Raw genomic sequence first — 115,343 nt, 5'->3', positions numbered from 1 at the left:
CTTGGCAAGCTTTTCCGCTATGAGATGAATCTTTCGTCCAAAACGCTTCAATTCCAGTAAAGGCTTATCCATACCTGTATCCTTTGTAAAAATAGTTTTCGTGAGAACTATTTTAACACAAGAAAAAAGAAAGTCAAGAAAAAAGTTTCCATGAGAACTATTTTTTCAACAAGAAAAAAAGCGAAGAAAATTTCTTCACCCTTCCTTTCAAACTGACAAACAGCCTAAAAATTGATTGGTCCCGCATTAAAATTTTGAAGAAGAAGCGAGGAATAGAGCCCCTCCAATGATAAGGAGAATGCCTGCAATCCAGCCTATAAATGGAATGGGCGCGATGTTGCTGCTTCCGACGATAAGGAGGACGCCCGCTGCGACACTGAAACGCATTTGACCTTTGTAATAAGCCAAGGAAGTAATTCCCAAGCCCAGAGCTGCCAATTTAATCACCGCTCCCAGTAAATTCAGGCCAGAATCACCTAGTAGGGCTGAAAAAGGAACAAAAAAGATATTCGAGAGCAGCAAAATAGTCCCTCCAATCAAACCAACCAGACCGCTTATCAGTGCTAAAGTTTTTGTTTTCATTTACATCTTGCCTCCTTCAATATTATTCTGCTAATTATCTCTAATTTTAGACATTTTTTGCAATTTTGTCAAATTTTTCTAAATGATAATCCCTTCCAAATGATCCAATTCATGCTGGCAGATTTGGGCAGGCAGGCCTTTCAAGGTCATGGTCTGCTGCTGCCAATTTTTATCCAGATAATCGACTGTGATTTCCTGATAACGTTGAGTGAGACGGCTTCCAGTCAGGGACAAGCAGCCCTCTTCTGTCTGATAAGGCCCTGATTTATAGCGCAGCACCGGATTAAACATGACTACCGGTACCAAGCCATACAGAAAGATAATGACCCGCTTACGCTCGCCAATCATATTGGCTGCGAGTCCTATACAGTTTTCTTGATTTGCCTGCAGCGTATCCTGCAAGTCTTGAGCCAGATAAAGGTCTTCTCTGCTAGCCTGCTCTGATGGCTGCTGTAGGAAGAAAATATCTTTGACAATTGCTTTTTCCATTACTTTTCCTCATAGAGAAGGGCCTGATAAATCAGACCCTATAAACTTATTTTGCGTGGCGCTCACTAACTTCTTTAGCCAGTACAAAGTTGCCCAGCGTTGCGGAGCCATTTCCAGCCACAGCTGGTGTCACGATATAGTCACGAACATCGGGAACTGGCAAATAGCCATTCAGGAGAACTGTGAATTTCTCACGAACCCGATCCAGCATGTGCTGCTGAGCCATAACACCGCCACCAAAGACGATGACATCTGGACGGAAAGTCACTGTCGCCTGAATAGCCGCCTGAGCGATATAGTAAGCTTGAATATCCCAGACAGAACTATTGAGTTTAATATTTTCCCCACGAACTCCGGTCCGCGCCTCTAAGCTTGGTCCAGCTGCCAATCCTTCCAAGCAGCCATTGTGGAAAGGACAAACGCCATTGAACTCTTTTTCCACATCCATAGGGTGCTTAGCCACATAATAATGCCCCATCTCTGGGTGTCCTGTCCCCCCTACAAATTCGCCTCGCTGGATAGCACCGGCACCGATTCCTGTCCCAATCGTATAATAGACCAGATTTTCAATACGGCCGCCAGCATTGTTGCGGGCTACTACTTCACCATAAGCTGAGCTATTAACATCCGTTGTGAAGTAAATAGGCACATTGAGAGCACGGCGCAAAGCTCCGACAATATCCACATTAGCCCAGTGCTGCTTAGGAGTAGTTGTGATAAAGCCGTAAGTCTTTGAATTAGGGTCAATATCAATAGGCCCAAAAGAGCCTACAGCTAGACCAGCTAGATTATCAAAACGAGAAAAGAACTCAATCGTCTTGTCTAGCGTTTCAATAGGCGTGGTCGTTGGAAACTGTGTCTTTTCAACAACTTCAAACCGTTCATCGCCTACAGCACAGACAAACTTAGTGCCGCCAGCTTCCAAACTTCCATACAATTTTGTCATTATAAATCCTCTTTTAAAATTTGATTTCTACTCTATTCATTATAGCATATCTCTTGCAGACTTCTTGCCAAAAACTTTCCTTGGTACACTCTTATAGATAGACTCATGTTATTAGAAAAAACGAACAAATCAACTTTTGTTCGTTTTCTAAATTCCATTAGGCTTTCACTTCAATAACTGCGTCGCCTTTAGCAAGAGCTCCTTCTGCTACTGGAGTCACAGAAGCGTAGTCAGCAGTGTTTGTAACGATGACCATAGTCGTATCATCCAGACCAGCGGCTGCAATTTTCTCAGCTTCAAATGTTCCCAGAACATCACCAGCTTTAACCTTATCGCCTTGAGCAACCTTTTGGTCAAAACCTTCGCCGCCCATAGACACTGTGTCGATTCCAACGTGAATCAGAATTTCAGCACCATTAGAAGTTTTGAGACCATATGCATGACCAGTCGCAAATGCAATCGTCACTTCAGCATCAGCCGGTGCATAAACCACACCCTCACTAGGTTTGATGGCAATTCCTCGTCCCATCGCTCCGCTAGAGAAAACAGGATCATCAACATCGCTCAAAGCTACTGCCTGACCAACAATTGGAGAAATAATTGTTTCATCTTGGAGGGAAGCTGCCACATTACCAGTTGTTTCTTCTTCGACCAGTTCCTCAGTTTCAGCTTTTTCTTCAGCAGTTTCTTCGTCTTTGTAGCCAAACAAATAAGTCAGAACAAAACTCAAACCAGTTGTCAAAACAACCATAAAGATATACTGCAACAATTGACCATTCAGGTAAAGGAGAGTACCTGGAATAATTGTGATACCGAAACTTGTACCTGCAAGCCCCATAATAGAAGCTAACCAACCACCAACGGCACCGGCACCCAGTCCAATTACAAAAGGTTTAACAAAGCGCAAGTTAACCCCGAAGATAGCTGGCTCAGTAATACCCAATCCTGCAGAAAGTGCTGCTGGGAAGGCAAGAGCCTTGAGTTTTTTAGATTTTGTCTTCACAGCTACAGCCAAAGTCGCACCAGCTTGAGCTGTCATAGCAGCAGTGATAATCGCATTAAATGGATCTTTCCCAGTTTGAGATACCAACTGAGATTCCAGTAAGTTGAAGATGTGATGAACACCAGTTACGACAATCAGCTGATGCACAGCACCGATAATCAATCCAGCAAGTCCAAACGGAAGGCTAAGAAGGAACTCTGTTCCATTTAAAACATATGACTCTACAATGTGGAAGACTGGGCCAATCACAAAGAGTCCCAGAATAGACATGACAAGGAAAGTAAGGAATGGAACAAGAAGAAGATCCAAAACATCTGGAATTTTCTTGTGCAGCCATTTTTCAAATTTTGCACCAAACAAACCTACAAAGAAGGCTGGAAGCACAGAGTTTTGGTAGCCAACTACTGGAATAAAACCAAAGAAGTAAATTGGGTGAACTTTTGTTGCTGTAACTTCGCTGGTAAATTTCAAACTTCCTAGAACATCCATATTAGCAATTTTGTCTAAAATGTCCTTAGAAGGATCAACAGCAAATTTAGTAGCCTGACCAGCTACCTCCCAAGCATTTGGAAGTGCTGAGTTAACCATCATTAGACCAAGAACCAAACCAATGATTGGGTTTCCGCCAAAGACTCTAAAAGCCGACCAGCAAATCAAAGCAGGGAAGAAAGCGAAGGCAGTATCAGTTAAGACTACTGTATAAGTATAGAAGTCAGTTGCTTTGAAAGCATCCGCAGTAGTACCAAACAAAGCTAAAACTTGATCCTGAGCAATTGCTCCACGAACTCCCATGAAAAGTCCTGTCGCAACAATAGCTGGAAGAATTGGTACAAATACGTCACCAAATGTACGGATGGCACGTTGGAACCAATTCCCTTGCTTAGCAGCTTCTGCTTTCATGTCATCTTTTGATGAAGTTGGCAATCCTAAGGCTACAACTTCGTCATAGATTTTATTAACCGTACCGGTACCAAAGATAATCTGGTACTGGCCTGAGTTAAAGAAGGCACCCTGAACTTTTTCCAGATTTTCGACAGTATTTTTGTCGATTTTACCCTCATCTTTAACCATCACGCGCAAGCGAGTCGCACAGTGAGCCACACTGTTGACATTCTCACGTCCGCCAAGGGCTTCGATGACTTTTTTTGCAATGTCAGTATTATTCATTTGCAAAAATCTCCTTATAAATATTTTTAACTTTTGAAAGCGATTTTATCGCCTTTACGAATATTATTTTACCATGATTCAAAAATATGTCAAGCGTTTTGCAGAAAAAATATTTTTTTACTGTTAAATGTTGATTTTTCAGCGGAAAACGTTTACTATAGTAATAAAAAATAATATGATTCGGAGGACAAAAGATTGGCTTGGACGACTGAAAAACGCTACAAACGCTATGAAGACTGGACTCAGGAAGATCTACAGCAGATCAAAGAAAACATCGCTAAATCTCCTTGGCGGGCTAACTACCATGTGGAGCCTCAGACAGGACTGCTCAATGATCCCAATGGCTTTTCTTATTTTGACGGCAAGTGGGTGGTTTTCTACCAAAACTTTCCTTTCGGAGCAGCTCACGGTCTCAAGTGCTGGGTCCAGATGGAAAGTGACGACCTAGTTCACTTCACGGAAACTGGTCTTCGAGTGCTGCCAGATACTGCTCTGGACAGCCACGGTGCCTACTCAGGCTCTGCCATGCAGTTTGACGACAAGCTCTTTCTCTTCTATACTGGCAATGTTCGTGATGAGAATTGGGTGCGTCACCCTTATCAAATCGGCGCTTTGTTAGATAAATCAGGCAATCTCAAAAAAATTGACAAGGTCTTGATTGAACAACCTGCTGAAGCGACTGACCACTTCCGCGATCCGCAGATTTTCAACTACAAAGGGCAATTCTATACCATTGTCGGCGGGCAAAATCTAAACAAACAAGGCTATGTTAAGCTTTACAAGGCTGTTGATAACGACTATACCAACTGGGAAGTCGTTGGCGATTTGGACTTCGCCAATGACAAGACAGCCTATATGATGGAGTGTCCTAATCTAGTCTTTATCAATGACCAACCAGTCCTGCTCTATTGCCCTCAAGGTTTTTCTAAGGACGTGCTGGATTATGGCAACATTTATCCAAACATGTATAAAATAGGTCAATCGTTTGACACAAAAAAAGCTGCTATGATTAATCCTAGCCCTATCCAAAATTTGGACTACGGCTTCGACTGCTACGCGACCCAAGCTTTTAACGCGCCTGACGGCCGTGCACTCGCTGTCAGCTGGCTAGGTTTGCCTGATGTGGAATACCCATCTGACCGCTTCGACCATCAAGGGGCCTTCTCTCTCGTCAAGGAATTAACCCTGAAAGACGGCAAGCTCTACCAATACCCAGTGCCTGCTATCAAGGACTTGCGAGCAGAGGAACAGCCTTTCACTGCTCTGGCAGAAAGCAAGAACAGCTACGAACTAGAGCTGAATCTCGCTGCGGACACCGAGCACGAAATCGTCCTCTTTGCAGACAAGGATGGCAAGGGGTTACGCATCAACTTCGACCTCAAGGCAGGTCAAGTGACCGTTGACCGCAGTCAGGCTGGTGAGCCATTTGCTCTGGACTTTGGAACCAGCCGAAGCTGTAATATTGACAAAGAAGCAACGAGCGCTACTATCTTCATCGATAAATCGATTTTTGAAATTTTCATCAATAAAGGAGAGAAAGTATTTTCCGGCCGTGTCTTCCCAAGAGAAGACCAGACAGGTATTGCTATTACCAAGGGCAATCCAACCGGTACTTACTATGAATTAGATTATGGTCGCAAAGCTAACTGATGTAGCAAAACTTGCAGGAGTCAGCCCCACAACTGTTTCCCGCGTCATCAACAGAAAAGGCTACTTATCTGACAAAACGATTTCCAAGGTTGAGGCAGCCATGAGAGAGTTGGCTTACAAGCCCAATAATCTGGCGCGCAGCCTCCAGGGAAAGTCGGCCAAGCTAATTGGACTCATTTTCCCTAATATCAGCAATGTCTTTTATGCAGAATTGATTGACAAGCTGGAGCATGAGCTCTTTAAACAAGGCTATAAAACCATCATCTGCAATAGTGAGCATGACTCTGACAAGGAGCGTGAATACCTTGAGATGCTGGAAGCCAATCAGGTGGACGGCATCATTTCTGGTAGCCACAATCTAGGCATCGAGGACTACAATCGCGTGACTGCTCCAATCATTGCCTTTGACCGCAATCTTTCGCCGGATATCCCTGTTGTTTCCTCAGACAACTATGGTGGCGGGGTGCTGGCGGCTCAGACCTTGGTCAAGGCCGGAGCTCAAAACATCATCATGATTACTGGCAATGACAATTCCAACTCACCAACCGGCCTGCGCCATGCTGGCTTTGCTTCCGTCCTGCCAGACGCACCGATTATCAATGTATCCAGTGATTTTTCTCCTGTCCGAAAGGAAATGGAAATCAAGCAAATCCTGAGTCAAACTAAGCCCGATGCTATTTTTGCTTCAGATGATTTGACAGCCATCTTAATTATGAAAGTCGCTCAGGAGCTGGACATCCAGATTCCCAAAGATTTGAAAATCATTGGCTACGATGGCACCTACTTTATAGAGAACTACTACCCACAGCTGGCAACGATCAAGCAGCCGCTGAAAGATATTGCCTGCCTCTCTGTGGATCTGCTCCTCAAAAAGATTGCTGGCCAAGAAGTTCAAACGACTGGCTATTTCCTGCCAGTCAGTCTCTTGCCTGGTAAGAGTGTTTAACGCAGATATAAACAAGCAAAGACGACCTCCATTATTGGAAGTCGTCTTTATTTAGCCATAGTCTAAAAAATTTCTCACAGGGCATTCATCAAATGATTACTGTTTCTTTCTAAAGGTTATCAGACCGGCCAGGAAAGCAAGGAAGCCACCTAAAAGTGCCAGTAGGGAAGTGCTTGTTCCCGTTTTTGGCAAGGTTTTTTCTGTTTGGCTAGCCGCTTCTCTTACTTCTGAAGCCTTAGGTTTTTGCGCATCCAAGGATAAAGTCTGAGGTTGAGCCTTAGCTACAGAAGGGGCAGACAGTTGCTCTTCTTGAGTTGTTGGATCTTGGGATTTTTCTTCCTGATCGGGGTTCGCTTTTCGAAGTCGCAAAATAGTCGCTGTCAGCGGAGCTAGAGCTAAACCGTTGCTGTTTCTGGTGACACCTGCTGGATCAGAAATGGCTGTCACTCCTGCGGTATTGCCATCTGCCACAACCTCTGCACCTGCTAGATGCTTGTAGGCTTCACCAAAGTTGAATTGTCGTTCCTTGGTGTCCGCATTGACAAAGACTGCATAAATATCGCCATTAGAGGCAACCACTTGGTAGCCAAGGATCATGTCTTCTTTCTCAACACCATCCTTGCCAGGCTGGGTGATAAGGGTTACATTTTGCTCCACTTCATCTTTGGAGCTGCGGGTAAAGGCATCCGTTGACTTCCGCAAGGCAATCAAGCCTTTCATATAGGCACGACTCTTGGCATTTTCAGGGAACTTCTCCGAATCAGTCGCCTTGGTCCAGTCAAAGTGGTTGACCGCGTCGCTCGAATCATAAGAATCATGAATGAAGTACGGATAGTCAAACGGCGTGCCGTCCTCATTGGTCAACAAATGCGCTTTGTTTGGAACCTTGTCTTCGGAGACAGGATATTTATAGGCAGGATCACGGAATTGCTTGGTTCGGCCGTACTCTTGACCAGAGTGGATAAATGGTGTCCCTTGCGAAGTCAAAATCATCAGATTTCCCAGACGTAGGCGGCGATGAATCTCTTGATTATTGGCAGCCACTGCCGGATCTTTCTTGATCGACTGGGCAATGATATCAAAGAGCGTCAGATTATCATGGGCTGCGATGTATTGGATCACATCCCCTGGGCTATCCGCCTCAAAATTGGTTGGCTGCGCCTTGATGTTTTTGAAGACATTTTCCACACTGCGTTTGCCACCGGTGATAAAGGCTGGTGTTCCCTCATTTGGATAACCCGATTTCAAGGTATTGCGAATATCATCTGAGAAGACCGCTACCGTGTCTGTTGACTTCATCCAAGATTGATCAGCCGGCTGGACAGCTTTATTTTCATCACCTGCATAAGTCTTCCAGCCCTCACCCAGCATAATGAGATTTGGATTAAGCTTTTTAGCCTCTTCATAGGCCTTTTGGATGGACTCTGCATCGTGGTCCCCCATCATATCAAAGCGGAAACCATCTACCTTGTACTGCTCTGTCAGGTACTTGATCGAATCCACCAAGACCCGTCTGCTCATATAGTGAGTAGTACCCAAGCGGCCGCCGCCAAAGCTGGATCTCGGTGTGCCATCCGCATCCATAAAGTGGTAGTAATTGGGCTCCAAATCTTCAAAGATAGAGGTCTTAGCCGTATGATTATAGACCACATCCAGGATAACGCCCATTCTACGCTTATGAATTTCGTTGACAAGGTTTTTAAATTCCTCAATGCGCTTGGCTGGATCTGTCGGCGCGCTGGAGTACATACCTGTCAGCGAGAAGTAGTTTTGCGGGTCATAGCCCCAGTTATAGTTGCTGTTGCTGGAAGCGTACTTGTCCATGCGCTCAGCATTTTTCAGCTCATTTACAAAATAATAACTTAGAACTGGCAAGAGCTGAACGTGGGTCACTCCCAAGTCTTTCAAATAATCCAATTTCTCAATGAAAGCTGAGAAAGTTCCAAATTGAGATTTCAAATCTTTTGAAATAGCTGGATCTGAAGTAAAATCACGAACGTGTGCCTCATAAATCAAGGCGTCTTCTCGCTTCTTAAAGTTCGGAATAGTAGCATAGGTCAGGTCTTTCGGACCATATTCACTTGGATCTACAAAGGCAGCCTTGGCAATCTTGTAAGCATCCCCCTTGTCCGCATCTTCACTGTTCCAAGCGGCTAAAGACTTGGCATAGGGATCCAACACAAGAACCTTTTTGCCACCGCGAGTAATTTCATAATGATAGAAATACCCTCGATAGTCTGAAATCCCTAGACCGCTCTCAGGTGTCAAGCTGCTGGTCCACGTGCCAGACTCACCTTTCTGCATAGCCATGCGTCCAACGACCTTGTTCTGATCTTCTTTGTCATAGACCACCAAATCGACTTGGTCCGCACTTGGTGACCAGAAAGTTAGGTCTACTTGTTTGCCCGCTTGAGAAACACGAGCTCCCAATTCACCATCATACTTATAAATACTATCCTTCAGCTGCCAGTTCATGCTGGTTTTGAATTGATCATTGCCATATTTGATAAGGTAAGGTGACTGAGCTTGGTTAAAATCACCGATGAATTTGGCGCTTTTAGTCTTAGGATCCAGAACTACATCTTTAACAACGACGTCATTGCCATCTTTGTCTGTAATCTTTAAATTCTTTAAAATATCCTCTTTTTTAGCGTTTTCTAAGGTAGAAAAGCTGGCTTCAATCTCGGTCAATCCTACATGATGGGCTCCTGTCATACGAATATCGTTGACAAAGTAAGGGTTGGTATAAACTGTCGGATCCTCATCACGCAAGAAAATTTGGCTGTTTTTCTCCAAATTAGCAAAATTATAATCCTGATTTTGAATCTTCACATCATCTCCTGATTTGCTTTCGTCTAGAAGCAAAAAGCCAATCATCTTAGCAGCATCTTTCAAGGGGACATCTACATAGCGACCATATTTCCCAGTCTTCTCGAAGTCCACTCCGTCAGGCCAATTCTTGCTTGGGTTTTGGACATCTCCCCAGAGCCAGAGCGACTTCTTATCATACTGGCCATCTGTACGATAGTAGTTGATTCGAACCATCCCTTTTTTCAATGGCTCATAAGTATGAGGTTGATAGTCCGTGTCAAACCAAACCTCATTCATCTGAGGACTGAGCAGCTCAACTGTCTTGTCACCGGTAATATTTTGCCCTGCTGTATTGTTGATCAAAAGGCTGATTTTGCTTCTTTTCTCAGCCATTTTTACATCAAGGTAATAACCGTAGTCATCTTCTTTGGCAGTCGCAAAGCTAGTCGCTCCAGTCGGCCAACCACCCTTTTGGCTAGAAGGCGTCTCGACATCATCCCAAGTCCACAAGCCCATGCTATCTAGATTTTGTGAAGGCAAGGTTTTGAAATGAAAGCGAATATTGCCTTCTGCGATAGCATCTTTCGCGGAAGTATCTGATACAGCTGTTTGGTTACTTGCTTCTTTCTTCTCTTTTTCAGTGGGAGTGGCAGTTTCCTTTGCATCTTGCCCAGTTGCTTCTGAACCTGCACGAGCTGGATCTTGAGCTGCTTGAACACCAGTTGGAGCCGCCTGCTCTGAAGCCCCCGCTCCTGAACTATCTGCCTCTCCAGTTTTTTCTTCATCTGCTGACTTAGGTTGGGCTGCCGCATTTGTATCAGAGACTGCTTCTGTTGCAGGGCTGGTAGTTGTGCTCGCTTCATCCGCTTGGACTAATTGGGCATTTCCCAGTAGGAAACCTGAGGCAATGACAACAGAGGCTACTCCTACTTTTAAGCGACGGATGCCGAAATAATGACGCTTTTCGCCCATCCGAGACTGTAGGTGATAGTTATTTTTCATAAACAGAAAACTCCTTTATTTTTTCTTATAGAGAACATCTATGCAAACGTTTTCTGTATTTATTATACCGATTCTTTTTAAACTTGTAAAGGCTTTCAAGAAGAGTTTTTCTCACTCAGATACTTCATGCTCTCTGTGCGGAATTTGATGATTAGGATGAGCTATTTCTGGTTTAAACGAGCTTTGACAGTCATGCCCCACCTTAAAAACGGATGACTTGTACACAACATTTCCCTTATCACTAGGTCTGAATGCAGACTTATTTTGCTAAAATTAAAAAAATCCGAGTTCAACTCAGAGAAAATCAAAAACTGATTTTCAAAGAGTATCATCTCGGATTTTTTGTTATCTTTCTAGCTCGCAATGAGACTATATAGTAAAAACAGACATAGAGGACAATTACGACGGCTAGCAGAGCTTCTGCATGACTTAGCCAAACAAGCCAGGTCCAACCTAGATAATCAAGTCCTAGTTTCAGGGCAAAAGCTGTATTGACAAGAGGAAAGGTCAAGGCTGACCAGCTAAGCCGAGGCCCCAGTCGGAAAATGCGGGGTAAAAGACATAAAACCAAGAGATAAAAGGCCTGCGATAAGAGGAGCAGCAAGGCGACAAACCAACCTTCAGCATCAGAACCAGCCAGACGGATATAACTTCCCAACAGGAGCGAGAAAGGTGCACAGTAAATGGCCCACTGTGGCTTTAAAGTATCTGGCATCCTTTGTGACCGCCTAACCTTGTAAAACAAGGGATAGAGAATCAAACTCAGTAGCAGAGCAAAAAACCAAGCCAAATAGCCCAAAAGCAGCTGATGAACTACTCCCTGGGTCAAGCTTGCCATGGCCAATCCAACATAGAGAACCGTCCAGCTCGGGGTCAAAGATAATCCCTCAGCCTTAAGCACATACTTCCATGTAAAGATAGCTATTAGAACAATATGCAGCAACAAGGCCATGTACCAAAGAAACTGGCTCACCAAAAATAAGCCAAGCTTACTTAGGTAAGAAGCTAAGAGCATACTAGCCATTGGATAAGTCGCAAAGCTCGATAAGAAAGGGGCCTTTTGCAAATCTTGCCGATAGTCCGAAAATGACAGTACTAAAGCCAGTGTCAGATAAATCCAAAGTATCAATGCCAGACCATTTAACAAGTGGAAAAAGATAGAATGGTAGTTCAGTAAAAGATTAGCTAAGCCAAATAGGCCAAGAATCAACCCAGATAAGAGAATGGGCGGTCGTTTGCTGTTCACGAAGCAACTCCTTTATAGTAATGTTTTGAAGTCCCTTTTCAATGCCAATCAGACGTTTGTTTGCTATCATTTCTATGAAACTTCTAAAATATGCCGCAGCTGGACTGCACTCGGTGAGACAATGGGAAGAAAAGCTCCTTCGTTCCAACGGCGGATAAAGCCAGAAGTCGAATTACTCAAGTATCCTCTGCCTCCACTAGCCTGTAGCTCCAAGAGCAGACTTTGGGCTACCACATCAACTATATCAATTCGCAGCTGAAAGAGTTCCTTAGGACGCTCAACAAAATAACTAGGCTGGAGAAGACCTCTATAGAGCTGTTCCTGGATCGCAGTCAGAGCAGCCACTTGCTCCTCCCACTCCTCTCTCAAAATGGAGCGAACTGACAGATTGGCCTCGACCTCCGCCAGAGACTTCTCTGCTAAGCCAAGAGCCAAACCAAACTGATAACCTAGAAAAGCTGGGCGATTTTCTGCCAAAAAGGCCTGAGCATCTTGTGCAAGAATCCATTCCTCTTGTAAAGGCACATGGTTGAAAGTCAGGGCAGCTGTATTTCCCCCTTGCAAGGATACAAATTCTAAATCCGCCGAACGGGAGAAATTCTCTGCGTCAGACGGCACAGCCAGAACCAGCGGTTGGCGGCTCCCATCTTCGAAACCGGCAACAAATATACTGAGGAAGCGATCCGCGCGAGCATTGGTCACCCAAGGCAGGCGCCCCTTTAGATAAAGCCGCCCGTCTTCCTCCACAATAGAGACATTTAACTCTTCTAGGTCCGACAGGAATTTAACAGCATTGGACAAGGCTGTCGCACCTGCATATTCCCCTGACAAGAGCCCTTCCAAATAGTGGTCTCTAAAGTAGGGATTAGGAGATTTTAAAATGTTATCAATAAAGGTCCTTTGCCCCCAAGAGATAAAGGAAGCGGTCAAGGAATGGTGAGCCAGCTCCTTGAGCACTTCAATCACATCCGTATCATTGCCACCTCGGCCTCCCAGCTCTTCTGGAACGCCAACCCTAAAGGCTCCTTCAGCGGCGATACGCTCAATCAGTTGGTTACCCGCTGCACAGGATTCTTTGTCAATTTGATCAGCGTGGTCATCCAACCAGTTGATAAACTCTTCTGAAAAAAATGTCATTTGCCACCTCCTCAAAGACTAGGCATAAGGCTGTAATTCCGGATTAATTGGCGTATTGGCCAAATTATTGGCATAATTGCAAAGGGTCGCAAGGCTGACACCCAGAACTACATCTAGAGCATTCTCATGTGTATAGCCTGCTTCTAGGAAGTCTGCCAAAGCCTCATCTCCGACCCGTCCCTTAGTATTAATGACAGCAATGGTAAATTTAGCAAGTGTATCTAGCTTCGGATCTGTATCAATCGGAGTACGATTGCGCAGAGCCTCTAAAAGATCATCATTCATTTGAATCTGCTTGATTGAAAAAGCTGTATGACCCGCTACACAGAAAGCACAGCCATTAGTAACTGCAGCCGTTATCTGCACTACTTCACGCTCAGTCGGTGTCAGGCTGTTACGGCGATTGATTGCTCCAACCGTCCGATATGTTTCCAAAGCTGTTGGCGCATTGGCCAAAAGACCGATAAGATTGGGAATGTAGCCACCATTATCTTTTTGAACAGTTTCCAGGACTTCTTTTACCTCAGCTGGTGCGGACTCAATCGTGTGGATAGTAAATTCTGACATATGAAACCTCATTTCTTTTAATTAGAAACTATCTTAACATAGGACCAATGGCTTGTATAATATATATTTTATATAAGTCCTATAAAGAGAATATAATGCGATTTTTCAAACTAAAATATATTTCCCTCGTAAGGTAGCTCCACATCAATTCCAAACAAGAATCCGAAACGAGAAAAAGAAGCCTTTGGGCTTCGATTTTTTAATATTTCCTGAACCGCTGGTAGCGATTTTCCAATAATTGCTCCAAGGGTAGCTGAGACAGACTATTCAACTCAGTTGCGATTTCTTCTTTCACTGCAGCCAGTAATTCATGGTTGTTAAAGCCTCTTTCAGGAATAACCTTATCTACCACTTCCATCTGCAAGAGCTCGTGTGAAGTAATTTTCATCAGCTCTGCCGCTTCCATAGCGCGGCTGCCGTCTTTCCAGAGGATAGAAGCAAAACCTTCCGGGCTGAGAACTGCATACATAGAGTTTTCCAGCATCCAGACCTTGTCTGCTACAGCCAAAGCCAAGGCTCCGCCTGAGCCACCTTCACCAATGATGATGGCAATAATCGGTACTTTGAGATTGCTCATTTCCATCAAGTTACGGGCAATGGCTTCCCCTTGACCACGCTCCTCAGCACCGACACCAGGATAAGCACCTGCCGTATTGATAAAGGTTACCACAGGACGGCCAAATTTTTCCGCCTGCTTCATGAGGCGCAGAGCCTTACGGTAGCCTTCCGGATGCGGCTGTCCAAAGTTTCGGCGTAAATTGTCTTGCAAATTGCGACCCTTTTGAATACCGACCACCGTTACAGGCTGACCCTTTAGCGTCCCAATACCGCCAATCACTGCACCGTCATCTCGAAAAGAGCGATCCCCATGCAGCTCGACGAAGTTATCAAAAATTCCTTGTGCAAAATCCAGCGCAGTCAAACGAGCCTGATCACGCGCTTCTTTAATAATCCGAGTGATTTTTGTCATGCTTGACCTCCATGGAATGCTAATAAGGTAGCAAGTGTATCTCTCATGTCGCCACGCTTGACGATGGCATCTACAAAACCATGCTCCATGAGAAATTCAGCCTTTTGAAAATCATCTGGCAGCTTCTCACGAACCGTGGATTCAATAACCCGACGCCCCGCAAATCCAACCAGAGCCTGTGTTTCAGCCAGAATAATATCACCTTCCATAGCGAAAGAGGCTGTGACACCGCCAGTTGTCGGATCTGTCAAGACGGTCAGATAGAAGAGACCTGCTGCAGAGTGCCGCTGAACAGCCGCAGAGACCTTAGCCATCTGCATCAAACTCATAATGCCCTCCTGCATGCGGGCACCGCCAGAAGCCGTAAACAGAACGACTGGCAATTTATGCTCTGTTGCATACTCAAAGAGACGGGTAATCTTTTCACCCACAACTGTCCCCATAGAAGCCATGATAAAGTTCGAATCCATGATACCAAGAGCCGTTTTATGCCCCTTGATGCAAGCTGTTCCAGTCAGAACCGCCTCATCTAAGCCTGTCTTTTCACGGGTAAGAGCCAATTTCTCCTGATAGTTAGGAAAGTTCAGAGGATCCTTGGTCTCAATTCCAGTGAACATCTCCTCAAAACTGTTCTCATCCACAGTTAGATTTAAGCGCTCATGAGCAGAAATACGGAAATTATAGCCACAGTTAGGACACACACTGTCATTCCCAAGATCTTTTTGGTAAATGGTATGCTTACAACCTGGGCATTTCGAAAAGAGTTCGTCTGGTACCTCAGGCTTTGCTTGAGGCTTTTCCCGACTCGCTCGATTAGGATTGATACGGATATATTTATCCTTCTTTGAAAACAAAGCCATCGTTTACGTCTTCTCCTTTTCAAGATTTTATACTCAGGCACATCAAACAGCAAGAGCCACTATCTTTCGAGTTTACAGAGCAGCTCTTACATGTCTCATCTATTGTTTCTCTTGATAAGCCGGAAGGAACTTCTCCATGAGAAAGGCTGTGTCATAATCACCAGCAATTACATTAGAATCTGAGATTAAGTCCAATTGGAAACCACTGTTGGTCACAACACCGTCAATTTCTAGTTCATAGAGTGCACGTTGCATCTTCATCAGAGCATCAAAGCGATTTTCCCCATGAACAATTATCTTCGCAATCATGCTATCGTAATAAGGCGGGATGGTATAGCCAGGATAGACGGCTGAATCCACGCGCAGCCCCACTCCACCGCTTGGAAGATAAACATTTGAAATCTTACCAGGACTCGGCGCAAAGTTAAAGGCTGGATTTTCAGCATTGATTCGACACTCAATTGCATGCCCTCGGATTTCAACATCATCCTGACTGAAGGACAGCTCTTGACCGTTTGCAATCTTGATTTGCTCTTTTACAATATCCACACCGGTAACAAACTCGGTGACTGGATGCTCGACTTGCACCCGAGTGTTCATCTCCATAAAGTAGAATTCACCCTTGGCTTCATCAAGCAGAAACTCAATCGTACCGGCATTTTCATAGCCGACAGACTGAGCAGCCCGAACAGCTGCTTCACCAATCTGCTGACGCAAGGTTTTCCCAATCGCCACAGATGGACTTTCTTCCAGCACCTTCTGATTATTACGCTGCAAAGAGCAATCCCGCTCGCCTAGGTGAACCACATTCCCCTGCTGATCTGCCAAGATCTGCACTTCAATATGGCGCGCTGGATAGATGACTCGCTCCATATACATAGCACCATTACCAAAGGCTGCTTTGGCTTCGCTAGACGCAGACTCAAAGGCCGCTACTAAATCCTCAGCCTTTTCAACCTTACGAATGCCCTTGCCGCCGCCGCCAGCAGAAGCTTTAAGCATGACTGGATAACCAATCTTCTCGGCGACTTCCAAGGCTTCTGCAGAGGTATGAACTTCTCCATCAGAACCTGGGATAACTGGCACTTTCGCCTTAATCATCTGAGCCCGAGCATTAATCTTGTCCCCCATCATGTCCATAACAGCACCTGAGGGCCCAATAAACTTAATGCCGACTTCTTCGCACATGGTCGCAAATTTAGAGTTTTCGCTCAAAAAACCAAAACCAGGATGAATGGCTTCTGCACCTGTCAGAACAGCAGCAGACAGGACTGCATTCATATTCAGATAAGAATCTGTAGACTTGGCTGGACCGATACAGACAGCCTCATCAGCCAGTAAGGTATGGAGTGCTTCCTTGTCAGCTGTTGAATAAACAGCTACCGTATCAATTCCCAACTCGCGGGCTGCACGAATAATTCTGACCGCAATTTCCCCACGGTTAGCAATTAAAATTTTACGAAACATGGTGAAAGCTCCTTTTATCTACTGGCCAATCGCAAAGGTCAAGGTACCGCTGGCTGCAAGTTTTCCGTCAACTTCTGCTTTCGCCTCTACAACCGCAATGGTTCCGCGACGCTTAACAAACTTAGCTGTCATAATCAGTTGATCACCTGGTACAACTTGCTTTTTGAACTTGACCTTGTCCATGCCAGCATAGAAGACCAGTTTGCCCTTATTTTCTTCTTTGGACAATTCCAACACGCCGGCTGTTTGAGCCAGAGCTTCCATGATTAAGACACCTGGCATAACAGGATATTGAGGAAAATGTCCGTTAAAGAAAGGCTCATTGACTGTCACATTTTTCAGAGCGACAATCTCATCTTCGCTAACTTCCAATACGCGATCTACCAAAAGCATCGGATAGCGGTGCGGAAGTGCTTCTTTTATTGCATTGATATCAATCATTTGATGCGTACCAGCCCTTTCCCAAATTCAACCATTTCTTCATTCTGAACTAGAATTTCTGTAACCAGGCCATCTTTAGGTGCTGGAACTTCATTCATGACCTTCATTGCTTCAATAATCATCAGGGTTTGACCTTTTTTAACTTGGTCTCCAACAGATACAAACGGCGGCTTGTCTGGACCAGCTGCTAAGTAAGCCACACCAACCAAAGGGCTTTCCACAACATCACCTTCAGCAGCAGGTGCCGGAGCTTCTGAAGCTGTTTCTGGCTCTGCAGACGGAGCTGCTTGAGGAGTTGGCTCAATCACAGGCGCACTCGCAGCCTGCAAAGGTGCAGCAATTGGAGCTGAACTTGCTGTTGGAACTGCAGCCTGACCTTCATTCTTACTAAAAGTCAGCTCATCGCTCTGATTTTTGTAAGAAAACTCACGCAGACTAGACTTGTCAAACTGCGCCATTAAATCTTTAATTTCGTTGATATTCATAGGTTTTTAAGCCTCCCAGCGTTTAAAGGCAAGAACGGCATTGTGGCCGCCAAAGCCAAATGTATTGGAAATCGCATAAGGGATTTCCTGTTCCTTACCTTGGCCATAAATAACGTTGGCTTCAATATAGTCTGGCAGCTCTGTTGTACCAGCTGTTTTTGGCACATAGCTATGACGCATTGCTTCAATCGTCGCAATAGCCTCAACCGCGCCCGCTGCACCGAGCAGATGTCCTGTAAAGGATTTAGTAGAAGACACCGCTACATCTTTACCAAAGACAGAAACAATGGCTCCGCTTTCGCCTTTTTCGTTAGCAGGAGTTGATGTACCATGAGCATTGACATAAGCTACATCTTTCGGCTCAATTTCAGCTTCTTCAACTGCCTGTTTGATCGCCTTGATAGCGCCCAAACCTTCTGGATGCGGAGAAGTCATATGGTAAGCGTCACAAGTATGACCGTATCCTACCACCTCAGCCAAGATAGTCGCTCCGCGCTTCTCAGCATGTTCCAAGCTTTCCAGAACCAGCATACCAGAACCTTCACCCATGACAAAGCCATTGCGGTCCTTGTCAAAAGGAATAGAAGCGCGCTTAGGATCTTCTGTCGTAGAAAGAGCAGTCAGAGCTTGGAAACCAGCAATCGCAAATGGTGTAATAGAAGCTTCTGAACCACCAACCAGCATCACATCTTGATAGCCGAACTTAATTGAGCGGAAAGCTTCACCAATCGCATCGTTAGCTGAGGCACAAGCTGTATTGACAGACTTACAGATACCATTGGCTCCAAAGCGCATCGCTACATTTCCTGCCCCCATATTTGGCAGGGCTTTTGGCAAGGTCAAAGGTTTGATACGTTTAGGACCTTTTTCATGCAAGCGAACAACCTGCTCTTCAATTTCCTGAATCCCACCGATACCTGAAGCCACAATGACACCAAAGCGATCCTTATCCAACGCATCTACATCTAAGTGAGCATTGTTGACCGCTTCTTGAGAAGCATAAATCGCATAGAGTGTGTAATTATCATAACGATTGGTATCCTTTTTGACAAAGTATTTATCAAAAGGAAAATCCTGAATTTCCGCCGCATTGTGAACACTGTATTCACTATGATCAAATTTAGTAATTGGACCGATTCCAATATTGCCTTCTTTTAAATTATTCCAGAATTCTTCTGGAGTATTGCCGATAGGTGAAGTTAAACCGTATCCTGTTACAACAACTCGATTAAGTTTCATATTGAGCTCCTTTATTTAGATGAATCAACTGATTTTCTACTCGTTAATATTCAAAAATTGTGACTTACTGCATAGTAAAGCCGCCATCAATCGTGATGACTTGACCTGTCAGATATTCTTGACCTGCCAAGAAGAGAGCAACATCTGCTACTTCTTCTGGAGTACCAAAACGCTTCATCGGAATGAGCGCCAGAGACGCTTCCTTAATTTTTTCTGGGAGCACATCTGTCATATCAGATGCGATAAAGCCAGGGGCAATGCAGTTCACACGGATATTACGCGCTGCCACTTCACGGGCTACTGACTTAGAAAAACCAATCAGACCGGCCTTGGAAGCTGCATAGTTTGCCTGACCGATATTTCCAGCCAAACCAACGACACTCGATAGGTTGATAATAGCACCCTGACGAGCTTTTGTCATCGGTTTCAGGACTGATTGTGTCATATTGAATGTTCCAGTCAAGTTCACTTTCAGCACCTGCTCAAAATCTTCTTCCGTCATTTTCAGCATGAGCTTATCACGTGTAATACCGGCATTATTGACCAATACATCCACAGAACCCAGAGCCGCAACAGCTTCTTCCACTATCCGCTGAGCATCCGCAGATTTAGACACATCCCCAATAACAGCTACGACTTTACCAGAATAGCCGGCAAATTCAGCCAAAATATCATCAGAAATCCCGCTTAGTCCGTTTAAGATAACATTGGCTCCGACACTGGCAAATTTATGCGCAATTGCCAGCCCAATCCCACGAGCGGATCCTGTAATTAACACATTCTTGTTTTGTAATTCCATGATGATTCCTCATTATTTTTCTAGAAGAGCATTCAAACTTTCTACATCTTCAACTTGGCGTACATCCGCAGATTTATCAATTTTCTTAATAAAACCAGACAGAACTTTGCCAGGACCGATTTCGATAAATTCAGTCACACCTGCTTCCTGCATCTTAGCAATACTGTCATAAAAGCGCACTGGCTCCATTACCTGACGAGTCAAAAGCTCTCTGACTCTTTCTTTTTCCATCACAGTTGCTTCAGTATTTCCGACTAATGGCAGTACAAAACCTGAAAATTTAACTGTTTCCAAGACTTCTGCCAATCGTTCGCTGGCTGGCTTTAAAAGCGCTGTATGGAAAGGTCCAGATACATTGAGCGGGATTAAGCGCTTGACACCGGCATCTTTCAAAAGCTCCACAGCCTTATCTACCGCTGCGACTTCTCCTCCGATAACGATTTGACTAGGCGTATTATAGTTGGCTGGTGAGACTACACCAATAGCACTTGCTTCCTGACAGACTGCTTCAATGAGAGAAACCTCTGCATTTAAAACAGCGACCATTTTCCCAGAGCCAGCTGGAGCAGCCTCTTCCATGAAGCTACCGCGCTTAGCAACCAAGGCCACTGCAGTCTTAAAATCAAGGGCGCCAGCAGCTACCAAGGCAGAATATTCTCCAAGCGAGAGACCTGCTACCATATCAGGCTCGATTCCCTTATCAGCCAAGAGCCGATAAATAGCTACTGAAGTCGTTAAAATAGCCGGTTGCGTGTAGCGAGTTTGATTGAGCTTTTCCTCATCCTGATCGATCAAAGCTCGGACATCATAGCCTAGAACTTGGCTAGCCTCATCAAAAGTTGACCGAACAAGCTCATACTGATCATAAAGCTCACGCCCCATTCCAAGGTACTGCGCTCCCTGACCGGCAAAGAGAAAGGCTCTTTTAGTCATTTCTAGTTACTCCTGCCCAACGTTTCGCTTCCTGCTGAATCTTCTCAGCAGCACCATAGTAGATATCTTTGAGGATTTCTTCGACTGTTTCTTCCTTACTGATTAAACCAGCAATTTGACCAGACATGACGGAACCATTTTCCACATCTCCGCGAACAACCGCATTGGCCAAAGCACCAGCTCCAAGATTTTCAAAAACAGTCAAATCTGGATTTTCTTGCTTGAAAGCTTCTTTTTCTGCCTTTTCGAAATCACGCGTCAGCTTATTCTTGATAGCACGAACCGCATGACCAAAATGCTGGGCAGAGATAGTCGTATCAATATCTCGAGCCTTCAAAATCATGTTCTTATAGTTCTGATGGGCATTGGATTCCTTAGCAACGACAAAGCGAGTTCCGACTTGAACAGCCTCGGCTCCCAGCATAAAACCAGCTGCAGCACCAGCACCATCTGCAATACCACCGGCAGCAATAACCGGAATGCTAACTGCTTCTGCAACCTGACGAACCAAGGACATGGTAGTCAATTTTCCGATGTGACCACCGGCTTCCATACCTTCTGCAATGACTGCATCCGCACCGATTTTTTCCATCCGCTTAGCCAAGGCCACACTTGGCACAACAGGGATAACTGTAATTCCCGCTTCATGGAAACGAGCCATGTGCTTGCTTGGATTACCCGCACCAGTTGTTACTACTTTTACTCCCTCTTCAATGACGAGATCCACAATGTCGTCCGCAAAAGGAGACAGGAGCATGATATTAACACCGAAAGGACGGTCTGTCAAAGACTTAATCTTGTCAATATTTGCCTTTACCACTTCCTTGGGTGCATTTCCGCCACCGATGATACCAAGACCACCAGCTTTTGAAACTGCACCAGCCAAGTCACCGTCAGCAACCCAGGCCATTCCGCCTTGGAAAATAGGATAATCAATGTTCAATAATTCTGTAATACGTGTTTGCATAATACCTTCCTTTTATCATTGCTTAAGTAATAGCTTGATCTCAAACTACCACACGCTAGATGTATTTCCTTTACTTTGACAGTCAAACTATTACCTAAACAAGAGAGAATATCTTTCGATACTCTCAATTACTTGCTTATTTAGTTTTTTCTTCTACATAAGCAACCAAATCACCAACTGTGTTCAAACCTTCTTCAGTTTCGATTTGGATGTCAAATGCATCTTCAATTTCTGAAATCACTTGGAACAAGTCCAATGAATCTGCTTCAAGATCATCGAAAGTTGACTCAAGAGTAACTTCTGATGGCTCTTTGCCAAGTTCTTCAACGATAATTTCTTGTACTTTTTCAAATACTGCCATGGATAGACTCCTTTAAAAATAAAATATTTTTTATCATGTGTTTCCACTTGATTAACTAAATTGTAACAATAAGCGTGCCCCATGTCAAACCTCCACCGAAACCTGACATCAAAATTGTCTGATTTCCGTTCAGTTTGATCAGTCCTTGCTCCACACACTCAGATAATAAAATCGGGATGCTAGCTGCACTAGTATTGCCATATTCCATCATATTGGCTGGAAGTTTCTCCCGCGCAACACCAAGCTTCTTAGCCATTTTATCCAAAATACGGATATTGGCCTGATGCAGCAACAGAAAATCCAAATCTTCCGCTGAAAGCTGACTGCTTTCAATGGTTTCCCTGATAGAACGAGCAACATCACGAATAGCAAAGTCGAAAATAGCTCTACCGTCCATTGTCAGATAAGGCTGATTCTCACCTTTTTCTGAAAAAGGTGAAGACAAACCGATTTTTCCGCAGGTCAGACTATCTCCGCGAGATCCGTCCGTAAACTGACTTTCTGCCAAAAAATGCTGTTCTGAAGCACTTTCCAACAGGACACCGCCAGCACCATCTCCAAAGAGAACCGCTGTTGAACGATCCGACCAATCTACCGTCTTAGAGAGAGTTTCACTTCCTATGACTAGACCCTTTTGATAACGACCTGAAGAAATAAACTTTTCCCCAGTAGATAGGGCAAAGATAAAGCCACTGCAAGCTGCCGTCAAATCAAAGGCAAAGGCATTGTTAGCACCGATGTTTGCCTGTACTCTCGCAGCCGTTGAAGGCATTAAAGAATCCGGCGTAATGGTAGCAACAATGATAAAGTCCAGATCTTGAGCAGAAATTCCCGACTTTTGCAGCAAATTCTCTGCTACTTTTGTCGCTAAATCACTGGTCGTTTCATCTGACGATAAATGGCGGTTTTTAATCCCAGTTCGACTTGAAATCCACTCATCACTGGTATCCATAATCTCGGCTAAATCATCATTGCTGACAACCTGACGGGGAGCATAATGAGCCACCTGGCTAATCTTAGCATAGTTCATTATTTCAAATCCTCTAGGAAACTATATAAATTTTGCAGGCCCTTTTGCATCACTTGTCTCTCTTCTGGACTCATTCCATCCACTACCTGCATGACCATGCGGTTGTGGAATCGCTTGTGAAGACGATACAAAAGCCGCCCATTCTTTGTCAAATTCAGATGCACCACACGACGGTCAACTTCCGACCGACGCCGCTCAATATAACCCTTACGCTCCAGATTATTCAAACTGGTCGTAACAGTTCCCAAAGTAACCATCAGTTCTCGTGATATATCACTTGGAGTAGCATTTGGCGTTGTGCCAATGACATCTATCGTATGCATTTCCTTAATGGAGACGTCGTTGAAGCGACTGCTTCTTAGGCTCGATTCTTCAATAACCAAGACATTATTGAAAATAGACGTTAAGTAATCATTTACTAACTGAAAATTCAAAACCAACCCTCCTTAAGAAAATACTTTGACAATCAAATTTTATCAGATAGAAAAGTAATTTGCAAGCTTTTTTGAAAATTAATTTGATTTTCAAATATTTTTGTAAACAACTTGCAAAATAAGCAACCTTGAACCGATACATTATTTACCAGTAAAGTTTGGACGACGTTTCTCAGAGTAAGCCCGAACCCCTTCTTTAAAATCTTCTGTAAAAGCCAGCGATTTCTGTAGTTCCAACTCTAGCTCAGCATACTCAGACCAGCCACTGAACAGACTCTTCCAGACCATTTCTTTCATAGCTCTGTAAGAATTTAGAGAGCCACGTTTCAGCTTCTTCAGCAACTGTTCCGTTGTTTTTTCCAATTTCTCTGTTTCACAGACTTTATAAAGCAAGCCGTAATCCAGAGCTTTCTCTGCAGTCAGAGCTTCCCCAGTCATAACCAGATGGGTCGCCCGAGTTACCCCGATAGCACGAGTCAGTAAGAAAAGACCACCAGCATCTGGCGCCAGACCAACCCCAACAAAGGCCTGAATGAAACGGGATTTTTCAGTGGCAATACAGAAATCTGCTGCAACGACCATATTAGCAGCCGCACCAGCAACAGGGCCATCAACACTCATGATAACCGGCTTAGGCAGACGCTTCATAGCAAAGGAAATATCATTCACCAGTTCTGCGATTTTCACCAAGGATTGGACGTCATCATCACTGACAGCTCTCTGCATCTCAGCCAAATCCCCACCCACTGAAAAAACCTTACCATTCGCATTGATAACTAAAAATTTGACGGACTCATCCTTAGCAGCAAGTTCAATAGCCTCTAAAATTTCCTCACACATAGGAATATTAAAGCCATTTGAAACTTCAGGGCGATTAAAAGTAATCGTTGCTACCTCATCTGCTACATGATAGAGAATTCCATTAAATGTCATTTCAGCTCCATTCCCGACCCGATTTCAAATCAGCCGTTTTGTTTTATTCTTAAATAATTTGATATTCAAATTATACACAACTTATATTTTATCATAAAATATAAAAGAAAGGAAATAAAAAATGGGAAAAATTAGATGGTCTTCAAATTTGAAGTGTGAAAGTAATAATTTGGATAAAAATAGTATAAAAACAGCGTTTGAATAATTTTCAGAATTTTGTTATAATTTTTAAAATAAGATAGGAGAACCTATGAAAGTTGTAAAATTTGGCGGAAGTTCACTGGCTTCTGCGACTCAATTAGAAAAAGTTTTGAACATTGTCAAATCTGATCCTGAACGTCGATTTGTTGTAGTATCAGCGCCAGGAAAACGCCACGATGACGATATCAAAGTAACCGATGCCCTGATTAAATATTACCGAGAGTATATTGCAGGAAATGATGTCACACCTAACCAACAGTGGATTATCAATCGCTATGCAGATATGGTGGCAGAACTTGGTTTGAAACCAAAAGTTCTGGAGAAAATTTCCAAAAGCATCACAAGCCTTGCAACTTTGCCAATTGAAGATAATGCATTTCTTTATGATACTTTTCTTGCTGCAGGAGAAAACAACAATGCCAAATTAATTGCAGCTTATTTCAGTCAAAATGGCGTTCCAGCTAGCTACGTTCATCCGAGAGAAGCAGGACTCGTCGTTTCCAGTGAACCTGGCAATGCAAGAATTCTTCCTTCTAGCTATGATAAGATTGAAGAACTCAACAATTCTGATGAAGTTCTAGTTATTCCTGGTTTCTTTGGTGTAACTCAAGATGGACAAATCTGTACTTTCTCTCGCGGAGGTTCTGATATTACCGGCTCTATCATTGCTGCGGGAGTCAAAGCAGATGTTTATGAAAACTTTACTGATGTTGACGGAATCTTTGCTGCTCATCCAGGCATCGTTCACAAGCCACATTCTATTCCTGAGCTAACCTATCGGGAAATGCGTGAATTGGCCTACGCTGGCTTTACCGTTCTCCATGATGAAGCTCTGCTTCCAGCTTACCGTGGCAAAATTCCGCTGATTATTAAAAATACCAACAATCCAGAACATCCAGGTACTCAAATTGTCCATAAACACAGCAAGGACCACCTCCCGGTCGTTGGGATTGCTGGAGATGCTGGCTTTGTCAGCATTAATATGTCCAAGTACTTAATGAACAGAGAAATTGGCTTTGGTAGACGCGTCCTTCAAATTCTAGAAGACCTGAATATTGGTTGGGAGCACATGCCTACAGGAATTGATGACCTTTCCATTATCTTACGTGAGCGCGAACTAACTCCAATCAAAGAGGAAGAGATTCTTCGCCAACTTGTCCAAAAGGCAGAGGTTGATCATGCAGAAATTGAACACGACCTTTCCATTATTATGATTGTTGGCGAAAAAATGAAGAGTCATATCGGGGTTACAGCCACTGCAACCAAAGCTCTTTCGGAAAACAACATCAACATTCAAATGATGTCCCAAGGCTCAAGCGAAGTATCCATCATGTTTGTTGTTGAAAAAAATCAAGAAAAAGCTGCCATTCGCGCGCTTTACCGAGCTTTCTTTGAACCCCAAACTCTGGAGTAAGACCAGACCTAGAAACCATTTTTATCAAACAAACTCTAATGAAAAAAGCAGAAACTAGTCTGAGACTAACTTCTGCTTTTTTCATTTAACTATAAAGAATAAGAAGTCAAACTTCAGAATACACTAAGTACTATTAGAAGTTCCATAGCTCATCAATAATACTATGGAATAACTTGTCTCCAGTATATCCTATCAGTAAAAATATAAAAAAGAGGTAAAAACCTCTTTGAAACTCCGCCAGTAGGACTCGAACCTACGACATCATGATTAACAGTCATGCGCTACTACCAACTGAGCTATGGCGGATAAAAGCTAAGCGACTACCATATCTCACAGGGGGCAACCCCCAACTACTTCCGGCGTTCTAGGGCTTAACTGCTGTGTTCGGCATGGGTACAGGTGTATCTCCTAGGCTATCGTCACTTAACTATTGAATTAACTGTCCTGTCCTCTCAGACAAGTCTTGTCAACTCAAAATTGAATACAATATCAAATCTAACATTCCTCTAAACCATCCGCTGCACTCTGATGAATCTCTTATTCTAGGATAAGTCCTCGAGCGATTAGTATTAGTCCGCTCCATGTGTCACCACACTTCCACTCCTAACCTATCAACCTGATCTTCTCTCAGGGCTCTTACTAACTTGCGTTATGGGAAATCTCATCTTGAGGTGGGTTTCACACTTAGATGCTTTCAGCGTTTATCCCTTCCCTACATAGCTACCCAGCGATGCTCTTGGCAGAACAACTGGTACACCAGCGGTAAGTCCACTCTGGTCCTCTCGTACTAGGAGCAGATCCTCTCAAATTTCCTACGCCCGCGACGGATAGGGACCGAACTGTCTCACGACGTTCTGAACCCAGCTCGCGTGCCGCTTTAATGGGCGAACAGCCCAACCCTTGGGACCGACTACAGCCCCAGGATGCGACGAGCCGACATCGAGGTGCCAAACCTCCCCGTCGATGTGAACTCTTGGGGGAGATAAGCCTGTTATCCCCAGGGTAGCTTTTATCCGTTGAGCGATGGCCCTTCCATGCGGAACCACCGGATCACTAAGCCCGACTTTCGTCCCTGCTCGAGTTGTAGCTCTCGCAGTCAAGCTCCCTTATACCTTTACACTCTGCGACTGATTTCCAACCAGTCTGAGGGAACCTTTGGGCGCCTCCGTTACCTTTTAGGAGGCGACCGCCCCAGTCAAACTGCCCGTCAGACACTGTCTCCGTAGATGATAAACCTACCGGGTTAGAGTGGCCATAACACAAGGGTAGTATCCCAACAACGCCTCCATCGAAACTGGCGTCCCGATTTCATAGGCTCCTACCTATCCTGTACATGTGGCACAGACACTCAATATCAAACTGCAGTAAAGCTCCATGGGGTCTTTCCGTCCTGTCGCGGGTAACCTGCATCTTCACAGGTACTAAAATTTCACCGAGTCTCTCGTTGAGACAGTGCCCAAATCATTACGCCTTTCGTGCGGGTCGGAACTTACCCGACAAGGAATTTCGCTACCTTAGGACCGTTATAGTTACGGCCGCCGTTTACTGGGGCTTCAATTCATACCTTCGCGTTACCGCTAAGCACTCCTCTTAACCTTCCAGCACCGGGCAGGCGTCACCCCCTATACATCATCTTACGATTTAGCAGAGAGCTGTGTTTTTGATAAACAGTTGCTTGGGCCTATTCACTGCGGCTGACAAAAGTCAGCACCCCTTCTCCCGAAGTTACGGGGTCATTTTGCCGAGTTCCTTAACGAGAGTTCTCTCGCTCACCTGAGGCTACTCGCCTCGACTACCTGTGTCGGTTTGCGGTACGGGTAGAGTATGATACAACGCTAGAAGCTTTTCTTGGCAGTGTGACATCACTCACTCGCTACTAAACTTCGCTCCCCATCACAGCTCAACGTTAGAGGTATAAGCATTTGACTCATACCACGCCTCACTACTTAGACGTACATCCATTCGTACGCACGAGTTAGCCTACTGCGTCCCTCCATCACTTCATACTCTAGTACAGGAATCTCAACCTGTTGGCCATCGGATACACCTTTCGGTCTCTCCTTAGGTCCCGACTAACCCAGGGCGGACGAGCCTTCCCCTGGAAACCTTAGTCTTACGGTGGACAGGATTCTCACCTGTCTTGCGCTACTCATACCGGCATTCTCACTTCTATGCGTTCCAGCACTCCTCACGGTACACCTTCTCCACACATAGAACGCTCTCCTACCATACCTATAAAAGGTATCCACAGCTTCGGTAAATTGTTTTAGCCCCGGTACATTTTCGGCGCAGGGTCACTCGACTAGTGAGCTATTACGCACTCTTTGAATGAATAGCTGCTTCTAAGCTAACATCCTAGTTGTCTGTGCAACCCCACATCCTTTTCCACTTAACAATTATTTTGGGACCTTAGCTGGTGGTCTGGGCTGTTTCCCTTTCGACTACGGATCTTAGCACTCGCAGTCTGACTGCCGACCATAATTCATTGGCATTCGGAGTTTATCTGAGATTGGTAATCCGGGATGGACCCCTCACCCAAACAGTGCTCTACCTCCAAGAATCTTTATGTCGACGCTAGCCCTAAAGCTATTTCGGAGAGAACCAGCTATCTCCAAGTTCGTTTGGAATTTCTCCGCTACCCACAAGTCATCCAAGCACTTTTCAACGTGCCCTGGTTCGGTCCTCCAGTGCGTTTTACCGCACCTTCAACCTGCTCATGGGTAGGTCACATGGTTTCGGGTCTACATCATGATACTAAAGCGCCCTATTCAGACTCGGTTTCCCTACGGCTCCGTCTCTTCAACTTAACCTCGCATCATAACGTAACTCGCCGGTTCATTCTACAAAAGGCACGCTCTCACCCATTAACGGGCTCGAACTTGTTGTAGGCACACGGTTTCAGGTTCTATTTCACTCCCCTCCCGGGGTGCTTTTCACCTTTCCCTCACGGTACTGGTTCACTATCGGTCACTAGGGAGTATTTAGGGTTGGGAGATGGTCCTCCCAGATTCCGACGGGATTTCACGTGTCCCGCCGTACTCAGGATACTGCTAGGTACAGAATCTATTTAAAATACGAGGCTCTTACTCTCTTTGGCTGACTTTCCCAAGTCATTCTTCTATAAATTCTGAGTCCACATTGCAGTCCTACAACCCCGAAGAGTAAACTCTTCGGTTTGCCCTCCTGCCTCTTCGCTCGCCGCTACTAAGGCAATCGCTTTTGCTTTCTCTTCCTGCAGCTACTTAGATGTTTCAGTTCACTGCGTCTTCCTCCTCATTCCCTTAACAGAAATGGGTAACAGGCATCAACCTGTTGGGTTCCCCCATTCGGACACCCCCGGATCAAGTGCTTACTTACAGCTCCCCGAGGCATTTCGTCGTTTGTCACGTCCTTCATCGGCTCCTAGTGCCAAGGCATCCACCGTGCGCCCTTACTAACTTAACCTTATTTTTGACCTTTCAGTCTTAAACTCATTAATTTTTACAGCGTTTTCGGTTTATTTTCTTGTTACTATTTGATATCGGTATTCAATTTTCAATGGACAAGTTCTTTATCTAGTCAAACTAGATAATGGAGCCTAGCGGGATCGAACCGCTGACCTCCTGCGTGCAAAGCAGGCGCTCTCCCAGCTGAGCTAAGGCCCCACATAGCCCTCTCAAAACTAAACAAGACTCAAGTGCATTCCGTGTGTCCTTACGGACTCCTTAGAAAGGAGGTGATCCAGCCGCACCTTCCGATACGGCTACCTTGTTACGACTTCACCCCAATCATCTATCCCACCTTAGGCGGCTGGCTCCTTACGGTTACCTCACCGACTTCGGGTGTTACAAACTCTCGTGGTGTGACGGGCGGTGTGTACAAGGCCCGGGAACGTATTCACCGCGGCGTGCTGATCCGCGATTACTAGCGATTCCGACTTCATGTAGGCGAGTTGCAGCCTACAATCCGAACTGAGACTGGCTTTCAGAGATTAGCTTGCCGTCACCGGCTTGCGACTCGTTGTACCAGCCATTGTAGCACGTGTGTAGCCCAGGTCATAAGGGGCATGATGATTTGACGTCATCCCCACCTTCCTCCGGTTTATTACCGGCAGTCTCGCTAGAGTGCCCAACTCAATGATGGCAACTAACAATAGGGGTTGCGCTCGTTGCGGGACTTAACCCAACATCTCACGACACGAGCTGACGACAACCATGCACCACCTGTCACCTCTGTCCCGAAGGAAAACTCTATCTCTAGAGCGGTCAGAGGGATGTCAAGACCTGGTAAGGTTCTTCGCGTTGCTTCGAATTAAACCACATGCTCCACCGCTTGTGCGGGCCCCCGTCAATTCCTTTGAGTTTCAACCTTGCGGTCGTACTCCCCAGGCGGAGTGCTTAATGCGTTAGCTGCGGCACTAAGCCCCGGAAAGGGCCTAACACCTAGCACTCATCGTTTACGGCGTGGACTACCAGGGTATCTAATCCTGTTTGCTCCCCACGCTTTCGAGCCTCAGCGTCAGTTACAGACCAGAGAGCCGCTTTCGCCACCGGTGTTCCTCCATATATCTACGCATTTCACCGCTACACATGGAATTCCACTCTCCCCTTCTGCACTCAAGTTAAACAGTTTCCAAAGCATACTATGGTTAAGCCACAGCCTTTAACTTCAGACTTATCTAACCGCCTGCGCTCGCTTTACGCCCAATAAATCCGGACAACGCTCGGGACCTACGTATTACCGCGGCTGCTGGCACGTAGTTAGCCGTCCCTTTCTGGTAAGATACCGTCACAGTGTGAACTTTCCACTCTCACACCCGTTCTTCTCTTACAACAGAGCTTTACGATCCGAAAACCTTCTTCACTCACGCGGCGTTGCTCGGTCAGGGTTCCCCCCATTGCCGAAGATTCCCTACTGCTGCCTCCCGTAGGAGTCTGGGCCGTGTCTCAGTCCCAGTGTGGCCGATCACCCTCTCAGGTCGGCTATGTATCGTCGCCTTGGTGAGCCGTTACCTCACCAACTAGCTAATACAACGCAGGTCCATCTGGTAGTGATGCAATTGCATCTTTCAATTAATTATCATGCAATAATCAATTTTATGCGGTATTAGCTATCGTTTCCAATAGTTATCCCCCGCTACCAGGCAGGTTACCTACGCGTTACTCACCCGTTCGCAACTCATCCAAGAAGAGCAAGCTCCTCTCTTCAGCGTTCTACTTGCATGTATTAGGCACGCCGCCAGCGTTCGTCCTGAGCCAGGATCAAACTCTCATTAAAAAGTTTGAGTTCGCACTCATTACTGTCCACTGACAGATTTATTTTCTCGTTTTTTTGACAGGTTACATATCTCTATGTCACCCTGCACTTGGTTCGTCTTGTTCAGTTTTCAAAGGGCTTTGTCTTTCGCGACAACTATATTAGTATATCACCTATACCTACTACCTGTCAATACCTTTTTTGAAAAAAATTAAAATTTATTATTTTTAAATTGGTGGATCATTTTACACACCTTTGAGACTGGTCAATTGACCTACATTCTATCTTTGTTAAAGGCACAAAAAATGCCCTTTCGGACATTTTTTCTATTCTTGTTCTTGTTTATACTTTTCGAGTTCAGCTTTATTAGCCCAGACATAGTGTCCCGGACGAATCTCTGCCATTTCTGGTTTATCAACTGAATAATCGTGCTGTTCAGGATCATAGACCTTCAACACTTTTTTACGCTCCAAGATTGGGTCTGGAATTGGAACAGCTGAGAGCAGGGATTGTGTATAAGGGTGGACAGGATGGTTGAACAATTCCTCTGTCTCTGCCACTTCTACAATGACACCTTTGTAAATCACGGCGATACGATCAGAAATAAAACGAACTACCGAAAGGTCATGGGCAATAAACAGGTAGGTCAAGCCAAGCTCTTTTTGAAATTTTTTCAAAAGATTCAAAACCTGAGCCCGAACAGATACGTCCAAGGCAGAAATCGGCTCATCTGCAATTACGAAGTCTGGTTGCATGACCAATGCACGAGCAATCCCAATCCGCTGACGCTGTCCACCAGAGAATTCATGAGGATAGCGAGTTAAATGCTCAGCCAACAAGCCAACTTCATTGATGATATTCTTGACTTTTCTTTGACGATCTTCTTCATTATCAAACAAATGGTAATTATAGAGCCCCTCAGATATGATATAGTCAACCGTTGCACGTTCATTCAGACTGGCAGCCGGATCTTGGAAAATCATCTGAATCTTGCGAATCAAGTCCGCTTCTTCTGCTTTTGACATTTTACCATTAATCTTTTTGCCTTCATAGAAGATATCACCTGCACTGGTATCATTAAGACCGATAATAGCTCGACCAATAGTAGTTTTACCAGAGCCTGATTCTCCTACAAGAGAGAAAGTTTCTCCCTTATTGATGAAGAAATTTGCATTTTTAACTGCCACAAATTTCTTACTTCCTTCACCGAAGGAAATTTCTAAATCTTTAATTTCAACTAATTTTTCAGTCATTTCCTTCCTCCTAAGCTTCTAATTGATTGAAGCCCATTTTTGAACGAATTTTTTCATGCAGATTTTCGATGATCTCTGGTTTATCAACCTTAGGCGCATCTTCGTGCAGCAGCCAAGTCTTAGCCCAATGAGTATCTGAAACATTGAAAGCTGGTGCTTCTTCTTCAAAGTCAATTGACATGGCATAGTCAGACCGCAAAGCAAAGGCATCCCCTTTAATTGGTGAATAAAGTGACGGCGGAGTTCCAGGAATCGAGTAGAGCGCACCATTCGCATCTGCCAACTGAGGTAAACTGGATAGCAAACTCCATGTATAAGGATGTTTTGGCTCGTAGAAGATTTCTTCAACTGTACCGTATTCTACAATTTCACCGGCATACATGACCGCAACCTTATCTGCAATACTAGCCACAACACCAAGGTCGTGCGTAATAAAGATGGTTGTGAAATGATATTCTTGCTGCAAGGATTTGAGCAAGTCAATGATCTGCGCTTGAATCGTTACATCAAGGGCCGTTGTCGGCTCATCACAGATAAGAATATCAGGACGGCAAGCCAAGGCAATAGCAATAACAATCCGCTGACGCATACCACCTGAGTATTGGAAAGGATATTCTTCGAAACGTTTTTCCGCATCTGGAATCCCGACCTTACTCATATAGTCAATGGCCATTTTTTTAGCTTCTTTGGCTGATTTTCCCTGGTGCTTGATAATGACTTCTGTAATCTGGCTTCCAATCGTATTAATGGGATCCAAGCTCGTCATCGGATCTTGGAAGATAGTCGCAATTTTTGCACCGCGAATCGGCTCCCAATCCTTGTTACTCCGAAGAGTTGTCAAATCTTTGCCACGGTAGTCAATGGTTCCTTGAGCTACACGGCCATTTTCTTCTAGCATTCCAGTAAAGGTCTTGGTCAATACAGACTTACCAGAACCTGATTCACCAACAATAGCCAGAACTTCGCCTTCAATCAAGTCCAGAGAGACTCCACGAATGGCGGTTAAGACACGATCGCGAACATCGAATTCCACGACAATATCGCGAGCAGTCAATATTACATTTTCATTCTTTGTCATATTTACTCCTATCTATGTGTACGTGGATCGCTGGCGTCGGCTAAGTTTTGACCAACTACGAAGAAAGTAAGGGATACCAAAATCAGAGTTGTGAGTGGAATCCAAAAGAGGTAGGCATTCGTCGTCACGTTTTGAGAATAATCTGAAATCAAGCGTCCCAAACTTGGCACTGTTACAGGAAGCCCTAATCCAAAGAAGGACAGAAAGGCTTCGTAAGAGATAAAGCTTGGCAACATTTGTGAAGTGGTGGTCACGATAACAGATACCAACTGCGGCATAATGTTCTTCGTTACAATCTTGAGAGTTGGTGTACCAAGAGTACGAGAGGCAAGGTTGTATTCCAAATCCCGATAGCGCATAATCTGCACACGGATAGTGTAGGCAATACCGACCCAACCAGTAATCGTCATGGCAAAAATAAGATTCCAGAAACCAGCACCGATAGAGTAGGTCAAGACAATGACAATCAAGAGGGCAGGGATGTTTGAAATGATATTGTAGACTTCCATCATGACACGGTCGACTGTTTTGGAAATTCCCCAGATACCGCCGATGATGACTCCGATGGCCAGATTAATAACCGTCGCAATAATCGAAATAAGAATAGAGTTACGAGCACCAAACCAAACACCATCAAAGAGAGACTTACCATTACTATCCGTTCCAAACCAGTATTGAGCACTTGGTTTGATATAACGCATGCTAAAATCATTTACCTTGCTCACGTCATTAAAGTCGAAGTTTGAAAACATAGGATAAATGAAGCTCATGAGAATAATGGCAATCAGAATCCCTAGCATGGTAATGGTTGATTTCTTTTTCAGAAATTGACGCATGACTGATTTCCAGTAAGAATAGGCTGGAGCATCAATCGTTTCAGAGGCAAAATCGTCACGTTTGACAAATTGGAATTTGCTTTTATCAATTGTAGCCATTATTTACCTCCTTTTGATGTTAACTTAATACGTGGGTCCAGTACGGTCATCAGAATGTCACCCAGCAAGAGAGCAAAGATAGACAGACATGTGAAGATGAATACAAGACCAACAACCATAGAGTTATTGGATGCCTTAACAGAATCAATCAGCATCTTACCCATACCAGGGAAAGCAAAGACAGTTTCTGTCAGAGTCGCACCTGCAATAACACCAACGATAGAAGCTGGGATACTAGATACCAGCGGTACCATAGCGTTTTTAAAGATGTGCTTGTTAGAAATTTCTTTTTCAGAGAGTCCCTTCGCACGCGCAAAGCGGACAAAGTCCTGAGACTGCAAGTCAATCATATACCGGCGAATCCAAACAGCTGTCCAAGGAGCACTCAAAAGCCCTAGAATAACAGCTGGAAGGACATAAGAACGCCAATCTCCCGCTCCCAAGATTGGGAAGGAGTCTGGAAGACCAACAGCAGACCCAGCCAAACGGACAATGTAGACCAAGGCGATGGTTGGCAGTGACATCATAAAGGTCAAGCCCGCTGTAGAAATGCTATCAAACCATGTATTCTTGAGTCGAGCCATGTAGGATCCGAGTGGAATAGCAATCAGATAAGACAGAGCCACACCAATCAAACCGATAATTGCTGAGCTGGTAATCATGGATGGATTTTGATAGTTGCTTTGAGTCGCCGTATAAGCATCTCCCTTACCAAACTTAGAAATGTCCTGTGAATCAGCTTTGCTTGGCGTCTTGTAAGTACGAGAATAAATATTAACAGACGATGTCTTTTCCCCTGTTGGAAATTGAACTTCAGAAGATTTAGTTTGTCCTTGTCCCTGTGTAATAACCTGCAAAACAGGGATATTAGCATAGGTCGGATAAGAATTACCTAAATTAAAGGTGATAAAGTTCTGGTGGACAAATGGAAACTGACCATTAAAGTAAAGCAAATATTTATGCTTGGTACCTGAACCCACAAGAGACCAGCCAACAGAAGGATCATTTTCAAAGCGGATATAACGCTCTAGGTTTGGATTCTCCTCATCTTGGATAACATTTGGATGGTCAATTTGAATCAGATTAGCATAGAACTCAAAGACACGTTCATAAACAGGTACTTCACGTACAGCATAGAATTCTCCGCTCAGTGGGAATTTCTGCAATTTCCAGCCATTACCGAGTTTATCAATATACTTCTGATAAATCTTCTCGTTTGCTTCAGTAGCTTCTGTGGTAACAGAAGAATCTTCCTTGCTAGCCTTCTCCTGCAGTTCCTTGGTATCATAATAGTCAATGTAACCCATCCGCTCAAAGATGGTGTTTTCATAGTTAGTCTTTTTATCTTTATTGGTCGCTATTTTATTATAGTTAGGATCCTGCTTGAAAATCAACCTTCTTGGCACCATAGTATAGATAATGGCATAAGTCAGGGTCGTCACCAAGAAAATCGACACAATTGAGCGTAAGATACGCATAAAAATATATTTTTTCATTTATCGTTTCCTTTAAATTCCAAAAGAACTTTCTCCTCTATTAGAGAAAGTTCTCTTAGCAAGCTTATTTCACGTGGTCTGCTAATTCTTCTTGAGCTTTTTTATTAGATTCCGCACGTTCTTTATTCCATTTTTCCTGAGCGCTATTATAATCTTTTGTCGTTACAGGCTCATCCTGCAATTTCATGTATTTATAACTTGCTGCTTCACGCGCCTTAGCACCAGACCAAGCAAACGGTGCTGAGAAAGGCACTACCTTAGTCAAGGTTGGACGACCTGTTCTAGAAGTTACCGGAATCAACAAAGCACTATCAGTCAGCCAAGCCTGAGCAGCCGCATATTTTTCATAACGCTTGTTCAAATCTTGCTTTTCTGCACCAGCTTCGTCAACCAGCTTGGTATATTCATCCAAACCAACTTGTTTCGCTGCGGCATTATCTGTGCCATCAAATCCTAAGAAGGTCTTGGTGTTTTCACCACCAGGTTTGATAACATCAAGATAGGTAGATGGATCTTGATAGTCCGGAGACCAGCCGACATTATCTGAAATATCCCAGTCCTCTTCAGCAGCAGAAGGAGCAAACAAGGTAATGTTAGTCACTTCATCCTTAGACAATTGGTGAACATCAATCACAACATTATCTGTTCCCAAAGTCTTCTCAATGGATTGCTTGAGGGATTGAACGCGCTGTACTTTAGAAGTAGCTGTTTGATCAACCGGAATGTCCAGATGGATTGGGAATTCTACGCCATCAGCTTTCAAAGCTTCTTTTGCTTTAGCAAATTCAGCCTTTGCTTTGTTCTCGTTATAGAGACCATCTTGACCATCTGAGAAATCAACATCTTTCCATTCGTCACCATAAGTTACTACTTTTTCCTTAACTAGGTCACCGAAGGACTTGTCACCAGCCTGCACAAATGTAGGTGGGATGTAAAGGTTACGAAGAAGTTTATCTGCTCCGTCCTTACCATTAATCTGAGATGCATAGGACTCACGATTGAAAGCAAAGGTCAAAGCCTGACGGAAGTCCTTGTTAAGCAAGGCTTTCTTAGTTGAAGTTTTTTGAGCTTCTGACGTCTTAGCAGTATGGTTGTAAGACTGACGATCAATGTTTGTACCTACCAAGAAAGTTGAGGCATCTTGAGGTGTATAGACGATATTATCTTTAAAGTCTTTTTCAACCTTTTCATAAGTCGCACTAGTTGGGAAGAGTCTAGCTGTTGTCAGAGCCCCTTGACTGAACTGATCAGCTAGTTTCCCTTGATCTTGTCCATCATAGAAAGAGAGTTTCACTGCATCTACATGAACATTTTCTTTGTCCCAATAATTAGGATTCTTCTCAAATTGAATTTCAGATTTTGAAGTCAATGATTTGAGCAAGAAAGGTCCGTTATAAAGCAAGCTTGTTGGATCGGTTGCTTGAGCGAACTTATCACCTTGGTTTTTCAAAAAGTCTTTGTTTACTGGGTATAGAATTCCCATTGTCGTCTTAGAGTTCCAGAAGCTTTCTGGCTCATTAAGAGTATACTCAACAGTATGATCATCAACTGCTTTAATCCCTACTTCTGAGAAATCAATCTTCCCAGAAATATAGTCCTTAAGCCCTTTGACAGAATCCTGAACCAAGTAGATTGTTTCAGATTTATTGTCTGCTGCATACTTAAGACCTGTAACAAAGTCTTCTGCTGTCACATCTGCATACTCTTCACCTTCAGAAGTATACCACTTAGCATCTTTGCGAAGCTTATAAGTATAAGTTTTTCCATCTGGTGATACAGTCCATTCCTCTGCCATTGAAGGAACCAAGTTTCCATATTGGTCGTTTTCTAAAAGACCGTCAATGACATTGGCTGTCAAATCTGTTGTAGCAGCCTTACTTGAAGTGAGATAGTTCAAGTTTTCAGGATCTGTCTCGTAGATATAATTAAAGGTCTTTGAAGAGTCTGAGCTGCCTGACTTTGTGTTTGGCTTGGAGCCTGAGCAAGCCGCAAGAAAGCCAGCTGCAAGAAGAGTAACTCCTGCTAATGCAAGGACTTTGCTTTGTTTCATATGGGTTTCTCCATCTTTTAGATTTTTAGATTTAATTAAGATTATAGCATAGATAGTACTAAAAGTAAAATAAATTTTCAGAATATTAAGTTAGCTCACTAACACCCTAAGATGTTTATGCAATTGGTTTTCTCGGATGTTGATTATCTATGACCAGACAAGCTCAACCTCGTCCATTTCGTCTTCAAAATCATCAAAAATCCCACTGTAGCTACAATGGGATTTTCTTGCTTCATTTGATATGTTCTGCGAGTTCTTTTTGAGCTTTTTTGTTGGATTCTTCCTTTTCTTTTGCCCATTTTTCACGCGCTTTTTCATATTCTTTAGTCGTTATTGGTTTATCTTGGATTTCAACATATTTAAAGCTGTATTCACCCTTGTTTCCAGTCCAAGCAAATGGTCCTGAGAATGGAACAACCTTACGGACACTTGGTGTTGCACCAGATGACCAAGCTGGCATCAACAGAGCACTGTCTGTCAGCCAAGCCTGAGCTGCAGCATACTTTTCGTAACGTTTGTTAATATCCTCGTTTTCCGCAGCTGCATCTTCCAAGAGCTTGTCATACTCTTCAAAGCCGGCCTCTTTAGCTGCTGCATTATCTGTGCCAGGGTCAAAACCAAAGTAGCTGTCAACATTCTCACCAGTCTTAGATCCAGTGATTTCCAGATAAGAAGATGGATCGTTATAATCCGGACTCCAACCAAGATTATTATTCAAGTCCCAGTCTTCTTGAGATGCCGAGGTCGCAAAGTAGGTGATATTATTCAACTCATCATCTGTCATCTGCTGAATGTCAATCACCACATTGTCAGAGCCAAGATTAGCTTCGATAGACTGCTTCAGTGACTGAACACTCTTAACACCATTGGTATCTGCTGAGCTGACCGGAATATCCAGATGGATTGGGAATTCCACTCCTTCTGCCTGCAGCGCTTCCTTAGCTTTGGCAAATTCTGCCTTGGCTTTTTCTGGATTATAAAGACCATCCTGAGCGTCGTCTAATTTGACTCCCTTCCACTCATCGCCATAGCTAGCCAGATTTTCTTCTACAATGCTGCCGAACTCTTTACCATTAGCTTGAACAAAGGTTGGCGGAACAAAGGTATTACGAAGCTGCTTGTCTGCTGCTTCTTCGCCATTGGTTTGGGCAGAATAGGCAGTTCGATCGAAGGCAAAAAGCAGAGATTGGCGGAAATCTTTATTGAGCAGTGCTTTCTTAGTGGAAGATTTCTGTGCATCCGTTGTCTTAGAAGTATGCTCGTAAGACTGACGGTCGATATTAGTTGTGACAACGAAGGTTCCTGAACCTTGAGGAGTGTAGACGATATTGTCCCCATACTGTTTCTTCACACTGGCAAAGTTTGAGCTATTTGGGAAAAGACGAGCAATGGTGTAGTTGCCGTCAGAGAAGCCACGCACTAGAGATTCTGTATCTTGACCATCATAGTAAGAGAATTTGACAGTGTCAATTTTTACCTTTTCCTTATCCCAATAGTTTGGATTCTTCTCTAAGCTAATTTGAGATTTCGAAGTGATAGATTTCAAGATAAACGGACCGTTATAGAGGACACTGGTTGGATCTGTCCCCTGAGCAAATTTGTCACCTTTTGATTTCAGAAATTCTTCATTGATTGGGAAAAGAATCCCCATGGTTGTCTTAGAATTCCAGAAACTTTCTGGCTGATTCAAAGTGTATTGAACAGTAGAATCATCCACCGCCTTGACACCTACTTGGGAGAAGTCAGTTATTTTACCATTGACATAGTCGTCCAAGCCTTTAATGGATTTTTGAACGATATAAAGACCATCAGACTTGCTGTCTGCAGCATGCTTCAGACTGGTCACAAAGTCCTTAGCAGTCACATCTGCATATTCTTCACCATCAGAAGTATACCATTTCACTCCCTTACGAAGCTTATAAGTATAGGTCAGACCATCTTTTGAAACGGTCCAATCTTCTGCCAAAGAAGGCACTAAGTTACCATACTTATCGCTTTCCAGCAAACCATCCACTACATTAGCCATAATCTCGTTGGTTGCCCGCTTATTGGACACAGTGTAATCCAACGTATCTGGATCTGCGGTATAAACATAGCTATAGTTTTTCCCAGATGAATTGGAGCCGCCAAACGAACAGGCAGCCAGAATTCCTGCAGAGAGAATGACAAGCCCAGCAGCTGCAGCTAACTTAGATGTTTTCATAAACTTCCTCCAGTTTTCATTAAGATTACTTTCATTATAGCACTTCTGCGACAGGATGTAAACGCTTCAATGCGATGAAGGCCGATATAAAAAAAGAGAGAACAAAAATGTTCTCTCAACTAAACAACTTGATTCAAGACAGCTGGCAAAGAGACAAACTTTTGCTGTTCAAAATCTTATTTGATATGTTTTTCTAGCTCTTCTTGGGCTTTTTTATTGGATGCTTCCTTTTCTTTTTCCCATTTCTTAAGAGCAGCTTCGTAGTCTTTAGCTGTCACAATATCATTTTGGAGCTCCATGTTCTTAAAGACATAGACATCTCCTTTGATTCCGACATAAGAGTAAGACTTGGTAAATGGTACGACCTTCTGAACGACTGGTGAACCACCGCCAGAAACACCAGGAATAACAATGGAGCTATCTGTCAGCCAAGCCTGAGCTGCTGCGTATTTGGTATAACGAGCATTGGTATCTTGTTTTTCCTTATCTGCCTCATCCAATAACTCTTTGTATTCGTTCAAGCCAACTTTATTTGCAACATCAGCATTTTTCCCTTTTTCTAAACCAATATTATCTGTAGCGTCACCCGTTTCTGGGTTGAAAATATTCAGATAAGTTGATGGATCTTGGTAGTCTGCTGACCAACCAGACATGTTAAGGTCGTAGTCCTTCTGAGCTGCTGTTTCTGCAAAGTAGGCAGAGTTATCAAAGTCATCTGTAGACATTTGCTGAACATCAATGACGACATTGTCCTGACCGAGTGCTGCTTCAACAGACTGTTTGAAAGAATTAGTCCGCTGCACTAAGACTTTGTCAGTCTGATCCACAGGGATATCGATATGAATCGGGAATTCAACACCTTCTGCTTGCAAGGCTTCCTTAGCCTTAGCAAACTCAGCCTTGGCCTTGTCAGCATTGTAGATGCTGTCTTGGGCATCTGTCAGTTTGACACCGCTCCACTCATCACCGTATGTAGGAAGTTTGCTCTCTACTACATCTGAAAAGTCTTTGCCATCAACCTGCACGAAGCTAGGAGGAACAAGTAAGCTACGGATGAGTTTAGTCGCCCCATCTTTACCATTCATCTGAGCTCCAAAAGATGTCCGGTCAAAGGCAAAGTTGATTGCCTGACGGAAGTCTTTATTTTGAATAGCCGCTGTAGTTGATGCCTTTTGAGCATCTGATGTCTTAGACGAATGATTATAAGTCTTACGATTCAGATTGAAAGCAAAATAGAAACTAGTTGAATTCTGCGGTGAGAAGATAATATTATCTTTGTATTGCTTTTCTACAGAAGCGTAGTTAGAACTTGTTGGGTAAAGCCGTGCTTGAGAATAGGCACCGTCTGAGAAGTTGCGAATCAGTGATTCCTGATCTGAACCATCAAAGTAAGTCAGCTTTATATTTTCAACCTTGACATTGTCCTTATCCCAGTAGTTCTGGTTTTTAGCGTATTCAATGACAGACTTAGAAGTAAAAGCCTTCAGAATATAAGGACCATTATAAAGAATGGAAGAAGGTTTTACGGTACCAAAATCTTTGCCCTGTGACTTCAAGAAATCCTCATTGATAGGGAACAGAATCCCCATGGTTGTCTTAGAGTTCCAGTAGCTTTCTGGCTGGTTGAGCGTGTATTCGACCGTGTGGTCATCAACTGCTTTTACTCCAACTGTTGAGAAGTCTTTAGACTCTCCTTTGACATAGGCATCCAAGCCTTTAATGGAATTTTGGACGATAGGAAGAGCTTCAGAATTTTCATCTGCCGCGTGCTTCAAACCTGCTACAAAGTCTTGGGCTTTGACTTCTGCGTATTCTTCACCATCTGATGTGTACCACTTAGCATCTTTACGAAGCTTATAGGTATAGGTCAAACCATCCTTTGAAACAGTCCAGTCTTCCGCAATAGATGGAACCAAATTGCCGTATTTATCATTTTCTAAAAGGCCGTCCACCAAGTTTGTAATAACATCGGAAGTTGTAGCTCGATTTGAATTGACATAGTCCAAAGTATCAGGGTCACTCGAATAGACATAAGAATAGGTATTGCTTGCATTGGAATTTCCACAAGCAGCTAAAATCAGTGTTGACACGACTGTCAGTCCAGTAATGGCCAACCATTTAGATTTTTTCATGAGCATTCTCCTTCTCAATTTATATTGTATTATTATACAATATTTTTTTATAAAAACAAATGTTTTATGTAGAAAAATAATAATTTTCTATTTTTCAGCTTGTATATCTGTATTATTTCAAATATTTTTCTATTTTGTGAGTTTTTCCGAAAGATGCTTTTATAAAAAATCTCTTTAAGGGGATTACCCTACTTTTCTCTACATTTATTTTGTAACCTTTTATTATCCTTGATTTATAAAAGAAAAGAGAATTTTATGATACAATGGTTATATCTTGTTTTAGGGGAAAGAAATGAAACGATTATTCCTATGTTTACTAGTTTTGGTCGGAATGACCGCCAACAAGGTGGCAGCAGATGATTTCAACATTGCCGCTAAAAGTGCAATGGCTGTGGATGCTACTTCTGGAAAGATTCTCTACGAAAAAGATGCTAATACACCAATTGAAGTCGGCTCCATCACCAATCTTTTAACCGTCTATCTGGTCTATGAAGCCATTGACAGAGGAGACCTGACTGCCGATACTTATGTTGATATTTCAGACTATGCTTATAATCTGACAGCTAATCCAAATATCAGCAATGTCCCTTTGGAAGCCAAACGTTACAAAGTCAAGGACTTGATTGCCGCCTCCTTGATGTCCAGCTCCAACAGTGCCACGATTGCCTTGGCTGAAAAGGTTGGGGGCAGCGAAGAAAATTTCATTGAAATGATGAAGGCCAAGCTTAAAGAATGGGGAATCACAGATGCTACTGTTGTGAATTCCACAGGGCTGAATACTCTTCTTCTAGAATACGCAACTGAGGAAACAGAGTATAGCACCTCAGCTAGCACAGCTAAAAAAAGCAAGGACACTGAAAACAAATTCAGTGCCTACGCCTTAGCTGTTATCAGCCAGCATCTGATTATGGACTTCCCTCAAGTGACAGACATCACGTCCAAGTCTACAGCCAAAATTGCGGGGACGAGTCTGGAAAATTATAACTTCATGCTGGAAAACCAGTCCAACTTCCGCTCAGGTGTAGACGGACTTAAAGCCGGCAGTTCGGATAAAGGAGGATCTTCCTTTGTTGCGACGACTACTGAAAATGGTATCCGCATGATTACTGTTGTGCTGGACGTTGAGCAAACCGACGGCGACCCCTACGCACGCTTTGTAGCCACAGCGTCTTTAATGAACTATGTTTCGCAAAACTTCACCCAGACGACTATTGTGGCTGAGGGGGAAGCCTACAATAAAAGCCATTCAACAGTTATTGACGGCAAGCAAAAGACCGTTCCAGCCGTTGCCAGCAAGGATTTCACCATCATTGAGCGCATCGCCAATCAGGCTGAGCACAAGGTAGAATTTTCAACCAACGAAAAAGGCTTCCAAGCTCCACTAAAAAAAAATACTGAACTTGGCACCTTGACCTATACCGACCCTGAACCGATCGGCCAAGGCTATCTGGAAAACAAAGCACCTTCTGTCACAATGGTGGCAGGCCAAGAGGTGGAAAAAAGCATTTTCTTCAAGGTCTGGTGGAATGACTTTGTCCGCTATGTCAACGAGAAATTATAAAGAACAACCGCGTATCAAATGATTCGCGGTTGTTCTTTATGTTTTGTAAATGTTGGACTAGAACTAGTAAACTTCTTTGAATCTTAACTCGCAATGCGTGTCTTCAAGCAGTAATTTAAAGTTTCGCTTAGACAAAGCTTTACCCAACTGATCCTTCCATTTCATAGCTAATCAAGCGGTTAAGCTCAACAGCATACTCCATAGGCAGTTCTTTGGTGAATGGCTCGACAAAGCCCATGACAATCATTTCGGTTGCTTCGGATTCAGACAAGCCACGGCTCATAAGATAGTAGAGCTGCTCTTCTGAAATCTTAGAAACCTTGGCCTCATGCTCCAGAGCCACTTGAGAGTTATGAATTTCATTAAAAGGAATGGTATCTGACGCCGAAATATCATCCATGATAATCGTATCACACTCAATATGGCTGACAGATTTCTGTGAATTCTTTCCAAAGGTCACTTGACCGCGGTAGTCCACTTTACCTCCGCCCTTAGCAATAGACTTAGACACGATAGATGAGCTGGTATGCGGAGCATTATGAATCATCTTAGCACCTGTATCTTGGTGCTGATTGGTATTGGCAAAGGCAATAGACAACATTGTTCCACGCGCTCCAGGTCCGTCCAGATAGACAGACGGATATTTCATAGTCGTTTTCGCACCAAGGTTCCCGTCAATCCACTCAACTGTCGCATCTTTCATAGCCCGCGCCCGCTTGGTCACGAGGTTGTAGACATTATCGGACCAGTTTTGAATAGTGGTGTAGCGCATATAGGCACCATCGAGGGCAAAAATTTCAACAATCGCCGCATGCAAGCTATTGCTAGAATAAGTCGGAGCAGTACATCCTTCTACATAATGGACGCTAGCGCCCTCATCGACAATAATCAAAGTCCGCTCAAATTGACCAGAATTTTCATTGTTAATCCGGAAATAAGTCTGCAAGGGAACATCTACCTTGACGCCTTTTGGTACATAGATAAAGGTACCACCAGACCAGACCGCGGAGTTGAGAGCTGCTAGCTTGTTATCTGTCGGAGGGACCAGCTTAGCAAAATACTGTTTGAAGAGCTCTGGGTATTCCTTAAGAGCTGAGTCGGTATCCGTAAAGACAATGCCAAGCTTTTGAAACTCTTCTTTCATATTGTGATACACAACTTCTGATTCATACTGGGCCGCCGCACCAGCCAGGTAAGCTCGCTCTGCTTCTGGGATCCCAATCTTCTCAAAGGTTTCCTTAATCTTCTCAGGCACTTCATCCCAGCTTCTAGCTGGCTTATCAGAGGCCTTTTGGTAATAAATCAAGTCATCAAAATTAATTTCTGACAAATCCGGCCCCCAAGTCTGCATCGGCATCTTCTTGAAAGCCTCGTAGGATTTGAGGCGGAAATCCAGCATCCACTCTGGTTCATCCTTGGCTGCAGAAAGCTCACGAATGACCGCTTCATTCAGCCCTTTCCCTGTCGAGAGAACAGGTTCAACATCGTCATGGAAACCAAACTTGTATTCACCGAGATCAATCGGTTTTGGTTCTACTCTTTCTTCTGACATAATTTCCTTTCACATTCTTACTTTTTATCTTCTTCAATTGCTCGCTTGAGGGCATTCCAACCCAAGGTCGCACACTTAATTCGCTGCGGGAATTTGGTAACGCCTGCTAAAAAGGCGCCATCTCCCAATTCTTTCTGGCGACTGTCTTCTTGGCCCTGAACCATCTGCGAAAAGACTTCTGCTAATTCCAGTGCCTGCTCTTTTGTCTTGCCCAGAACCGTATCTGTCATCATGCTGGCCGAAGCCGTTGAAATGGTACAGCCGGAATTCACAAAGGCAATATCCTCAATCTGGTTTTCAGCATTAAACTTGACAGACAGGCTGATAACATCGCCACAGGTCGGGTTATTGAGAACTACTTGCTCCACATCTTCCAACTTACCATGATGATGGGGGTGAGCCGAGTGATCAGTCACAACCGCCTTATAAAGGCTGTCTAACTTAGAAAGCGTCATTGAAAAACTCCTTTGTCTTTTCTAAAGCATCTACCAGCTTGTCGCAATCCGCATAGGTATTGTAAACATAAAAGCTGGCTCGAACAGTCGCTGGCACCTGCAGATAGGTAAGCAGAGGCTGAGCACAATGGTGACCCGCCCGAACAGCCACTCCTTCGTAGTCTAGAGCCGTCGCGACATCATGCGGATGGAGACCATCTAGGTTAAAGGCGATCACGCCCGAACGCTGGGCCAAGTCCTGAGATCCATAAATGGTCAAGCCTTCCACTGCCTGCAGCTTAGGAAATACGTAGGCAATCAGGTCCTGTTCATGCTGGGCAATGGCATCCATACCCAAGTCTTCCAAATAATCAATGGCTGCCGCAAGACCGATTGCTCCTGCCATATTCGGCGTTCCGGCCTCAAACTTCCACGGAAGCTCCTTCCAGGTCGCTTCCTGCTCATAGACAAAATCAATCATTTCGCCGCCGAACTCGACTGGCGACATCTGCTCTAGCAGTTCTTCCTTGCCATAGAGAACCCCAATGCCGGTAGGCCCAGCCATCTTATGCCCCGAAAAGGCGAAGAAGTCCACATCCAAATCCTGCACATCAATCTTCATGTGCGGAATGGATTGAGCCCCATCTATCACCAAAAACGCTCCTTGCTGATGAACCAGCTGGGCAATCTCCTTGATGGGATTGATGACACCGAGAACATTGGAAGCATGAGCCAGAGAGACAAACTTGGTCCGCTCATTGAGCTTGGCACGGAAATCTTCCATATCCAGAGCACCGTCTTTGAGATAGACATAGACCAACTTGGCTCCAGTCTTCCTACAAGCTTCCTGCCAGGGAATGACATTGGAATGGTGCTCCATGATAGAAATCAGCACTTCATCACCAGGCTGCAGCCTTTCAGCCGCAAACTGAGCCACCCAATTAAGACTCGTCGTGGTTCCTCGTGTAAAGAGAACCTCTCTGCTAGAAGCTGCATTGATAAAAGAACGCACTCTTTCTCTGGCTGTTTCATAGGCTGCTGTCGCCCGCTCGGCTAGCGTATGCACACCACGGTGGACGTTGGCATTGTCTCTAAGATAGTAGTTCTCGATGGCATCCAGCACCTGCTTGGGTTTCTGGGTTGTCGCCGCATTGTCCAAATAAACCAAAGGCTCATCATTGACAATTTGGTCCAAAATGGGAAAATCTTGCTTGATTGCTTCTGCATTAAATCCAGACATGAAGACTCCTATCTAACTAATACGGGACAAGGCCCAGCTTTTTATCTTTTTGCGAGAATAATATCGATATTTTCAATCATTTCATCACGGACTTCCTTAACAGGGATTTCCACAATCACTGAACCTAAGAAGCCACGAACGACCAAGCGCTCTGCTGTTGCCTTATCAAGACCCCGACTCATGAGATAATACATATCCTCCGGATCCACCTGACCGATAGAAGCCGCGTGACCAGCTGTCACATCGTTTTCATCAATCAAGAGAATTGGATTAGCATCTGAGCGAGCTTGGTCAGACAGCATGAGAACCCGGCTTTCCTGCTGGGCATCTGCTCCCTTAGCCCCTTTGATAATATGGCCGATACCATTGAAGGTCAGGGTTCCTTTTTCTAAGATAACCCCGTGCTGCAGGATATTTCCGATAGAGTTGCAGCCATAGTTAGTTACGCGGGTGTCAATTCCCTGAACCTGCTTACCGCTTGAAAGAGCCACCACTTTCATATCCGCATGGCTACCCTTACCATAGAGATCGCTGTCAAAGTCAGCCACGACATTGCCTTCGTTCATAACACCGATAGCCCAGTCAATCATAGCATCATTGTCCAGCTTGCCACGACGGCTGATATAAGCCGTTACATTTTCGCCCAAGCGGTCAATAGCTGAAAACTTAATCTGAGCTCCAGCCTGAGCAATAACTTCGACGGTGATATTGGCTGTTACTGGAACAGAGCCCTCGCCGTAAGTTTCTAAGCGTTCCAAGTAGTTAACCTTGGAATGCTTGCCTGCGATAATCAAAATATGCTTGTTAAAAGGAACATCGCTTTCGCTGTCCTGATAAAAAATTCCTTCAATCGGCTGGTCAATCTCAACATTGTCCGGCACATAAAGAACTGCACCGCTGTTGAAATAGGCAGTGTGATAAGCCGCCAATTTGTCCTCATCATACTTGACCGCGGACATAAAATGCTTTTCTACCAGCTCTGGAATTTCTTCCAAAGCAGAGTGGAAATCAGTAAAAATCACACCTTGCGCTGCCAAGTCAGCTGGCAATTGCTCCAGAACAGTCTGAGTTCCCACCTGAACAAGCTTGAGATTGTCTTCTAGGGCTGTAAAGTCTGGAACACTTGTCAGCGGTTCACTCTTTGAAATACGGCCGTCTCCCAGATTCCAGCGATGGAACTTAACCCGCTCAATACGTGGCAATTCTAACTGGTCAATTTTATCAAAGGCCTGCTGGCGCAGTTGAAAGAGCCAGTCTGGCTCTGCATGTAGCTGTGAAAATTCTTGAATTAATTCTTTAGTCATGTCATTCTCCTATCTTTTATCAAAGTCAAAAGAATGTTTGACTAGGCTTCTTCGGTATAGGTGAAGCCCAACTCTTCAGCCAATTTAGCATATCCTTCTTTCTCCAAGCGGACTGCCAATTCTGGACCACCAGAAAGAACGACTTTACCATCCATCATGACATGAACCACATCAGGAGTGATATAGTTGAGCAAGCGTTGGTAGTGGGTGATAATCATAGCACCAAAGCCTTCACCGCGCATAGCATTAACCCCTTTGGACACAACCTTAAGAGCATCGATATCCAGTCCCGAGTCAATCTCATCCAAGAGCGCAAAAGTCGGCTCTAGCATGAGCAACTGCAGGATTTCATTGCGCTTCTTTTCACCACCGGAGAAACCTTCATTAAGGTAGCGCTCAGCCATTTCTTCTTTCATGTTGAGCAGTTCCATCTTTTCATCCAGCTTCATGATAAAGTCGCGGACGGAGATTTTTTCCTCGTCTTCTTTGCCAGCATTCATAGCTGCACGTAGAAACTCTGCATTAGTAATACCAGGAATTTCACTAGGGTACTGCATAGCTAGGAAGAGTCCCATGCGAGCACGCTCATCCACTTCCAATTCTAAGATATTGACTCCATCAAAAAGCACCTCTCCTTGAGTCACTTCGTAGTTAGGATTGCCCATAATTGCTGCAGACAAGGTGGATTTCCCTGTTCCATTTGGGCCCATGATGGCTGCAACCTCTCCCGTTTTCAGAGTGAGATTCACCCCTTTGAGAATTTTTTTTCCTTCGATTTCGACATGAAGATCTTTGATTTCTAAGACAGACATTTCTTTTTCCTTTCTTTGCTTAGCTGATTTACATACTTTAGTATACCAAAAAAAAGCCCAAAAGGCTTTTATTTTGTTTAGAGCTATTCTTATTTATTCCGCTTTTGACGCCATTTCCGCCGAACTTCCTCTCGGTAGGAGGAGTTGCCAATAAAGCGGAGAATATTGAGCAAAGGAGTACGATTAGGTCCCAAAACTCCAACCAGCTCAGCAAAGAGTTCAACACCCAGAAGTAAGCCAATCATCAAGAGCACGCCACCAATTCGACTGGAAACATTCAACAAGAGAGAAATCATGGCAAAGACCAGCGAAATCCCGTAGATAACCAGTACTGTTCCTCGGTGAGTCAATCCCAAGGACAAGAGTCTATGATGAAGATGGTGCTTGTCAGGCGTGTAGAATTTCTGACCAGATAGAGTACGGCGGATAATCGCCAGAAAAGTATCCGTAATCGGCACTCCTAAGATAATCATAGGCGTCACCACAGCAACAGCTGTCGCATTTTTTAGTCCTTGCAAGGACAGAACAGCAATCATAAAGCCGATGAAGAGAGCCCCCGTATCACCAAGATAAATGATAGCCGGGTGGTAATTGTAAGGGAAAAAGCCCGCAATTGACAAGACCAAGACGAAAATTGTCAGGGTCAAAAAGAGATTGTGCTGGGGCAAAAAGAAGTAAGAAACAATCCCCATCGTCACCAAGGAGATGATGGACACCCCACTCACCAGACCATCCAGACCGTCAATCAAATTAACCGCATTGGTGATAGAAATAATCCACACCACTGTCAAAATATAGGACAGCCAAGGCTCAAAATGCAGGAAAGGTCCGCCAAAAGGAATCTTAAAATCATCCAATCGGAAATCAGTCAGCCACCAGATTAGGCTGGCTGCTAGAACAATTCCACCCATTTTCAACATAGGCGATAGTTCTTTGATATCATCGACCAGCCCTGTAAAGGCAATAATCAAACCACCTAGAACGACCGGCCAAACATAATCAAAATAGGTCTGTCCAAAAAAATCTACAGCAACAATCTGCGGCATCAAGAGCAGAGTAGAGATAGAAAAAGCCGCTACAATCGCCAGCCCGCCACTGCTAGGCATGGGCTTTTTATTGATGCGACGAGCATTGGGATAATCTACCGCACCAATCTTAAAGGCTAGGAGCCGAACCAAGGGTGTTAGAATCACCCCGATAAAAAAAGTTCCCAGCAATACCAAGATAAACTTTAAAGGAAAAGTAATCATAGGCATTCAACCTTCTGCAGGCCGGAGACGGCATCTGTCACCAAAAGAAGATGACCGTGCTCCTGCAGCACTGCCCGAGTGATATCTGAATCATCTGCGAATTCACGCATCTTGGCCAAGAGCCAAGCTGGATAGCGCTCTGGAAAGCCCTCAACATCTACTAAAATCGTCAAATAATAAGCTGAATCATACTTATAAAGCTCTGATAAGTCAATCTTATAGTCCACCGTCTGGGCAAAAGCCGCAGCAGCTTTAATATCTTCAAAACGCAGGATGTAGTAAATGTAACGCTCTGCATTTTCCGCCGACTGCTCATCAGCCGCCTCCTGAGAAAGCTGCTCCCTTTCCTCTGCTTCGGCTGTTTCCAAAGATTGGACTGCTTCTATGTCTTCCTTACTCTTTTCAAAAATGCTCTTTTCCAATGTCTTGAGGAATTCATCTGGAGACATATGAGACAGCTCGTCCATGTCTGGCAAATCTGCCAAATCCTCAAAACTCAGATTCTTATCCAACTTAGACTTGGTAACAAACACATCCACCTTATCTGGTTTAGGCGTCACTCGAAAACTCAGCATACCGCTGTCCAAAAAATTATCCGGCATCTCCAACTCATCTAAGATGGTATAGAAAAACTCTTCCGTCTTTTCTTGGGGAACCAAGAAATCAGCCATTTCCATGCCGCGCTCTTCCAAATCTTCCAGCTGAATCGTGATTTTTATGGTCGAATCACTAATCTGTTTCATTTCCATATCTCTACCTCATACACTTCTAGTCCTACTATTATACTAAAAAATCCCCCGTATTTCAAAAAATAGCTAGTAACGCTTTGAAAATGGAATTTGCAAGAAAAAACTCTCAGAAAATTCCGAGAGCTTATTATTTCATTACATGAGAAAGAGTCAGGGAAACATTAAAATTACCTTTTTAACCCATCAAGGCTTTGATTGCTGCATAAACCAGAAGCACACCGCCTAGGCCAATCCGATATTTCCCAAAAATTGTAAAGTCATGCTTTTTGACGTAGTCTGTCAGGAAACGAATCACGACTAGACTAACACCGAAGGCAACCCCCATGGCAACTAAGAGCAAGAAGATTTGCCCAAATCCCAGACTGTTCCCATTCTTGATAAACTTGAGAATTTTCCAGCCACTAGCACCAAACATAATAGGAATCCCCAGATAGAAAGTGAACTCTGTCACGACAGAACGACTGACACCATTCAGGAGACCACCGACAATGGTGGCACCAGAACGGCTAGTCCCAGGAAAGAGAGCTAGAACCTGAAAGAGACCAATTTGCAAGGCAGTCTTGTAAGGAAGAGAAGCTAAATCTGTCACAGCAGGCTCCTCATGCTCCCGCCTTTCCAGATAGATAAAAGCCGCCCCATAGACAATCAGCATCACTGATACAGATACTAGATTGTAGAAATGCGCTTCAAACCAATCATCCAAGAATAAGCCGATAACAGCAGCCGGCAAGGCTGCCACGACGACCTTAGCCCAAAGCTGCCAGGTCTTTTGAACCTGACGGGCTGATTTGCCTGGTTTAAAAGGGTTTAGCTTGTCAAAATAGATAACGACAACCGCCAAAATAGCTCCCAGCTGGATAACGACATTAAACATTTCCATAAAGGCTGGACTTTGATTCTTAAACTGGATAAAGTCTTGAATCAAAATCAGGTGGCCTGTACTAGAAATCGGCAGCCATTCTGTGATTCCTTCGATGATACCGAAAATAATAGAGATAAAAATTTCAATGATAAACATAGAATACTCCTGAAACAAGGGTCTACTCAAGGAAAGTCGCAATTAAATTCCCAAAGAGTATTAGGTCTTATTATATCACAATTTAAAGGCTAGGAAAAGCCAGTACTAAGACTTTTCTGGCTAGGAGGGAGCTTATCTATCAGAAAGCTCCACCGCCTCCACCGCCTCCGCCACCGGAGAACCCACCACCTGAACTTCCGCCAGAAGAGACAGAGAAATTGCTGGCTGTGGTCGCTACATGGCCGTAGTTTGAGAAACTGTGCATACTGCTATAGAAGGCATAGTGCAAGTTAGCCTGAACATAGCTGTCCATAGATGGATTTTGCAAGCGAATCTGACGCAGAGCCATGACACGGCTGACGCGATCTGCATAGCCAAAGAGGGTCGCATAGACCAAGAGACGGTTCCAAAGGATAATACCTTCAATTTCTGTATTGTCCAGATGAGCAATATCTCGCAGCATATTGGAAAAACTTCTCCACAGATAGTAATCATACGCGCCTTCGTCATTCAGGACACCATCTCGCCAATAAAGCTGCGCCTTACTAGCAAAAATGCAAATCATAACAAGTCCCACCAGTGCTAAGGGAATATATATCCAGATAAGACTTTCAAAAGCGGCCATATAGACAAACAAAACTCCAAGAGAGAACAACAAAACAGCACTAGCTAGAATGATGGCAGTAATCAGCAATCTCTTTTCCTGAACTTTCAGAGGCCGGTAGTGACCAAAGAGACCCAAACGCTTGCCTTCAGAGCGCACTTCTTTAGATAAGGAGCGCAGACTGTTAGTAAATAAGGACTTGATATTGCTACCAATGTTACGGATATAGGACTCATCCGCAGAAGACTTGTGCTTATAAATATCTTCTGAAATTTGATAGGCTGAAAAGAGATCTTTCACTCTGGCTTGGGATTGCTTGTTAAAAGCCATGCCCAGAAAACGTCTCTCAAAGTCCGCTAGCCCATCATAAGTCGCTATTTGCAGAACAGGATTTTCAGCATCTCCCTGCAGGAGGAGATTGCCCCTATCCAGCAAGTCTAACAAAGTCGCCTGGACCATATTTTCAAAGTTCAGCACTGCCTTGCCGCCCCTAGTCGGATCGACATCCTCCATGTCTACTGCGTAAATATTTTCCGCCAAGACAAGGGGAGCCAAGTCCTGAGGAGCTTCGTATAGACGGGCATTCTGGGGATAAGACTGCTTAGGCTTGATCTTCTTAGCAAAGACAAAATAAAGAATAGCCGCTGCAAGGATGGCACATAGGAGCAGCAAGGGTATATAAATTTCTCCTAGCTGCCGGTAAAAGATCGTCTTGCGGGCAATTTTTTCTTCTTGAGCTTTAAAGGTTGGCAAGTAGTCACTCTCGTCTTCGTTCTGGGACACAAGAGAGACCGCTTGTCGATCCCAATAGCCGTGGAGCTCGACATTATCGCCCGAGCCAATTCCATTGAGTTTGACCAGATAGTCGGTGCCATTCTTATCCACGAAAGGCTGAGTACCAAAGTAGCCACTATGAGCAAAAAGCTCGCTCTTATCTGGATTGCTCAAGCCAGAAACTGTCAAGACGACCTCACCTATCCCCTGGTCCCAATCGCTGATAGGAGTCCAGTTGAGCTCAGCAATATCCTTGTGAAGAAAAAGGAGATTTCTCAGCTGCCAGGTCACAGTGACAACAACTCTGTCACCGTCGTTTCCTGAATTATAAATTTTGACCTCATAGCCATCTCCTAAGTCTCTGACTTGGGGGTTAATATCCATATCTACCTCACCATTCGTCAGAACCGAGACCGTCGGATTCCCATCAATGGCAAAGCCATTAGGCATCTTTCCAGCAGAGCCCAGCGAAACAATCTGACCATTATAGTCGTCATTAAACTTGTAGGTCACTTTCTCTGTGTAGGTAGCTGTATTGTCCTCACGCAAGGCCAGATCGCCTTGATAGGATTCAATATCATAGTCAACAGCCGAGACAACCCGACCAAAACAAAGGCAGGAAAACAAAACCAACAGAAGACAAAAATATCGTTTCATACTCAACCTCTCTTTACAGATATTTTGTTCTATTATATCATTTTTATCAAGTAAGGGCTTACTAGGATTGAAAAGAACGGTAATTTTCGATAGAATAGGAAGAACTATTATTAGATAAGCAGGAGAAACCCATGAAGAAATTATTACTCACTTTATTTACAGCCCTCCTGGTCACCTTAGGAACGGTCCATGTTATTCAGGCCGATGACTATCTGAGGATCGGTATGGAAGCAGCCTACGCGCCCTTCAACTGGACTCAGGATGACGATTCCAACGGTGCTGTAAAAATCGAAGGCACCAACCAATATGCCAACGGATACGATGTGCAGATTGCCAAAAAAATTGCTCAAGAGATGGGCAAGGAACCTCTGGTTGTCAAGACTTCTTGGAATGGCTTAATTCCTGCTCTGACCTCCGGCAAAATTGACATGATTATTGCAGGTATGAGTCCAACTGCCGAGCGGAAAAAGGAAATCGCCTTTTCTAACAGTTACTACACCAGCGAACCAGTTCTCCTAGTTCGTAAAGATGGAAAATATGCATCCGCTAAGACTCTAGAAGACTTCAAAGACGCTAAAATCACTTCCCAGCAAGGAGTTTACCTCTACAATCTCATTGACCAACTGCCTGGTGCCAAAAAAGAAACAGCTATGGGCGATTTTGCTCAGATGCGTCAAGCCTTGGAATCTGGAGTTATTGATGGCTATATCTCTGAGCGGCCAGAAGCTTTGACTGCTGAGACTGCCAACTCTAACTTCAAAATGATCCAATTTGAGAAAGGCTTTGAAGTAGGAGAAGAAGATGCTTCCATTGCCATTGGGATGCGTAAAGATGACAATCGCATCGAGCAAGCTAATGCAGCTATCGGTAAGATTTCTACTAATAACCAAGTCAAGCTGATGGATGAGATGATTCAGAAACAGCCTGTTGATACGGATAGTGAAACAACGAATGAATCATTCTTCAGTCAAGTGGCTAAGATTCTGGCTGAAAACTGGCCGCAATTCCTACGCGGAGCTGGTTTGACCTTGCTCATTTCGATTACAGGGACCATCGCAGGTCTCATCATCGGACTGCTGATTGGCGTTTATCGGACGGCACCAGCTTCTAAGAATAAACTCCTAGCATCACTGCAAAAAATCTTCGGCTGGTTCTTAAATGTCTATATTGAGATTTTCCGCGGAACTCCAATGATTGTTCAGTCTATGGTTATCTATTACGGAACAGCCCAGGCCTTTGGAATTTCTATCGACCGGACTATCGCTGCCATTTTCATCGTCTCCATCAATACGGGAGCTTATATGAGCGAGATTGTCCGCGGTGGTATCTTTGCTGTTGATAAAGGGCAATTCGAGGCCGCAACAGCACTGGGTATGACCCATGGTCAGACCATGCGCAAGATTGTACTGCCTCAGGTTGTCCGCAATATTCTGCCCGCAACTGGTAACGAATTTGTCATCAACATCAAGGATACATCCGTGTTGAACGTTATCTCAGTGGTTGAGCTTTATTTCTCTGGAAATACCATCGCTACCCAAACCTACCAATACTTCCAAACCTTTACTATCATCGCTGTAATCTACTTTGTCCTGACATTCAGCGTGACACGCATCCTTCGCTATGTTGAAAAACGCTTCGACACAGACAACTACACGACAGGTGCCAATCAAATGCAGACAGGAGAAGTAAAATCATGACAGAAACTATTCTAGAAATTAAAAACCTCAAAAAGTCCTACGGTGAAAACCAAGTCCTCAAGGACATCTCCCTCACCGTTCATAAAGGAGAAGTGATTTCCATCATCGGCAGTTCCGGCAGCGGAAAATCAACCTTCCTGCGCTCCATTAACCTTCTGGAAACACCAACTGGCGGACAGATTTTCTATCGCGGCAAGAATGTTCTGGACGAGAATTACGACTTGACCCATTACCGTGAAAAGCTGGGCATGGTCTTTCAGTCTTTCAATCTCTTTGAAAATCTTAATGTCCTAGAAAATACCATCGTCGCTCAGACAACCGTCCTAAAAAAAGAACGGTCAGAAGCCGAGAAAATTGCCAAAGAAAACCTCAACAAGGTTGGCATGGGCGAGCAATACTGGCAGGCCAAGCCTAAGCAGCTCTCAGGCGGTCAGAAGCAGCGGGTCGCTATTGCCCGCGCCCTCTCCATGAATCCTGATGCCATCCTCTTTGACGAGCCGACTTCAGCCCTCGACCCTGAAATGGTTGGTGAAGTTCTGAAAATCATGAAAGAACTAGCTCAAGAAGGGCTGACTATGATAGTCGTAACCCACGAGATGGAATTTGCCCGTGATGTTTCCAGCCGTGTTATCTTTATGGACAAGGGCGTCATCGCTGAAGCTGGTAGCCCGCAGGATATCTTCACCAATCCCAAAGAAGAAAGAACCAAAGAATTCCTGCAACGCTTCCTCAGCTAAATTACTTCTATTTTCAAAAACAAAAAAAGGAATCTGGAACTAAGTCCAGATTCCTTTTTTGATTTAATGAGCAATATCAGTTGCACAATTTTGAAGTTTAGTCTTCAAATTTTTCATGGTTTTTGTCGTAGAAATCAATCAAGCCAAGAGCTGTTTCAAAAGAGATATTTTTCACTTTTGCACGTCCTTGAGCAAGAGCAATGATAGACATTTCACGTGCATTTGTTTCTTTACTAATACGGTAACCGGTGAGCTTCTTATCACGTACCCAACTAACAACAGATTCTACTTTCTCGAAATTAGATTTAGCCATTTCTTACTCCTCTCTATTCTAGCTACATCAACTACTATAATTGTTTTTATACAGTTTGTCAACTTAAACAAACCAAATTCGAACAAATTAAATAATTCTGAATTTTCTTTACTTAGCTTTGAGGGCTGAAAGTATCTGAGTCCGAATACTTTCGACACCTTCTGGATTTGCTGGAAGGAAGATAGTATTATTACCCGAACTATCTGCAAAATTATTCAGCGTATCCAGATACTGGTTGGTCAAAAGAATAGACATAATCTGCTCTTCTGTCAACTCAATATTGGCTCCCTTCAATTCCTTGATCGAGTCTGCCAAACCATCCACAATGGCCTTCCGCTGCTCGGCAATACCAACCCCATGAAGACGGTCTTTCTCAGCTTCTGCAGAGGCAGCTGTCACAATCTTAATCTTATCCGCTTCAGCCAATTCCTGAGCAGCCACGCGCTTACGCTGCGCCGCATTGATTTCGTTCATAGACTGTTTAACTTCAGCATCAGGCTCAACCTTGGTAATCAAGGTTTTGACAATAATGTAACCATAGGTAGACATTTCTTCAGCTACCTGCTTTTGGACCTCTAGGGCGATTTCGTCCTTCTTTTCAAAGAGCTCATCCAAGGTCAGTTTTGGAACGGAGGAACGAAGAGCATCTTCAATATAGGACTTAATTTGAGCTTCTGGCCGCATAAGCTTGTAATAAGCGTCAATCACGTTGTTTTCATTTACACGATACTGGGTCGCAACATTCATAGTTACGAAAACATTATCCTGTGTCTTGGTCTCAACGACAATCTCGCTCTGCAGCAAACGCAGCTGAACACGAGCCGCTATCTTGTCAATCCCTAAAGGAAGACGGAAATTGATACCGCTGCTGCTGGTTTTGTGGTAGCGTCCAAAACGCTCAATGATTGCCACGGATTGCTGACGAACCACATAGACTGCACTAAGCAGCAAGAATATAAAGATTATGATCAATATGATAAAGAAAAATGGAATAAAAAACATGTTCAAGCCTCCTTGATTCACTATAGTATATTCTAACATATTTAATTTGCAGTTTCAAATAAAAGCATACAAATTAGGCTAAAATATATTTACAATTAGACAAGCATATTGTAGAGTGTTTCATTCCCGTTCAGATTGATAAAGGACGGGTCAAACTGCTCAATACGGTTAATCAAAGAAGCATAATCATGCTTATCAGCCAGAGAAATACCAATCAAAACCGGTCCCGTTCCCTTGCTTGCCCGCTTGATATATTCAAAGCGAGTGATATCGTCATTGGGTCCTAAAATATCATTTACGAATTCACGCAAGGCACCTGGACGCTGCGGGAAGTTAACCACGAAATAGTGCTTGATACCATCATAAATAAGAGCCCGCTCTTCCATCTCTGGCATCCGGTTGATGTCATTATTACCACCTGAGATAATGCAACAGATAGTTTTCCCCTTGATATACTCGCTCAGGACTTCCAAAGCAGCAACACTTGCAGCACCAGCTGGCTCTGCGACAATCCCTTGCTTGGAATATAGATCAATGATGGTCTCTGAAATAAGCCCTTCATCTACACCGATAAGATTTTGAACATTCTTTTGTGTGACCTCATAGGTTGATGCACCGACTTTCTGGACTGCGATACCGTCCGCAAATTTGTCGATTTCTTTGAGCTTGACTGGACCACCTGCTTCAAAAGCTGCTTTCATACTGCGGGCACCGTTGGCTTCCACACCAATGACTTCAATAGTTGGCTGACTTTCTTTTATATAGGTTGAGACTCCTGATATCAGGCCGCCGCCGCCAACTGGTACCAAAACTGCATCAAAAGTAATAGCTTCTCTCTTGGCCTCGTCTAAGATTTCATAGGCTACAGTCCCTTGACCCGCTTGGACATCTTCATTGTCAAAAGGATCGATAAAGGTGCGATTTTCAGCCTTAGTATAGTCAAGCGCTGCCTTAGCCGAAGCATCGAAGGTGTCTCCAACCAGCTTGATATCCACAAATTCACCACCAAAGAAGCGGACCTGGCTAATCTTCTGCTGAGGAGTCGTGATGGGCATAAAAATAGTTGCTGGAATTTTCATTTCCTTACAAGTATAGGCCACTCCTTGGGCGTGATTTCCCGCAGAAGCACAGACAACCCCACGCTGGCGCTCCTCTTCATTAAGTTGAGAAATGGCATAATAAGCCCCACGAAGTTTAAAAGAGCGCACCCGCTGCATATTTTCCTTCTTCAGGTAAATCTTGGCCTGGTACTTCTCCGACAAATAGTGGTCGTAGTCAAGCGGAGTATTGACAACCACATCTTTTAACACTTTATGAGCATGCGTGATATCTTTTGCTCTGAGCATATTTTTTCCTTCCCTGTCTCTCCAGTTTATTCTCTATCAAGCAAAACAAGGGGCTGGGAATTCGCATTCCAACCCCTAATGTCTTATCTGCTCTTTACCTTAATTGTAAATCTTGAAAGCATCGTCGTCGTTTTTACCAACGAATGGCATTGCTTTACGCAATTCTGCACCGACCTTTTCAATCTCCAGATTAGCAGCTTGCTCACGGTAAGCAGTCAGTTTTGGACGACCAGCTTTATAGTCGTCAACGAAGTCATTAGCAAATTTACCGTTTTGGATATCAGCCAAGACTGCCTTCATGTTTTCTTTGACTTGCTCAGTAATCACGCGCGGACCAGATACATAGTCACCATATTCGGCTGTGTTTGAGATAGATTGGCGCATCTTCTTGAAGCCACCTTCATAGATCAAGTCGACAATCAGTTTCATTTCGTGCAGCACTTCAAAGTAAGCCAATTCTGGTGCATAGCCAGCTTCAGTCAGAACTTCAAATCCTGCTTCAATCAGGGCAGTCAGACCACCACAAAGCACAGCTTGTTCACCAAAGAGATCTTCTTCTGTTTCTTCTTTATAAGTTGTTTCAAGCAAACCAACACGAGCTGAACCAACACCTTTACACCAGTCCATTGCGATATCTTTGGCATTTCCAGTGGCGTCTTGGTAAACTGCATAGAGAGCTGGTACACCAAAACCTTCTTCGAAAGTACGGCGAACCAAGTGACCAGGACCTTTAGGTGCACACATGAAGACATCTACATCAGCAGGAACTTTGATAAATTCAAAATGGATGTTGAAACCATGAGCAAATCCAACTGCGTTTCCAGCTTCCAAGTTTGGAGCGATTTCTGCTTCATAGAGATCTTGTTGGATTTCATCTGGAGCCAAAATCATAATAACATCAGCCAATTTAGCTGCTTCTGCTACTGTATAAGTATCAAAACCATCTTCTTTAGCCTTGTCAAATGACTTACCAGGACGAACACCGATAATCACATCGTGGCCTGTATCACGCAAGTTTTGCGCATGAGCATGACCTTGTGAACCATAGCCGATTACGGCAATTTTCTTACCGTCAAGTGCTGCTACTTTTATATCTTTTTCGTATTCCATTGTTACTGCCATAAGTTTTACTCTCTTTTCTATTTTTATTGCCTGTTAGGCGGTTTTAACAAATTAAAGGTTTGGTTTAATCTCGGGTAAAGCCTGTCGCTCCAGTCCGAGCAATATTTTTAATACCATATGGGCGAATGACTCGAAGCAGAGCCTCGCTCTTCTCTGCATCACCGGTCATCTGAACGGTAATAGAGCTAGGTGCTACATCTACAACTGTCGCCCGGAATGGCTGGATAATAGATAGAATCTCTGCCCGCTTATCAGCTGGAGCCGAGACCTTAACCAGAATCACTTCACGCTCCAAGTGAGGACGGTCTGTGATATCTCGAACCCGAATCACATCAATCTGACGATTGAGCTGCTTGATAATCTGCTCAACCTCTGCCAACGAAGCCACATCAATGATGATGGTGATACGGGAGACTTCTGGATTTTCTGTCGTTCCGACTGAGATACTCTCAATATTAACCTGACGTCTGGAAAGGACACCCGTGAAGCGGTTCAGAACACCCGAACGGTTTTGGAGTTTAGCTGTCAACATTCTACGCATGGAACTTCACCCCCAACATCTCATGATTGCTCTTGCCAGCCGGCACCATTGGAAGAACATGCTCCTTGCGAGAGATATCCACCTCGATAAACATTGGTATATCTTCCTTCAGCACTTCCAAATTTTGGACAATAGTCTCCGGATCGTCAAATTTATAGGATTTAACACCATAAGCCTGAGCCATGAGCTGGAAATCTGGCAATGTTTCAAAGACAGACTCAGAGGTACGACCATCATAGAAAGCTTCCTGCCACTGGCGCACCATGCCTAGCGAATGATTGTTAAGCATGATGACCTTAATCGGAATCTTATAGATATTGAGAATAGCCATCTCTTGGTTTGTCATCTGATAGCCACCATCTCCGACAAAGAGCACCACTTCCTTATCCGGGTTGGCAATCTTAGCCCCAATCGCTGCTGGTACACCGAAGCCCATGGTTCCTAGACCACCAGACGTTACCAGTTGGCGCTCATTTTTATATGGATAATATTGGGCGGCCCACATTTGGTGTTGACCCACGTCTGTTACGACGATAGCATCACCCTTGGTCAGCTCACCCACGCGCTCAATGACAGCTTGAGGCTGGACGACACGTTCTTTCTTATCATATGAGCGAACCCGCTCCTTGTCCTGCGTTACTTTTTCAATCCACTTGCTGGTATTATTATGCACCTGCTCTTCATTCAGCAGCATCTGCAGGGCTTTCTTAGCATCCCCTACAATGGGAATATCTACGCTGATAATTTTTCCAATTTCTGCTGGATCAATATCAATATGTGCTACTTTAGCGTTCTTGGCAAAGGTTTTCGGATTACCAGTCAGACGGTCATCAAAGCGGCAGCCGATACTAATCATAAAGTCGGCCTCAGTCATGGCAATATTGGCCGCAAAAGAACCGTGCATTCCACCCATACCTAAGAACAAAGGATGGTCTGTCGCAATAGTTCCCTGCCCCAACAAGCTAGTGACTACTGGAATCTGATACCGCTCCGCAAACGCAACCAATTCCGCTGCTGCCCCAGCATAACTAATACCCCCTCCTGAAAGAAGGACCGGCTTTTTAGCCTTAGAAATCTGCTTGATAATCTTCTTAATCTGCAATTCATTGGGCTCAATAGTCGGCTGATAACTCGGCAGATGCAACTTGCTGTCGTAGATAAAGTCCGTTTCCAGAGCCGAGACATCCTTAGGCAAATCAATAACGACTGGCCCAGGACGACCTGTCGTCGCAATGTGAATAGCTTCTGTAATAATACGCGGAATGTCTGCCGTCTCCCGAACCTGATAATTGTACTTGGTAATAGGAGTCGTAATCCCAACAATATCCGCTTCCTGAAAAGCATCTTTACCGATCCCAGCCTTGGCTACCTGACCAGTAAAGACTAAAAGGGGGACGCTATCACTCATGGCATCGGCAATGCCGGTAATGGCATTAGTCGCTCCCGGACCGCTGGTCACAACTGCAACTCCGATTTTCCCAGTAGACTTAGCATAGCCTTCTGCTTCGTGAACACAGCCTTGCTCATGGCGGCCTAGAATATGACGGATGCCTTCAAAACTATAGATAGCATCATAAAGCGGCAGTACAGCGCCGCCGGGATAGCCAAAAATCGTATCAACACCAAGACTTTTCAAGGTTTCCAAAACAAGCTCTGAGCCTGTCTTAGAAGTTTCTAATTTGATTTTCTCCATTCTTCCCCTTTCATTTATTTACAATTTTCTAAAAATTCAAAAAGCTTTCTACTATGATAACATTTTTGAAAAAAATTGCAAGCCATGCAGAATGTTTTTCTACAATTTTTCTCTAAATCCGAATGTTTTTTCTAATAAAAGATAAAAAGTCAGAACTATATTTATAGTACTGACCTTTCATTAGAATTATTAGCTCTCAAATGTTCCGTTTATGGGAAAGCTCCAGCTCCTCATCTTTTCTAAAAAACTGATTCTGCCAGCTATAACCAGCCTTTCTCTTGCCCGATTCGGACGGCTTCTGTTCTATTTTCAGCATCTAGCTTGGTCAAAATAGATGACATATAGTTACGAACCGTTCCATTTGACAGGTAGAGTTTTTCAGCAATTTCTTTATTGGACAGGCCAGTCGCCGCAGCTTGCAGGACTAGCCTCTCCTGCTGAGAGAGAGGGTTCCTACTGGTCATTAGCACCTCCATCAATTCCGGCGAATATTCCTTTTGCCCATCTAGAACAGTGTGGATGGTCTTCATCAAATCCGCAATGCTACGCTCTTTGAGCACGTAAGCATCAACATCCGCCTTAACAGCTCGCTCAAAGTAGCCCGGTCGCTTGAAGGTTGTGACGATGATGACCTTGATGTTGGGTCGATTGGCCTTGACCCATTCGAGAACGTCTAGGCCGGTTTGGTGGGGCATTTCCACGTCCAAAATAGCTACATCAACAGTTTCTGAGCTAAGACAGTCAATAGCCTTCTGCCCATCTGCGGCCTGATAGACTTCTTCGACATCTGGCTGCAGCTGCAAGAGCTGAGCTAAGGCATCTCTCAGCATACTTTGATCTTCTGCTAACAAAAGTTTCATGCTTCCTTCCCTCCGTATGGCAATTCAATCCGAATCCACGTCGGATCTTGACTGCTAAGAATCTCAAGCCTCCCTGACAAGGCAGACAGCCGCTCCCGAATACTATGCAACTCCCGACCGGTCAGCTTTTGAAAACCACAACCATCATCCTGAATGTCTAAAACAATTTTTTCGTTTTTCTTCACCAAAGAGAAATTACTCTTTTTAGCCTTGGCATGCTTGATGATATTGGTCGCTGCCTCCAGCAAAATCATACTGATTGTTGACTGCTGACTTGGTGTGACACTAGCAACATTGAGCTGGTTATCTATCTCGACCTGAACGCCGCTCATCTCCAGCATAGCTCGAACGGTCACTATTTCCTCGTCCAGAGTCCGATTCTTTAGATCATTAATAATCCGCCGAACATCAGCCATTGATTTCTTACTAATTTCTTGCACTTCCTGCAGTTCTTTTGCTGCCTTGTCATAGGCTTCCATCTGCAAAAACTGCTGAGCCAGCTCAGCCTTAACACTGAGCATAGCAAAGGTATGCCCTAGACTATCATGTAAGTCACGGCCAATCCGATTCCGCTCATTTTCTGCTAGAAAGAGATTCAGCTGGGCATTTTGCTTGGTCTTTTCTTCCTTGATTCGCTCTGTCGTTTGAATCCGATGGAGACCAAAGGTCAAGCCATCCGAAAAGAGAAAAGTGACAATAAAGAAGAGTAGTTCTGCTGGACCAACATTACCCATCAAATAATTAGTCAGCACAATAGCAGGCTGCAAATCAATAAAGGTCCAAAAACGCCAGGATTTAAACGAGACATCATCCAGCTCATAAATCAGCAGATTAGATAGATAAAAAATATACCAGGTAAATCCTGTATTTAACCAGACAGAACCATAGTATATGTAAGCAACCAAAAAACACCAAGAAAAAAATTGAATAAGGCGATGGTTACTTAGCAAAACCGCATAGTAAGCCACAACAAAAATAGCTGTCCAGAGCAAGAGGAAAAGCGGGTATTCCCCGCTGATTACTCCCGCCACTGGAAAGATGATAAAGACCAGCGCAATATGAAACATATAGTGGACTTGTTTAAGTTTTTCCCACATGAATTTATTTTACCTCAATTCGCTTTTTGAGTTGTAGCACAAGAATGCTGACCAAAACCGTATAAATCAGAACAATCAAAGCGGCTTTGCCATTGAACTGATGGTGTTCTAGATAAGAAGACACGACTTGCATCAGTTGATAACTTGGCGTCAACTTACCGATTGGCTGGAGCCATTTTGGAAACATAGTCAGAGGGAACCATAGACCGCCCAGAACAGCTAGTGCCATATAAACGATATTGCCCACTACAGACATGAGCTGAGCGCTTGGCAAGAGACTGACCAATACACCCATAGCAATAAAGACCACACTTCCTACCAGAAGGATCACGGCAATAAGAAGCCAGTCTACCATTGGCAGATTAACCCCGCGAACAAAATGCCCAATCGAGAAGACTACGATAATAGAAAGCATAAAAGTCAACAGCGTACTGCAAAGTTTTGATATATAATATTTTACCATAGAAATCGGCGAGTGCTGAATCATTTTTTGCCAGTTATTATTTTTATCAGACTGTAAAGTGCTAGGAATGCTAAAGAAAGCACTAGACATGATACTAAAAAGAGTCATAGAGAAGAGGTAGCCTCGAAGCACATGTTCAGGCGTATCACTTCCAGACATCATTCCTGAGAAAATCAGGTAAAAGACGCTGGGCAGACCAATAGACAAGAGATAATAAGCTGCCTGCCGTTTCATTAAAATCAACTCAATCTTCATAAGACTTACCATATTTTTCATGATTACTCTCCTATTCTTGTGTCGTTTCAAAAATACTATCCAAGAGGGTACGGTTACGTACTTCAATCTCTTCGATTGTACAGCCGTGTTCCTGCAGAACCTGCCAGACCTGTCCAGCATCTCTAGTCGCAAAAGATAAAGCCTTTTGCTTGATTTCTAAATCAGTCACATTATCCAGCTTTTCCAGCACAGACTGATAAGTCAGCGGCAAGGTAAAGTGTTTTTCCTGCTCCTCACTGCGCATGGCATAAGGCGTCGTATCCCGAATCAGCTCACCCTTGTGCAGCACCAAAATCCGGTCTGCCGTATGCTCAACTTCTTCGATATAGTGAGAGGAGTAAACGATGGTCACTCCCTGCTGCTTGAGCTGATTAACAATTTCCCAGAAATGCTGACGAGTAGAGGTGTCCATAGCAGAAGTCGGTTCGTCCAAGAACAGAATCTTAGGACGTCCAATCAGACTCAGAACAAAAGAGAAGAGACGTTTTTGTCCACCAGACAGCTTGCTGGCCAACTGATTCTTTTGCTTGTCTGTAAATTGCAGCAAATCATCAATTTCTTGATTGGATAAACTATTTGGATAAATCGCTTGAAAGAAAGTCAAGAGTTCCTTGACCTTCAAATCCTCCACCACTGTATTTTCCTGTGGTAAAATCGCTACCGACTGCTTGAGATGAGTGTCAGTTGGCTTGAGTCCCTGAATTGTAGCCTGACCCGCTGTCAGAAACTTATCACCCAACAAACAGTCCATGAGAGTCGTTTTCCCTGCTCCATTGGGACCAATCAAGGCTACACAATCACCTTGGGAGATTTCAAAGGAAATATCCTTTAAAATCTCCTTACCATGAATGCTTTTTGAAAGCTTCTTTACTTCAATCAGTTCCATTTTGCTCCTCCTTTGATTTGATAAGCCTCATGTGCATCTTTCCTTTATTTTTCAAAAGGCGAAAGAAGAACGAAGGCCAAATGCTGTTTGAATTATTACAGCAACCTTTTATCATTTTGTTAACTATATTATAAGGCAAAGAAATTTTTCCTACTAGTTGATTTTGTCACCGACTGACATGACAAATGTCACTATTCCACTTTTTGAACCCAAAGCTAGCAAATATTGGAATAATCTATTTATATCCCTTCTGCATGAAGACACAAAAAAAGCCGGCCCCCTCATTGAGAGGAACCGACTAGTTGTAGGTCTGTTGCAATTCAGATAGAAACTGTAATTAAAGCAGCCTAATCTAAAAAAATTTTCAATAAACTAGCTACTCAACTTTGTAAGATGAGGCGACCAACGCTTTTTAAACTTTAGCTCTGCCCCTCTTCTTTGAGACCATTGAGTTTCAGACTCAGAATGAACATCTCAGGTGTAATATCCTTAATGTCCTTCAGTCCAAAACCTTGGAAGAAACTGTTCTTTTCCACCTCTTCGACATTGACCTTTTGCAAATCAATTTCAATCAAGGTCTGCAATTTCTTCTCTGCTGTAACTGAATAATCAATATTGACACCCTCCAGACTCTTAGCTGCTACATAGTTTGAATCAGACTGCATTCCTTCACGAATAATAGTCGTCATCTCCTCTGGAGTCAAAGTAGCCGATACCGCACTAGCTTCTTCTGGCAAGGAAGTAAGCAATTCCATCCGAAGATTCAAGATTTTCTTGCCCTGATAAGTAATGGTATCTCGATGATGAATGCCCTCAATGTCTCCGACTAAAGTTTTAGAGACGACCTCTGTACTTTCGGAAGAAGAACTGGATGACTCGCTGGAGCTAGAGCTGGTTTTAGTCCGCCTAGAAGAAGCTACTGATTCAGAAGAATGTCTAGGACGATGCTTGCTGAAGTTAGGAAACACACAGCCCGTCAAGAGCACCGAAGCAGAAATAACAAGAATGAAAAATTTTTTCATAGTTCACCTTTTTTACTTTTTATTTGTTACAGTATAACATAATACCAGTTTCTTGTCTAAGTATTTTCTATAAAATGACAAAAGGCAACCTTTCGATTGCCTTTTTATGCTATTCAACACTAAAAATATATGGATAAACCGGCTGACTGCCCTGATGAATTTCTACTTCAACATCCTCGAATTGTTCCATTAAATCTTGAGCAAGACTGCTAGCCAATTCTTCGCTGCCGTCTTCACCGATATAGATAGAGACTATCTCGCTGTCTTCATTGAGCATCTTGCTGAACGTTTCTTTCAAAGCTGTCAGCATATCGGGATTTGAAACAACAATCTTACCATCCACCATACCGAGGTTGTCATTCTCATGAATTTCCAAGCCATCAATCGTCGTATCACGAACCGCAGTCGTCACGCTGCCGCTGACTACTTCTGCCAAGGCTGCAGTCATACGCTCTTGGTTTTCCTCGATAGTCTTGCTGCCATCAAAAGCTAGGAGACCGGTCAAACCTTGAGGGATTGTGCGAGTCTCAATAACAGCTGCAGGCTGTTCAATCACTTCTGCTGCTGATTGGGCTGCCATGAAGATGTTTTTATTGTTTGGCAAGATAATAATATTACGAGCATTGACTTGCTCCACAGCTTTGATAAAGTCTTCCGTTGATGGGTTCATAGTTTGCCCGCCAGAGATGATGTAGTCAACTCCCTGAGCCTTAAAGATTTCAGCCAGACCATCACCAGCCACTACAGCGATAATCGCAAACTCTTTCTCTTGAGCCGGCTTGGCTGAGCGCTCTTCTTTTTCAACCTGCGCTTCGTGCTGGTTGCGCATATTATCAACCTTGACCTTGACCAAACTACCATACTTGAGACCTTCCTGCATAACCAGTCCTGGATCTTCAGTATGAACATGGACTTTGACGATTTCATCATCGTTGACTACCAACAGGGAATCTCCCAAATCGTTGAGGTAGTTACGGAATTCATCATAATCAAAGTCTTTTACATAGGTTGGTCCTGCCTTGAGAGCCACCATGATTTCAGTACAATAGCCGAAAGTGATGTCTTCTGTCGCAACATGGCCAGCTACAGACTTATGATGCTCAGCATTAATCATCTCAGACATGGTCGCAGGTGTCGCCACGAAGTCCTCGGAAGCAATATATTCGCCTGTAAGAGCAGACAGGAAGCCTTCGTAGATAAAGACCAACCCTTGACCGCCAGAGTCCACAACACCGACTTCTTTCAGAACCGGCAGCATATCCGGTGTCTTAGCCAAAGCAGCCTTTGCTCCTTCAAGAGCTGCTTTCATAACTTCTACAGCATCATTAGTGACTTCAGCTTTCTTCTTGGCTCCGATAGCCGCACCGCGGGAAACAGTCAAAATCGTTCCCTCAACCGGCTTCATAACTGCCTTGTAAGCCACTTCTACACCAGACTGAAAGGCCAGAGCTAGATCTTCACCAGTCAGCTCTTCATGCTCTTTCACACTTTGAGAAAAACCGCGGAAAAGCTGGGAAGTGATAACTCCTGAGTTACCACGCGCGCCCATCAAAAGGCCTTTCGCAAAGATACCCGCCGCTTCGCCAACTGTTGAAGCAGACTTATCTGACACTTCCTTAGCACCATTTTCAATAGTCATACCCATGTTGGTCCCTGTATCGCCATCTGGAACCGGGAAGACATTCAAAGAGTTTACATATTCAGCCTGTTTATTTAAGCGAGTAGATGCCGCCTGCACCATTTCTTGAAATAAACTAGTAGTAATATTTGCCACGATTATTCTCCTACGACTTTAATATTTTGGATATAAACATTCACTGCATGGGCAGTAATTCCGAGCTTGTTTTCCAAACTGAATTTAACACGCTCTTGGATGTTTTTGGAAACTTCGCTGATTTTGACTCCATAGCTTAACACAGTGTAGACATCAACTGCGATATCACCTTCATCAGTCGCTTTCACAACCACGCCCTTAGCATAGTTTTCTTTTCCTAAAAGGGCTTGAAAATTATCCTTGATTGCATTTTTGCTGGCCATGCCAACTACACCAAAAATTTCAGTCGCTGCACCGCCGACGATTGTCGCAATCACATCATCAGTCAGCTCAATTTGACCATCTTTTGTATTAATTTTCACAGTCATAATTTGTACCTCAAAAGTATTTTATAGTTTATTCTACCATATTTTATACAGGGTGTAAAAGAGGAAGGGTCTAAATCAACTGTCTAGGCGGAAATTTACAAGCAAAAAAGGACGGAAAATTTCCATCCTTTTAAATAAAAATTAAACGCGTTCAACTTTACCTGATTTAAGGGCACGAGCTGAAGCCCAAACTTTTTTAGGTTTACCGTCAATCAAAACAGTAACTTTTTGAAGATTTGGTTTAACAGCGCGTTTTGTTTGGTTCATCGCGTGAGAGCGGTTGTTTCCTGATACAGTCTTACGACCAGTAAAGTAACATACTTTAGCCATTATCGTGTTTCCTCCTATTAGATCTAATATTACGGATGTGCTAGCACCACATACCTTCCTATATTACCAAAAAACTTGACGTTTGACAAGTACATTTGTCCAAAGTTTCGAAATTAATCCGTTTTCCTAAACATAGCTAATCTTCAAAGAACCGAAAGCTACGTTGCCTTTGACATAGAGAGTTTTTCTCTTTTCATTGACATTGCGGGGATTGTAGACAGAGCCAAAGGCATTATCTACATCCAGCTCTACACGCCAGTCGCTGGGCACATAAAGCATCACACTGCCAAAAGACAGATCCACTTCAAAAGTTGCTGAGTCCCCTTCGATAGTCGCATTATCAAAATAAACCGATGCACTGCCAAAAGCACAGTCTAACTTTTCATAGGTGAAGTTATCTGAGTTGATATAGCGCGTGCCGCTGCCAAAAGCAATATCATCTTTTGAGGAAGAAGAGGCAGTTGAGAAGATACGCCCCTTAAAAATGCGCCGGGGCTTGAAAATCATATTGAGACCGATGCAAGCCAGAATACCACCCAAAACCAAGGTTCCTGTTGAAATAGCTAAAAAGTGGTAAACGGCATTGGCAATAATCAGCGCAATAACTGCCATGATCAGCCCAGTGCCAAAGTCTCTTTCTAAGAAATTTTCCAAGGCGAAATAGGCAAACATTGCAACTACTAGCATGGGCCAAATATTAAAATTGAAGGCAGGAATCCCAAAATTCCCCTGCAGCAGAACCCAAGCTGCCAAGACTAAAAAGCCGATTCCAAAAATTGTTTTTTTCATGAAAATTACCTCGTTTCGTTTAACTTTTCTTTTAAAATTTGATAGTAGTGTCGGGAAACGTGCACTTGTTTATGTGTGTCATAAAATTGGATAGTACTGGTTCCCGAAAATGATTTATCCAAAGCGTAAATAGCCTTGGCATTGGCAATAGTAGACTTTGAAATGCGACAGAAATATGCCGGAAGTCTCTCTTCTAATTCGTATAGCTTCAATTTGACTTCATAAGCATCATCCCTGCTATGAGCATAAATTTTGGTAGCATCCGTTTCAAAAAATAAAATATTCTTCAAATCGACAAAATATTCACTTGTATCCTTATAGAAAGCTATCGGTTGACGGTTGGCTTGTTCAAGAGCTGCTTGAATCCGAGCCACCTCTTCACCATATTGAGCCGTTCGGATAACGACTTCAGTTTCTGCCATATCTGTATCAAGCTCAATCCTAATCTTCATAGCCACTCCTTTCCTTGCTTCTGACTTCATTATAACAATTTTCAAAAAAGAAACAAGGCATTTTCAGTAAGTGGTTATTTTTGATAACTAAGTGGTAGCTTACCCTTCTCAAAAAATGTTAAGCAAATTTGATTTCTCATCCTAGACTCTCCAATAGATTCGTTTAGTATAAAAGCACGACTTACACATATTGAATATCTGTCTTATTTTATGATCAAACAAATTTGAAAACTTTTTTCCTTCTGATATAATAGTACCTCAGGAGGTACTATATGTCTAAACAAAAAATTAATCGCTTTGTCGGATCTATTGGAGCTTTTATTGGGATTCTTGTCTTTATTGCATATATTCCACAAATTATCGCTAACTTGCAAGGAGAAAAAGCTCAACCATTCCAACCACTATTCGCAGCAGTTTCTTGTTTAATTTGGGTAATCTATGGTTGGACCAAAGAACCTAAAAAAGACTGGATCCTTATCATTCCCAATGCGGCAGGAGTGATATTAGGCGGTCTAACTTTTCTTACTTCTTTATAAGAATTAGATAAACAAAACCAGCAACCCATGAAAAAGTTGCTGGTTTTCTTTCTGCCGATTGCAGGGATCGAACCTGTGACCTACGCGTTACGAGTGCGTTGCTCTACCAACTGAGCTAAATCGGCGTCTTTTCCCCTTTATTTTAGCATCTTGAGTTTTTTTGTCAAGGGAAAATTTCACAACTTTTTAACCCAAATCAAACAAGGGTTGCTTTTATCCCAAAGTTCAGGAAAGATTTCTAACTTTTTAAAGCCCCGAGCCTGATAGAAAGCGTTCGTCCTGTCGTAAGTAGGATAATGACCTGGTGCTACCGTTTTTACCTGCAGATAGGATGCTTTTTGACGAGCAGATTTTTCTAAAACTCCTAGAAGTTGACTGCCAATTCCTGCTCTATGATAGAATTTCTTAACAGCTAGACAGTCAATCTCAGCACAATCTTCACTAGAGTATGATAAGCTTACAAAGCCAGCCAAATCACTCTCCTGATAGGCAGCCCAAACTTGCAAATCCGTAGCTCCTTCAATGTAAGCTTGTGTACTTTCAGGTATTCCAAACCATTCTGGTAGATCCTTCAAAACTTCGCTAACCACTATCATCTTTTGTTTTTCTTCCTTCACTTCTTCAATTACCATCATCTTAAAACCCTTTCTTGATTTAAGCTTTAGGACCAATCATATTTTCTATCTTACGATCCAGCACTTTCATAGGCGTCCAAGCCCCTGTCCCATAGTTTCAAAGAAATGACAAAGAAGACAAGGGAAATTAGAATCAAACCACCGATATTAAAGAGTCCATTCTTTTCCTGCAAGAAATAGCTAGCTGGATAGTAGGCCGTAAAGGCGAAAGGCACGATAAAACTAATCAACCAACGGATAAGCGAGTGGTAAATCGAAATCGGATACTTGGCAAAATCATTGAACATATAGAAAATGTAGATCATAGCGCCTGATTGCTTGGTCCAAAAAGCAATACTCGCTGTCGCAATTTTCAAAGAAGTATAAATCAAGGTCGCAAAAGGAATACATACTAGGAAAAGCAAAAATTTAGGAAAGGTCCAGCTAATACTGGTGACCGTTGTCGCCAGAAGGATTCCACCAACTAAAAGTTCGCCCAAGGCATCAATCTGAAAGGTCTCGACTAGGATGTGAAAGAGGGGATTGATGGGACGAGTCAGGTATTTGTCAAACTCTCCCTTTCGCACCAATCGCTGCCCCAGTGCCCAGAGATTGTCAAAAAAGAGATGGTCCAATCCCTTGGGAATTAAGGAAAAGCCATAGATAAAGGCAATTTCTTGAAAGGTCCAGCCCTCCAAGGAAGGGATGTGTTGAAAGAGCACGTTGAGAAACAAGAGATTCAAGCCTTGGGTCAGAAAGACTCCCAGCACACCAACCACAAAATCGACCTTGTATTCCATGATTTGCTTGATGTACTGTCTGATAAAAATCAGATGCATACGCTGATATTTTTTCATACTAACCTCCTTGAATGGTGATAAATGACTGGACTCGTTTCCAAATCAACTGAGATAAGCCGGCCATCACTAAGAGCCAGAAGAACTGAAGCAAAAGTGCTTGAAGAATCTGACTGGCATTGTATTTTCCAACAATGATCATAACTGGAGTATAAATCAAGGACGAAAAAGGCAAAAAGGACAGGATATCAGAAACAACCTTTGGAAAGAAAGCCAAAGGAATCAAGCTTCCAGACATAAAAGCCACTAGGGAATTCTTGAGCAGATTGGAACCCCATAAATTTTTAAAAACAAAAGCTGAAAATCCAAAGCAGATATTAAAGAAAAAGTTAATCAGATAGGCTAGGGTTAAGCTAAAAAGATATAGTGCAGTTAAACCCAACACTTCTACAATGCCTTGCCCAGATAAGATTTTCATCAGAAAAATAACACTTAAAAATGGAAGTCCAACGCTGACAAAAATCAACCACTTGGAACCAAGCTCGGTGAAGAGATAAGAGGCCGCAAAATGAACTGGTCTCAGCAAGCGCATGATAATGGAACCATCCTTGACCTCCTCCCCGATCATAAAGGAGCTATCCGACCTGGTCAGAAGATTAGTCACAAAACTCATGATGATGTAGAGGGTGATATCTGCCATACTAAAGCCTTGAATCAAGGACTCTTGCGAGGAATCAAAGACCGCCTTCCAAAGATAGAAAGCGACAAAAGCTCCCATGACATCACCAATCCGATAAAGAAGAAAATTGACTCGATAGGTAATCAACTCCTGAATCCCTGCATTGATAAAGGGTTTATAACGTCTCCACAATTTGACCATCTTAGAGCTCCTTTCGGTAGAAGCGACGGATAATATCCTCAATATCCGTATCCACCATCTTCAAATCACGGACTTCAAAATCAGACAGGGTTTGCTTGATAATATCAGCTGATTGGTAGCGGGAACTATCGAATTCAATATTGAGACTGTTTCCTTGTCTATCAATGGTCATATCCGAAAAGCCTTCATAGTGAGAAACTAGATAACTTTGACCTGGTACCAGTTCAAAGGAAAGAGTCTTCATCTTGCCAAAGGTCTCCTTGAGCTGGCTCACCGTTCCATCAAAAATCTCCTGCCCCTTGTCAATCATAAAAATCCGATCACAAAGTTGCTCAATATCACTCAAGTCGTGAGTGGTCAAGAGAATGGTTGTTTCTTCCTCCTGATTGATCTGGGTAATGGCCCGACGAATGTTGTCCTTTACCGAAACATCCAAACCAATGGTTGGCTCATCTAAAAAGAGAACCTTGGGATTGTGGAGCAAGGAAGCAGCAATATCCGCACGCATCCGTTGACCAAGTGACAGAGTCCGCACGGGATCTTTGATAAATTCCTTCAAATCCAAGACTTCATTTAAAAAGTCCATGCGTTTATGGAAGAGCGAATCTGGTACATCGTAAATCTCTTTCAAGACCGTGTAAGTCTCTTGCAGAGCCAAATCCCACCATAGCTGGGTTCGTTGCCCGAAGACCACTCCAATATCCTTGACATAGTCTTGACGATTATCCTGCGGAATTTTACCGTTGATTCGACACAAACCAGATGTCGGTTTCAAAATCCCTGTCAGCATTTTAATGGTTGTTGACTTCCCAGCACCATTGGCCCCGATAAAGCCTAAAATCTGCCCTTTTGGAACCTCAAAGGTCAAATCCTTGACCGCTTCAAAAGTCTGCTTTTCAGGATGGATAAAGGAGCGCAAAGCTCCTTTCAAACCTGGTTCCTTAACTGTCTTCACAAAATTTTTCTGAAGATGTTCTACTTCTATCATTGCCATACGTTTCTCAATATCCTATTATTCAATTCATGTTTCAGACCCTTTCCCCACCTAACTCAGGAAAATAGAATCTTATCTCCCCACTATACTACCACTTTTACTTCTAAACTAACATAGGAAATTCAAAAATAATTTTCATATTTTACCACACACTAAAAAACCCACCCTTACGGGCAGGCTTCTGTTTTGTAGTCTTCAGTTAGATTAAGCTTTAACTTCTGAACATAAATCATTTATTTGCTATACTTCCTTATACACTAAAAAGGGCTATATTCAGGTATTCTTCTACCCACACTGTATTAGAAAGATGCTTCATTATTCCCTTTAGTTATTAAAAAAGTGTGGCAAAATAGGGGCAAAATCTTAAGGTGAATTTGCCACTAATCATATGATCTGGTTTGAGAAGAACTCTATGTATTTAGGTCCAAAGAGCATCAGCCATATCCTCCTATTTTACATGTAAAACTTTAATAAGTTAATTTTTCACTTTTCTCTCAACTCAACTATATAATCATATGTATCCTTTTTTAATTTTGATAGTGAATGATTTAAATAGTCGTCAAAACTATCATTGGCAATCTCTCCAAATATCATACTATCGAAAAATTCTTCTGAAAATTCATTTACTATGTTACCTTTATCTCCCAAAAGAGAAATTAAATAATCACGATATTCTTTACAATATTTTTCTTCTTTCATAAACATTTCAGCAACGTCTTTTTTATGAATTTCATACGCATCTTCTAATTTTAAAACATTATCTTCTTGTGATTTCTCACCAAAAAGAATCTTTATTTTGCTGCCCTTACTTGGTGGAGACACTACAAATTTAACTTCTATATCCTCCTCAAGATCAAAAGGACAAAATTCATAATCATTGGCCTGTTTTATCCTATTACAAGCGCTACATGATGGAACTAAATTGGAGAGGGTCAAGGCGAAAAAAGGGAATTTATCTTTATTATAATAATGATCAAACTCACATCCTAATTTATCGTGTCTAGAATTAATATAATTTCTATTACAGTAGGGACAAACAGTGATTCCTAAATTTCTCATAAGACTAATATTATTTTTTAATTTTATATTTCCATCATTTTTTGTGAAGAATCTTGAGTAATATCCTTTATAAATATCTAATAATTTCTGAGTACCTTTCCTATCAAGTAATTCTTCATAATTCGATTCATGTATTTTAAGAAAATTATGAAATTTCTTCAATTCAGAAAAACTCATTGTAATTAACTCATGAAAATCCGAAATTTCTTTCTCCCTATTTTTTTTAAGCAATTCGTTTAAAAGTGAAACAATATCATTTCCCACTTCATTTATTGTTTTGTTAGATATTGCAGTATCTACAGATTCGTTCTTAGGCTTTCTAGAAATTAAAAATTGATAATATCTTTCAATTTCTTCTGGACTATAAAAATTTGTTATCTTTATCATTTTGTTGTTTTTTTTCTTCAAGTTCTTTTATCTGTTTTTTTAGTTCTTCAATTTTTTTTTCATATTTTAAACTATCATTTTGTTCATTGTGCCACCTAACATTTTTCATCTGTCTTTTTAAATGATTCCGTATAATATCCTCACCAATCATATCAACTAATTCTTCAAAAAATTTTTTAACATCCTTAGTTGTTGTTTGTTCACTAAGCATTAATCCATATCTATCAATAAACTGCTTATAAGCATCAGTCTCTTGAATCATTTTTTTATTTGAAGAAGTCGTAAAAATTACTAACAAATCTTCAATAACTTGTTGCGAAAAAGCTCCTTTAGGAGCCTCTAAGAAAAATGAATTCTTAAATAAACTATAAATATTCTGACCAAAAGTTTTTAATATTTTATTAGGCTCTTCTGGTAAATATATTACATCCTCTGCTAGAAAGTCTGAGAGAATAATAGGTGAATGTGTTGATAATATTACCCTAACTGCACCATTCCTTTTCTTCATAATTTTACCGATAATAGGTAAAACACTGTTTACCCAATTTCTTTGCCACTCAGGATGCAGCCCTAGATCAACTTCATCAAGCAATACTAGTACTTTATTACTATTAAGATTACTTTTAACACTATTTAAACGTCCAAGTAAATTAAGTAACGCTAGCTCACCCGAACTAAGTCCATTCCATTCAAATTCAAGGACAGAAAATGTTTCTTGTGAAATCAAATTATCCGATTCTTCAGTATTTAAACTTTTAAAAATATCTTCTAACATCTTTCTATCATCATCCTTAGTAAAGACAAAGTCTCTTCCAACATTACTAATAATAGTACTTAAAGCATTAAAGAAATTTCTTAACTTAGTTATCTTTGATTTTGTATTATCATTTAAAAACTTATTTAAATCCACATAGAATCTTTCAGTTGGTTGTATAGTTTTAGGATCTATTTCATTAATTAAAGTGATGATTTGTTCACGACTCAAGTCGAAAACAATATAATCGCTAAATACTGCAAAGAATTTTCTCAATAGAACTTTTATTATGTTCTTTTCTTTATGTACATATTTTATTATTTCTTTTAGTTTTTTTTCCCATTCATCATTCAAATTATTACCTTTCAGATAATATTTATTATACGAAATTATCCCTTCACCAATTTGATTTAATCTAAGAAATACTCTTTTATCCGAAAGTTCAATTAAATTTTGCCATTTCGTATTTTTATTTCCCTTTTTATAATAATCAATCACTACTTTTACTTGTTTGATCGAATCTTCTCGATTCAAGTTTACAAGATCCATGGTGTTTAAGTATGCAGAGGTAGAAATATCAATAGAACCACTAGAATTAACTTGTAACTTATTCAACTCTACGGAAGCTGAATACTTAACAAAAGAATAAGCTAATATATCCTTGGTATCCTGATAGAATTTTGCAATTGAATACTCATCCTTTTCTAATAAAGAATTTATCAACCTTGTTTTTCCCGAACCGTTTTCACCAACTACACAGTGCACAGATTCAATTTCATTAGAATAATTTAATCTATACTTAAAGCTACTACGATTATTTTCCATTTTAAATTTCCTTTACTATACATTCAAAGTGTGTAAGCATACAATAAGTATCTAATCTACTGAGAACTATTTCTATATCTTTCATTTCCTCTTCATGTTTCTGTTTATCATTATCAGGAATTTTTACTGTTAACGCACCTTGAATAGGCCCTGTTTGATTTTTTCTACCAATAATATGTCTAAATCCCTCTTCTCTATCTTTGTAAATTTTATTAATATTTTGAATTCTTGACAGACTGGGTGCAAAAGGATGAGCATCACACCATTTTTCAATATCCACATCTAACGGATATGGGATAAAAATTCGAATTACATTCTTAAGAATTAGTTTATACTTCCAACTTTGTCGACCTGCCCAAACATAGTCTAATTCTTTAGCTTCGATTTTCTTAAAAACAGTAGCTAAATAAATTGCAGCATTATTATTCGTAATAAATATAACATCCCCCGATTTAGGTGGATTTCTTTTTAAATTATTATCATTCTCACTATAACCCCAAACAGAGAATGATTCTTCTATGGACTCTAGAATTTCTTTTCTGTCATTCAAATCTCCATTTTCAGATTCTAAAGCAGATATAATAATAGATCTGGAAACCTTCTTCTCTATTGTATTAAGATAGGGTATTGTTACACCTGTCCCCCCAGCCATTACAAATACATTCTGATCTGTCATCTTTAACTCCTAAAAAAAGTGGAAATTTTATAATTGTATAAATCATTTTACAAACGCTTATAAAATCGCTTGCATAGTTATTGTATCATAATATTTTATATTTGTTCTAAAACAAAGAAAAAAGGTTTATCCAAATTGGATAAACCCTGTTATATCAAGCTTTTACAAGCTTCTTAAGCTTTACCTTCTGAACCGAATACGTCGATACGTTCTTCAACTGATGCTTGGATAGCTTTTACACCGTCAGCCAAGAATTTACGTGGGTCGAAGAGTTTCTTCTTGTCGTATTCTGCTTCGTTTGCTTCGTAGTCGCGAGCGAATGCACGAGTTGCGTTAGCGAATGCGATTTGGCATTCAGTGTTAACGTTAACTTTGGCAACTCCAAGTTTGATAGCTGCTTGGATTTGGTCATCAGGAATACCTGAACCACCGTGCAATACGATTGGGAAGCCTGGAAGAGCTTCTGTCAATTTCTTCAAGTGGTCAAGGTCAAGACCTTCCCAGTTTGCTGGGTATGGGCCGTGGATGTTACCGATACCTGCTGCCAAGAAGTCGATTCCAGTTTCAACCATTGCTTTAGCGTCTTCGATTGGAGCCAATTCACCTTTACCGATGATACCGTCTTCTTCACCACCGATAGTACCAACTTCAGCTTCTACTGAGATACCTTTAGCGTGTGCTTTTTCAACAACATCTTTAGCCAATTTAAGGTTTTCTTCTACTGGAAGGTGTGAACCATCAAACATGATAGAAGTGTAACCAACTTCGATACACTCAAGTGCATCTTCGTAGTGACCATGGTCCAAGTGAATCGCAACTGGTACAGTGATGCCCATTGATTCTACAAGGTTAGCGATCAAGTTACGAGCAACTTTGTAGCCACCCATGTATTTAGCAGCACCCATTGAAGTTTGGATAAGCACTGGTGCTTTCTTAGCTTCTGCCGCACGCAGGATAGCTTGAGTCCACTCAAGGTTGTTTGTGTTGAATCCACCAACTGCGTAACCATTGTCACGAGCTGCTTGGACAAATTTTTCTGCTGAAACGATTGCCATTCTTATCAGGCCTCCTCTTATTTTTTGTGGTTAAACCACTTACATTGTTTATTTTATCACTTTTTCACTAAAATTGCTAGTTTTTCCTGAAATTTTAAAGAATTGCAGGGAGACGCTTAGCCTTTTTAAGCGTCTCTAGTGTAAAAAGAAAAAGCTGACCGAAGTCAGCTTACTTGATGCGGAGAGAGGGACTTGAACCCTCACGACCTAAAGCGGTCACAGGATCCTTAGTCCTGCGCGTCTGCCAATTCCGCCATCCCCGCGATTGAGTACCTTACTAGTATAACAGGACAGCTAAGGCTTGTCAAGAAAATTTTTCAGTTTATTTCAAAAAATCAACTTTCTACTCAATCAACAAAATTGGGAAATCTAAGCGAAAATGAAGCTAAGGCAGGAACACAGAAAACTCAGTGCTGCTGAGTCGCAATAAAGACAGCCACCGTTTGGTCGGGATCGTATTTTTCAAAGTCAATAGTGTAGTCCCGATGTAGCTCACCTGTTTCTTCTGCCTGCCAAATCCTCTGCCAAGTATGAAAAATAGCTTGCGGATCCTCCTTATCCGCTTCAAACACTTGATAGGTCTGCTCGGATGTGTCAAAATCATAGACTTCCCCATCTGTCAAACGGCAGATAGAGAGACTGTAGTCTCCTTTGTAATCACTAGCATAGTCATTATAGACAGCATAGACTGGTTCTCCTTGGGCAAAAGCTTCTTTCACAGCTCCCTCTTGTTCCTGCCAGAGAGCTTGGATTTTTTCTACACAATGCTCATCTTGAAAATTATTAGTACGAATACTAGCTAAAATGTTTAGAAACATCTTCTTCCCTCCTTTTGCTTTTCATTATAACATTTCTCTAGAAAAGTCGCTTAGATTAGACAAAGCTAGTCTATTTCTCCTGGCTCTTTTCTACCGCTGCTGTGACAAAGGCTGTATAAAGACCTTCAGGTCGGTTCGGTCGGCTGGAAAGCTCTGGGTGGTACTGACAGGCCACGAAGAATTTATTTTCTGGGATTTCCACTATTTCGACCAAGCGATTGTCTGGTGAAACTCCGGAAAATACAAATCCAGCTGCCTCAAACTGCTCGCGAAAGTCATTGTTAAACTCATAGCGATGACGGTGACGGCGCTGCACGACTTCTTGATAGTCGTAAGCCGCTGCTGCCTTAGAGCCACTCTTAAGCTTAGAAGGATAGAGCCCCAATCTCAGCGTTCCACCCAAGTCTTCGACATCAATCTGATCACGCATGAGGTCAATAATCGGATACGTTGTGTCTGGATTGAGCTCCGCTGAGTTGGCATCTGCCAGCCCAAGGACGTGACGGGCGAATTCAACACAGGTTAGCTGCATACCCAAGCAAATCCCCAACATAGGAACATCCTGCTCACGCGCATAGCGGATTGCCTGAATCTTACCCTCAGTTCCTCTCTGACCAAAGCCACCCGGAACGATAATTCCATCTGCACTTCCAAGAAGCTCTGCTGCGTTTTCGGCTGTTACCTGATTCGCATCAATCCAGTCAATCTTAACATCTGCATCATTGGCATAGCCGGCATGCTTGAGCGCTTCGACAACTGAAATATAGGCATCTGGCAACTCGACATACTTACCAACCAGAGCAATACGTACTTGCTTTTTCAGGTTCATCACTTTTTCTACCATAGCTGACCACTCCGTCATATCCGCTGCCGGCACATCCAGCTTCAGATGGTCACAGACGATTTGGTCCATCTTTTGCGCCTGCAAATTGAGAGGAATTTGGTAAAGATGCTCCACATCTAGCGACTCAATGACCGCCTCCGGCGCCACATCACAGAATTGAGCCAGTTTGTTTTTGATGTTTTGTCCAGATGGCTTCTCTGTGCGGATGACCAGCATATTAGGCTGAATCCCCAAACCGCGCAACTCTTTGACAGAATGCTGAGTCGGTTTGGTCTTCATTTCACCGGCTGCCTTGAGATAGGGCAAGAGGGTCGTATGGATATACATGACATTATCTGCACCGACATCCGCCTTCATCTGGCGCAAAGCTTCTAAAAAAGGAAGAGACTCGATGTCGCCCACTGTGCCACCGACCTCTGTGATAATCACATCCGAGTCCGTCGTCCGTGCTGCCCGCTTGATCTTGTCCTTGAGAGCATCTGTAATATGTGGAATGACTTGGACCGTCGCCCCCAGATACTCGCCTTTTCGCTCCTTGCGCAGGACTTCGCTATAGATTTTACCAGTTGTGACATTGGAGTATTTATTGAGATTGATGTCAATAAAACGCTCATAATGCCCCAGATCAAGATCCGTCTCGGCTCCATCATCTGTGACAAACACTTCCCCATGCTGGTAAGGGCTCATGGTACCGGGATCAATATTGATATAAGGGTCAAATTTCTGAATCGTAACCTTGAGACCGCGATTCTTCAAAAGTCGGCCCAAGCTAGCTGCCACAATCCCTTTCCCGATAGAAGAAACTACACCGCCGGTGACAAAAATATATTTAGTTGACATACGTGCTCCTTTTCATAAAACAATTCGTTCCAGCAAGCATCACAGTTGCTGGAAACTTAGCTATAGGAGGATTTTCCATAATCTGTCTGAAAAAGAAAAATAGCTCCCTGGAAACAGGAAGCTCTGACCTCTAAAAGAGGTGCCCGAACAGTATGATATCGCAAACCTAAAAAATTGTCAAATGTTTTCATTCGGTTTTCATCCATTTTCACCAATACTGATGACATGTGTTTCGAATTCTACATCGGGCATGCACTCTGCTAAATCATGTCGGATCCCTTTCAAGATGCCCGACTTCTTATCTTAAAAATCTTCATGCTGTTTCTCACCATTCTGATAAGAATTCTGCCTGCCGATTATCATCCCTGATTTTTTTAACCTTTTGAATAAATAAAAATCTGATGATAAAACATAGGGCATTCAAGATAACAAACATATAAACAAAGGTCATCCAGTTGAGCTGGAATGGCATATAGTCACCTGTCTGAAGAGAAGTCATAATCTGGATATTCCTTGCAGCATAGATGGCCACAGGCAGAGTGAGCAAGAAAAGTAGATTGCTGATCACAATGTAGGGGTTAAGCAGGATACGATAAACCTCTCTCTCCTCATATCCTAGTAAATCAAACATCAATAGAGTCTTCATATTACCATTCAAGCCGATAAAGACTGCTAAGTAAATCAATAAACAGCCTGTTATAACACCGATACTTTGGTTGATAATAGCACTTGCTTTGTTGGAAGTCTGACTTCTTTGAACAGCTGATAATTTTTCCTCTAGGGAGCGAGTTTTTCCCTGACCCTTATCTTGAGCGTTATTGGTTAATCTGCCATTAAAACTATCATTCGTTTCAGCCACCATAGCAGATGCTTGGTCTTTGGGAATATATATCGTCTTTAAATCAGCATTCTCCGCAAATCCAGCTATCTTTATCTGATGTTGCTTTCCCTTTACTCTTAGCTCTAGAGTATCCCCAACTTTAAGACCATAATTCTCTCGCAATTCAGGATTTACAAAGACACCTTGTGTGGGATCTAGAATTTCTCCCTTACTGTCAATCAGCTGAAACAAGTCATTTTGGCTTGTAAGCGAAAGCGCCTGATAGGCTATAGTTTCGCCTTTTATCATTAGATCAACATCGTATCTCAGATAGGTTACAGAATCTGAAGCTGACTCAGCCTCCTCCTTTCGGTAGTTATCATAGCTGATATCATAAGAATAGTGCCGGCCGGCCTTCTGAGATTCAAGGATTTTAGAGGAGCTAAAAGTAAGAGACAAGCTTAAGACAAACATGATGCTAAATGTAACGATAGCAATCAACAAGAGCCCTAAGGTGCTAAAATGATTTAAAGTCAGCTTAAATTTAAACTTATGCTTCATCGGCAGCTTTTGAATCATCTTCTCTATCAAACCGGGACGGATGCTTTTTCCGTCTGTCTGTTTCATCATTAGAGCCAGATCCGTCTTTCTCACCGTCAGTCCTGCCAGATAAGTAAGAGCTCCTAGGAAAAGACTTAGGAAGAGGGTTCCTGTCATAACCGACTGTAGAGAAACTCCTTTACTCAATCCTTGAACGAGATAGGTCTGGCTATTAGCAGAAAGGAGGATATCGGATCCCCAGAAGCCCAAGACTAAGCCAATCAAGGAACTGATTAAGGATAACCCGCAGATTAATAGGGCATAGCTTGCCAGCATACTGGAGAAGGAAAAGCCAAGGGACATCAGCTGGGCTAGCTGTACTCGATTTCTTTGGAGCGTTCCTCTGATGAATAAGGATAAAATGAGGGCGAAAATGGCTACCATGGCGACAGTAATGTTTCTGATTAAGAGTTGATTACTTTTCAAAGCTGTGAAATAATTAGCCTCATTGCCTGATAATTGCTCTACACCTAAACGAAGTAAATTGGCATCAATGGCAAAATGAACGAAGAAGAACATAAAGGAAATGAAGATTAAAATCAGAGATAGAATGGCCACCATCGTCTTCTTAGCAAAAAAGTCTCTGGATAGATATTTAAATAGCAAATCCATATTAAATCTCCCAACTCATTTGATTCGGCGACAGCTTCTCCATATTCATGTCGTCCCTAACAATACGGCCATCTTCTAAGAGCAGTATTCGGTCAGCTGTTCTGGCAATTTCTCGATTATGTGTCGTAAAAAGGATACTGGTTCCGTAGGTTTGCTTGATAGCATGCAATAAAACAATAATGTTCTTACTATTTTCGCTGTCCAGAGCGCCTGTCGCCTCGTCACAGAATAAAACAGCCGGTTTCTTAATCACAGCTCTGGCAATGCAGACCCTCTGCTGCTCACCGCCTGACAGCTGATGAGGATATTTGTTCAAAAGTTTCTCAATTCCCAGTAGCGAAGCCAATTCTTCTAGGTCCGCTGTCTCTGCGGCATACTTGCTGCCCAACTGAATATTCTCCTCAACTGTCAGATTAGGAATTAGCATGTAGTGCTGAAAGACCAAACCAATGTCTTCTCTCCTAAACTTGGCCACTGCCGATTTACTCAGCTGACCTATCTCCTTTCCTTTATATAAGACCTGTCCAGAACTTGGTTTCAGTAGAGAAGATAGGATATTCAGCATCGTTGACTTTCCTGAGCCGCTGTGACCCAAGATTGCTACAAACTGCCCCTGATCAATTTTTAGATCCGTATTCTGCAGGACATACTCATCCTCATATTTTTTGCTGATTGATTTAGCTTCTAATAGTGTTTCTGTCATCGCACGCTCCTTTTTCTTTGTTTATTATACCATTTTTTATTGAGTAATGTCTCCTATTTTCAGAAAAGCAAACTATAATCAATTCCCACCTTTCTCATTTTTTCAACCACGACTCTGACAAAAGAAATCGAAAAGCACTCAAAAAAGCTCCCTGAAAACAGGAAGCTGATAGTCAGTGAGAATCAAAATTGGAAAGCCTATTCCAGTTAATTTTCCTCAATACTGATGACATGTGTTTCAAATTCTAAATCAGGCATGCACTCTGCTAAATCGTGTCGGATTCGTTCCAAGGCTGCCAGACGCATTTCGACAGAGGTATTGGCATTCCCCTGAATGATGAAAATGGCATCCTTGGTCTCCTCATCAAACTTATAATACTCGCTGTCACGTACATCCAACCAAGCCAAAATGCCTTTGGCATCCCGATAGACATAGTCCGTCTTGGCAACATGCTTCTCCTTGGACAAAATAGGCAGAAAAACATCTTCCTTTTGGCTTACGGTGAATTCTATCTGACTTTCAATCTTATCAAAATCATGCCCTCCAATAGCCAGTAGAGAATGCAGGGCTTCGACGTTATAAATATCAATAATGCTATTAATATGAGGGAGCGAGCCTCGGTGCTGGATATTGCGAATCAGAGCAGGAACCGTCGGAGGATTTTTCTTGACACTGCGACCTACGCGCTGCAGTATTTCTATATAACCTTGAACCACTGGCGACTCAAGCACCTCATCCAAGTCGCAAGCCAGAGCCCAGTCTTCCATTTCCTTTTTCTTTTTTAGAAATGAGGGTGACAGTTCTGCATGAGGATTAACATTCTTGGCAATCCCGATAACGACACTTTTTATGCCTAGTTCACCCAGACTCTTATCAATGACAAATTTCATAGCAGCATACCTCCATCTTTTCTTTATTAAATTTTATTAGTATTCTACACCTTCCAAACTCATATTTCAAGGAATATTAAAAGAAACAAGGGTTTTCATCCCTTGCTTCTTTTGGTTGATTTATTCTTCCTCTTCGGTCTCCGTGTCTTCGTCAGAGTAGTCGTCATCTTCTTCGTTGAGTTCGACTTCTTCACCTAGATCATCTGGAGCGATTTCGTTGATTTCAGCATCATAAGCTTCCACTTCATTCTTCTCATCGTCTGGATTTTCCTCGTCGTACGAGAGAGCCGGATCTGCTTCGTAGCCGTCCTCATCTTCTGGATCGTCATCGCTGTAGTCAATGGCATCCTCATCGCCATCCATAAAGGCATTGACGCGTTTCTTCTTGCGTTTCTTAGGTGCGTCGTCCTCATCAGTCTCTTCCAAGGCGATGATTTCTTCATCCACTTCGTCGATAGCATACCATGAACGCAGGCCCCATTTATTATCTCCCAGCGGAATAAAGCTGCCGTCTACATTGAGTTCTGTGTAGAATAAAGGCAGAGCATCACGAATCTCACTGTTTGATTTTTCCAGATAGTTTTGAATTTCATTGACCAGATCATTAAAATACATCTCATGGTCGCGGCCGCGGGCTTCCAAAATGGCACGCGCCACTTCAATCATAGAAAGCTCACTTTTTTCCTGTCCAGCAAATACTTCTAATTCCAAAGTTGATCTCCTTTAAGATTAAGTAAAGGCTTGTCGCCCTCTTGCAATTTTTCGCTACTTTCTATTGTACGATAAATTTCTATTTTCGTCAAAAGAAAATCCAGGAAAAATCACGGAACAAGTACAAAAAGAAACTAGTGCATCTATACACTAGTTTCAAATGATATCGTTTTGAATGATGAAGCTTATTTCACTTTCGCAGTGCTTGTAATCACTTCAACAGCTTTCTTGATAGCGATGTCGTGTTTCAGCATATCTTCTGACAGCAATTGACGAACACGTTCCACTTCCATGTTGTAGTCTGTAGCCAATGAAGTTACTTCTGCTTCGATTTCTTCTGCGCTAGCTTCAAAACCTTCTGCCTTAGCAACTGCTTCTACGACAAGGTTTGTCTTAGTCCGTGACTCAGCATCTGCTTCGTATTGCTTGTGCAGGTCTTCCTGAGTAGTGCCAGTGATTTGGAAGTACATGTCAGGTGAGATTCCTTGGCGTTGCATGTTGCCCAAGAATTCATTAACAGCGCGGTGCACTTCTTCGTGGACCATTTCTGCTGGCAAGTCAACGATTTCCGCGTTTGCTACTGCTTGATCAATAGCTGCTGCTTCTACCGCATCCTTATAAGCTGTTTCCTTAGCTTCTGACAATTCTTTGCGGTACTTTTCTTTCAGCTCGTCAAGAGTTTCCACTTCTTCGTCGATATCTTTTGCAAGTTCGTCGTCCAATGCTGGAACTTCTTTTTCTTTAACTTCGTGAATAGTTGTCACAAACTTAGCTTCCTTGCCTGCCAAGTCTTCTGCTTGGTAGTCTTCTGGGAAGGTTACGACAACATCCACTGTTTCACCTGCACTGTGGCCAACCAACTGCTCTTCAAATCCTGGGATGAATTGACCGCTACCCAGTCCAAGTGAGAAGTTATCGCCCTTGCCGCCGTCAAATTCAACGCCGTCAACAGATCCAACAAAGTCAATCACAACTGTATCACCGTCAGCTGCTGGACCTTCTTTGAGAACCAACTCAGCCAAGTTGTTACGCTCACGCTCAATGCGCTCATCTACTTCAGCGTCAGTCACTTCTTTAGTAGCTTCAACAGTTACTTCCAAGTCTTTGTAAGCACCCAGCTTAACTTCTGGCTTAGTGACTACTTCAGCTTTGATGACCCAGTCTTGGCCTTTTTCCATAGACTCGACATCAAACTGAGGCTGAGCAACTACTTCGATACCTGCTTCTTTAACAGCAGCTTCGTATGCTTCTGGAAGAAGAGAGTTCAAAGCATCTTGGTAGAGGGCTTCTTCACCAAAACGTTGGTTGAAGATAGCACGTGGAAGGTGACCTTTACGGAAACCTGGTACAGCAATATCTTTTTTTACTGAGTTAAATACACGGTCCAAGGCTGGCTTGATTTTCTCTTGACTGATGCTAAAAGTCAAAAGGCCGCGATTTGTTTCTTTGTTTTCAAATGATACAGACATTCTGTCATTTCTCCTTAAAATTTATTGAATACAACCCATTATAGCATAATTAGAGTTTTTTTCAAAATTATTTTTCCTTTTATCCCTTCCTGATTTTATCCTCTGTATAGGCCGCTCTGGCGCCGCCAATTAGCTTGGGACGGCTGGCTAAAGCTGTGACATGGGCAGATCCCAATTCCTTGAGAATCGGTCGAATAGGAATCTGCACATGCTTGACATGCATACCGATAGCAGTATCGCCAATATCCAGCCCCGCCTGAGCGACAATGAACTCCACCTCAACAGGATCCTTCATGTATTGAAAAGCCGCTAGCTGACCGCTGCCTCCAGCATGAAGAGTAGGCAGAACATTGACTATCTCCAAATCCTTCTTGTTCGCCAAGGCTCTTTCGACTACAAGGGCGCGATTGAGATGCTCACATCCCTGAACTGCTAGAAAGATACCCTTCTCTTCTAAGATATCCAGTAAGGTTTTGACAATGACCTGTCCGACTTCCAGACTGGAATTCTGACCGATATGTCCTCCGACAACCTCACTAGAGGATAGCCCCAGAACAAAAATATCTCCCTCGACCAAGGCAGCCTTGTCCAAAACATCTAGAACAATCTGACGAGTTTCTGCTCCAATCTTAGCTAAGTCCATGTCTCACCTCGTTTATTTCACTGCGACTGTCTTTTTCAAACTCTCTGGGAAGGCCTTGTAAAGAGCAAATCCAACTGCTAAACCAAATGCATTCTGCATAAAATTACTTAAGATTTCGGCTAGGGCAGCCCCAACACCATTCATGATACTACCAAAGAGGGCATAGCCACCGACCATAGCCACTGCGGCCAAGACCAGCCCAAGGTAGCGTTTCTTGCCCTCAAAGCCAGCAAAGAACCCCTGAAGTCCGTGGCAAATCAGACTGAAAATCATCCACTGAGGATAGCCGGCAATCATATCAATCAAAAAGCCTGAAAGGCCTCCGACAATAGCCGCTTCCTTGCGGCCAAAGTAGAAGGCTGCAAAATAAATCCCTGCATCCAGCAGTGTCAAAAAGCCTGTCGGAGTTGGGATTTTTAAAAAATTCCCCAAAACCACAGATAGAGCTGTGATGAAAGCTAAGATAACTAATTTTTTAACTTGATGATTTCTCATACTGAACTACCCCATATTGATCTGAGCGCTGAATCGCTCGGTAAACAAAATCTTTAGAAATTTGAACTGCTGCAAGCGGAAACTTGCCTAGAAGCAGCTGACTAGCAATGCTGGAAGCAAATGTGCAGCCTGCTCCGGTATTGTTGCTAGCCAGCACTGGCGATTCCATGATTTCAAAATTTTGACCGTCATAGTAAACATCCACCGCCCGCTCCTTGCTCAAGCGATTACCGCCCTTAATCACCACATGCTTGGCCCCCAAATCATAGAGCTCCTTGGCTGCAGCCTGCATATCCTCCAGACTTTTGATTTCTTTTTGGGTCAATAACTGAGCTTCTGCTAGATTTGGTGTGATGATACTGACATAAGGAAAGAACTTGATGATTTCTTCTCTCAGCGCACTGACTTCCAAATCATGATTTTCCTTGCAGACCAGAACAGGATCCAGCACAACTGGTATATCCGCATGCTGCTTGACAAAAGCCAATGCCTGCTCTGCTATTTCCAGATTGGGTAAAAGTCCTATCTTAATAGCAGAAAAAGGAACATCTTTGAGACTGGCTAACTGCTGGGCAAAAACCTCTTCCTCAACTGGAATGACCTCAAATCCCTTATCAGTCATGGCTGTCAGGCAAGTCACAGCTACGAATCCATGCAGACCATTGACCGTGTAGGTAGCCAAATCAGCGTGCAGTCCGCCGCCGCTGAAAATATCATTGCCCGAAAGGGCTAAAATCAACTTATTCTTCATAACGAATCTCCTTTAGATAGAGGCCGTTTGGACCGGCTGTTGGTCCTGCCAGATGGCGATCTTTCTCCGCTAAAATCCTCTGAATCTGCTCTACCGGCATGCGCTTATTGCCAATCTTGAGCAGGGTACCGACCATATTGCGGATCTGCTTGTAAAGAAAGCCATTGCCCGAAAAAGTAAAGACCAGAAAATTACGCTCTGCATCATAGCGGACCTTAGCCTCGGTAATAGTCCGAACCTTGTCTTCCACGCTGGTCCCAGAAGCCGTAAATCCAGTAAAATCATGCGTCCCCTCTAACTGAGCAATCGCTTCTTCTATCAAACTCAGCTCCAAAGGATATGGATAATGTGTGGCATAATGGCGCATCATAGGATTTTTAGGCCGGCCAATGTCCACCAAAAATTCATAGGTCTTGCTGTGCTTATTGTAGCGAGAATGAAAATCATCCGATACCCGCTCCACACTAATAAAATCAATATCTTCCGGCGTCTGGGTATCCAAGGCGAAACGCAATTTCTCTTCATCCCGCTCTTCTGGTAAATCAAAATGCAGCACCTGGCCCAGAGCATGGACACCGCTGTCGGTCCGGCCCGCTCCATGAATGACCACAGGCTGGCCTTTATTGATACGGGTCAGGGTCTTTTCAATCTCTTCCTGAACACTTCTGGCATGGGGCTGTCGCTGAAAGCCAGCAAAGCCATAACCATCATAGGATATAATTGCTTTATAACGTGTCATGTGTTTATTTTAGCAGGAAAAAAGGCCCCCAGCAAGCCCTAAAAGCAGGAACTGTCCGGGGACAGATTTTTTAAAAATATTGTATAAGAAATAGGGATAATTTGCACTCTGACTTGCCATTATACAACAAAACAACCCATCTGAATCAGACTGTCAGTGACGACACAAACAGAACTAATTCAAATGGGTTATTGATCACATATTGCTAAAGGTCATTATTTGCAGCTACTCATGTAGGCAATTAAACACTTTTTCTTAGGAACCCCAAATGGAGTTTTCATCCATAAAGCTGTTGGTATTCTTGAGCAACTGCGTAAAGACAGCATACTTGAAGTCCTTGGTTGCACGTTCATCGACACGAGACTTCTTCAGATCCTTGTCAACAGCTTCTGCAAAGCCAGCTTTCAGCTCTTCATAAGTACTATAGACTTTTCCGTTGACAGTCACTGGCTTAATACCTGAGGTTTGTGCTTTATCCACAACTTTTCTGAAGTAAGCTTTCTTGAAGGCTTCCATGGTTTCAAATTCGCCTTCAGAAATTTGCTTGATGATAAAGTTATCGCTCAAACCAGTCACCCCTTGCTCATTGGCTGTCTTACGGTGTTTATTGGAAGCATAGCTTACAAAGCCTTTTTCATAGCCATAGTAACCCCAGATTCTGAAGGTATTATGCTTGAACATCAAGGCACCTGGCGCTCCAGTATTGTTTTGGCCGCCACCATAGATACCTGTCATAAAGTCGATAGCAATGTAACTAGAGTCATAGTCAGCAGGGTTATAAGTTCGATTGTCAACCGCACGGTTAGACAGCAAGCCTTGGTCAACCAAGTCCTCTACAGATGAGACTGACATGGCCGCTTTCTCCTCTGCCGTCAACTCTCTCACGACATCGTATTGAGTCCGAGCATCTACAACCTTCGGTTCAACTTTCTTGAACCATTTAGCCGCGGCTTCATTTCCTTTAGCCACTACCGCTTGACCTTCAAGGTAATCCAGCAGCATGAGGGTATCATTATATCCCTTCATGTAATGGTCGATGTCTGCTCGGTTCTTGAAGAGACTTGGCGAGCTATTGAAAATGAGACTGCCATCATTTGGACGATCAAAGGCCATATTGAGACCCAGAGCACCCCAGCCCGGCTGACCAGGAACAGGCGATTGGAGCAACCCTTGGGCATAGCCTTCTGGTCCGATACCTTGTCGTCTGCCATGTCCGCCCAGGTAAATATAGCCGTCATTGACGTGGGTGAGCTCATGCGTAAAGACGGACACACCGTATTCTGTCAAGAGGTCAAAGGCCTCAAAGTTCACACGAATTGAACCGGCAGCATGGGCACCATAACCGTTTGACTTGTACCAGCCACCAGCTCTGCCCCCAACTAGGTTAAAGAACTCGCGGGATGGTGCATAAGGATTGCCCTTATTATCATTTCCGTTGACATCAATCCAGCCGCGTCCTTCCACATCAAAACCATCCCATACAGCCGTTACATTTTGCTTGACCATTCTGGACTTGATATCATCTGAGAGCAGTTTGTACCAAGTGTCTACGTGATTTCGATGCTGGGTCGCTACTTCCTTGATGCGCGCATTAAATCGTTCATCAGACCATGACCGGCGCTTGTCTCTGTTGACAAAGGCCATCGTGCTATAGTTTGACAGAATGGCTAAGCGCGTATTCTTCAAGGTTAGCAGCGGAAGGATATAGTTACTGAAATATTCAGAGTTGAGGTTATCAAAGACGCGATACTTAGCAGACTTAATCTCCTCGACTTCTGACTGGCGTTCTTCAAACTGAATAAAGCCTCGGGTTGCATCCTTGAACCATGAATCCATATCCGCAAAGTCAGTCAGTAGGCGACGGTTGTAATCCAAGTAAGCCACCAAATCACTAGACTTGGACTCAGCCTTCAACTGACGTGCAAACATATTGACATTGTCTGCCCCTTTCAGTTGATTTTCTGTCGAACGACCAATCTTAATCAAGCGATCCAGCAATGGTACTTTTTCACCATAGAAGTCTGGTTTGAAGAGCACCAGCTCCTTGAGGTTGTAGTCGCCAAATTTGAGATCGTAATAACGGTTGAGATAGGTCAGACCGAGCATGATAGCCGTCTTATTCTCTTCGATTTTAGCTTTCAGAGCTTCGTTGGCTGCTGGATTGTCAGCATGGAATCTTGTCCATTCATTGGCCAGGAGCTTACCAAGCATATCCTGCAAGTTGGCTTTCACCTCAGCCAGAGATTCATCCAAGAAGAGACGCTTCACTTTGTTGACCTTGTCATTATCATTAGGCAGACCAACAGAACGATAGACTTCATCACTGTATAGTTCAAAACTCTTCAAGCTCTCAGTCAGCTGAGTCAGCAAGTCTTCTTTGACTGCCGTTGAATGATTTGGAGTATAGACTGTACCAAGCTCTGCAATCTGATATTCCGGCAGAGCAGTCTGTTCAAATCGTGCTTGATTTTGAAGATTGTAGATAGTCTTGCTTCCGTCTTCAAAATGGACTAAGATCTTATCTGCATCCGTTCCGCCAGCAACAAACTGATTGCCCTTCAGTGCTTGAACAGATAGGACTTTCTTGGTCAACAGGTCACCTGCCTTACCAGCATCCACCAGCTTATTGGCTTCATGAATCAAGAACTCTTGATTGTAGAAAGGCATAAAGCGCTCTAAGTTCTGATAAAGCTGTTCATTTTCTGCCTTGTAACCTGTCTTATCTTGATAAGTACTTGTTCTCAGGATAGCAGCATTTAGCTTCTCAGTTGTTACTTCATTGGCGCTGCTTTGTTCAAGAGCCGTAATCCGATAGCTCTTGACTTTTTGCTCTGCTTCAGCTTCTGTCAAGCGACGGAACTTGGCATCTTTTCCTGTCTTGGTTCCAGAGCTTTGTCCCTGAACACCAAAGAGGTTTTGGAGTTTTTGTCCCATCCAAGCATCAGTAATCTCATTATCTGAGCTAAAGAGCTCTTTTCCGTTCACTACTGTAGCATAGCTGACAGTGTCATTGATAGTTCCATACGGCCAAATGGAAGCAGCGATACCAGCCGCATTTCTTGAGCCCGCATCCTCTAACTTACCTTTGGCAACGGACTGAGTCAGCTTGCCCCAATTCCCCCAGCCTGCACCTGAATAGTTAGTGAAGTTTTGAGCGACCAGCATACCTGCATTTTGACCACTCTTAACCCAAATATCTGCTTCGACATAAGCTCGGCTTACTAAGGACATGGCGTTGGTTCCTGCAATACCGGCTGTAACAGAGTTTCCACCCTTGGACTTAATCTGACCCTTAAAGGAGACATTTTCAACTCGAGATTGGCCTTCTATATTGTTAACCAGACCGGCAATATGGTCTCTTCCTTCCAAGTAGCCTTGGACATTGACGTTTTCGATTACTCCTTTATTCTTCAAGCGAGCAGCAATTGTCGCAACTGTATCGCCCGCTTGCGAATCTGGATAAACCATATTGACCCGCTTAAAGTCAATATCCTTGACCGTTCCACCAGTAATCGTATCAAATAGAGGATGCGCTAAGTCTAAAATCGCATGGCGCTCACCATTTTGACCACCAATCAGCTGGCCTTTGAACTCACCTGGTAAGTAAGATTTGCTGTTGGCAGGTTTGTCAATCAATTTGGCACTGATACTGCGGCCCAAAATAAAGGTTCCAGAAGGATCTTCCTTGATTCCGTCCAAGAGGTCTTGGAAGTCATAATAGACATTTCCTTCACGCTTCTTGGCCTTTTCCAGATAGAAATCAAAGCTGTTTTGAAGACCAGTTGCACTTCTTTGCAGCAAGTCTGGCAGCTGAGCCTGGATCTTAAAGACAGGCTGGTTATCAACGACCACTTCCTCGATAGAAGTAACTGGCAGGACAGTGTCCTTGAACTGGTCGGATGTAAAGTGCAGATAATATTGGTCCAGATTTGCTGGTTTTTCAGCCAAAGTAGGCATCAATTTTGTCTGGCCATTTTCAACCTTCATCAAGGAGACATTAGTAATCGATTTGAGCTCTACCTTCTTCAGGTCAAGCTGGACTTTCTCTTGAGCTAATTCCTGACTTTCAGAGCCATTTCCTAAGTCATAAGACAGAGTCGTCTCAATCTTATATGGTGTATAGTAGTCCAAACCACTGAAGCTAGCAGTCAACTGGCCTGCCGCCAAGTTCTGCTCTGCTATCAGCTGGCCATCTTTCTTCAGACGAACATGAGCACTAGTAAAGGCTTGATCCCTGTCCGTCAGCTGGTATTGAATCTGAGCTGATTTCTGCAATTCATCCTTCTTAACCGCTGAAACAGTCAGAGTTGGTGCTGCTTTAAGGGCCAATAAGTCAGCTAAAGCCTGCTTGAGTTGGTTGACACCCGCATCTACTTCATCTTGACTCGACGAAGTTTGATAAACTATCGCAGCCATATTCTTAATTGCTTGTAGCTGCTGGTAGGATTGATTAGTGTAAACTGCAGGATCTACAGCCGCTGCTAAAGCTAGCTGCTTGCTCAATTCTTCTTTATTGATGCGAGCCTTGCTACCCCGAGTGACCACTGTATCAACTGCTTCATGCAAGATTCTTTCAGTTATTTGCGGCTCTGATATGCGATTACCACCCAAGACTTCATAGCTGGTAACAATTTCTTTTTGTCCTGGAGTTCCATCGACAGTGGTCTCCTCATCAAGATACTTGCTATCATCTGTCTTGTTGACAACTTGAGGCTCAATCGTTTCTAGCTTGATGTCTGTATGCAGACTAGGTTGTTCTGGTTGAACTGTCGATTCGCCATTAACCCCACCTGTGTATTCTGGGAGGGCGGGCTGGACCGGAGCTATGTCTCCTGCCGTGCCTACTGGAGCATCATAGACTGGAAGTTCTTCTTGAACTGCTGATTCGCCGTTGACACCGCCCGTGTACTCTGGTAGAGCGGGCTCGACTGGTGCTATATCTCCCGCTGTCCCTACCGGGGCTGTGTAGACTGGGTTGTCCGCTTGAACTGCTGATTCCCCATTAACGCCGCCAGTGTATTCTGGCAAAGCAGGTTCAATCGGGGCTGTGTCGCCTACCGTGCCTACTGGTTCCGTGTAGACTGGATTGTCTGCTTGAACTAACGATTCACCGTTCACAGCACCGCTGTACTCTGGCAAGGCTGGCTCTTGTAAACTTTCCCCTTTCGCCGTTTCTATAGGTGGATTTGACGGCTGAGGAGCTGGACTAGGATTTGGAGCTGGAGTCGGAGTAGGAAGCTTCCCTATCTGGCCAGAATCACTTTCATCAGGATTCAGCCGATACAGCAACCCTGCCTGAGCAGCTCGATCAATAGAGTCAGAGTCCTCTTTTGCAACTTCTGATAATTCTGCTTGTCCTCGAGCTTCTTGACCGGATGGCAGAGAAGTTGGCTTGGTTCCTGTCAAAGCCAGCAAATCAGAAGCAGTAAAGTAACCGATATAGTTATAGCCTGCAATGGTCACATCCGCTTCAGAAACTGTTGACGAAACCGCAACTTGACGGTTATAAGAAAGCAATTCCCGATTTTCTAGCGCAAACGCTTGAGGAGACTGTAATACAGTCTGTCCCAAGCTGCCTAGCAAAAGCACTCCTAGTAATTTGCCAGATTTCTTTCGTGAGAATACCAAGACAGCCAAAATAGCCGTTCCCGCAAATAAGCCGAGAAGCGGCTGACCGTTATTTCCTGTACTCGGTAAGACAGCTTGCCCATCTTGCTTCCGATAAATCAGGTAATAGTTTTCCCCTTTTTGCAGATTTTCAGGCAGACCTTTCTTAATCAGCCCTTTTTCCTGCTCTGTTAGCTCTTGCTCTTCAACGTAAGTATAGTGAGCAGTCGCACCGCCTCCTACTTCATCTGCAGCAACTGTCGAACTTGACAAAGAGCTCCCAAAAATCAGAGCTGCAATGGCAACTGAGCCCACACCGACAGACAATTTGCGAATCGAATATTTCTGAATTCGCTCCTGCACTTTTTCAAAACGTTTCACTTTATAAATCCCCTTTTTCCTAAAATGTATAAAGCTAATCTCCCATTATCTCCCTAGCCAACTCCCCAGCAGGCTAAAAAGATGCGTTTTATACATATACTATTATCATATATCTTTTAGGAAATTTTTACAATAGATTTTGCTTAAAAAAACAATTAATTTTTGTAAAAGTAAATAGAGAAAATTAATTTGCTCTTTATAGCGAATTTCTTTTAATTAAAGGGCTGATCAGAGTGGCTCTCTTTCTTGACTGCATTTGCCAAATCTCCTTCTAGAAAACATAAAAAGAACAGCATTAGGCTGCTCCTTTTTATATAATTACAAATCTTCCAAGGCATCTTTCATTTTGTCGAAGAAGCCTTTTTTCTTAGGATTGACCGAGATATTGCCAGCTTCCGCAAATTCTTTGAGGGCAACTTTTTGACGGTCGTTGAGGCCAGTCGGCGTCACAACATTGACAGTAACATACTGATCACCCATGCTTCCACCACGCAGACTCGGTGCTCCCTTGCCACGCAGGCGGAAACGCTTGCCAGTCTGTGTTCCTTCTGGGATATTCAGCTCCACATCCCCATGAACAGTTGGAATATCTACACTGTCACCAAGAGCTGCTTGGACAAAGTTGAGATTGAGCTTGTAGTAAATGGTAGAGCCATCGCGCTCAAACTTATCACTCGGCTCAACTTGGACCACGACATAAAGATCACCATAAGGGCCGCCATTAAAGCCTGCCTCACCTTGACCAGACAGACGGACCTGCTGACCAGTTTCCACACCAGCAGGGATTTTGACCTTGACGCTGTGAGCCTGTTTTTCATGCCCCGTTCCATGACAGGTTTCACAAGGACTTTTGATTTCTTTTCCTCGGCCGTGACAGACATCACAGGTCACTTGGCGACGCATCATGCCAAGCGGTGTTTGGGTATCAACATTGATGACACCTGAGCCATGACAGCGGCCACAGGTAACAGGACTAGTCCCTGGCTTGGCACCAGACCCAGCACAGGTATGACAGGTCGCTTCGCGGTTATACTTGATTTCCTTCTCAGCTCCGAAAATGGCTTCTTCAAAGCGGAGATTTACACGATACTGAAGATCGTCCCCTTGGCGCGGAGCATTAGGATTACGCGAAGCACCGCCACCAAAGAAGCTAGAGAAGATGTCTTCGAAGCCGCCAAAGCCGGAGCCATCAAAACCACCGAAGCCGCCTGCACCGCCGCCAAAGCCACCATTAGCTCCCGCTGCGCCGTATTGATCATAGGCTGCCCGCTTTTGCTCGTCGCTCAGCGTTTCATAAGCCTCTTGGACTTCTTTATATTTGTCCTCCGCCCCAGCTTCTTTATTAATATCGGGGTGGTACTTTTTAGATAATTTCCGATAGGCTCTCTTAATCTCATCCTGAGAAGCATTCTTAGAGACACCTAGACGGTCATAATATTCTGTATTGTTCATGTAAGATACCAAGACCGTAAAATTCGACTGAAAAATAGGAAATCAGGCGACGGAGCGATGCTCCTAGACTGATTTTTCTTTTTTCTGAGAATTTAGGTCGGGTTCAGTTCCTTTCTAACTTAGTATAAGAAAGAACCGGAAATTTCAATTCCAATGCCTTTCTTACCGAAAAACAGAGGCTGGGTTGCAACCTCTGTAGTACATTATCTTCAATCTAATAGATAAAATTTAATCAGATTTTGTATATTTTAATAAAGATTTTTAACTTTATTATAACTAGCAACTGCAATATTTATAATTTTTTCATCTCCAATTTTATTATCAAAATAGACTTGTCGATTAATTGGAGCACCATCCTTCGTTGGCCTAGTATCATCCATAGCAGGCAAAATAGTATCTATATGACATTTTAGCCAAGTTATGTCTTCATTATTGTTTTTGGGCAGTTCTAGAAACTTCCTATTTTTGCCTTTGTTAGTTACACATTCTAAAGAAATATAACCAGACTTGGAAGTTTCACTTTGTATTACAGACAAATCTTTTTTCTGAAGCTCTCCAATCAGCTCATCAACTTTCATACAATCCTCCTCATTCCATGAGTAATGACCAAACCAAATTTACTGGATTGTTTTACTTCTCAGTAAACTCTCCGTCTACGACATCGTCGTCTGCTTTAGTTGAGCCCGCGTTTTCAGCTCCTTCTGCTCCCGCTTGGGCTTGTTGAGCTGCAGCAGCTTGCTCGTAGAGTTTCACTGCCAGTGCTTGAGCTTTTTCGTTAAGAGCTTCCAATTTCGCTTTCATGTCGTCCAAGTTATTGTCTTCTTGCGCTTTCTTAAGTTCATCAAGAGCAGCTTGGGCAGCGTCACGCTCTGCGTCGAAGCCTTTGCCTTCAGTTTCCTTGATAGTCTTTTCAGTCGCAAAGATAGCTTGGTCTACTTCGTTACGAAGGTCAACTTCTTCCTTACGTTTCTTATCTGCTTCAGCGTTCGCTTCTGCATCCTTCATCATGCGGTCGATTTCTTCATCAGTCAGGCCGCTGTTAGATTGGATGACAATGTGTTGTTCTTTTTGAGTTCCAAGGTCTTTAGCTTTAACAGATACAATACCGTTCTTGTCGATGTCAAAGGTTACTTCGATTTGAGGAATTCCGCGAGGAGCAGCTGGGATATCTGTCAATTGGAAGCGTCCCAGAGTCTTGTTATCCGCTGCCATTGGGCGTTCACCTTGAAGAACATGGATATCAACGGCTGGTTGGTTGTCCGCTGCTGTAGAGAAGACTTGTGATTTAGAAGTTGGAATTGTTGTGTTGCGGTCGATCAGCTTAGTGAAGACGCCACCCATTGTTTCGATACCAAGTGACAATGGTGTTACGTCAAGAAGGACAACGTCTTTGACATCACCAGTGATCACTCCACCTTGGATAGCCGCACCCATAGCAACTACTTCATCAGGGTTCACTGATTTGTTTGGCTCTTTACCAGTTTCAGCCTTAACAGCTTCTACAACAGCTGGGATACGAGTTGAACCACCAACCAAGATTACTTCGTCAATTTCTGACAAGCTCAAGCCTGCATCAGAAAGAGCACGGCGAACTGGTTCTTTAGTACGTTCTACCAAGTCACGAGTCAAATCGTCGAATTTAGCACGAGTCAGAGTCATTTCCAAGTGGAGAGGTCCAGCATCACCAGCTGTGATAAACGGCAAGCTGATTTGAGTAGAAGTTACACCTGAAAGGTCTTTCTTAGCCTTTTCAGCTGCATCTTTCAAACGTTGAAGCGCCATCTTGTCATTTGACAAATCGATGCCATTTTCTTTCTTGAACTCAGCTACCATGTGGTCGATGATCTTTTGGTCAAAGTCGTCACCACCGAGTTTGTTGTCACCAGCAGTTGCCAATACATCAAAGACGCCATCACCCAACTCAAGGATTGAAACGTCAAAAGTACCACCACCCAAGTCAAAGACCAAAATCTTTTCTTCTTTATCTTGTTTGTCAAGACCGTAAGCAAGGGCTGCTGCAGTTGGTTCGTTGACGATACGTTCTACTTCAAGACCAGCGATTTTACCAGCGTCTTTAGTCGCTTGACGTTGTGCATCGTTAAAGTAAGCTGGTACTGTGATAACCGCTTTGCTTACTTTTTCACCAAGATATTCTTCTGCATAGCCTTTCAAGTATTGCAGAATCATAGCTGAGATTTCTTGCGGAGTGTATTCTTTGCCGTTAGCAGCTACTTTTTCAGATGTTCCCATTTTTGATTTGATGGAAATGATTGTATCTGGGTTTGTTACTGCTTGACGTTTTGCCGCATCACCAACGATTATTTCACCATTTTTGAATGACACTACAGAAGGTGTTGTACGGTTTCCTTCTGGGTTTGCGATGATTTTGCTTTCAGTTCCTTCAAGAACTGCAACTGCTGAGTTTGTTGTACCTAAGTCAATACCGATAATTTTAGACATATTTTTACCTCTTTTTACTTTAATTTTATTTTTGATACTCTTCTTTGGTTCGCTTAGCTCGTTAAAAGCAAAGCTGAACGAATGTTTTCTTCTTTCATAGTTTATTGTCGTTTCGGACAAGTTTTACGTAGTAGCTGATTGGCAGTTCACTTCGCAAATATTAGTGACTCGCCTAGTTGTAAACTACCACCATAGCCGGTCTAAGGATACGGTCATGAAGTTTGTAGCCTTTTTGGAAGACCTGCGCGATAGTGTCAGCTGGGTGCTCATCGTCAGCTGGAACGGTTTGAATGGCCATGTGATAGTTATGGTCAAAAGCTCCGTCAGCTGAGATTTCTTCGATACCCTCTTCTTTGAGAGCATGAATCAAGCTTTCCTGCACCATTTCCAGTCCCTTTTTGACATCATCTGTCAACCCTTCAACTGCAAGCGCGCGCTCCAGATTATCTATCGAAGGCAAAATAGCTTTTGCCAGATCCTGACTGCGGTATCTTTGCAGCTGCTGGCGTTCTTCATTCGCTCGTCGCTGAATGTTCTGCATTTCTGCATGAGCACGGAGATATTTGTTTTCAAAATCTTCTGCCCGCTCATTAGCTAGTTCTAATTCTGATTTTTCAGGGTTTGCCGATTCAGCTTGCTCAGCTGTTTCTACAGTTTCCTCTTTTACTTCTACATCTTCTGGATGTTCTTCTTGTTTATGCTTTGCCACAAGGCACCTCCTATTTAGGAATATTTATACTATATTTAATGGACTTCATAGTGATTGCTGCTTAGATAGCGATAGAAGTCGGTTAGTTTCATGGTCAGCACGCGGTTGACGACATTCATCTGACTGACCAGTCGTTGGTAGTCAAGATTGACCGGACCGACAACTGCCAGCACCCCAAATCCTCGATAAGGAATCAAGAATTTGCTGGAAATCAATGTCAAATCAGCCAAACAGCTTTCCCTACTGTCTGCCACGCGCACGCTTTGCATCTGATCCTCGGCCAAGCTGTCGCGGATTTCAAAGGCTACTTTCTGCGGGTCATCAAAAAACTGATAAGCTGACAGATCTGAAAATTCCAAGAGCTGAACCTTGCCAGATAGAATCACATTTTCCTTGAAAATATCACCAAAGATATGCTCAAAGAGCTGGATGACATTGTCCGTCGTAGTGAAATAGCGCTGGATAATCTGCGGAATTTCCGTCCGAATCTTGTAATGGATGTCCAGCACTGTCTGTCCCAAGAACCGCTCCCTTACCAAGCCTTTAAGCCTGTCCAGATCTTCTCTTAGGAAGTTGCGCGGAATCATAAACTGACTGGTAATGGTATTGGACTCATCCAGAGTGAAGACTGCCAGAGCCGCATGCTGACTGAGCACAACGATGTCAAAAGCTGTCAAGCGTTGCCGACTGGGTTCTACATCCAGTGCAACAACCGTACATCCACTGAGCTTGGTCAAAAGGTCCGCTGCCTGTTGAAGAATGTCCTCCAAGTTGAAAAACTCATGGTCAAAGGCTTTGATAACCTCATAAAGTTCATTCTCAGCAAGACGATCAAAGGACAGAGAATGCTTAACAAAGTACTGAAAACCAGCCACGCTAGGCTTACGGCCGCTGGACGTATGCGCCTTTTCAAGAAGCCCCTGCTTTTCCAAAGCCGCCATATCGTTTCGGATAGTAGCACTACTGGAATTGATGGAATCCTGCAGGGCTTTGGAGCCGACTGGCTCGTGAGTCTTGGTAAAGATATCAATAATCAAATTCAAAATCTCATTTTGACGCTCCGTGACCACGGCATCACCTCCAATCAAGATTCTGCTATCGATTAGCACTCAACCACCTCGAGTGCTAACTCATGATTCTATTATACACTCTTCCACACCAAAGTCAAGACAAAAACTCAAAAAATTAGCACTCTTTTTACAAGAGTGCTAAAAATCAGTCTAGCGACCTAGATTAATCCTCCAGAATTTGCAAATGGCGCATCAAATAGAAAGAAATTCCTGCAAAAAGAAGCAACCAAACTAGCAGAGCCAAAAATTCTCCACTCCATAAATGGAAATGAGACCAATCTTTCATATAAGTACTAAAGAGGCCCATAAAGCTATAACGCAGCACCTTAAATAAATCCTCGCTCATATTTGAAAACATAGGAATAAATGCCGCCAAGAGCATAGCCGGAACACTAAGAGATTGTGCCATGACCTGATTTTTACAAAACAGACCAACCATTAAAAAGAAGAAAATTAAGACCAGCATGGTCAACAAGAGAACCAAACCATAGCTGAATACATGATTAGAAAGCTTAGCTCCCACCAAAATTGGGGTAATGACAATATAAAAGATCCCAATAATCGCTGGCCAGATTAAGGCAGAGAGAATGTATTGACCAGCTGTCACACCAGCCAAGCGCAAACTTTGCAAATTATGTTTTTCTCTTTCCTCAGCTAGGATGATGATGATAGGTGTCCCAACAGACATGGCTAGAGAGAAAGGCAGAGAGATCGTAAGCAACATAGTAGCTAGTTTATCAGCTCCAATTTCCTTACCCGCTCCATTCAGTGAAAAAATAAATTTATAGAGAAAAATGAGGAAAATTGGCATGAAAACCTGCAACAGAATACTTTTATTAGCTAGCGTCACTTGACCTCTCAGCCAAATCTTACCTTTTAATTTATTAGACATTTAAGGTACCTCCTGTCAACGTGATGAAAATATCTTCCAAAGTTGGTTCGCAGGAATGAATGCTGATAACATTGGACAAATCCAAACCTCCTTGTAGTTCCTCAAAGGCCACCGTCTTCGTCGTCAAATCTACATATTCTAAACGAACCTTCTTATCTGTATTATACTTTTGGATTATCTCATGCGGACTGCCTACTTCGACTAATTTTCCTTTACTTAGCAAGGCCAAGCGATCACACAAGAGGGTAGCTTCTTGCATATCATGAGTCGTCAGAAAAATAGTTGTCCCCTGCTCTTTTAGTTCCAGCAGCAATTCGTGAATGGTGCGAGAGGTTGACGGATCTAAACCACTGGTTGGCTCATCCAAGAAGAGCAGTTTAGGTCGATTAATCAAGGCTCGGACCAGCAACATGCGCTGCTTCATACCCGTAGATAGTTTTTCAGCCACCTTGTTGCGACTATCATAAAGCCCCACTTTTCGGAGAAGTTCATCGACTTCTGTCATCTTAACACCAAAGAGCATAACATAGGCTTTGAGATTTTTATAAAGTGACATCTTTTCATAAAAACCGCTGCCATCGCTGACAATCCCAATCTGCTCCAGCACTTCTGCCTTTAAATCCTCAACCGGTGCAGACAGCACATGAGCTGTCCCAGCATCTGCAGACAACTGACCAGTCAAGATATTGATAGTCGTCGTTTTACCAGATCCAGATGGTCCTAGGAAGCCAAAGATTTCTCCCTCTCGGATGGAAAAATCGATTCCTGCTAAGGCTTCTTGTTCCTTGAATTTCTTTTTCAAGCCTTGCACTTCAATAATGGTCTTTTTCATTGTTTTCCTCGCTTTCACAACAGTATTTAACAAAACTGCAATCAGTCTTTCAGTTCCTGCCTCATTTTCCAAAAACGCAAGGCAATATGGACCAGTTGACAGAACAGAATGAGCAATATAAGACAGTCTATTGCTAAGACTGATTTGAATAGTAGACTTGCTTTCAAACTCTTTTGAAAAATATCTAAAATGAGATAGGTAGTGACACACAAAACCATGATGGCCGGCAAAAATCGCCATATAAGCAAACGCTTGACCATTTCTAGCTTAGACCATGCGTCATTATAGATTTCAAGATCGCTGTCTGCATCAAGCTGAGAAACCGGCTTGCGGAAATAAGAGAACTGATTAAAGTTTGTAATATGCTTCCAGCCACAATCCTCAAACAGTTGATAATAGGATTCTTGCTCCGCCTTCTTTATGGGGCGAAAATCTAATTGATAGGCCACGTCCTGAGGCGGACAGGATTCAAATGTATAACGAACCGCAACAAGAAAGGGAGAATAACTTACTTTTTTCAATTTCCAGCCTTTGCTATGCATTTGTTTAAAATAAGCTGCTTCTCTGTCATAGTCTGCAATGGTAAAGATTTTATAGACAATTTTCTTTTCCATCAAACTTCCTCCTTACTATTGCGGTAAAGGCGCTCAATCCGCTGGATTTCCAACTCTAAAATCTGCTTCCCAAGCTCCGTGATAGAATAGAGCTTTCTCTTTTCTTCCTCACGAACAAAGGCAATCAGACCATCTTTTTCCATCTTTGCCAAGGTCCCGTACATGGTCCCCGGGCTGATAGATAGCTGTCCTTCTGTCAATTGCTTGACTTTTTGAGTAATACTGTAGCCATGCCTTTCTTTCTGAAGACAGAAGAGGATATAAAAACCTGTCTCTGTCATTGGCACATAGACTCTCCTAAGCTTTTCTGTCAATCCGCTCATCTTTTTATCTCACTTTCACCTCGATATATCGAACCTTGATATACAAAATTATATCGCAGTCCGATATAGTTGTCAAGGATTTGTAAATATTTTTTACAAAAAGTGATTCATTTTTATCTATCAATGCTTCAGCTAAAGCTGCTTTAAGTCAGAAGCATAAGTGATTATAGACCTGCATTCTGATAAATCAGCATAAAAAAAAGCCAGGAAAACCTGACTTACTTGTTTATTTCCCCGCTGCCTTGAGTAGGGCGATATATTCTTCCAGAACCAGATTATGCTTCTGCATATACTGGGCATTCTCCACACCGACATAACGGTAATGCCAGTTCTCAAAATCAACTCCAGTAATGTCACTCTTGCCATCTGGATAGCGAAGGACAAAGCCATACTGCGGAGCTAGTTGGGCAATTTTGGCTGCCAATTCATCCCCCTGGCCTTCTGGAGCGCTCATATCAATAGCCAAGCCCGTTTGATGCTCGCTGGCTCCTGGAAGCTGCACCTGCTTCAGCACGATGCTGACTGCTTCTTCATTTGACAAGCCTTTGGCAACTTCCCCAGCAACTTTTTCGTTATAGAGTTCCTCCTGCTCAGCTCGGCTGCGATAGCCAGAGATTAAAGTTTCTTCAGGAGCTATCGCCTGGGCTGCTGCTAGGAATTGCCGAGTATTTTCAGCAATACGGCTGTCGACCTGCACCTCTCCAATCTGAGTCAGATCAGGTGTTTTTTCTTCTTGCTGGTTGTCTCGATTGACCAAAATCAAATTCCAGTCAGTAGAAGAAACCTTGGGCAAATCAGACTGCGAGCTCTCTGAGCCAGAAGAGCCTTTCGTAGCAGAACTGCTAGACGAACCCGAAAACTGAATCTTTGCAAGCAGATCTTGTAACAAGGACGGACGGAAATAAATCGCCGTTCCTCCAGCTGCCAGACACAAGATGATTAACAACAAAAGCGTTAACCCAATCTTCTTAGACTTCGATTTTCTCTTTTCTTTGCGATGTTTAGCGCGCTTCAACTTCTTCCTCCATTACTTTGGCACCGGCCTCTCGATAAGACATGTCTCCGACGCAAGCTACTGTGAATTTACCGTCTTCATAGTCTACAACCGTCACACTGCCATTGTCCAAACCATGAGGCCGAGTTCGATTGATTAGATAGACAAAGGTTCCGATGGTCATGCCGTGGCTGACTACAAGGGCATTCCCACCGCCAGCAGCTTCCAGCTCCTCAGCTATGGCTGAAAAGCCTTCCCAAATTCGGCCGCTGAGCTTTTCCCAGTTTTCTGCCCAGCCTGCTGTATCGACTTCTACAAGGCCTTCTGCCAACTCAGCATAGCTGAGCTGATGAACGTGCTCAATATTGAAAACCCGGGGCATCACACCCATAAAGAGTTCCCCATCATAACCACCATCAAAACTGCCAAAGCACCATTCGCGAATCCGTTTGTCAAAGGTATAAGGAATCTGACCAGTCAGATCCAGCTCCTCCAGAATAATGCCCATAGTCTGAATAGTCCGGCCGCTGTCGCTGGAACGGGCCAATTTGAAATCAAGCCCAGCTTCTCTCAAGCCAATGCCCAACTCATGAATGCCACGTTCCCCAACTTCAGTCAATGGGGTATCAGACCAGCCTTGAGCCCGGCCGATAGTATTAAACATGGTCTTGCCATGACGAACCAAGTATAATCTTGTTTTTGCCATTTCATTTCCTCCGTTGTTCTTTTCATATTATACCATTTTATGAAGAAATTGGCTCCATCTGGCTTTCAAAGCAAAAAGCAGGAGTCTCAAAACTCCTGCTCATTCTTGATTTTCTCGATCCAATATAGCTGCACCAACCTGACGGTAAGACACATCACCCAAGGCCTGGATGCTAAAGCGACCATCTTCATACTCCAGCACTGTGACACTGCCATTGTCGACATTAGGATTTTTCGTGATATTCTCATCAACCAGATAAGCCAAAGTACCAATGGTCATACTGTGGCTGACGACCAGAGCATTGCCACCGCCTGAGGACTCCACCTCTCTAGCAATGGCTTCAAATCCTTCTAAAATCCGACCGCTTAGCTTGTCCCAAGGCTCAGCCCAACCTGCCGAATCCACTTCTACCAGGCCATTCGCCAAATCCGGCCAACTGAGTTCTTTGTAATTATCCGTCTTAAGAACTCGTGGGATAACGCCATGAAAGAGCTCACCACCATAAGCACCATCAAAACTGCCGAAACACCACTCCCGGATGCGCTTGTCATAGCGATAGGGAATCTGACCAGTCAGGCCCAGCTCCTCTAGGATAATCCCCATGGTCTGAATGGTCCGACCACTATCACTGGAAAAAGCCTTGACAAAAGGCAAACCAGACTCTCGCAATCCGATACCCAGCTCGCGAATACCGCGCTCCCCTTTAGCAGTCAGCGGGGTATCAGACCAACCTTGAGCCCGGCCGATAGTATTGAACATGGTCTTGCCATGACGGATAACATAGAGTCTTGTTTTTGACATACTTCACCTCTTTTATTTTTTCTTTGTTTATTATAGTATAGGCCTTCGTATTCTTTAGATAAAGAAGAGGGAGAACCCGGTTTCCCACTATGATAGACAGCTGCTCACTTTGAAGTCAGCATCTAATCAACTATAGAGACTTAATATGAACTTTTACAGCACTGACACATCCAAGAACAATGTACAGATAATGGAGCCAATAATTAAGACCAAACTGTCCGGATAAAGCGGCTTTATTAATAGCGATAACGGCTTGCAAAATATTGCCTTCCCCTTGGTAAAAAGAATTGGCATAACCAATTTGAACAGCTACAAAGCTCATCGCTAAAGTAAAAAAGAAACTTGCCACAATTCCTAAAACAGAAATACCTTTGACAAACTTTTCATAGCAAGCAATGCTAAATAGCAGTGTAAAACCTGATATGAAGCCCATGGCCAAGGATGCACCTGTCAGAAAGAAGACAAGACATGCGCCAAGCAAGCTCGTCAAGAATGCTCCGAGAACACCCAGAAAATAATGTATTTTCTGCGGACTTTGATGAGGAAGGGAACGCTTTGTCACCTTATCCTGTGAGATGGAAATCATCCGCTCATAGCTAGATGGCGTGAGAAAGAGCCAATCGCCTTTGATCTGATACAGGTCCACATCTCCGGTTTCACCGGTTTTTTCACAGGCGCTAACCAGCCCTTGCTCCTCAAAGTAGCGGGTGCAGTCCTCAATAGCCTCCTCCAAAATATCCGGCAGCAGATCTCGATCCTGATCAGCCAAAATCTGACAAGCCAAGTTATAGCCAGCTCTCTCAAAATCAATCAAGACCTCAGAATCGTTGATCAAAGCTTCCAAGGTATCTCGACCGATATAGCCCTGCTCACATCTGACTGAGAAAAAAATCGCAAATTCGTCGCCATCTGTTATAGTCTCTAGATAAAAAGCATAATCCCCTCTACGGCCATATATAATGCCGCTCTCCTTATCAAAATCCAAACCTAAATCAAGGGCCAGCTCAGCTAGCTCTCTTTTATTCATAACCTAAACAATCTCCTTATAATCCCCTATCTTTCAAGCATCCAGCTAGACTCAATCCCGCAAACTCCTACTCGGAAACTGAATAGCTGTCCTTTATGATGCTTTCTTAAAAGCTGTTTCAAATCTAGCTTTTTAATTTTTAAAGCTGTGAATAGGCGCTGGAATCTGACCGCCCCGCGCGATAAAGGCAGCAGACGAAGCTTGATTGACCTTCATGACCGGAGCTGTTCCCAAGAGCCCGCCAAATTCAATCATATCGCCTTCCTTGCCTTTCGGAATAATCCGCACAGCTGTTGTCTTCTGATTGATAACTCCAATCGCCGCTTCATCCGCAATCATGGCTGCGATGGTTTCAGCCGGTGTCGCTTCTGGAATGGCAATCATATCCAAACCTACAGAGCAGATAGCTGTCATCGCTTCTAGCTTTTCTAGATTGAGCGAGCCATTTTGCACAGCCGCAATCATGCCCTCGTCTTCTGACACAGGGATGAAAGCACCAGACAGTCCGCCAACCTGATTGCAGGCCATGACACCGCCTTTTTTGACTTGGTCATTGAGCAGGGCAAGGGCTGCTGTCGTGCCATGAGTGCCGACTGTTTCCAAACCCATTTCTTCCAAGACACGGGCGACTGAGTCCCCGACCGCTGGTGTTGGAGCCAGACTCAAGTCAACAATCCCGAACTTGACGCCCAGACGCTCGCTGGCCATCTGACCGACCAACTGACCGATACGTGTGATTTTGAAGGCTGTTTTCTTGACTGTTTCAGCCACCACGTCAAAGCTCTCACCTCGGACCTTTTCCAAGGCTCGCTTGACAACACCGGGCCCAGAAACACCGACATTGATGACCACATCTGCTTCGCCGACACCGTGAAAGGCGCCTGCCATGAAAGGATTGTCTTCTACCGCATTGGCAAAGACGACCAACTTGGCCGCACCCATATCAGATAACTGAGCGGTTTCCTTGATAATCCGCCCCATATCCGCAACAGCTGTCATATTAATACCAGTTTTGGTTGAGCCGATATTGACAGAGGAGCAGACCTTGTCCGTCTCAGCCAAAGCACGTGGAATGGAATTAATGAGAATTTCATCGCCTTTTTGATAGCCCTTTTGGACCAAGGCCGAGAAACCACCGATAAAGTCAACGCCGATTTCCTTGGCTGCCTTGTCTAAAGCCTTGGCCAGAGGCACGTAGTCTCTGCTATCTGTCGCTGCCCCAATCAGCGAAATCGGAGTCACTGAAACCCGCTTATTGACGATGGGAATCCCGAGCTCTGCAGCAATTTCATCCCCAACTGCCACCAAGTCTTTCGCTTTGGTCGTGATTTTTTTGTAAATCTTCTCCGCCGCCCGATCAATATCTGTGTCAATACAGTCCAAGAGTGAAATGCCCATGGTGATGGTCCGAATATCAAAATTCTGCTCCTCAATCATGGCAATGGTTTCTGTTACTTGTCTAATATCCATTCTTCACTCCTTAGATATTGTACATGGCATCAAAAATGGCTGCGCTTTGAATGTTGATTTTAACGTTGAGCTCTTGACCGAAAGCTTCAAACTCATTGCGAAGGGCCGTAAAATCTTGCTTTTCATCGCTGGACACCAAGGCCATCATGGTGAAATATTCCTCCAAAACGGTTTGGGAAATATCATCAATATTCAGCCCCAGCTCCGCAATCTTAGTGGAAACTCCGGCTACAATCCCTGTTTTATCTTTTCCGATAACGGTAATAATTGCTTTCATGCTTGGCTCCAATCATTTTTAGTTTGTCTCATTGTAGCATAAATTCGAGGATTTTGTATACTATTTCAGAAAATAAAGGCAGAAGGTTCGGATATTGCAAATAGCACTTGAAACAAGGAAAATTCTCCTACGCTCAGCAATTCATCTGAGAGACCATTTTGGGCAACTTTGTATGTTTTTTCTATTTTCATTTGAAAGCGCTTTCTATATTTGTTATACTAAATATAGAATATTTTACACAAAGGAGATTTCCTAATGAACGATTCATACAAGAAGCGTCTCTATACTCAGGCCTTGAGTTTATCAGCCGCTGTATTGATGGCTGTCTTAGCTCAGGGCAAGGCCGTAGCTGACCAGCAGAACAGCACTGAGTCACAGCCAGCCGCCAATCAGATAGAGGCTGTAACTCCTGCGACAGAAGCTGCTCAAGCTGTTCCAAATCAGACAGGAGAAAAAGAACAGACTCCTGCTCCTGCAGCGGACAATCCAGCTGTCTCTGCAGCAGCTCAAACAAGAGCAGTTGCTTCTGAAGAAGGCAAGACCCAGCTGGCCGACAGCACTGTCTATATGTCCGAGCCTGCAGAGGTCAAGGAAACCGTCCAAGGACAGGCTTCTCAGGCGGGTAAGCTGACTTGGACTCTGGACAATAAACCGATTGCCGACTGGAAAACCTGGAACATGGACAGCGGCACCTTTACCGGCCAACCCTTTGTCACAATTGAGGAAAAGGCCGACGGGAACGATCTTCATCTGAATCTGCAGTTTCAAAAGCTTTTCGGAGACGATCTCAGCCTGCGCTCTCCCCATAATATTCGCCGGACCTATCGAAACTTCATTGGCAGCCATGAACTGGTTGGTACGAGCCAGGACTTGAGCTTGACCATTCGCAAAAATATCGTCTTGCGCCCTTATGAAGACTCCCACAGCCATGAGGAGATGCTGGCATCCATCGAAAAGAGCAGACAGGATGCCAAGACCGATCGCTTGGTACAGATTGAGAACATCGGAAAGAGTGCTCAGGGTCGCGATATCAAGTTGGGTATCATCAGTTCTGACCAAAAGAGCATTGACGACTACCTCAGCACAACTAATCCACAGGCCTTGACCAAACCAGCAGAAATGCTGGCAGCTCTCAAAAATGGCAACTTAGACTATAAACTACCTGTGCTCATTAACAACACTCACGCTGATGAACAGCCTGCTATTGATATTATCACAGGTCTCTTTAAAACTTTTGCAACTAAAGACCAAATCAGCTTCAAAACAACCGCTGCAGATGGTTCTGAAAAACTTGTCACTCTCAAAATCCAAGATTTACTGAAGAAGTTTATCTTTCTCTTTGACTTTACGGAGAATCCTGACGGCGATGTCCTCAACACTCGGGCTCTGGCCAATGGACTTGACCCTAACCGTGATACTGGCTACCAAGCCAATCCTGAAACCCGTACTGTTGCTGGATTGATTAACAAATGGAACCCAATTGCCCTCTATGATATCCACGGATTTGTCAAGGAATTCCTGATTGAGCCGGCAACCCCGCCTCACGATCCTAACTTTGAATATGACCTTTTAGCTGACCTCATGCTGGACAATGCCCATCATATGGGACGGGCCGGCGTTGCCAACTCTGGCTACGAAAAATACATCATTCCAAAACTGGACTGGGGAGACGGATGGGACGATTCCTTCTCCGGCTACACAGCGGTTTATTCTATGTATCATGGCATCCTGGGACATACCATCGAAATTCCCGAGGGTAATCAAGAGTCCTACAAGGCTGGATATTATGCAGTTTTAGGAGGTCTTGACTATCTAGCTCAGAACCCCGACAAGCTCATGGAGATGCGTCTCAACTTCTACCTGCGCGGCATCAATAAAGTCGAAGATCCTAAGGCAGAAAATGAACTCGTCGGACCAGATGGTCAGGTCGTAGGCCGGATTAAAAAAGGCCAGGAAAAATTCTTCCCAGACTACTATGTCATCCCGATGGGAGTGGACAAGGACAATGATACCCAAGAAGCCTTTAATATGATTGACTATTTCAAGCGCAACGGTGTCCTTGTCAAAGAACTCAAGGAAGATAGCGGAAACTATAAAAAAGGCGATTTGGTTGTCGATATGGCGCAGGCCAAGCGTGGCTATGCCAATCATGTCCTCTACAAAGGCTCAAATGAATCCAAGTGGGCTGCCATGTATGCGGAATTGGTTGTCAATTTCCCTGATATGAAAGGCTTCAAAGCCCAGCCAGTCTTTGGCGACAAGCTCTTTGAAGGCAAGCTAGGCGATGTGACAGCCCTCCGTGCTGCTCGGACCAGTCAGGTTGATCATAAAGCGCCTTATTACGTCATTGCCAATACGTCTGAGAGCGCGGTCAAGGCCGTCAACCAAGCTCTTGCTGAAGGTAAGAAAGTCTACCTGACAGATGACGGCTACATCGTTGATACACCGACCTTTACCAGTCTCCTAAATCGTTATGCCATTTATGGTGATGCCCTCTATAAGATTCCACAGGGACCGACTCTGAAGCCTCTCAAGGTCTATGCACCGCCGCATCAGTTTTACTGGGCAGGTGTGGACTCACCAGCTCACACTGCTTTGGCTCTGAAAAATATGGGCTTTGAAATCGTCGACAGCCCAGAAGAAGCGGACGTCATAGTTCTTGAAAGCAACAACTATGACAAGTCTCTTGTCGGACTTAAGCCAACCATCGTCGTCGGAGGTTCTGCTATGCAGCGCTTGGAAAAACTAGGAATCTTAGATGGATTTGACGCTGAGCGCTTCAAGAACGGCAGTGACTATGAAGGATTGATGAAAGCCGTTATTCAAGACCAAGACCCGCTGACCAGCGGCTACAAGAAAGATGGACTCTTTTACTCCAACTCTGGTAACTGGATTGCTAAGATTCCTGCCAACTTTAGGACTCTTGCCAGCATTGCTGGCAGCGACTTCTATATCGCTGGCTGGTGGCCTGGCAATGAACAACTGGCCAACAAAGTCGTAGCCATTGCTGGTACCTATAAAGAGCAGCCTCTCTTTGTCTATGCTGGCAATCCGACCAATCGGCTTCACCCTGTTCACTTCTACCGTTGGATCTCAAATGCTATCTTTGGCAGCCAGTTGGCCGAACTGACAGACCTCCCAAGTCCTGCGACACCTGATCCAACCTATCAAGCGCCAAGTCAGACTGTCCTTGACTGGAAGCCTGCTACAGTGAAGCCACCGGCTCAAACGGTAGTCCTGACCTACAAGAGCCAGACACTTCCGCAGACCGGCAGCCAAGAAAAAAGTGCTAGCTTTGCTCTAGCTGGACTCCTAATCGCAGGAGCAGCTGGACTCTTACTTTTAAAGAAAAAGGAAGACTAATACTTAAAAATACACCTCCCAATGGATGCGGGAGGTGTATTTTTAGTTATAAGCTCTGCTATTTTTCCACATAGGTATGAAGCGGATAAGTCGGATAGGCCAAGTCACGCGCCAACTCTGAGGTTACATAACCTGCCGGTGCATCTAACACAGAAGGGATTCGATTGACGATAGTGGCACAGGTCAAGGCTACAGTATCAGGCTTGCTGACTGAGAAGACTAGATTTGGCTCACCAGTAATTTCCCAATCACACATATCTCCGTCATTTTCACGATAGACCTTGCCAATACACTCTACTTCCAACTCAATTCCCTGATGGGTATGAATGGTTGTCACAGCTGACATACCCGTTACTTGCCCCGCCGGAACTGTGCGACCCAGCGTTTCAGAATAAACATCTTCATCCAAAATATAAGGAACACTCTTTTGTGAAATATCCTGAATGGTCCAGTTCATCTTAGAGCAAATAGCCTCAGCAGCATTCCACATATAGGACGGCAGACTCTCAGCACTAGCAATTTCCTTTTCAAATCGCTCTGAATCGTAACCAGCACCATGCGCTTCTGCCAAAGCTAGACCATAATCTTCCACATTATAGCTGACAATCCCTTTCACCTTTTGAATGCGATTAAGGCCAGACATAGCCAAGCAAGGCATATTAATCCAGTAAATATCCTGCATGCCAGATCCCATTATAGTGACACCATATTCTTTGGCCAGCTTGTCCAAGCGGTTTGTTTCGGATGGCGACGTCGTCCAAGGGTAGATGGCTTCCTCACAGGTCGTGATGATATTAACTCCATGCTTGATGGCTGTTTCAAAAAAATCATACATTTCCGGCATATAGGAAGCAATGGTGACAATGGCAATGTCAGCGTCACACTCTCCAAAGACACGTTCAGCATTATCAGAAATCAGGACACCAGTCTTATAGCCTAGCTCTGCAAAATCACCAACATCCTGTCCTACTACAGCAGGATTGTTATCAATAGCTCCTACGATTTCTACACCGTGATCCAGTAGGTACTTGAAAATCACTTTAGACATCTTGCCGCAGCCATACTGAACAGCACGAATTTTTGTATTTCTCATGGCAAACCCTCCATTAATTGTTATTATTTTCACAATTATAGTATAATATCTCTAGTAACTAGAGAGTCAATAGAGGGTTTTAAAAAATGAAAAAAATTTTGCGTATCGGAGAATTTTCCCAAATAAATCAGATTTCCATCCAAACTCTAAGATTCTATGACCAAATCGGTCTTTTAAAACCCTATAAAGTCAATCCAGAAACCAACTATCGCTACTACCACATCAATCAATCTTCTCTGGTTGACTCCATTCAGTACCTGCGTCAACTGAATTTTTCTCTAGAAGACATCAAAGAAATCCTATCTGACAAAGACCATTTTCAACTGCACCAGCTTATCGAGGAGCGCTATCAGCGTCTTCTAGAGGAAAAAGAGAATTTAGAAAAACAAATCCAAGAAATCGAAATCTTTCGGTCTGGTGCCCGTATCTATGGCGAAAAGCAGAGCGAGCAAGAACTGGAAATTCTAACTTTTCCTGAACGGCAGCTGCTTACTTTTGAAATTGATCAAAACATTTATCAAATGAAAAGTGAGGAATACGAACTTGCTCTCCGCTACTTCAAACAAGAAATCCTG

General features: G+C 43.4%; 99 protein-coding genes, 4 tRNA genes, 3 rRNA genes and 1 pseudogene (2 of these 107 only partly in view). 9 read left to right on the top strand and 98 right to left on the bottom strand.

Going from position 1 to position 115,343, the window contains the following annotated elements:
- From J1C86_RS02340 to J1C86_RS02320, 5 genes are all read right to left on the bottom strand, one after another.
- Window positions 1–72, bottom strand: partial view of a MarR family winged helix-turn-helix transcriptional regulator gene (locus tag J1C86_RS02340; protein ID WP_125407489.1) — the beginning only. 387 nt of this gene lie to the left of the window's left edge; only the first 72 of its 459 coding nucleotides appear in the window; the start codon lies at window positions 70–72; its stop codon lies off the left edge, out of view.
- A 174-nt stretch (window positions 73–246) separates the two neighbouring features.
- Window positions 247–582: a hypothetical protein gene (locus tag J1C86_RS02335; protein WP_002903845.1), complete on the bottom strand. Its 336-nt coding sequence runs from the start codon at window positions 580–582 to the stop codon at window positions 247–249.
- 78 nt (window positions 583–660) lie between these two features.
- Window positions 661–1,071 carry a peptide deformylase gene (locus J1C86_RS02330; protein ID WP_125407492.1) on the bottom strand — a complete coding sequence of 137 codons (411 nt, stop codon included), beginning with the start codon at window positions 1,069–1,071 and terminating at the stop codon, window positions 661–663.
- Window positions 1,072–1,117: 46 nt separating this feature from the next.
- On the bottom strand, window positions 1,118–2,017 hold the full coding sequence (scrK, locus tag J1C86_RS02325; RefSeq protein WP_002917665.1) for a fructokinase ScrK: 900 nt from the start codon (window positions 2,015–2,017) through the stop codon (window positions 1,118–1,120).
- Between the two features lie 157 nt (window positions 2,018–2,174).
- Window positions 2,175–4,187, bottom strand: a complete 2,013-nt coding sequence (locus J1C86_RS02320; protein ID WP_125407495.1) for a sucrose-specific PTS transporter subunit IIBC — start codon at window positions 4,185–4,187, stop codon at window positions 2,175–2,177.
- A 195-nt stretch (window positions 4,188–4,382) separates the two neighbouring features.
- Between J1C86_RS02320 and J1C86_RS02315 the strand changes: the two genes are divergently transcribed.
- Window positions 4,383–5,837 carry a sucrose-6-phosphate hydrolase gene (locus J1C86_RS02315; RefSeq protein ID WP_125407498.1) on the top strand — a complete coding sequence of 485 codons (1,455 nt, stop codon included), beginning with the start codon at window positions 4,383–4,385 and terminating at the stop codon, window positions 5,835–5,837.
- The gene (locus J1C86_RS02310) at window positions 5,818–6,783 is read left to right on the top strand and encodes a LacI family DNA-binding transcriptional regulator (protein ID WP_125407500.1); all 966 of its coding nucleotides are present in this window, start codon (window positions 5,818–5,820) and stop codon (window positions 6,781–6,783) included. Before J1C86_RS02315 ends, J1C86_RS02310 begins: the two co-directional genes overlap by 20 nt.
- A 96-nt stretch (window positions 6,784–6,879) precedes the next feature.
- Here the strand turns inward: J1C86_RS02310 and J1C86_RS02305 are convergent, their stop codons facing one another.
- The 17 genes from J1C86_RS02305 to J1C86_RS02225 all read right to left on the bottom strand — a co-directional run bounded on the left by J1C86_RS02305 (window position 6,880) and on the right by J1C86_RS02225 (window position 24,465).
- The gene (locus J1C86_RS02305; protein ID WP_125407503.1) at window positions 6,880–10,596 is read right to left on the bottom strand and encodes a pullulanase; all 3,717 of its coding nucleotides are present in this window, start codon (window positions 10,594–10,596) and stop codon (window positions 6,880–6,882) included.
- Window positions 10,597–10,924: 328 nt separating this feature from the next.
- Window positions 10,925–11,842 (bottom strand): TDT family transporter, encoded by a 918-nt coding sequence (locus J1C86_RS02300; RefSeq protein ID WP_125408787.1) that lies wholly within the window; start codon window positions 11,840–11,842, stop codon window positions 10,925–10,927.
- Between the two features lie 72 nt (window positions 11,843–11,914).
- The gene (locus J1C86_RS02295; protein WP_125408786.1) at window positions 11,915–12,979 is read right to left on the bottom strand and encodes an acyl-CoA dehydrogenase family protein; all 1,065 of its coding nucleotides are present in this window, start codon (window positions 12,977–12,979) and stop codon (window positions 11,915–11,917) included.
- 18 nt (window positions 12,980–12,997) lie between these two features.
- The gene (locus J1C86_RS02290) at window positions 12,998–13,546 is read right to left on the bottom strand and encodes a carboxymuconolactone decarboxylase family protein (protein WP_009659051.1); all 549 of its coding nucleotides are present in this window, start codon (window positions 13,544–13,546) and stop codon (window positions 12,998–13,000) included.
- A gap of 199 nt (window positions 13,547–13,745) precedes the next feature.
- The gene (locus J1C86_RS02285) at window positions 13,746–14,516 is read right to left on the bottom strand and encodes an acetyl-CoA carboxylase carboxyl transferase subunit alpha (RefSeq protein ID WP_125407508.1); all 771 of its coding nucleotides are present in this window, start codon (window positions 14,514–14,516) and stop codon (window positions 13,746–13,748) included.
- Window positions 14,513–15,376 carry an acetyl-CoA carboxylase, carboxyltransferase subunit beta gene (gene accD / locus J1C86_RS02280; RefSeq protein ID WP_125407511.1) on the bottom strand — a complete coding sequence of 288 codons (864 nt, stop codon included), beginning with the start codon at window positions 15,374–15,376 and terminating at the stop codon, window positions 14,513–14,515. Before accD ends, J1C86_RS02285 begins: the two co-directional genes overlap by 4 nt.
- A 99-nt stretch (window positions 15,377–15,475) precedes the next feature.
- Window positions 15,476–16,843: an acetyl-CoA carboxylase biotin carboxylase subunit gene (locus J1C86_RS02275; protein ID WP_125408785.1), complete on the bottom strand. Its 1,368-nt coding sequence runs from the start codon at window positions 16,841–16,843 to the stop codon at window positions 15,476–15,478.
- A gap of 18 nt (window positions 16,844–16,861) precedes the next feature.
- The gene (gene fabZ, locus J1C86_RS02270; RefSeq protein WP_002896886.1) at window positions 16,862–17,284 is read right to left on the bottom strand and encodes a 3-hydroxyacyl-ACP dehydratase FabZ; all 423 of its coding nucleotides are present in this window, start codon (window positions 17,282–17,284) and stop codon (window positions 16,862–16,864) included.
- Window positions 17,281–17,769: an acetyl-CoA carboxylase biotin carboxyl carrier protein gene (gene accB / locus J1C86_RS02265; protein WP_125408784.1), complete on the bottom strand. Its 489-nt coding sequence runs from the start codon at window positions 17,767–17,769 to the stop codon at window positions 17,281–17,283. The genes fabZ and accB overlap by 4 nt, the downstream gene beginning before the upstream one ends.
- Before the next feature lie 6 nt (window positions 17,770–17,775).
- The gene (fabF, locus tag J1C86_RS02260) at window positions 17,776–19,008 is read right to left on the bottom strand and encodes a beta-ketoacyl-ACP synthase II (RefSeq protein ID WP_002893606.1); all 1,233 of its coding nucleotides are present in this window, start codon (window positions 19,006–19,008) and stop codon (window positions 17,776–17,778) included.
- A 64-nt stretch (window positions 19,009–19,072) separates the two neighbouring features.
- The gene (fabG, locus tag J1C86_RS02255) at window positions 19,073–19,807 is read right to left on the bottom strand and encodes a 3-oxoacyl-[acyl-carrier-protein] reductase (RefSeq protein WP_002893608.1); all 735 of its coding nucleotides are present in this window, start codon (window positions 19,805–19,807) and stop codon (window positions 19,073–19,075) included.
- A 12-nt stretch (window positions 19,808–19,819) separates the two neighbouring features.
- Complete coding sequence (gene fabD / locus J1C86_RS02250; protein ID WP_061589283.1) at window positions 19,820–20,740, bottom strand: ACP S-malonyltransferase; 921 nt, start codon at window positions 20,738–20,740, stop codon at window positions 19,820–19,822.
- Window positions 20,733–21,707: an enoyl-[acyl-carrier-protein] reductase FabK gene (gene fabK, locus J1C86_RS02245; protein ID WP_002902460.1), complete on the bottom strand. Its 975-nt coding sequence runs from the start codon at window positions 21,705–21,707 to the stop codon at window positions 20,733–20,735. The genes fabD and fabK overlap by 8 nt, the downstream gene beginning before the upstream one ends.
- Before the next feature lie 136 nt (window positions 21,708–21,843).
- A complete protein-coding gene (locus tag J1C86_RS02240) occupies window positions 21,844–22,068 on the bottom strand; it encodes an acyl carrier protein (protein WP_002893611.1) in 225 nt (74 codons plus the stop codon).
- Between the two features lie 55 nt (window positions 22,069–22,123).
- On the bottom strand, window positions 22,124–23,098 hold the full coding sequence (locus tag J1C86_RS02235) for a beta-ketoacyl-ACP synthase III (protein WP_125408783.1): 975 nt from the start codon (window positions 23,096–23,098) through the stop codon (window positions 22,124–22,126).
- Window positions 23,098–23,532 (bottom strand): fatty acid biosynthesis transcriptional regulator FabT, encoded by a 435-nt coding sequence (locus J1C86_RS02230; protein WP_002901186.1) that lies wholly within the window; start codon window positions 23,530–23,532, stop codon window positions 23,098–23,100. The genes J1C86_RS02235 and J1C86_RS02230 overlap by 1 nt, the downstream gene beginning before the upstream one ends.
- Window positions 23,533–23,673: 141 nt before the next feature.
- Window positions 23,674–24,465 carry an enoyl-CoA hydratase gene (locus J1C86_RS02225; protein WP_002893616.1) on the bottom strand — a complete coding sequence of 264 codons (792 nt, stop codon included), beginning with the start codon at window positions 24,463–24,465 and terminating at the stop codon, window positions 23,674–23,676.
- 250 nt (window positions 24,466–24,715) lie between these two features.
- Here J1C86_RS02225 and J1C86_RS02220 point away from each other — a divergent pair, with 250 nt between their 5' ends.
- A complete protein-coding gene (locus tag J1C86_RS02220) occupies window positions 24,716–26,080 on the top strand; it encodes an aspartate kinase (RefSeq protein ID WP_125407517.1) in 1,365 nt (454 codons plus the stop codon).
- Window positions 26,081–26,312: 232 nt separating this feature from the next.
- Here J1C86_RS02220 and J1C86_RS02215 read toward each other — a convergent pair.
- From J1C86_RS02215 to J1C86_RS02160, 12 genes are all read right to left on the bottom strand, one after another.
- Window positions 26,313–26,386 (bottom strand) — tRNA-Asn (locus J1C86_RS02215).
- A 5-nt stretch (window positions 26,387–26,391) separates the two neighbouring features.
- Window positions 26,392–26,507 (bottom strand): 5S ribosomal RNA (gene rrf / locus J1C86_RS02210).
- Window positions 26,508–26,623: 116 nt separating this feature from the next.
- Window positions 26,624–29,524, bottom strand: a 23S ribosomal RNA gene (locus tag J1C86_RS02205).
- Between the two features lie 127 nt (window positions 29,525–29,651).
- Window positions 29,652–29,724 (bottom strand) — tRNA-Ala (locus tag J1C86_RS02200).
- A gap of 64 nt (window positions 29,725–29,788) precedes the next feature.
- Window positions 29,789–31,336, bottom strand: a 16S ribosomal RNA gene (locus tag J1C86_RS02195).
- The 16S, 23S and 5S rRNA genes sit together here with 2 tRNA genes alongside, the layout of an rRNA operon.
- A 305-nt stretch (window positions 31,337–31,641) precedes the next feature.
- Window positions 31,642–32,568, bottom strand: coding sequence for an ATP-binding cassette domain-containing protein (locus J1C86_RS02190; RefSeq protein ID WP_125409643.1), 927 nt, complete (start codon window positions 32,566–32,568; stop codon window positions 31,642–31,644).
- Between the two features lie 10 nt (window positions 32,569–32,578).
- The gene (locus J1C86_RS02185) at window positions 32,579–33,646 is read right to left on the bottom strand and encodes an ABC transporter ATP-binding protein (RefSeq protein WP_002893620.1); all 1,068 of its coding nucleotides are present in this window, start codon (window positions 33,644–33,646) and stop codon (window positions 32,579–32,581) included.
- Window positions 33,647–33,654: 8 nt separating this feature from the next.
- Window positions 33,655–34,581 (bottom strand): oligopeptide ABC transporter permease OppC, encoded by a 927-nt coding sequence (oppC, locus tag J1C86_RS02180; RefSeq protein WP_002920135.1) that lies wholly within the window; start codon window positions 34,579–34,581, stop codon window positions 33,655–33,657.
- A complete protein-coding gene (locus J1C86_RS02175; RefSeq protein ID WP_125408216.1) occupies window positions 34,581–36,077 on the bottom strand; it encodes an ABC transporter permease in 1,497 nt (498 codons plus the stop codon). The genes oppC and J1C86_RS02175 overlap by 1 nt, the downstream gene beginning before the upstream one ends.
- A 64-nt stretch (window positions 36,078–36,141) precedes the next feature.
- The gene (locus J1C86_RS02170; RefSeq protein ID WP_125408218.1) at window positions 36,142–38,127 is read right to left on the bottom strand and encodes a peptide ABC transporter substrate-binding protein; all 1,986 of its coding nucleotides are present in this window, start codon (window positions 38,125–38,127) and stop codon (window positions 36,142–36,144) included.
- A 232-nt stretch (window positions 38,128–38,359) separates the two neighbouring features.
- The gene (locus J1C86_RS02165) at window positions 38,360–40,330 is read right to left on the bottom strand and encodes a peptide ABC transporter substrate-binding protein (protein WP_002905274.1); all 1,971 of its coding nucleotides are present in this window, start codon (window positions 40,328–40,330) and stop codon (window positions 38,360–38,362) included.
- 176 nt (window positions 40,331–40,506) lie between these two features.
- Window positions 40,507–42,462 (bottom strand): peptide ABC transporter substrate-binding protein, encoded by a 1,956-nt coding sequence (locus J1C86_RS02160; RefSeq protein WP_185755811.1) that lies wholly within the window; start codon window positions 42,460–42,462, stop codon window positions 40,507–40,509.
- Window positions 42,463–42,754: 292 nt separating this feature from the next.
- Between J1C86_RS02160 and pbp3 the strand changes: the two genes are divergently transcribed.
- On the top strand, window positions 42,755–44,023 hold the full coding sequence (gene pbp3, locus J1C86_RS02155; RefSeq protein ID WP_125408222.1) for a D-alanyl-D-alanine carboxypeptidase PBP3: 1,269 nt from the start codon (window positions 42,755–42,757) through the stop codon (window positions 44,021–44,023).
- Window positions 44,024–44,162: 139 nt separating this feature from the next.
- Here the strand turns inward: pbp3 and sufB are convergent, their stop codons facing one another.
- The 9 genes from sufB to J1C86_RS02110 form a co-directional block, all read right to left on the bottom strand.
- Window positions 44,163–45,575 (bottom strand): Fe-S cluster assembly protein SufB, encoded by a 1,413-nt coding sequence (gene sufB / locus J1C86_RS02150; RefSeq protein WP_002893631.1) that lies wholly within the window; start codon window positions 45,573–45,575, stop codon window positions 44,163–44,165.
- A 17-nt stretch (window positions 45,576–45,592) separates the two neighbouring features.
- On the bottom strand, window positions 45,593–46,030 hold the full coding sequence (gene sufU, locus J1C86_RS02145) for a Fe-S cluster assembly sulfur transfer protein SufU (RefSeq protein WP_125408224.1): 438 nt from the start codon (window positions 46,028–46,030) through the stop codon (window positions 45,593–45,595).
- A complete protein-coding gene (locus J1C86_RS02140) occupies window positions 46,017–47,249 on the bottom strand; it encodes a cysteine desulfurase (protein WP_125408226.1) in 1,233 nt (410 codons plus the stop codon). Before J1C86_RS02140 ends, sufU begins: the two co-directional genes overlap by 14 nt.
- 41 nt (window positions 47,250–47,290) lie before the next feature.
- The gene (gene sufD / locus J1C86_RS02135; RefSeq protein ID WP_125409236.1) at window positions 47,291–48,553 is read right to left on the bottom strand and encodes a Fe-S cluster assembly protein SufD; all 1,263 of its coding nucleotides are present in this window, start codon (window positions 48,551–48,553) and stop codon (window positions 47,291–47,293) included.
- Window positions 48,554–48,594: 41 nt separating this feature from the next.
- Complete coding sequence (gene sufC / locus J1C86_RS02130) at window positions 48,595–49,365, bottom strand: Fe-S cluster assembly ATPase SufC (RefSeq protein WP_002893635.1); 771 nt, start codon at window positions 49,363–49,365, stop codon at window positions 48,595–48,597.
- Between the two features lie 89 nt (window positions 49,366–49,454).
- Complete coding sequence (locus J1C86_RS02125) at window positions 49,455–50,621, bottom strand: glycosyltransferase family 4 protein (RefSeq protein WP_002911768.1); 1,167 nt, start codon at window positions 50,619–50,621, stop codon at window positions 49,455–49,457.
- On the bottom strand, window positions 50,612–51,364 hold the full coding sequence (gene mecA / locus J1C86_RS02120; protein WP_002911767.1) for an adaptor protein MecA: 753 nt from the start codon (window positions 51,362–51,364) through the stop codon (window positions 50,612–50,614). The genes J1C86_RS02125 and mecA overlap by 10 nt, the downstream gene beginning before the upstream one ends.
- Window positions 51,365–51,539: 175 nt before the next feature.
- Entirely contained in the window at window positions 51,540–52,382 is an 843-nt protein-coding gene (locus tag J1C86_RS02115; protein WP_002911766.1) for an undecaprenyl-diphosphate phosphatase, read from the bottom strand.
- Window positions 52,383–52,521: 139 nt separating this feature from the next.
- Window positions 52,522–54,417, bottom strand: a complete 1,896-nt coding sequence (locus J1C86_RS02110) for a DUF2207 domain-containing protein (protein WP_002911765.1) — start codon at window positions 54,415–54,417, stop codon at window positions 52,522–52,524.
- 131 nt (window positions 54,418–54,548) lie between these two features.
- Here J1C86_RS02110 and J1C86_RS02105 point away from each other — a divergent pair, with 131 nt between their 5' ends.
- Window positions 54,549–56,114 carry an ABC transporter substrate-binding protein/permease gene (locus J1C86_RS02105; protein WP_125408232.1) on the top strand — a complete coding sequence of 522 codons (1,566 nt, stop codon included), beginning with the start codon at window positions 54,549–54,551 and terminating at the stop codon, window positions 56,112–56,114.
- Window positions 56,111–56,851: an amino acid ABC transporter ATP-binding protein gene (locus J1C86_RS02100; protein WP_002893646.1), complete on the top strand. Its 741-nt coding sequence runs from the start codon at window positions 56,111–56,113 to the stop codon at window positions 56,849–56,851. Before J1C86_RS02105 ends, J1C86_RS02100 begins: the two co-directional genes overlap by 4 nt.
- Window positions 56,852–56,948: 97 nt before the next feature.
- Here J1C86_RS02100 and J1C86_RS02095 read toward each other — a convergent pair whose 3' ends face one another.
- The 16 genes from J1C86_RS02095 to J1C86_RS02020 form a co-directional block, all read right to left on the bottom strand.
- Window positions 56,949–57,164 (bottom strand): hypothetical protein, encoded by a 216-nt coding sequence (locus tag J1C86_RS02095; protein WP_125408234.1) that lies wholly within the window; start codon window positions 57,162–57,164, stop codon window positions 56,949–56,951.
- Window positions 57,165–57,272: 108 nt separating this feature from the next.
- Window positions 57,273–58,205 carry an SPFH domain-containing protein gene (locus J1C86_RS02090; protein ID WP_002898882.1) on the bottom strand — a complete coding sequence of 311 codons (933 nt, stop codon included), beginning with the start codon at window positions 58,203–58,205 and terminating at the stop codon, window positions 57,273–57,275.
- Between the two features lie 56 nt (window positions 58,206–58,261).
- Window positions 58,262–59,512 carry a threonine ammonia-lyase IlvA gene (ilvA, locus tag J1C86_RS02085; protein ID WP_002922248.1) on the bottom strand — a complete coding sequence of 417 codons (1,251 nt, stop codon included), beginning with the start codon at window positions 59,510–59,512 and terminating at the stop codon, window positions 58,262–58,264.
- A 99-nt stretch (window positions 59,513–59,611) separates the two neighbouring features.
- Entirely contained in the window at window positions 59,612–60,634 is a 1,023-nt protein-coding gene (gene ilvC, locus J1C86_RS02080) for a ketol-acid reductoisomerase (RefSeq protein ID WP_125409234.1), read from the bottom strand.
- 64 nt (window positions 60,635–60,698) lie between these two features.
- Window positions 60,699–61,175, bottom strand: a complete 477-nt coding sequence (ilvN, locus tag J1C86_RS02075; protein ID WP_002898887.1) for an acetolactate synthase small subunit — start codon at window positions 61,173–61,175, stop codon at window positions 60,699–60,701.
- Window positions 61,168–62,868: an acetolactate synthase large subunit gene (locus tag J1C86_RS02070; protein WP_124765891.1), complete on the bottom strand. Its 1,701-nt coding sequence runs from the start codon at window positions 62,866–62,868 to the stop codon at window positions 61,168–61,170. The genes ilvN and J1C86_RS02070 overlap by 8 nt, the downstream gene beginning before the upstream one ends.
- 260 nt (window positions 62,869–63,128) lie before the next feature.
- Window positions 63,129–63,728 carry a response regulator transcription factor gene (locus tag J1C86_RS02065; RefSeq protein WP_125408238.1) on the bottom strand — a complete coding sequence of 200 codons (600 nt, stop codon included), beginning with the start codon at window positions 63,726–63,728 and terminating at the stop codon, window positions 63,129–63,131.
- Window positions 63,725–64,825 (bottom strand): sensor histidine kinase, encoded by a 1,101-nt coding sequence (locus J1C86_RS02060; RefSeq protein ID WP_125408240.1) that lies wholly within the window; start codon window positions 64,823–64,825, stop codon window positions 63,725–63,727. The genes J1C86_RS02065 and J1C86_RS02060 overlap by 4 nt, the downstream gene beginning before the upstream one ends.
- Before the next feature lie 4 nt (window positions 64,826–64,829).
- Window positions 64,830–65,564, bottom strand: coding sequence for an ABC transporter permease (locus tag J1C86_RS02055; RefSeq protein ID WP_125408242.1), 735 nt, complete (start codon window positions 65,562–65,564; stop codon window positions 64,830–64,832).
- A 10-nt stretch (window positions 65,565–65,574) separates the two neighbouring features.
- Complete coding sequence (locus J1C86_RS02050; protein WP_125408244.1) at window positions 65,575–66,450, bottom strand: ABC transporter ATP-binding protein; 876 nt, start codon at window positions 66,448–66,450, stop codon at window positions 65,575–65,577.
- A gap of 419 nt (window positions 66,451–66,869) precedes the next feature.
- Window positions 66,870–67,472, bottom strand: coding sequence for an SP0191 family lipoprotein (locus J1C86_RS02045; protein ID WP_125408246.1), 603 nt, complete (start codon window positions 67,470–67,472; stop codon window positions 66,870–66,872).
- Between the two features lie 109 nt (window positions 67,473–67,581).
- Window positions 67,582–69,246, bottom strand: a complete 1,665-nt coding sequence (locus J1C86_RS02040; RefSeq protein ID WP_125408248.1) for a DAK2 domain-containing protein — start codon at window positions 69,244–69,246, stop codon at window positions 67,582–67,584.
- A gap of 2 nt (window positions 69,247–69,248) precedes the next feature.
- Window positions 69,249–69,614, bottom strand: a complete 366-nt coding sequence (locus tag J1C86_RS02035) for an Asp23/Gls24 family envelope stress response protein (RefSeq protein WP_002893676.1) — start codon at window positions 69,612–69,614, stop codon at window positions 69,249–69,251.
- A gap of 141 nt (window positions 69,615–69,755) precedes the next feature.
- Window positions 69,756–69,944, bottom strand: a complete 189-nt coding sequence (gene rpmB, locus J1C86_RS02030; protein ID WP_001140948.1) for a 50S ribosomal protein L28 — start codon at window positions 69,942–69,944, stop codon at window positions 69,756–69,758.
- Between the two features lie 126 nt (window positions 69,945–70,070).
- Window positions 70,071–70,733: a LiaF transmembrane domain-containing protein gene (locus J1C86_RS02025; RefSeq protein ID WP_002905297.1), complete on the bottom strand. Its 663-nt coding sequence runs from the start codon at window positions 70,731–70,733 to the stop codon at window positions 70,071–70,073.
- Between the two features lie 5 nt (window positions 70,734–70,738).
- On the bottom strand, window positions 70,739–71,185 hold the full coding sequence (locus J1C86_RS02020) for a LytTR family DNA-binding domain-containing protein (protein WP_023917202.1): 447 nt from the start codon (window positions 71,183–71,185) through the stop codon (window positions 70,739–70,741).
- Window positions 71,186–71,457: 272 nt separating this feature from the next.
- Here J1C86_RS02020 and J1C86_RS02015 point away from each other — a divergent pair, with 272 nt between their 5' ends.
- On the top strand, window positions 71,458–71,721 hold the full coding sequence (locus tag J1C86_RS02015; protein WP_002902394.1) for a SemiSWEET family transporter: 264 nt from the start codon (window positions 71,458–71,460) through the stop codon (window positions 71,719–71,721).
- A gap of 52 nt (window positions 71,722–71,773) precedes the next feature.
- Here the strand turns inward: J1C86_RS02015 and J1C86_RS02010 are convergent.
- The 38 genes and pseudogenes from J1C86_RS02010 to J1C86_RS01825 form a co-directional block, all read right to left on the bottom strand.
- Window positions 71,774–71,846: transfer RNA gene (locus tag J1C86_RS02010), tRNA-Thr, on the bottom strand.
- Window positions 71,847–71,897: 51 nt separating this feature from the next.
- Window positions 71,898–72,356 carry a GNAT family N-acetyltransferase gene (locus J1C86_RS02005; RefSeq protein ID WP_002925947.1) on the bottom strand — a complete coding sequence of 153 codons (459 nt, stop codon included), beginning with the start codon at window positions 72,354–72,356 and terminating at the stop codon, window positions 71,898–71,900.
- A 50-nt stretch (window positions 72,357–72,406) separates the two neighbouring features.
- Window positions 72,407–73,192, bottom strand: coding sequence for an ABC transporter permease (locus tag J1C86_RS02000; RefSeq protein WP_002925949.1), 786 nt, complete (start codon window positions 73,190–73,192; stop codon window positions 72,407–72,409).
- A 1-nt stretch (window position 73,193) separates the two neighbouring features.
- Window positions 73,194–74,012: an ABC transporter permease gene (locus J1C86_RS01995; protein ID WP_002925951.1), complete on the bottom strand. Its 819-nt coding sequence runs from the start codon at window positions 74,010–74,012 to the stop codon at window positions 73,194–73,196.
- A gap of 1 nt (window position 74,013) precedes the next feature.
- Window positions 74,014–75,006 carry an ABC transporter ATP-binding protein gene (locus tag J1C86_RS01990; RefSeq protein ID WP_125409230.1) on the bottom strand — a complete coding sequence of 331 codons (993 nt, stop codon included), beginning with the start codon at window positions 75,004–75,006 and terminating at the stop codon, window positions 74,014–74,016.
- Between the two features lie 483 nt (window positions 75,007–75,489).
- On the bottom strand, window positions 75,490–76,452 hold the full coding sequence (locus J1C86_RS01985) for an HNH endonuclease (protein ID WP_427150812.1): 963 nt from the start codon (window positions 76,450–76,452) through the stop codon (window positions 75,490–75,492).
- Window positions 76,427–78,031: an AAA family ATPase gene (locus tag J1C86_RS01980; RefSeq protein ID WP_427150811.1), complete on the bottom strand. Its 1,605-nt coding sequence runs from the start codon at window positions 78,029–78,031 to the stop codon at window positions 76,427–76,429. The genes J1C86_RS01985 and J1C86_RS01980 overlap by 26 nt, the downstream gene beginning before the upstream one ends.
- Window position 78,032: 1 nt before the next feature.
- A complete protein-coding gene (locus J1C86_RS01975; protein ID WP_427150810.1) occupies window positions 78,033–78,707 on the bottom strand; it encodes a hypothetical protein in 675 nt (224 codons plus the stop codon).
- A 173-nt stretch (window positions 78,708–78,880) separates the two neighbouring features.
- Window positions 78,881–79,762: a class II fructose-bisphosphate aldolase gene (locus J1C86_RS01970; RefSeq protein ID WP_002905307.1), complete on the bottom strand. Its 882-nt coding sequence runs from the start codon at window positions 79,760–79,762 to the stop codon at window positions 78,881–78,883.
- A 177-nt stretch (window positions 79,763–79,939) separates the two neighbouring features.
- Window positions 79,940–80,025: transfer RNA gene (locus tag J1C86_RS01965), tRNA-Leu, on the bottom strand.
- Between the two features lie 144 nt (window positions 80,026–80,169).
- Window positions 80,170–80,580: a GyrI-like domain-containing protein gene (locus J1C86_RS01960; RefSeq protein WP_125408183.1), complete on the bottom strand. Its 411-nt coding sequence runs from the start codon at window positions 80,578–80,580 to the stop codon at window positions 80,170–80,172.
- A gap of 70 nt (window positions 80,581–80,650) precedes the next feature.
- Window positions 80,651–82,264 (bottom strand): CTP synthase, encoded by a 1,614-nt coding sequence (locus tag J1C86_RS01955; protein WP_125408185.1) that lies wholly within the window; start codon window positions 82,262–82,264, stop codon window positions 80,651–80,653.
- Window positions 82,265–82,462: 198 nt separating this feature from the next.
- Window positions 82,463–82,549, bottom strand: a pseudogene (locus J1C86_RS01950) (B3/B4 domain-containing protein); the annotation flags it as partial.
- Between the two features lie 40 nt (window positions 82,550–82,589).
- Window positions 82,590–84,296, bottom strand: a complete 1,707-nt coding sequence (locus J1C86_RS01945) for an FtsX-like permease family protein (RefSeq protein ID WP_125408187.1) — start codon at window positions 84,294–84,296, stop codon at window positions 82,590–82,592.
- Between the two features lies 1 nt (window position 84,297).
- Complete coding sequence (locus tag J1C86_RS01940; RefSeq protein ID WP_124765442.1) at window positions 84,298–84,999, bottom strand: ABC transporter ATP-binding protein; 702 nt, start codon at window positions 84,997–84,999, stop codon at window positions 84,298–84,300.
- A 206-nt stretch (window positions 85,000–85,205) separates the two neighbouring features.
- Entirely contained in the window at window positions 85,206–85,889 is a 684-nt protein-coding gene (locus J1C86_RS01935) for a B3/B4 domain-containing protein (protein WP_124765444.1), read from the bottom strand.
- 120 nt (window positions 85,890–86,009) lie between these two features.
- On the bottom strand, window positions 86,010–86,600 hold the full coding sequence (gene rpoE, locus J1C86_RS01930; RefSeq protein ID WP_002898937.1) for a DNA-directed RNA polymerase subunit delta: 591 nt from the start codon (window positions 86,598–86,600) through the stop codon (window positions 86,010–86,012).
- Window positions 86,601–86,785: 185 nt separating this feature from the next.
- On the bottom strand, window positions 86,786–88,069 hold the full coding sequence (gene tig / locus J1C86_RS01925) for a trigger factor (RefSeq protein WP_125409106.1): 1,284 nt from the start codon (window positions 88,067–88,069) through the stop codon (window positions 86,786–86,788).
- 79 nt (window positions 88,070–88,148) lie between these two features.
- Window positions 88,149–88,712 (bottom strand): TIGR01440 family protein, encoded by a 564-nt coding sequence (locus J1C86_RS01920; protein ID WP_125409108.1) that lies wholly within the window; start codon window positions 88,710–88,712, stop codon window positions 88,149–88,151.
- Between the two features lie 12 nt (window positions 88,713–88,724).
- The gene (locus tag J1C86_RS01915; RefSeq protein WP_125409110.1) at window positions 88,725–89,207 is read right to left on the bottom strand and encodes an ECF transporter S component; all 483 of its coding nucleotides are present in this window, start codon (window positions 89,205–89,207) and stop codon (window positions 88,725–88,727) included.
- Window positions 89,188–89,958: a bifunctional hydroxymethylpyrimidine kinase/phosphomethylpyrimidine kinase gene (locus tag J1C86_RS01910; protein WP_125409112.1), complete on the bottom strand. Its 771-nt coding sequence runs from the start codon at window positions 89,956–89,958 to the stop codon at window positions 89,188–89,190. Before J1C86_RS01910 ends, J1C86_RS01915 begins: the two co-directional genes overlap by 20 nt.
- The gene (gene truA / locus J1C86_RS01905; protein WP_125409114.1) at window positions 89,948–90,697 is read right to left on the bottom strand and encodes a tRNA pseudouridine(38-40) synthase TruA; all 750 of its coding nucleotides are present in this window, start codon (window positions 90,695–90,697) and stop codon (window positions 89,948–89,950) included. Before truA ends, J1C86_RS01910 begins: the two co-directional genes overlap by 11 nt.
- Window positions 90,698–90,952: 255 nt before the next feature.
- On the bottom strand, window positions 90,953–96,685 hold the full coding sequence (locus J1C86_RS01900) for an SIALI-17 repeat-containing surface protein (RefSeq protein ID WP_125409116.1): 5,733 nt from the start codon (window positions 96,683–96,685) through the stop codon (window positions 90,953–90,955).
- A 318-nt stretch (window positions 96,686–97,003) separates the two neighbouring features.
- Window positions 97,004–98,137: a molecular chaperone DnaJ gene (dnaJ, locus tag J1C86_RS01895; RefSeq protein WP_002908746.1), complete on the bottom strand. Its 1,134-nt coding sequence runs from the start codon at window positions 98,135–98,137 to the stop codon at window positions 97,004–97,006.
- 248 nt (window positions 98,138–98,385) lie between these two features.
- Window positions 98,386–98,715, bottom strand: a complete 330-nt coding sequence (locus J1C86_RS01890) for a hypothetical protein (protein WP_125408195.1) — start codon at window positions 98,713–98,715, stop codon at window positions 98,386–98,388.
- Window positions 98,716–98,767: 52 nt separating this feature from the next.
- Window positions 98,768–100,597 carry a molecular chaperone DnaK gene (gene dnaK / locus J1C86_RS01885; protein WP_002905346.1) on the bottom strand — a complete coding sequence of 610 codons (1,830 nt, stop codon included), beginning with the start codon at window positions 100,595–100,597 and terminating at the stop codon, window positions 98,768–98,770.
- A 172-nt stretch (window positions 100,598–100,769) separates the two neighbouring features.
- Window positions 100,770–101,306, bottom strand: a complete 537-nt coding sequence (gene grpE, locus J1C86_RS01880; RefSeq protein WP_125408199.1) for a nucleotide exchange factor GrpE — start codon at window positions 101,304–101,306, stop codon at window positions 100,770–100,772.
- Window positions 101,307–101,341: 35 nt separating this feature from the next.
- A complete protein-coding gene (hrcA, locus tag J1C86_RS01875) occupies window positions 101,342–102,376 on the bottom strand; it encodes a heat-inducible transcriptional repressor HrcA (protein ID WP_125408212.1) in 1,035 nt (344 codons plus the stop codon).
- 163 nt (window positions 102,377–102,539) lie between these two features.
- On the bottom strand, window positions 102,540–103,268 hold the full coding sequence (locus J1C86_RS01870; RefSeq protein ID WP_125409118.1) for an ABC transporter permease: 729 nt from the start codon (window positions 103,266–103,268) through the stop codon (window positions 102,540–102,542).
- Complete coding sequence (locus J1C86_RS01865; RefSeq protein WP_125409120.1) at window positions 103,261–104,100, bottom strand: ABC transporter ATP-binding protein; 840 nt, start codon at window positions 104,098–104,100, stop codon at window positions 103,261–103,263. Before J1C86_RS01865 ends, J1C86_RS01870 begins: the two co-directional genes overlap by 8 nt.
- Before the next feature lie 41 nt (window positions 104,101–104,141).
- Window positions 104,142–104,714 carry a DUF2812 domain-containing protein gene (locus tag J1C86_RS01860; RefSeq protein ID WP_125409122.1) on the bottom strand — a complete coding sequence of 191 codons (573 nt, stop codon included), beginning with the start codon at window positions 104,712–104,714 and terminating at the stop codon, window positions 104,142–104,144.
- Window positions 104,714–105,037 carry a PadR family transcriptional regulator gene (locus J1C86_RS01855; RefSeq protein WP_125409124.1) on the bottom strand — a complete coding sequence of 108 codons (324 nt, stop codon included), beginning with the start codon at window positions 105,035–105,037 and terminating at the stop codon, window positions 104,714–104,716. Before J1C86_RS01855 ends, J1C86_RS01860 begins: the two co-directional genes overlap by 1 nt.
- Before the next feature lie 226 nt (window positions 105,038–105,263).
- A complete protein-coding gene (locus tag J1C86_RS01850; protein WP_060976573.1) occupies window positions 105,264–106,052 on the bottom strand; it encodes a M15 family metallopeptidase in 789 nt (262 codons plus the stop codon).
- Entirely contained in the window at window positions 106,039–106,737 is a 699-nt protein-coding gene (locus J1C86_RS01845; RefSeq protein WP_060976572.1) for a histidine phosphatase family protein, read from the bottom strand. Before J1C86_RS01845 ends, J1C86_RS01850 begins: the two co-directional genes overlap by 14 nt.
- A gap of 99 nt (window positions 106,738–106,836) precedes the next feature.
- Window positions 106,837–107,538 carry a histidine phosphatase family protein gene (locus J1C86_RS01840; RefSeq protein WP_125409126.1) on the bottom strand — a complete coding sequence of 234 codons (702 nt, stop codon included), beginning with the start codon at window positions 107,536–107,538 and terminating at the stop codon, window positions 106,837–106,839.
- Between the two features lie 130 nt (window positions 107,539–107,668).
- Window positions 107,669–108,565 (bottom strand): hypothetical protein, encoded by an 897-nt coding sequence (locus J1C86_RS01835; RefSeq protein WP_060976570.1) that lies wholly within the window; start codon window positions 108,563–108,565, stop codon window positions 107,669–107,671.
- Window positions 108,566–108,697: 132 nt separating this feature from the next.
- Entirely contained in the window at window positions 108,698–110,035 is a 1,338-nt protein-coding gene (locus J1C86_RS01830; RefSeq protein ID WP_002908731.1) for a PFL family protein, read from the bottom strand.
- A 10-nt stretch (window positions 110,036–110,045) separates the two neighbouring features.
- Window positions 110,046–110,312, bottom strand: a complete 267-nt coding sequence (locus tag J1C86_RS01825; protein ID WP_002905356.1) for an ACT domain-containing protein — start codon at window positions 110,310–110,312, stop codon at window positions 110,046–110,048.
- Window positions 110,313–110,567: 255 nt separating this feature from the next.
- Between J1C86_RS01825 and J1C86_RS01820 the strand changes: the two genes are divergently transcribed.
- Entirely contained in the window at window positions 110,568–113,675 is a 3,108-nt protein-coding gene (locus J1C86_RS01820; RefSeq protein ID WP_002908729.1) for an LPXTG-anchored zinc carboxypeptidase, read from the top strand.
- Between the two features lie 58 nt (window positions 113,676–113,733).
- Here J1C86_RS01820 and J1C86_RS01815 read toward each other — a convergent pair whose 3' ends face one another.
- Window positions 113,734–114,768 (bottom strand): NAD(P)H-dependent amine dehydrogenase family protein, encoded by a 1,035-nt coding sequence (locus J1C86_RS01815; protein WP_032912381.1) that lies wholly within the window; start codon window positions 114,766–114,768, stop codon window positions 113,734–113,736.
- A gap of 86 nt (window positions 114,769–114,854) precedes the next feature.
- Between J1C86_RS01815 and J1C86_RS01810 the strand changes: the two genes are divergently transcribed.
- A protein-coding gene (locus J1C86_RS01810) for a MerR family transcriptional regulator (protein WP_002908727.1) crosses the window boundary here: on the top strand, window positions 114,855–115,343 show its 5' portion. The gene runs 348 nt beyond the window's last position; only the first 489 of its 837 coding nucleotides appear in the window; the start codon lies at window positions 114,855–114,857; the stop codon falls past the right edge of the window.

The organism is Streptococcus sanguinis (assembly GCF_050220005.1).
Lineage (GTDB): Bacteria > Bacillota > Bacilli > Lactobacillales > Streptococcaceae > Streptococcus > Streptococcus sanguinis_Z.
This window is presented reverse-complemented; position numbering and strand designations above follow the sequence as displayed.

What these genes read in the sequence shown, in the direction of transcription:
- J1C86_RS02335 (WP_002903845.1), bottom strand. Translation starts at nt 582, where the DNA reads ATGAAAACAAAAACTTTAGCACTGATAAGCGGTCTGGTTGGTTTGATT.
- J1C86_RS02330 (WP_125407492.1), bottom strand. Translation starts at nt 1,071, where the DNA reads ATGGAAAAAGCAATTGTCAAAGATATTTTCTTCCTACAGCAGCCATCA.
- scrK (WP_002917665.1), bottom strand. Translation starts at nt 2,017, where the DNA reads ATGACAAAATTGTATGGAAGTTTGGAAGCTGGCGGCACTAAGTTTGTC.
- J1C86_RS02320 (WP_125407495.1), bottom strand. Translation starts at nt 4,187, where the DNA reads ATGAATAATACTGACATTGCAAAAAAAGTCATCGAAGCCCTTGGCGGA.
- J1C86_RS02310 (WP_125407500.1), top strand. Translation starts at nt 5,818, where the DNA reads ATGGTCGCAAAGCTAACTGATGTAGCAAAACTTGCAGGAGTCAGCCCC.
- J1C86_RS02305 (WP_125407503.1), bottom strand. Translation starts at nt 10,596, where the DNA reads ATGAAAAATAACTATCACCTACAGTCTCGGATGGGCGAAAAGCGTCAT.
- J1C86_RS02295 (WP_125408786.1), bottom strand. Translation starts at nt 12,979, where the DNA reads ATGACATTTTTTTCAGAAGAGTTTATCAACTGGTTGGATGACCACGCT.
- J1C86_RS02290 (WP_009659051.1), bottom strand. Translation starts at nt 13,546, where the DNA reads ATGTCAGAATTTACTATCCACACGATTGAGTCCGCACCAGCTGAGGTA.
- J1C86_RS02285 (WP_125407508.1), bottom strand. Translation starts at nt 14,516, where the DNA reads ATGACAAAAATCACTCGGATTATTAAAGAAGCGCGTGATCAGGCTCGT.
- accD (WP_125407511.1), bottom strand. Translation starts at nt 15,376, where the DNA reads ATGGCTTTGTTTTCAAAGAAGGATAAATATATCCGTATCAATCCTAAT.
- J1C86_RS02275 (WP_125408785.1), bottom strand. Translation starts at nt 16,843, where the DNA reads ATGTTTCGTAAAATTTTAATTGCTAACCGTGGGGAAATTGCGGTCAGA.
- fabZ (WP_002896886.1), bottom strand. Translation starts at nt 17,284, where the DNA reads ATGATTGATATCAATGCAATAAAAGAAGCACTTCCGCACCGCTATCCG.
- accB (WP_125408784.1), bottom strand. Translation starts at nt 17,769, where the DNA reads ATGAATATCAACGAAATTAAAGATTTAATGGCGCAGTTTGACAAGTCT.
- fabF (WP_002893606.1), bottom strand. Translation starts at nt 19,008, where the DNA reads ATGAAACTTAATCGAGTTGTTGTAACAGGATACGGTTTAACTTCACCT.
- fabG (WP_002893608.1), bottom strand. Translation starts at nt 19,807, where the DNA reads ATGGAATTACAAAACAAGAATGTGTTAATTACAGGATCCGCTCGTGGG.
- fabD (WP_061589283.1), bottom strand. Translation starts at nt 20,740, where the DNA reads ATGACTAAAAGAGCCTTTCTCTTTGCCGGTCAGGGAGCGCAGTACCTT.
- fabK (WP_002902460.1), bottom strand. Translation starts at nt 21,707, where the DNA reads ATGCAAACACGTATTACAGAATTATTGAACATTGATTATCCTATTTTC.
- J1C86_RS02240 (WP_002893611.1), bottom strand. Translation starts at nt 22,068, where the DNA reads ATGGCAGTATTTGAAAAAGTACAAGAAATTATCGTTGAAGAACTTGGC.
- J1C86_RS02235 (WP_125408783.1), bottom strand. Translation starts at nt 23,098, where the DNA reads ATGAACTATGCTAAGATTAGCCAGGTGGCTCATTATGCTCCCCGTCAG.
- J1C86_RS02225 (WP_002893616.1), bottom strand. Translation starts at nt 24,465, where the DNA reads ATGACATTTAATGGAATTCTCTATCATGTAGCAGATGAGGTAGCAACG.
- J1C86_RS02220 (WP_125407517.1), top strand. Translation starts at nt 24,716, where the DNA reads ATGAAAGTTGTAAAATTTGGCGGAAGTTCACTGGCTTCTGCGACTCAA.
- J1C86_RS02190 (WP_125409643.1), bottom strand. Translation starts at nt 32,568, where the DNA reads ATGACTGAAAAATTAGTTGAAATTAAAGATTTAGAAATTTCCTTCGGT.
- J1C86_RS02185 (WP_002893620.1), bottom strand. Translation starts at nt 33,646, where the DNA reads ATGACAAAGAATGAAAATGTAATATTGACTGCTCGCGATATTGTCGTG.
- oppC (WP_002920135.1), bottom strand. Translation starts at nt 34,581, where the DNA reads ATGGCTACAATTGATAAAAGCAAATTCCAATTTGTCAAACGTGACGAT.
- J1C86_RS02175 (WP_125408216.1), bottom strand. Translation starts at nt 36,077, where the DNA reads ATGAAAAAATATATTTTTATGCGTATCTTACGCTCAATTGTGTCGATT.
- J1C86_RS02170 (WP_125408218.1), bottom strand. Translation starts at nt 38,127, where the DNA reads ATGAAACAAAGCAAAGTCCTTGCATTAGCAGGAGTTACTCTTCTTGCA.
- J1C86_RS02165 (WP_002905274.1), bottom strand. Translation starts at nt 40,330, where the DNA reads ATGAAAACATCTAAGTTAGCTGCAGCTGCTGGGCTTGTCATTCTCTCT.
- J1C86_RS02160 (WP_185755811.1), bottom strand. Translation starts at nt 42,462, where the DNA reads ATGAAAAAATCTAAATGGTTGGCCATTACTGGACTGACAGTCGTGTCA.
- pbp3 (WP_125408222.1), top strand. Translation starts at nt 42,755, where the DNA reads ATGAAACGATTATTCCTATGTTTACTAGTTTTGGTCGGAATGACCGCC.
- sufB (WP_002893631.1), bottom strand. Translation starts at nt 45,575, where the DNA reads ATGTCAGAAGAAAGAGTAGAACCAAAACCGATTGATCTCGGTGAATAC.
- sufU (WP_125408224.1), bottom strand. Translation starts at nt 46,030, where the DNA reads ATGACGCTTTCTAAGTTAGACAGCCTTTATAAGGCGGTTGTGACTGAT.
- J1C86_RS02140 (WP_125408226.1), bottom strand. Translation starts at nt 47,249, where the DNA reads ATGTCTGGATTTAATGCAGAAGCAATCAAGCAAGATTTTCCCATTTTG.
- sufD (WP_125409236.1), bottom strand. Translation starts at nt 48,553, where the DNA reads ATGACTAAAGAATTAATTCAAGAATTTTCACAGCTACATGCAGAGCCA.
- sufC (WP_002893635.1), bottom strand. Translation starts at nt 49,365, where the DNA reads ATGTCTGTCTTAGAAATCAAAGATCTTCATGTCGAAATCGAAGGAAAA.
- J1C86_RS02125 (WP_002911768.1), bottom strand. Translation starts at nt 50,621, where the DNA reads ATGCCTATGATTACTTTTCCTTTAAAGTTTATCTTGGTATTGCTGGGA.
- mecA (WP_002911767.1), bottom strand. Translation starts at nt 51,364, where the DNA reads ATGGAAATGAAACAGATTAGTGATTCGACCATAAAAATCACGATTCAG.
- J1C86_RS02115 (WP_002911766.1), bottom strand. Translation starts at nt 52,382, where the DNA reads ATGTTTATCATTGAAATTTTTATCTCTATTATTTTCGGTATCATCGAA.
- J1C86_RS02110 (WP_002911765.1), bottom strand. Translation starts at nt 54,417, where the DNA reads ATGAAACGATATTTTTGTCTTCTGTTGGTTTTGTTTTCCTGCCTTTGT.
- J1C86_RS02105 (WP_125408232.1), top strand. Translation starts at nt 54,549, where the DNA reads ATGAAGAAATTATTACTCACTTTATTTACAGCCCTCCTGGTCACCTTA.
- J1C86_RS02100 (WP_002893646.1), top strand. Translation starts at nt 56,111, where the DNA reads ATGACAGAAACTATTCTAGAAATTAAAAACCTCAAAAAGTCCTACGGT.
- J1C86_RS02095 (WP_125408234.1), bottom strand. Translation starts at nt 57,164, where the DNA reads ATGGCTAAATCTAATTTCGAGAAAGTAGAATCTGTTGTTAGTTGGGTA.
- J1C86_RS02090 (WP_002898882.1), bottom strand. Translation starts at nt 58,205, where the DNA reads ATGTTAGAATATACTATAGTGAATCAAGGAGGCTTGAACATGTTTTTT.
- ilvA (WP_002922248.1), bottom strand. Translation starts at nt 59,512, where the DNA reads ATGCTCAGAGCAAAAGATATCACGCATGCTCATAAAGTGTTAAAAGAT.
- ilvC (WP_125409234.1), bottom strand. Translation starts at nt 60,634, where the DNA reads ATGGCAGTAACAATGGAATACGAAAAAGATATAAAAGTAGCAGCACTT.
- ilvN (WP_002898887.1), bottom strand. Translation starts at nt 61,175, where the DNA reads ATGCGTAGAATGTTGACAGCTAAACTCCAAAACCGTTCGGGTGTTCTG.
- J1C86_RS02070 (WP_124765891.1), bottom strand. Translation starts at nt 62,868, where the DNA reads ATGGAGAAAATCAAATTAGAAACTTCTAAGACAGGCTCAGAGCTTGTT.
- J1C86_RS02065 (WP_125408238.1), bottom strand. Translation starts at nt 63,728, where the DNA reads ATGAAACTTTTGTTAGCAGAAGATCAAAGTATGCTGAGAGATGCCTTA.
- J1C86_RS02060 (WP_125408240.1), bottom strand. Translation starts at nt 64,825, where the DNA reads ATGTGGGAAAAACTTAAACAAGTCCACTATATGTTTCATATTGCGCTG.
- J1C86_RS02055 (WP_125408242.1), bottom strand. Translation starts at nt 65,564, where the DNA reads ATGAAAAATATGGTAAGTCTTATGAAGATTGAGTTGATTTTAATGAAA.
- J1C86_RS02050 (WP_125408244.1), bottom strand. Translation starts at nt 66,450, where the DNA reads ATGGAACTGATTGAAGTAAAGAAGCTTTCAAAAAGCATTCATGGTAAG.
- J1C86_RS02045 (WP_125408246.1), bottom strand. Translation starts at nt 67,472, where the DNA reads ATGAAAAAATTTTTCATTCTTGTTATTTCTGCTTCGGTGCTCTTGACG.
- J1C86_RS02035 (WP_002893676.1), bottom strand. Translation starts at nt 69,614, where the DNA reads ATGACTGTGAAAATTAATACAAAAGATGGTCAAATTGAGCTGACTGAT.
- rpmB (WP_001140948.1), bottom strand. Translation starts at nt 69,944, where the DNA reads ATGGCTAAAGTATGTTACTTTACTGGTCGTAAGACTGTATCAGGAAAC.
- J1C86_RS02025 (WP_002905297.1), bottom strand. Translation starts at nt 70,733, where the DNA reads ATGAAAAAAACAATTTTTGGAATCGGCTTTTTAGTCTTGGCAGCTTGG.
- J1C86_RS02020 (WP_023917202.1), bottom strand. Translation starts at nt 71,185, where the DNA reads ATGAAGATTAGGATTGAGCTTGATACAGATATGGCAGAAACTGAAGTC.
- J1C86_RS02015 (WP_002902394.1), top strand. Translation starts at nt 71,458, where the DNA reads ATGTCTAAACAAAAAATTAATCGCTTTGTCGGATCTATTGGAGCTTTT.
- J1C86_RS02005 (WP_002925947.1), bottom strand. Translation starts at nt 72,356, where the DNA reads ATGATGGTAATTGAAGAAGTGAAGGAAGAAAAACAAAAGATGATAGTG.
- J1C86_RS02000 (WP_002925949.1), bottom strand. Translation starts at nt 73,192, where the DNA reads ATGAAAAAATATCAGCGTATGCATCTGATTTTTATCAGACAGTACATC.
- J1C86_RS01995 (WP_002925951.1), bottom strand. Translation starts at nt 74,012, where the DNA reads ATGGTCAAATTGTGGAGACGTTATAAACCCTTTATCAATGCAGGGATT.
- J1C86_RS01990 (WP_125409230.1), bottom strand. Translation starts at nt 75,006, where the DNA reads ATGGCAATGATAGAAGTAGAACATCTTCAGAAAAATTTTGTGAAGACA.
- J1C86_RS01985 (WP_427150812.1), bottom strand. Translation starts at nt 76,452, where the DNA reads ATGATAAAGATAACAAATTTTTATAGTCCAGAAGAAATTGAAAGATAT.
- J1C86_RS01980 (WP_427150811.1), bottom strand. Translation starts at nt 78,031, where the DNA reads ATGGAAAATAATCGTAGTAGCTTTAAGTATAGATTAAATTATTCTAAT.
- J1C86_RS01975 (WP_427150810.1), bottom strand. Translation starts at nt 78,707, where the DNA reads ATGACAGATCAGAATGTATTTGTAATGGCTGGGGGGACAGGTGTAACA.
- J1C86_RS01970 (WP_002905307.1), bottom strand. Translation starts at nt 79,762, where the DNA reads ATGGCAATCGTTTCAGCAGAAAAATTTGTCCAAGCAGCTCGTGACAAT.
- J1C86_RS01960 (WP_125408183.1), bottom strand. Translation starts at nt 80,580, where the DNA reads ATGTTTCTAAACATTTTAGCTAGTATTCGTACTAATAATTTTCAAGAT.
- J1C86_RS01955 (WP_125408185.1), bottom strand. Translation starts at nt 82,264, where the DNA reads ATGTCAACTAAATATATTTTTGTCACCGGCGGTGTAGTTTCTTCTATC.
- J1C86_RS01945 (WP_125408187.1), bottom strand. Translation starts at nt 84,296, where the DNA reads ATGGATTTGCTATTTAAATATCTATCCAGAGACTTTTTTGCTAAGAAG.
- J1C86_RS01940 (WP_124765442.1), bottom strand. Translation starts at nt 84,999, where the DNA reads ATGACAGAAACACTATTAGAAGCTAAATCAATCAGCAAAAAATATGAG.
- J1C86_RS01935 (WP_124765444.1), bottom strand. Translation starts at nt 85,889, where the DNA reads ATGAAATTTGTCATTGATAAGAGTCTGGGTGAACTAGGCATAAAAAGT.
- tig (WP_125409106.1), bottom strand. Translation starts at nt 88,069, where the DNA reads ATGTCTGTATCATTTGAAAACAAAGAAACAAATCGCGGCCTTTTGACT.
- J1C86_RS01920 (WP_125409108.1), bottom strand. Translation starts at nt 88,712, where the DNA reads ATGGACTTAGCTAAGATTGGAGCAGAAACTCGTCAGATTGTTCTAGAT.
- J1C86_RS01915 (WP_125409110.1), bottom strand. Translation starts at nt 89,207, where the DNA reads ATGAGAAATCATCAAGTTAAAAAATTAGTTATCTTAGCTTTCATCACA.
- J1C86_RS01910 (WP_125409112.1), bottom strand. Translation starts at nt 89,958, where the DNA reads ATGAAGAATAAGTTGATTTTAGCCCTTTCGGGCAATGATATTTTCAGC.
- truA (WP_125409114.1), bottom strand. Translation starts at nt 90,697, where the DNA reads ATGACACGTTATAAAGCAATTATATCCTATGATGGTTATGGCTTTGCT.
- dnaJ (WP_002908746.1), bottom strand. Translation starts at nt 98,137, where the DNA reads ATGAACAATACAGAATATTATGACCGTCTAGGTGTCTCTAAGAATGCT.
- J1C86_RS01890 (WP_125408195.1), bottom strand. Translation starts at nt 98,715, where the DNA reads ATGAAAGTTGATGAGCTGATTGGAGAGCTTCAGAAAAAAGATTTGTCT.
- dnaK (WP_002905346.1), bottom strand. Translation starts at nt 100,597, where the DNA reads ATGTCTAAAATTATCGGTATTGACTTAGGTACAACAAACTCAGCAGTT.
- J1C86_RS01870 (WP_125409118.1), bottom strand. Translation starts at nt 103,268, where the DNA reads ATGTCTAATAAATTAAAAGGTAAGATTTGGCTGAGAGGTCAAGTGACG.
- J1C86_RS01865 (WP_125409120.1), bottom strand. Translation starts at nt 104,100, where the DNA reads ATGAAAAAGACCATTATTGAAGTGCAAGGCTTGAAAAAGAAATTCAAG.
- J1C86_RS01860 (WP_125409122.1), bottom strand. Translation starts at nt 104,714, where the DNA reads ATGGAAAAGAAAATTGTCTATAAAATCTTTACCATTGCAGACTATGAC.
- J1C86_RS01855 (WP_125409124.1), bottom strand. Translation starts at nt 105,037, where the DNA reads ATGAGCGGATTGACAGAAAAGCTTAGGAGAGTCTATGTGCCAATGACA.
- J1C86_RS01845 (WP_060976572.1), bottom strand. Translation starts at nt 106,737, where the DNA reads ATGGCAAAAACAAGATTATACTTGGTTCGTCATGGCAAGACCATGTTT.
- J1C86_RS01840 (WP_125409126.1), bottom strand. Translation starts at nt 107,538, where the DNA reads ATGTCAAAAACAAGACTCTATGTTATCCGTCATGGCAAGACCATGTTC.
- J1C86_RS01835 (WP_060976570.1), bottom strand. Translation starts at nt 108,565, where the DNA reads ATGAATAAAAGAGAGCTAGCTGAGCTGGCCCTTGATTTAGGTTTGGAT.
- J1C86_RS01830 (WP_002908731.1), bottom strand. Translation starts at nt 110,035, where the DNA reads ATGGATATTAGACAAGTAACAGAAACCATTGCCATGATTGAGGAGCAG.
- J1C86_RS01825 (WP_002905356.1), bottom strand. Translation starts at nt 110,312, where the DNA reads ATGAAAGCAATTATTACCGTTATCGGAAAAGATAAAACAGGGATTGTA.
- J1C86_RS01820 (WP_002908729.1), top strand. Translation starts at nt 110,568, where the DNA reads ATGAACGATTCATACAAGAAGCGTCTCTATACTCAGGCCTTGAGTTTA.
- J1C86_RS01815 (WP_032912381.1), bottom strand. Translation starts at nt 114,768, where the DNA reads ATGAGAAATACAAAAATTCGTGCTGTTCAGTATGGCTGCGGCAAGATG.